The organism is Ruegeria sp. CDSB117, assembly GCF_059611005.1.
On sequence record NZ_JBXWOS010000004.1, the window covers coordinates 1 to 109878 of the forward strand.

Annotated in this window: 117 protein-coding genes (1 of these 117 only partly in view); 66 read left to right on the forward strand and 51 right to left on the reverse strand. The window is 58.4% G+C overall.

All coding sequences use genetic code 11. The features are described 5' to 3' along the window. Nucleotides 1-84: 84 nt before the first annotated feature. The gene (locus tag AC2FJC_RS06300) at nt 85-1194 is read right to left on the reverse strand and encodes a CaiB/BaiF CoA transferase family protein (RefSeq protein ID WP_496738835.1); all 1110 of its coding nucleotides are present in this window, start codon (nt 1192-1194) and stop codon (nt 85-87) included. Between the two features lie 339 nt (nt 1195-1533). On the opposite strand from AC2FJC_RS06300, the gene AC2FJC_RS06305 reads away from it, so the two are divergent. The 6 genes from AC2FJC_RS06305 to uvrC all read left to right on the forward strand — a co-directional run bounded on the left by AC2FJC_RS06305 (nt 1534) and on the right by uvrC (nt 8220). Continuing rightward, nucleotides 1534-2463, forward strand: a complete 930-nt coding sequence (locus AC2FJC_RS06305; RefSeq protein WP_496738836.1) for an ABC transporter ATP-binding protein — start codon at nt 1534-1536, stop codon at nt 2461-2463. Further along, nucleotides 2460-3221: an ABC transporter permease gene (locus AC2FJC_RS06310; RefSeq protein ID WP_496727270.1), complete on the forward strand. Its 762-nt coding sequence runs from the start codon at nt 2460-2462 to the stop codon at nt 3219-3221. Before AC2FJC_RS06305 ends, AC2FJC_RS06310 begins: the two co-directional genes overlap by 4 nt. A gap of 104 nt (nt 3222-3325) precedes the next feature. Continuing rightward, nucleotides 3326-4123, forward strand: coding sequence for a S49 family peptidase (locus tag AC2FJC_RS06315; protein ID WP_496738837.1), 798 nt, complete (start codon nt 3326-3328; stop codon nt 4121-4123). A 168-nt stretch (nt 4124-4291) separates the two neighbouring features. Continuing rightward, entirely contained in the window at nt 4292-5254 is a 963-nt protein-coding gene (locus tag AC2FJC_RS06320; RefSeq protein WP_058273628.1) for a calcium/sodium antiporter, read from the forward strand. Nucleotides 5255-5275: 21 nt separating this feature from the next. Next, nucleotides 5276-6055: an SDR family oxidoreductase gene (locus AC2FJC_RS06325; RefSeq protein WP_496738838.1), complete on the forward strand. Its 780-nt coding sequence runs from the start codon at nt 5276-5278 to the stop codon at nt 6053-6055. A 326-nt stretch (nt 6056-6381) separates the two neighbouring features. Next, nucleotides 6382-8220, forward strand: coding sequence for an excinuclease ABC subunit UvrC (gene uvrC / locus AC2FJC_RS06330; RefSeq protein WP_496738839.1), 1839 nt, complete (start codon nt 6382-6384; stop codon nt 8218-8220). Here the strand turns inward: uvrC and AC2FJC_RS06335 are convergent. Then, complete coding sequence (locus tag AC2FJC_RS06335; protein WP_496738840.1) at nt 8217-9101, reverse strand: DMT family transporter; 885 nt, start codon at nt 9099-9101, stop codon at nt 8217-8219. The two genes, uvrC and AC2FJC_RS06335, sit on opposite strands and share 4 nt — an antisense overlap. Nucleotides 9102-9279: 178 nt before the next feature. Between AC2FJC_RS06335 and pgsA the strand changes: the two genes are divergently transcribed. From pgsA to AC2FJC_RS06350, 3 genes are read left to right on the forward strand one after another with little or no spacing between them, the layout of a single operon-like run. Beyond that, on the forward strand, nt 9280-9948 hold the full coding sequence (gene pgsA, locus AC2FJC_RS06340; RefSeq protein WP_496738841.1) for a CDP-diacylglycerol--glycerol-3-phosphate 3-phosphatidyltransferase: 669 nt from the start codon (nt 9280-9282) through the stop codon (nt 9946-9948). Nucleotides 9949-9951: 3 nt separating this feature from the next. Beyond that, nucleotides 9952-10197, forward strand: coding sequence for a molybdopterin converting factor subunit 1 (gene moaD, locus AC2FJC_RS06345; RefSeq protein ID WP_496738842.1), 246 nt, complete (start codon nt 9952-9954; stop codon nt 10195-10197). Between the two features lie 4 nt (nt 10198-10201). Beyond that, the gene (locus AC2FJC_RS06350) at nt 10202-10645 is read left to right on the forward strand and encodes a molybdenum cofactor biosynthesis protein MoaE (protein ID WP_282121369.1); all 444 of its coding nucleotides are present in this window, start codon (nt 10202-10204) and stop codon (nt 10643-10645) included. A gap of 49 nt (nt 10646-10694) precedes the next feature. Here AC2FJC_RS06350 and AC2FJC_RS06355 read toward each other — a convergent pair whose 3' ends face one another. The 4 genes from AC2FJC_RS06355 to ubiA form a co-directional block, all read right to left on the reverse strand. Continuing rightward, nucleotides 10695-11225, reverse strand: a complete 531-nt coding sequence (locus tag AC2FJC_RS06355; protein ID WP_496727282.1) for a hypothetical protein — start codon at nt 11223-11225, stop codon at nt 10695-10697. A 172-nt stretch (nt 11226-11397) separates the two neighbouring features. After that, on the reverse strand, nt 11398-11718 hold the full coding sequence (locus AC2FJC_RS06360) for a hypothetical protein (protein ID WP_058273621.1): 321 nt from the start codon (nt 11716-11718) through the stop codon (nt 11398-11400). Between the two features lies 1 nt (nt 11719). Next, nucleotides 11720-13654, reverse strand: a complete 1935-nt coding sequence (locus AC2FJC_RS06365; RefSeq protein WP_496738843.1) for an OmpA family protein — start codon at nt 13652-13654, stop codon at nt 11720-11722. 65 nt (nt 13655-13719) lie between these two features. Continuing rightward, on the reverse strand, nt 13720-14682 hold the full coding sequence (gene ubiA / locus AC2FJC_RS06370) for a 4-hydroxybenzoate octaprenyltransferase (protein ID WP_496738844.1): 963 nt from the start codon (nt 14680-14682) through the stop codon (nt 13720-13722). A gap of 12 nt (nt 14683-14694) precedes the next feature. Here ubiA and AC2FJC_RS06375 point away from each other — a divergent pair, with 12 nt between their 5' ends. The 12 genes from AC2FJC_RS06375 to AC2FJC_RS06430 all read left to right on the forward strand — a co-directional run bounded on the left by AC2FJC_RS06375 (nt 14695) and on the right by AC2FJC_RS06430 (nt 27316). Then, nucleotides 14695-15420: a 16S rRNA (uracil(1498)-N(3))-methyltransferase gene (locus AC2FJC_RS06375; protein ID WP_496738845.1), complete on the forward strand. Its 726-nt coding sequence runs from the start codon at nt 14695-14697 to the stop codon at nt 15418-15420. Further along, a complete protein-coding gene (locus AC2FJC_RS06380; RefSeq protein WP_496738846.1) occupies nt 15417-16265 on the forward strand; it encodes a GNAT family N-acetyltransferase in 849 nt (282 codons plus the stop codon). The genes AC2FJC_RS06375 and AC2FJC_RS06380 overlap by 4 nt, the downstream gene beginning before the upstream one ends. After that, a complete protein-coding gene (locus tag AC2FJC_RS06385) occupies nt 16262-16789 on the forward strand; it encodes a hypothetical protein (RefSeq protein WP_058273616.1) in 528 nt (175 codons plus the stop codon). Before AC2FJC_RS06380 ends, AC2FJC_RS06385 begins: the two co-directional genes overlap by 4 nt. A 64-nt stretch (nt 16790-16853) precedes the next feature. After that, on the forward strand, nt 16854-18224 hold the full coding sequence (locus AC2FJC_RS06390; RefSeq protein WP_496738847.1) for a glutamate--cysteine ligase: 1371 nt from the start codon (nt 16854-16856) through the stop codon (nt 18222-18224). Between the two features lie 64 nt (nt 18225-18288). Then, on the forward strand, nt 18289-19410 hold the full coding sequence (locus AC2FJC_RS06395; protein WP_496738848.1) for a Hint domain-containing protein: 1122 nt from the start codon (nt 18289-18291) through the stop codon (nt 19408-19410). A 65-nt stretch (nt 19411-19475) separates the two neighbouring features. Continuing rightward, nucleotides 19476-20549 carry a phenylalanine--tRNA ligase subunit alpha gene (gene pheS, locus AC2FJC_RS06400; RefSeq protein ID WP_480794906.1) on the forward strand — a complete coding sequence of 358 codons (1074 nt, stop codon included), beginning with the start codon at nt 19476-19478 and terminating at the stop codon, nt 20547-20549. Nucleotides 20550-20563: 14 nt separating this feature from the next. Then, nucleotides 20564-21118 (forward strand): hypothetical protein, encoded by a 555-nt coding sequence (locus tag AC2FJC_RS06405; protein WP_496738849.1) that lies wholly within the window; start codon nt 20564-20566, stop codon nt 21116-21118. A gap of 236 nt (nt 21119-21354) precedes the next feature. After that, the gene (locus tag AC2FJC_RS06410; RefSeq protein ID WP_496738850.1) at nt 21355-22149 is read left to right on the forward strand and encodes a CE1 family esterase; all 795 of its coding nucleotides are present in this window, start codon (nt 21355-21357) and stop codon (nt 22147-22149) included. A 65-nt stretch (nt 22150-22214) separates the two neighbouring features. After that, nucleotides 22215-22622, forward strand: coding sequence for a cupin domain-containing protein (locus AC2FJC_RS06415; RefSeq protein WP_496738851.1), 408 nt, complete (start codon nt 22215-22217; stop codon nt 22620-22622). Nucleotides 22623-22710: 88 nt separating this feature from the next. Beyond that, nucleotides 22711-25107 (forward strand): phenylalanine--tRNA ligase subunit beta, encoded by a 2397-nt coding sequence (pheT, locus tag AC2FJC_RS06420; RefSeq protein ID WP_496738852.1) that lies wholly within the window; start codon nt 22711-22713, stop codon nt 25105-25107. A 78-nt stretch (nt 25108-25185) separates the two neighbouring features. Then, on the forward strand, nt 25186-25635 hold the full coding sequence (locus AC2FJC_RS06425) for a YtoQ family protein (protein WP_496738853.1): 450 nt from the start codon (nt 25186-25188) through the stop codon (nt 25633-25635). A gap of 73 nt (nt 25636-25708) precedes the next feature. Further along, nucleotides 25709-27316, forward strand: a complete 1608-nt coding sequence (locus AC2FJC_RS06430; protein ID WP_496738854.1) for a GMC family oxidoreductase — start codon at nt 25709-25711, stop codon at nt 27314-27316. On the opposite strand, the gene AC2FJC_RS06435 is transcribed toward AC2FJC_RS06430, so the two are convergent. Beyond that, on the reverse strand, nt 27297-27995 hold the full coding sequence (locus AC2FJC_RS06435) for a glutathione S-transferase family protein (protein WP_496738855.1): 699 nt from the start codon (nt 27993-27995) through the stop codon (nt 27297-27299). The genes AC2FJC_RS06430 and AC2FJC_RS06435 overlap by 20 nt on opposite strands. 211 nt (nt 27996-28206) lie before the next feature. Here AC2FJC_RS06435 and AC2FJC_RS06440 point away from each other — a divergent pair, with 211 nt between their 5' ends. Next, on the forward strand, nt 28207-29019 hold the full coding sequence (locus AC2FJC_RS06440; protein WP_496739004.1) for a mechanosensitive ion channel family protein: 813 nt from the start codon (nt 28207-28209) through the stop codon (nt 29017-29019). Between the two features lie 195 nt (nt 29020-29214). Here the strand turns inward: AC2FJC_RS06440 and ald are convergent, their stop codons facing one another. Next, nucleotides 29215-30333, reverse strand: coding sequence for an alanine dehydrogenase (gene ald, locus AC2FJC_RS06445; protein WP_496738856.1), 1119 nt, complete (start codon nt 30331-30333; stop codon nt 29215-29217). Nucleotides 30334-30471: 138 nt separating this feature from the next. On the opposite strand from ald, the gene AC2FJC_RS06450 reads away from it, so the two are divergent. After that, complete coding sequence (locus tag AC2FJC_RS06450; RefSeq protein ID WP_058278916.1) at nt 30472-30930, forward strand: Lrp/AsnC family transcriptional regulator; 459 nt, start codon at nt 30472-30474, stop codon at nt 30928-30930. A gap of 3 nt (nt 30931-30933) precedes the next feature. Here AC2FJC_RS06450 and AC2FJC_RS06455 read toward each other — a convergent pair whose 3' ends face one another. Next, a complete protein-coding gene (locus tag AC2FJC_RS06455; RefSeq protein WP_496738857.1) occupies nt 30934-31773 on the reverse strand; it encodes a CPBP family intramembrane glutamic endopeptidase in 840 nt (279 codons plus the stop codon). Nucleotides 31774-32062: 289 nt separating this feature from the next. Here AC2FJC_RS06455 and ppk2 point away from each other — a divergent pair, with 289 nt between their 5' ends. Further along, on the forward strand, nt 32063-32980 hold the full coding sequence (ppk2, locus tag AC2FJC_RS06460) for a polyphosphate kinase 2 (protein ID WP_496734263.1): 918 nt from the start codon (nt 32063-32065) through the stop codon (nt 32978-32980). 60 nt (nt 32981-33040) lie between these two features. On the opposite strand, the gene AC2FJC_RS06465 is transcribed toward ppk2, so the two are convergent. Together AC2FJC_RS06465 and rpsU are read right to left on the reverse strand one after the other, a co-directional pair. Next, complete coding sequence (locus AC2FJC_RS06465; protein ID WP_496738858.1) at nt 33041-34132, reverse strand: CAP domain-containing protein; 1092 nt, start codon at nt 34130-34132, stop codon at nt 33041-33043. Between the two features lie 293 nt (nt 34133-34425). Beyond that, nucleotides 34426-34632, reverse strand: a complete 207-nt coding sequence (gene rpsU, locus AC2FJC_RS06470; RefSeq protein WP_005614280.1) for a 30S ribosomal protein S21 — start codon at nt 34630-34632, stop codon at nt 34426-34428. A gap of 111 nt (nt 34633-34743) precedes the next feature. Between rpsU and AC2FJC_RS06475 the strand changes: the two genes are divergently transcribed. Then, complete coding sequence (locus AC2FJC_RS06475) at nt 34744-35436, forward strand: COQ9 family protein (protein WP_496738859.1); 693 nt, start codon at nt 34744-34746, stop codon at nt 35434-35436. 55 nt (nt 35437-35491) lie between these two features. Continuing rightward, nucleotides 35492-36478, forward strand: a complete 987-nt coding sequence (locus tag AC2FJC_RS06480; protein WP_496738860.1) for an NAD(P)H-quinone oxidoreductase — start codon at nt 35492-35494, stop codon at nt 36476-36478. 35 nt (nt 36479-36513) lie between these two features. Here AC2FJC_RS06480 and AC2FJC_RS06485 read toward each other — a convergent pair whose 3' ends face one another. Beyond that, nucleotides 36514-37371 (reverse strand): DUF2189 domain-containing protein, encoded by an 858-nt coding sequence (locus AC2FJC_RS06485; protein ID WP_496738861.1) that lies wholly within the window; start codon nt 37369-37371, stop codon nt 36514-36516. Nucleotides 37372-37562: 191 nt separating this feature from the next. Here AC2FJC_RS06485 and AC2FJC_RS06490 point away from each other — a divergent pair, with 191 nt between their 5' ends. After that, nucleotides 37563-38546: a quinone oxidoreductase family protein gene (locus AC2FJC_RS06490; protein WP_496738862.1), complete on the forward strand. Its 984-nt coding sequence runs from the start codon at nt 37563-37565 to the stop codon at nt 38544-38546. A gap of 92 nt (nt 38547-38638) precedes the next feature. On the opposite strand, the gene AC2FJC_RS06495 is transcribed toward AC2FJC_RS06490, so the two are convergent. The 6 genes from AC2FJC_RS06495 to AC2FJC_RS06520 all read right to left on the reverse strand — a co-directional run bounded on the left by AC2FJC_RS06495 (nt 38639) and on the right by AC2FJC_RS06520 (nt 43274). Next, the gene (locus AC2FJC_RS06495) at nt 38639-39112 is read right to left on the reverse strand and encodes a YHS domain-containing (seleno)protein (RefSeq protein ID WP_496738863.1); all 474 of its coding nucleotides are present in this window, start codon (nt 39110-39112) and stop codon (nt 38639-38641) included. A gap of 458 nt (nt 39113-39570) precedes the next feature. Then, complete coding sequence (gene plsY / locus AC2FJC_RS06500; protein WP_496738866.1) at nt 39571-40176, reverse strand: glycerol-3-phosphate 1-O-acyltransferase PlsY; 606 nt, start codon at nt 40174-40176, stop codon at nt 39571-39573. Next, complete coding sequence (gene pyrC, locus AC2FJC_RS06505; protein WP_496738867.1) at nt 40176-41456, reverse strand: dihydroorotase; 1281 nt, start codon at nt 41454-41456, stop codon at nt 40176-40178. The genes plsY and pyrC overlap by 1 nt, the downstream gene beginning before the upstream one ends. Continuing rightward, on the reverse strand, nt 41453-41839 hold the full coding sequence (locus AC2FJC_RS06510; protein ID WP_282152523.1) for a hypothetical protein: 387 nt from the start codon (nt 41837-41839) through the stop codon (nt 41453-41455). The genes pyrC and AC2FJC_RS06510 overlap by 4 nt, the downstream gene beginning before the upstream one ends. Continuing rightward, nucleotides 41824-42342, reverse strand: coding sequence for a hypothetical protein (locus AC2FJC_RS06515; protein ID WP_496738868.1), 519 nt, complete (start codon nt 42340-42342; stop codon nt 41824-41826). The genes AC2FJC_RS06510 and AC2FJC_RS06515 overlap by 16 nt, the downstream gene beginning before the upstream one ends. Then, nucleotides 42339-43274 carry an aspartate carbamoyltransferase catalytic subunit gene (locus tag AC2FJC_RS06520; RefSeq protein WP_282120068.1) on the reverse strand — a complete coding sequence of 312 codons (936 nt, stop codon included), beginning with the start codon at nt 43272-43274 and terminating at the stop codon, nt 42339-42341. Before AC2FJC_RS06520 ends, AC2FJC_RS06515 begins: the two co-directional genes overlap by 4 nt. Before the next feature lie 759 nt (nt 43275-44033). Here AC2FJC_RS06520 and AC2FJC_RS06525 point away from each other — a divergent pair. From AC2FJC_RS06525 to AC2FJC_RS06550, 6 genes are all read left to right on the forward strand, one after another. Beyond that, entirely contained in the window at nt 44034-44801 is a 768-nt protein-coding gene (locus AC2FJC_RS06525; protein WP_496739005.1) for a uracil-DNA glycosylase, read from the forward strand. Next, on the forward strand, nt 44798-45397 hold the full coding sequence (locus AC2FJC_RS06530; RefSeq protein WP_496738869.1) for a metallophosphoesterase family protein: 600 nt from the start codon (nt 44798-44800) through the stop codon (nt 45395-45397). The genes AC2FJC_RS06525 and AC2FJC_RS06530 overlap by 4 nt, the downstream gene beginning before the upstream one ends. Next, nucleotides 45394-46014 carry a LysE family translocator gene (locus AC2FJC_RS06535; RefSeq protein WP_496738870.1) on the forward strand — a complete coding sequence of 207 codons (621 nt, stop codon included), beginning with the start codon at nt 45394-45396 and terminating at the stop codon, nt 46012-46014. The genes AC2FJC_RS06530 and AC2FJC_RS06535 overlap by 4 nt, the downstream gene beginning before the upstream one ends. 6 nt (nt 46015-46020) lie before the next feature. Next, nucleotides 46021-46563, forward strand: coding sequence for a molybdenum cofactor biosynthesis protein B (gene moaB, locus AC2FJC_RS06540; RefSeq protein ID WP_496738871.1), 543 nt, complete (start codon nt 46021-46023; stop codon nt 46561-46563). A gap of 106 nt (nt 46564-46669) precedes the next feature. After that, nucleotides 46670-48124, forward strand: a complete 1455-nt coding sequence (locus tag AC2FJC_RS06545; RefSeq protein WP_496738872.1) for an efflux RND transporter periplasmic adaptor subunit — start codon at nt 46670-46672, stop codon at nt 48122-48124. Nucleotides 48125-48129: 5 nt separating this feature from the next. Further along, a complete protein-coding gene (locus AC2FJC_RS06550) occupies nt 48130-51528 on the forward strand; it encodes an efflux RND transporter permease subunit (protein WP_496738873.1) in 3399 nt (1132 codons plus the stop codon). Here AC2FJC_RS06550 and AC2FJC_RS06555 read toward each other — a convergent pair. Then, the gene (locus AC2FJC_RS06555; RefSeq protein WP_496738874.1) at nt 51525-51944 is read right to left on the reverse strand and encodes an NUDIX hydrolase; all 420 of its coding nucleotides are present in this window, start codon (nt 51942-51944) and stop codon (nt 51525-51527) included. The genes AC2FJC_RS06550 and AC2FJC_RS06555 overlap by 4 nt on opposite strands. A gap of 13 nt (nt 51945-51957) precedes the next feature. Next, complete coding sequence (locus tag AC2FJC_RS06560) at nt 51958-52764, reverse strand: protein-disulfide reductase DsbD domain-containing protein (protein WP_496738875.1); 807 nt, start codon at nt 52762-52764, stop codon at nt 51958-51960. 145 nt (nt 52765-52909) lie between these two features. Between AC2FJC_RS06560 and AC2FJC_RS06565 the strand changes: the two genes are divergently transcribed. Next, a complete protein-coding gene (locus AC2FJC_RS06565; protein WP_109312945.1) occupies nt 52910-53464 on the forward strand; it encodes a YqgE/AlgH family protein in 555 nt (184 codons plus the stop codon). Here AC2FJC_RS06565 and AC2FJC_RS06570 read toward each other — a convergent pair whose 3' ends face one another. Then, on the reverse strand, nt 53465-54415 hold the full coding sequence (locus AC2FJC_RS06570; RefSeq protein WP_496738876.1) for an L-threonylcarbamoyladenylate synthase: 951 nt from the start codon (nt 54413-54415) through the stop codon (nt 53465-53467). 137 nt (nt 54416-54552) lie between these two features. Between AC2FJC_RS06570 and AC2FJC_RS06575 the strand changes: the two genes are divergently transcribed. From AC2FJC_RS06575 to AC2FJC_RS06605, 7 genes are all read left to right on the forward strand, one after another. Then, complete coding sequence (locus AC2FJC_RS06575) at nt 54553-56256, forward strand: acyl-CoA dehydrogenase family protein (protein WP_282120078.1); 1704 nt, start codon at nt 54553-54555, stop codon at nt 56254-56256. Next, nucleotides 56256-57302, forward strand: a complete 1047-nt coding sequence (locus AC2FJC_RS06580) for an MBL fold metallo-hydrolase (protein ID WP_282120079.1) — start codon at nt 56256-56258, stop codon at nt 57300-57302. Before AC2FJC_RS06575 ends, AC2FJC_RS06580 begins: the two co-directional genes overlap by 1 nt. 4 nt (nt 57303-57306) lie before the next feature. After that, nucleotides 57307-57759, forward strand: a complete 453-nt coding sequence (locus AC2FJC_RS06585) for a DUF6173 family protein (protein WP_058273581.1) — start codon at nt 57307-57309, stop codon at nt 57757-57759. A 64-nt stretch (nt 57760-57823) separates the two neighbouring features. Beyond that, the gene (locus AC2FJC_RS06590) at nt 57824-59662 is read left to right on the forward strand and encodes a glycerophosphodiester phosphodiesterase (RefSeq protein WP_496738877.1); all 1839 of its coding nucleotides are present in this window, start codon (nt 57824-57826) and stop codon (nt 59660-59662) included. Further along, complete coding sequence (locus tag AC2FJC_RS06595) at nt 59649-60209, forward strand: hypothetical protein (RefSeq protein ID WP_496738878.1); 561 nt, start codon at nt 59649-59651, stop codon at nt 60207-60209. The genes AC2FJC_RS06590 and AC2FJC_RS06595 overlap by 14 nt, the downstream gene beginning before the upstream one ends. Nucleotides 60210-60277: 68 nt before the next feature. Then, nucleotides 60278-60412 (forward strand): aa3-type cytochrome c oxidase subunit IV, encoded by a 135-nt coding sequence (locus AC2FJC_RS06600; RefSeq protein ID WP_058273578.1) that lies wholly within the window; start codon nt 60278-60280, stop codon nt 60410-60412. Between the two features lie 18 nt (nt 60413-60430). After that, the gene (locus tag AC2FJC_RS06605) at nt 60431-61063 is read left to right on the forward strand and encodes a hypothetical protein (protein WP_472722817.1); all 633 of its coding nucleotides are present in this window, start codon (nt 60431-60433) and stop codon (nt 61061-61063) included. Here AC2FJC_RS06605 and AC2FJC_RS06610 read toward each other — a convergent pair. Then, entirely contained in the window at nt 61052-61384 is a 333-nt protein-coding gene (locus AC2FJC_RS06610; RefSeq protein WP_496738879.1) for an AzlD domain-containing protein, read from the reverse strand. The genes AC2FJC_RS06605 and AC2FJC_RS06610 overlap by 12 nt on opposite strands. Continuing rightward, nucleotides 61381-62097 carry an AzlC family ABC transporter permease gene (locus tag AC2FJC_RS06615; protein WP_496738880.1) on the reverse strand — a complete coding sequence of 239 codons (717 nt, stop codon included), beginning with the start codon at nt 62095-62097 and terminating at the stop codon, nt 61381-61383. The genes AC2FJC_RS06610 and AC2FJC_RS06615 overlap by 4 nt, the downstream gene beginning before the upstream one ends. Between AC2FJC_RS06615 and AC2FJC_RS06620 the strand changes: the two genes are divergently transcribed. The 5 genes from AC2FJC_RS06620 (at nt 62096) to AC2FJC_RS06640 (ending at nt 66556) form a co-directional block, all read left to right on the forward strand. Next, nucleotides 62096-63037, forward strand: coding sequence for a formate dehydrogenase accessory sulfurtransferase FdhD (locus AC2FJC_RS06620; RefSeq protein WP_496738881.1), 942 nt, complete (start codon nt 62096-62098; stop codon nt 63035-63037). The two genes, AC2FJC_RS06615 and AC2FJC_RS06620, sit on opposite strands and share 2 nt — an antisense overlap. A gap of 111 nt (nt 63038-63148) precedes the next feature. Beyond that, entirely contained in the window at nt 63149-64102 is a 954-nt protein-coding gene (locus AC2FJC_RS06625) for an AEC family transporter (RefSeq protein ID WP_109312937.1), read from the forward strand. Between the two features lie 59 nt (nt 64103-64161). Next, nucleotides 64162-64806, forward strand: a complete 645-nt coding sequence (gene mobA / locus AC2FJC_RS06630; protein ID WP_496738882.1) for a molybdenum cofactor guanylyltransferase MobA — start codon at nt 64162-64164, stop codon at nt 64804-64806. After that, nucleotides 64803-65294, forward strand: a complete 492-nt coding sequence (mobB, locus tag AC2FJC_RS06635; RefSeq protein ID WP_109312935.1) for a molybdopterin-guanine dinucleotide biosynthesis protein B — start codon at nt 64803-64805, stop codon at nt 65292-65294. The genes mobA and mobB overlap by 4 nt, the downstream gene beginning before the upstream one ends. After that, nucleotides 65291-66556 carry a molybdopterin-binding protein gene (locus tag AC2FJC_RS06640; protein WP_496738883.1) on the forward strand — a complete coding sequence of 422 codons (1266 nt, stop codon included), beginning with the start codon at nt 65291-65293 and terminating at the stop codon, nt 66554-66556. Before mobB ends, AC2FJC_RS06640 begins: the two co-directional genes overlap by 4 nt. Here the strand turns inward: AC2FJC_RS06640 and AC2FJC_RS06645 are convergent, their stop codons facing one another. The 3 genes from AC2FJC_RS06645 to AC2FJC_RS06655 form a co-directional block, all read right to left on the reverse strand. Beyond that, nucleotides 66557-67549: a hypothetical protein gene (locus AC2FJC_RS06645; RefSeq protein WP_282120087.1), complete on the reverse strand. Its 993-nt coding sequence runs from the start codon at nt 67547-67549 to the stop codon at nt 66557-66559. Between the two features lie 14 nt (nt 67550-67563). Further along, nucleotides 67564-68034 (reverse strand): transcription elongation factor GreA, encoded by a 471-nt coding sequence (gene greA / locus AC2FJC_RS06650; protein ID WP_109313008.1) that lies wholly within the window; start codon nt 68032-68034, stop codon nt 67564-67566. A gap of 241 nt (nt 68035-68275) precedes the next feature. Then, nucleotides 68276-68656: a VOC family protein gene (locus AC2FJC_RS06655; RefSeq protein WP_282152501.1), complete on the reverse strand. Its 381-nt coding sequence runs from the start codon at nt 68654-68656 to the stop codon at nt 68276-68278. An 88-nt stretch (nt 68657-68744) separates the two neighbouring features. On the opposite strand from AC2FJC_RS06655, the gene soxR reads away from it, so the two are divergent. The 4 genes from soxR (at nt 68745) to AC2FJC_RS06675 (ending at nt 73610) form a co-directional block, all read left to right on the forward strand. Continuing rightward, nucleotides 68745-69200 carry a redox-sensitive transcriptional activator SoxR gene (soxR, locus tag AC2FJC_RS06660; protein ID WP_496738884.1) on the forward strand — a complete coding sequence of 152 codons (456 nt, stop codon included), beginning with the start codon at nt 68745-68747 and terminating at the stop codon, nt 69198-69200. Between the two features lie 135 nt (nt 69201-69335). After that, nucleotides 69336-70982 (forward strand): electron transfer flavoprotein-ubiquinone oxidoreductase, encoded by a 1647-nt coding sequence (locus tag AC2FJC_RS06665; RefSeq protein ID WP_282152499.1) that lies wholly within the window; start codon nt 69336-69338, stop codon nt 70980-70982. A 104-nt stretch (nt 70983-71086) separates the two neighbouring features. Continuing rightward, entirely contained in the window at nt 71087-72799 is a 1713-nt protein-coding gene (locus AC2FJC_RS06670; protein WP_496738885.1) for a tetratricopeptide repeat protein, read from the forward strand. Next, nucleotides 72789-73610, forward strand: coding sequence for a 4-(cytidine 5'-diphospho)-2-C-methyl-D-erythritol kinase (locus AC2FJC_RS06675; protein ID WP_496738886.1), 822 nt, complete (start codon nt 72789-72791; stop codon nt 73608-73610). The genes AC2FJC_RS06670 and AC2FJC_RS06675 overlap by 11 nt, the downstream gene beginning before the upstream one ends. On the opposite strand, the gene AC2FJC_RS06680 is transcribed toward AC2FJC_RS06675, so the two are convergent. Continuing rightward, entirely contained in the window at nt 73603-74601 is a 999-nt protein-coding gene (locus tag AC2FJC_RS06680) for a polyprenyl synthetase family protein (protein ID WP_496738887.1), read from the reverse strand. The two genes, AC2FJC_RS06675 and AC2FJC_RS06680, sit on opposite strands and share 8 nt — an antisense overlap. Before the next feature lie 56 nt (nt 74602-74657). On the opposite strand from AC2FJC_RS06680, the gene AC2FJC_RS06685 reads away from it, so the two are divergent. From AC2FJC_RS06685 to AC2FJC_RS06695, 3 genes are all read left to right on the forward strand, one after another. After that, nucleotides 74658-74873 (forward strand): putative signal transducing protein, encoded by a 216-nt coding sequence (locus tag AC2FJC_RS06685; RefSeq protein ID WP_037316655.1) that lies wholly within the window; start codon nt 74658-74660, stop codon nt 74871-74873. Further along, nucleotides 74870-75643 (forward strand): tRNA1(Val) (adenine(37)-N6)-methyltransferase, encoded by a 774-nt coding sequence (locus AC2FJC_RS06690; RefSeq protein ID WP_496738888.1) that lies wholly within the window; start codon nt 74870-74872, stop codon nt 75641-75643. The genes AC2FJC_RS06685 and AC2FJC_RS06690 overlap by 4 nt, the downstream gene beginning before the upstream one ends. 121 nt (nt 75644-75764) lie before the next feature. After that, the gene (locus AC2FJC_RS06695; protein ID WP_082649277.1) at nt 75765-75929 is read left to right on the forward strand and encodes a YdcH family protein; all 165 of its coding nucleotides are present in this window, start codon (nt 75765-75767) and stop codon (nt 75927-75929) included. On the opposite strand, the gene yddG is transcribed toward AC2FJC_RS06695, so the two are convergent. The 10 genes from yddG to AC2FJC_RS06745 all read right to left on the reverse strand — a co-directional run bounded on the left by yddG (nt 75926) and on the right by AC2FJC_RS06745 (nt 83925). Continuing rightward, nucleotides 75926-76789, reverse strand: coding sequence for an aromatic amino acid exporter YddG (yddG, locus tag AC2FJC_RS06700; RefSeq protein ID WP_496738889.1), 864 nt, complete (start codon nt 76787-76789; stop codon nt 75926-75928). The genes AC2FJC_RS06695 and yddG overlap by 4 nt on opposite strands. Next, nucleotides 76786-77733 carry a transcriptional regulator GcvA gene (locus AC2FJC_RS06705; protein WP_496738890.1) on the reverse strand — a complete coding sequence of 316 codons (948 nt, stop codon included), beginning with the start codon at nt 77731-77733 and terminating at the stop codon, nt 76786-76788. Before AC2FJC_RS06705 ends, yddG begins: the two co-directional genes overlap by 4 nt. Before the next feature lie 303 nt (nt 77734-78036). After that, a complete protein-coding gene (phbB, locus tag AC2FJC_RS06710; protein WP_496725806.1) occupies nt 78037-78759 on the reverse strand; it encodes an acetoacetyl-CoA reductase in 723 nt (240 codons plus the stop codon). 187 nt (nt 78760-78946) lie between these two features. Beyond that, complete coding sequence (locus tag AC2FJC_RS06715; protein ID WP_496738891.1) at nt 78947-80122, reverse strand: acetyl-CoA C-acetyltransferase; 1176 nt, start codon at nt 80120-80122, stop codon at nt 78947-78949. A 183-nt stretch (nt 80123-80305) separates the two neighbouring features. Further along, nucleotides 80306-81139 carry an EAL domain-containing protein gene (locus AC2FJC_RS06720; RefSeq protein ID WP_496738892.1) on the reverse strand — a complete coding sequence of 278 codons (834 nt, stop codon included), beginning with the start codon at nt 81137-81139 and terminating at the stop codon, nt 80306-80308. A gap of 103 nt (nt 81140-81242) precedes the next feature. Further along, nucleotides 81243-81431: a hypothetical protein gene (locus AC2FJC_RS06725; RefSeq protein WP_496738893.1), complete on the reverse strand. Its 189-nt coding sequence runs from the start codon at nt 81429-81431 to the stop codon at nt 81243-81245. Between the two features lie 90 nt (nt 81432-81521). Beyond that, a complete protein-coding gene (locus AC2FJC_RS06730) occupies nt 81522-82493 on the reverse strand; it encodes a sterol desaturase family protein (protein WP_058278810.1) in 972 nt (323 codons plus the stop codon). Beyond that, nucleotides 82490-82876 (reverse strand): hypothetical protein, encoded by a 387-nt coding sequence (locus AC2FJC_RS06735; protein WP_496738894.1) that lies wholly within the window; start codon nt 82874-82876, stop codon nt 82490-82492. The genes AC2FJC_RS06730 and AC2FJC_RS06735 overlap by 4 nt, the downstream gene beginning before the upstream one ends. Nucleotides 82877-82936: 60 nt before the next feature. Further along, nucleotides 82937-83266, reverse strand: a complete 330-nt coding sequence (locus AC2FJC_RS06740) for a hypothetical protein (protein ID WP_496738895.1) — start codon at nt 83264-83266, stop codon at nt 82937-82939. A gap of 92 nt (nt 83267-83358) precedes the next feature. Beyond that, entirely contained in the window at nt 83359-83925 is a 567-nt protein-coding gene (locus AC2FJC_RS06745; protein WP_496738896.1) for a TlpA disulfide reductase family protein, read from the reverse strand. A 21-nt stretch (nt 83926-83946) separates the two neighbouring features. On the opposite strand from AC2FJC_RS06745, the gene argH reads away from it, so the two are divergent. The 5 genes from argH to AC2FJC_RS06770 all read left to right on the forward strand — a co-directional run bounded on the left by argH (nt 83947) and on the right by AC2FJC_RS06770 (nt 89651). After that, nucleotides 83947-85335, forward strand: coding sequence for an argininosuccinate lyase (argH, locus tag AC2FJC_RS06750; protein WP_496738897.1), 1389 nt, complete (start codon nt 83947-83949; stop codon nt 85333-85335). After that, on the forward strand, nt 85335-85517 hold the full coding sequence (locus AC2FJC_RS06755) for an argininosuccinate lyase (protein ID WP_496738898.1): 183 nt from the start codon (nt 85335-85337) through the stop codon (nt 85515-85517). Before argH ends, AC2FJC_RS06755 begins: the two co-directional genes overlap by 1 nt. Before the next feature lie 82 nt (nt 85518-85599). Next, complete coding sequence (locus tag AC2FJC_RS06760) at nt 85600-85749, forward strand: hypothetical protein (RefSeq protein WP_496722927.1); 150 nt, start codon at nt 85600-85602, stop codon at nt 85747-85749. 53 nt (nt 85750-85802) lie between these two features. Further along, the gene (lysA, locus tag AC2FJC_RS06765; protein WP_496738899.1) at nt 85803-87068 is read left to right on the forward strand and encodes a diaminopimelate decarboxylase; all 1266 of its coding nucleotides are present in this window, start codon (nt 85803-85805) and stop codon (nt 87066-87068) included. 36 nt (nt 87069-87104) lie between these two features. Next, on the forward strand, nt 87105-89651 hold the full coding sequence (locus AC2FJC_RS06770) for a TIGR02302 family protein (RefSeq protein ID WP_496738900.1): 2547 nt from the start codon (nt 87105-87107) through the stop codon (nt 89649-89651). 6 nt (nt 89652-89657) lie between these two features. Here the strand turns inward: AC2FJC_RS06770 and AC2FJC_RS06775 are convergent, their stop codons facing one another. Continuing rightward, nucleotides 89658-90389: a zinc-ribbon domain-containing protein gene (locus AC2FJC_RS06775; protein WP_496738901.1), complete on the reverse strand. Its 732-nt coding sequence runs from the start codon at nt 90387-90389 to the stop codon at nt 89658-89660. A gap of 184 nt (nt 90390-90573) precedes the next feature. Here AC2FJC_RS06775 and AC2FJC_RS06780 point away from each other — a divergent pair, with 184 nt between their 5' ends. The 5 genes from AC2FJC_RS06780 (at nt 90574) to AC2FJC_RS06800 (ending at nt 94604) form a co-directional block, all read left to right on the forward strand. Then, complete coding sequence (locus tag AC2FJC_RS06780; RefSeq protein WP_058273548.1) at nt 90574-91251, forward strand: cell division ATP-binding protein FtsE; 678 nt, start codon at nt 90574-90576, stop codon at nt 91249-91251. Continuing rightward, complete coding sequence (locus AC2FJC_RS06785; RefSeq protein ID WP_282120101.1) at nt 91248-92147, forward strand: cell division protein FtsX; 900 nt, start codon at nt 91248-91250, stop codon at nt 92145-92147. The genes AC2FJC_RS06780 and AC2FJC_RS06785 overlap by 4 nt, the downstream gene beginning before the upstream one ends. Continuing rightward, nucleotides 92147-92887: a lysophospholipid acyltransferase family protein gene (locus AC2FJC_RS06790; RefSeq protein ID WP_496738902.1), complete on the forward strand. Its 741-nt coding sequence runs from the start codon at nt 92147-92149 to the stop codon at nt 92885-92887. The genes AC2FJC_RS06785 and AC2FJC_RS06790 overlap by 1 nt, the downstream gene beginning before the upstream one ends. Next, complete coding sequence (locus AC2FJC_RS06795) at nt 92874-93479, forward strand: pyridoxamine 5'-phosphate oxidase family protein (protein WP_496734332.1); 606 nt, start codon at nt 92874-92876, stop codon at nt 93477-93479. Before AC2FJC_RS06790 ends, AC2FJC_RS06795 begins: the two co-directional genes overlap by 14 nt. An 87-nt stretch (nt 93480-93566) precedes the next feature. Further along, nucleotides 93567-94604, forward strand: coding sequence for a sterol desaturase family protein (locus AC2FJC_RS06800; RefSeq protein ID WP_496738903.1), 1038 nt, complete (start codon nt 93567-93569; stop codon nt 94602-94604). 126 nt (nt 94605-94730) lie between these two features. Here AC2FJC_RS06800 and AC2FJC_RS06805 read toward each other — a convergent pair whose 3' ends face one another. Continuing rightward, complete coding sequence (locus tag AC2FJC_RS06805; protein WP_496738904.1) at nt 94731-95324, reverse strand: NAD(P)H-dependent oxidoreductase; 594 nt, start codon at nt 95322-95324, stop codon at nt 94731-94733. A 102-nt stretch (nt 95325-95426) separates the two neighbouring features. Here AC2FJC_RS06805 and AC2FJC_RS06810 point away from each other — a divergent pair, with 102 nt between their 5' ends. Continuing rightward, nucleotides 95427-96005 (forward strand): TetR/AcrR family transcriptional regulator, encoded by a 579-nt coding sequence (locus tag AC2FJC_RS06810; protein ID WP_496738905.1) that lies wholly within the window; start codon nt 95427-95429, stop codon nt 96003-96005. 19 nt (nt 96006-96024) lie between these two features. Here the strand turns inward: AC2FJC_RS06810 and lpdA are convergent, their stop codons facing one another. The 11 genes from lpdA to mdh all read right to left on the reverse strand — a co-directional run bounded on the left by lpdA (nt 96025) and on the right by mdh (nt 108186). Then, complete coding sequence (gene lpdA / locus AC2FJC_RS06815; RefSeq protein ID WP_282120105.1) at nt 96025-97413, reverse strand: dihydrolipoyl dehydrogenase; 1389 nt, start codon at nt 97411-97413, stop codon at nt 96025-96027. 89 nt (nt 97414-97502) lie between these two features. Then, a complete protein-coding gene (locus AC2FJC_RS06820) occupies nt 97503-97892 on the reverse strand; it encodes an MAPEG family protein (RefSeq protein WP_496738906.1) in 390 nt (129 codons plus the stop codon). 82 nt (nt 97893-97974) lie between these two features. Continuing rightward, on the reverse strand, nt 97975-98244 hold the full coding sequence (locus tag AC2FJC_RS06825; RefSeq protein ID WP_058273540.1) for a hypothetical protein: 270 nt from the start codon (nt 98242-98244) through the stop codon (nt 97975-97977). Between the two features lie 2 nt (nt 98245-98246). Further along, entirely contained in the window at nt 98247-99758 is a 1512-nt protein-coding gene (odhB, locus tag AC2FJC_RS06830; RefSeq protein WP_496738907.1) for a 2-oxoglutarate dehydrogenase complex dihydrolipoyllysine-residue succinyltransferase, read from the reverse strand. A gap of 3 nt (nt 99759-99761) precedes the next feature. Further along, nucleotides 99762-102719, reverse strand: a complete 2958-nt coding sequence (locus AC2FJC_RS06835) for a 2-oxoglutarate dehydrogenase E1 component (protein ID WP_496738908.1) — start codon at nt 102717-102719, stop codon at nt 99762-99764. Beyond that, nucleotides 102716-103258: a DUF805 domain-containing protein gene (locus AC2FJC_RS06840; protein ID WP_496725827.1), complete on the reverse strand. Its 543-nt coding sequence runs from the start codon at nt 103256-103258 to the stop codon at nt 102716-102718. Before AC2FJC_RS06840 ends, AC2FJC_RS06835 begins: the two co-directional genes overlap by 4 nt. 34 nt (nt 103259-103292) lie before the next feature. Continuing rightward, nucleotides 103293-103994 carry a hypothetical protein gene (locus tag AC2FJC_RS06845; protein ID WP_496738909.1) on the reverse strand — a complete coding sequence of 234 codons (702 nt, stop codon included), beginning with the start codon at nt 103992-103994 and terminating at the stop codon, nt 103293-103295. A 3-nt stretch (nt 103995-103997) separates the two neighbouring features. Further along, nucleotides 103998-104879: a succinate--CoA ligase subunit alpha gene (gene sucD / locus AC2FJC_RS06850; RefSeq protein ID WP_496725829.1), complete on the reverse strand. Its 882-nt coding sequence runs from the start codon at nt 104877-104879 to the stop codon at nt 103998-104000. A gap of 77 nt (nt 104880-104956) precedes the next feature. Then, entirely contained in the window at nt 104957-105622 is a 666-nt protein-coding gene (locus AC2FJC_RS06855) for a class I SAM-dependent methyltransferase (protein ID WP_496738910.1), read from the reverse strand. A gap of 45 nt (nt 105623-105667) precedes the next feature. Then, a complete protein-coding gene (gene sucC, locus AC2FJC_RS06860) occupies nt 105668-106861 on the reverse strand; it encodes an ADP-forming succinate--CoA ligase subunit beta (RefSeq protein WP_496738911.1) in 1194 nt (397 codons plus the stop codon). 362 nt (nt 106862-107223) lie between these two features. Continuing rightward, entirely contained in the window at nt 107224-108186 is a 963-nt protein-coding gene (mdh, locus tag AC2FJC_RS06865; RefSeq protein ID WP_058273532.1) for a malate dehydrogenase, read from the reverse strand. 160 nt (nt 108187-108346) lie between these two features. On the opposite strand from mdh, the gene AC2FJC_RS06870 reads away from it, so the two are divergent. After that, nucleotides 108347-109102 (forward strand): sulfite exporter TauE/SafE family protein, encoded by a 756-nt coding sequence (locus AC2FJC_RS06870; RefSeq protein WP_496738912.1) that lies wholly within the window; start codon nt 108347-108349, stop codon nt 109100-109102. Here AC2FJC_RS06870 and AC2FJC_RS06875 read toward each other — a convergent pair whose 3' ends face one another. Further along, the gene (locus AC2FJC_RS06875) at nt 109103-109402 is read right to left on the reverse strand and encodes a hypothetical protein (protein WP_496738913.1); all 300 of its coding nucleotides are present in this window, start codon (nt 109400-109402) and stop codon (nt 109103-109105) included. A gap of 170 nt (nt 109403-109572) precedes the next feature. Here AC2FJC_RS06875 and AC2FJC_RS06880 point away from each other — a divergent pair, with 170 nt between their 5' ends. Next, nucleotides 109573-109878, forward strand: partial view of an HpcH/HpaI aldolase/citrate lyase family protein gene (locus AC2FJC_RS06880; RefSeq protein WP_496738914.1) — the start only. 552 nt of this gene lie beyond the right edge of the window; only the first 306 of its 858 coding nucleotides appear in the window; it begins with the start codon at nt 109573-109575; the stop codon falls past the right edge of the window.

Below are 109878 nucleotides of genomic sequence, written 5' to 3' on the forward strand. Positions count from 1 at the left end.
CCGAAGGTCTTCCTGTCAGCCATCGCACTCGCGGCTACCGTTCTATTCTGGTTGTAAATCAATGAGTCTGGAGCCTAGGATATTTTAGCCAGGTGAAGGGTCGGGAGGCGCGTTGGTGGACAGCTGATCCAGAATGTCCTGCCTGTGTTCGCCTCGGCGGGGGCTGGGTTTGGGCTGCCATGTCTCGGTCGAAAAGCGGGGTGCAGCCGCGGCCTGCAACGCGCCGTCTTGGTTGATCCAGGTTTGGCGCGCGGCGTTCATGGGATGGGCTTGCGCCTCGACCGGGTCGAGTACGGGCGCGACGCAGGCGTCGGATCCCTGGAACATATCGGCCCAGTGGGCGCGGGGTTTGCTGGCAAAAATTTCTGAGAGCCGCTGTGTGAGTTTGGGCCAAAGTGCCGGAACATATTGGTTTGTGAATTCGGGATCGCCTGAGAGCCCCAGTTTTTGCAGGAATTCGGCGTAGAACTTGGGTTCAAGACACTGGACGGTCATGAACCCCCCGTCCAGACACTCGTAGGTGCGGCTCCAATGCGGGCCGTCCAACAGGCTGTGACCCCGCGTCTCAGACAGATTTCCGGATTGACGCATGCTCATCAACAGGTTCATCATATGGGCCGATCCGTCATAGATGGCCGCATCAACCACGGTGCCCTGTCCGGTCCGCTGCGCGTTGAGAAGCCCGGCCAGAATACCAGCAACTAGATACATAGCACCGCCGCCAATATCCCCGACCAGAGTCGCAGGGGTCTGCGGGGGCTGGCCGGCGACCGAGGCGTACCACAAGGCCCCGGACAGAGAGATATAGTTCAGATCGTGCCCGGCAGTTGCGGAGAGCGGGCTGTCCTGACCCCATCCGGTCATGCGACCATAGACCAGTTTGGGGTTGGTTTCCTGAAAAGCGTCGGGGCCAAGCCCCAGCTTTTCCATCACACCTGGGCGAAACCCTTCGATCAGCGCGTCGGCCGAGGCGATCAGGCGTCTTGCGATGTCCAGATCGGCTGTATCCTTCAAATTCAGATCAATCGAGCGTTTGCCGCGATCCAGGACAGATTGCTGGGGTATACCCGGTGCAGCGGGCTGTCCCTTGCGGTGAATCGTGATGACGTCTGCCCCCAGATCGGCCAGTAACATGGCTGCAAAAGGACCTGGCCCCAAACCTTCAACTTCAATGATCCGTATTCCGCTGAGCATGGGCCTTCTCCTTTTGGCGCAAGTTTTCGGGGATGCCCGGGGATTGCAAGACCAGATTCTGCTGGCTGTGATAGGGCGCCTGTATCCGCCGCAGCGTTTGATGTTGGTCGCAATTGAACCGCACGGGGCCCGCAGCCTATCGGCAAGGACAACACTATGCGCGTTTGCCTGATGCGTGTTTGCTAATTGAGCATGTACAAAAGCGGATTACCGAATGGCGGCGGTGCCGCAGACCAGACACAGCCGCGCGCCCACAAAAAAGCGCAGAACAATGTGCGGAATTGACCTGTTCTGTGCCGGGCCGTCGGGGTAGTGTCCCCGCCAGAACAGGGAATGTGCATGACAACTATTCTGTCCATCAGGGATTTGCGTAAGTCCTATGCCGACGGATTCGAGGCGCTCAAAGGGGTGTCCTTGGATATCGAGCAGGGCGAAATTCTGGCGTTGCTGGGCCCGAATGGGGCCGGCAAGACGACCCTAATTTCCACCGTGTGCGGCATTACCACTCCGACTTCTGGCACCGTTACCGTAGGTGGGCATGACATCCAGACCGAATTTCGTGCAGCGCGGCGGATGATCGGGCTGGTGCCGCAGGAAATCGCGCTTGAGCCGTTTGAGAAAGTTTGGAACACGGTTCGGTTCTCGCGGGGCCTGTTCGGATATGGCAGCGACAACGCCCGGATCGAAGAGATCCTGCGCAAGCTGTCTTTGTGGGACAAGCGTAAAAACGCGATCAAGGAACTGTCCGGCGGCATGAAGCGCCGCGTGCTGATTGCCAAGGCCCTGGCACATGAGCCGCGCGTGCTGTTCCTGGATGAGCCGACCGCCGGCGTAGATGTCGAACTGCGCAAGGATATGTGGGAGATCGTGGCCGAGCTGAAAAAGGCCGGGGTAACCATCATCCTGACGACACATTACATCGAAGAGGCCGAAGCCATCGCCGACAGGGTAGGTGTGATCGACGAGGGTGAGCTGCGGCTGGTCCAGGACAAGAACACCCTGATGGCCCAGATGGGCAAGAAACAGATCGAGGTTATGCTGGCCGATCCTATCCAGGCCATTCCCGACAGTCTGGCTGTGCATAACCTGACGTTGAACGGCAATGGCGACGCGCTGGTCTATACCTATGACACCCACGCGGACCGCACTGGGATCACCACTTTGCTGAACGATGTGGCGCAGGCGGGGCTTGTTCTGCGCGACGTGCAGACCCGGCAGTCGAGCCTGGAAGAGATTTTCGTGAACCTGGTATCCGGAGAACCCGCATGAACTGGTCTGCCATCGCAGCAATCTACCGGTTCGAAATGGCCCGGTTCTTCCGCACTTTGGCACAGAGCTTTCTGTCGCCGGTCCTGTCGACCTCATTGTATTTTGTGGTCTTCGGCACTGCGATCGGCAGCCGCATCCAAGAGGTCGAGGGTGTATCTTATGGCGCGTTCATCGTGCCAGGGCTTATCATGTTGTCCGTTGTGATGCTGGCAATCTCGAACGCGTCTTTCGGGATCTACTTCCCGAAATTCCTTGGTACGATATACGAACTGCTGTCGGCGCCAGTGAATTTTATTGAGATCGTAATAGGTTACGTCGGGGCCGCCGCCACCAAGTCGTTGTTTGTCGGGCTGGTAATCCTGGTGACGGCCACATTCTTCGTGGACATACGCATCGAACATCCCTTTGCGATGGCAGCGTTCCTGATCCTGTCCTGCCTCAGTTTTTCGCTGTTGGGCTTTATCGTAGGGATATGGGCCAGCAACTTTGAACAAATATCTTTGGTGCCACAGCTGGTTATCACGCCACTGATCTTTCTGGGCGGAACGTTCTATTCGATCTCGATGCTGCCGCCTGTTTGGCAGACGATCACCCTGTTCAATCCGGTTGTTTACCTGATTTCCGGGTTCCGCTGGTCGTTTTACGGGTTGGCCGATGTCCCGATCGGATTCAGCCTGCTGGCGATTCTGGTCTTCACGGGGACTTGTCTGGCTGTGATCGGCTGGATCTTCAAAACCGGCTGGCGTATTCGCAGCTAGGGCGTTGCATTTTTGCCCGCCATGTGTGTGAATTTGGTTCACGTCACGTCTAAGGCTCGAACGGTCCCTTGTTTAGGGCTCAGCCGCACTCTACATCGGCACCCATGAAGCTCAGCCTGCCATTTGTCAAAAAGCAGCCCCTCGTGGCCGTGGTTCGCCTATCCGGCGCCATCGGAATGGCGGGGCGTGGATCGTTGAACGATACCGCGCTGGCCCCCGTTCTGGAAAAGGCGTTTCGCAAAGGTAAACCTGCGGCCGTGGCGCTTGAGATCAACTCGCCCGGTGGATCGCCGGTGCAAAGCTCTCTGATCGGGTCGCGAATCCGGCGGCTGTCGGAAGAGCTTGAGGTCCCCGTTATTGCCTTCGTCGAAGACGTTGCAGCGTCTGGCGGCTACTGGCTGGCCGCTGCCGCCGACGAAATCTGGGCCGATGACAGCTCGGTCCTGGGGTCGATCGGTGTGATTTCGGCTGGGTTTGGCGCGCATGTCCTTCTGGCGCGGCAAGGCATTGAACGGCGCGTACATACGGCGGGCAAATCAAAATCAATGCTCGACCCTTTTTCGCCGGAGAAAGAAGAAGATGTCGCGCGGCTGCAAGGGTTGCTGGGTGATATCCACGCGAACTTCATTGACCATGTCAAAGCCCGTCGCGGTGACAAGCTGGATCAAAGTGCGGATCTGTTCACGGGCGAGGTCTGGCTTGCCAGACGTGCGCAGGAACTGGGCCTGATTGACGGCGTCGCGCACCTGAGGCCGAAAATGCAGGAGCGGTTCGGCGACAAGGTGAAGTTCCGCCGCTATGGCCTGCGCAAACCGTTCTGGTCGCGGTTCGGGGCTACACTTGCCCAGGACGCCATAACCGGAATTGAGGAGCGAGCGGCTTACGCGCGCTTTGGTTTGTGACGTGATTGTCAAGATTGTCACCCTTTTCCTGATTGCCATGGGTGTCCTGGCTATGTTCGGCAAGCTGCGCTTTCCGGGGCAGAAGAAGTTGCAATCTGCAAGATGCCCGCGCTGTGGACGGTTCAGTATCGGTAAGGGGCCTTGCTCCTGCGAAAAAGGAGGCCGTACATGACGGCATGGCTGTTATCCGGCCTCGGCTTGCTGATCTTGCTTCTCGCAGGTGATGCTCTGGTCCGCGGCGCAGTGAACCTGAGCCTGCGCCTGGGTGTACCGGCCCTGATCGTCAGCCTGACCATTGTGGCCTTTGGCACCTCGGCCCCCGAGCTGTTAATCGCGATCAGTGCGATCAAGGAAAACGCGCCGGGGATTGCGCTGGGTAACGTGGTCGGGTCGAACACGGCAAACATCTTGTTGGTTCTGGGTCTGCCAGCCTTGCTTGCCACGCTGCACACCAGCGAATGCAACACCAGAAGAAACTATGTTTTCATGTTGCTGGCCACGGTGCTGTTCATCGGCCTGGCATTTTGCGGCGTGTTCAACATTGCCAGTGGTGCGATCTTGCTGGCTGCTTTGGGATTGGTCCTGCTTAACGCGTTCCGCGATGCGCGCGCGCATCGCAAAGCCTGCGGTGAAGCCTGCGCGGAAGAGGATGAGCTGGAAGGTCTGGAAGAGGCCGATCCGGACATGCCCTATTGGAAACTATCGATCTATCTGGTCCTGGGCCTGATCGGCCTGCCGATGGGTGCGCATCTATTGGTCGACAACGCCACCATCATTGCCCGCACATACGGCGTCAGCGAAACGATTATCGGACTGACGCTGATCGCAGTTGGGACATCCCTGCCGGAACTGGCAACGACTGTGATGGCGGCCCTACGTAGGCAAGCGGATGTCGCCTTGGGTAACGTGATCGGGTCGAACATGTTCAACCTTTTGGCCATCGTCGGTATCGCCACTTTGTTTGGACGTATCCCGGTGGACCCGGAATTCCTGCGTTTCGATCTGTGGGTCATGCTGGGCGCATCGCTTCTGTTGATCCCGTTCGTGTTCTTGAAACAAGATATCACACGCGGCTGGGGTCTGGTGTTGACGCTGCTGTATGCCGTCTACATCGTCTCGCTGTTGGCGTGACCTGAAGATAGGGGGAAATCCATGGCCCGAGCGTTGGTGACCGGTGCAGGTATTCGTCTTGGTCGGGCAATGGCCCTGTATCTGGCAAACCGGGGATATGACGTCGCCGTGCACTATGCGACGTCTGAACAACCTGCCGCCGAGACCTTAGCCGAGGTGCAGGCGCTTGGGCGCAAGGCGGTCGCCTTGCACGCCGATCTGCTGGATGAGGCGCAGGTCCTGACCTTGCTGCCCCGTGCGGCAGAGGCGTTGGGTGGACCAATCACCTGTCTGGTGAACAACGCATCGATTTTTGAATACGACAGCCTTCAAACCGCCACGCGGCAAAGCTGGGACCGGCATCTCGACAGCAACCTGCGCGCGCCATTCGTTTTGACGCAGGCCATGGCTGCGCAGGGGCTGAAGCCGGGCACGGACGAGGCGGGCGAACCTGTTGCCACCGGCCTGATCGTCAACATGGTCGATATGCGGGTGCGCAAGCTCACGCCAGAGTTCATGACCTATACGATTGCCAAAATGGGTCTGTGGGCCTTGACCCGAACCTCGGCGCAGGCGCTCACGCCAGCGATCCGCGTCAATGCGATCGGGCCAGGACCAACGATGCAGGGCCACCGGCAAAGCGAAGAACACTTTCAGGCGCAGCGTGCAAACACGGTTCTGGAACGCGGGTCGAACCCGTCAGATATCACTGCCGCCTTGGGCTATTTCCTGGATGCGCACGCGGTCACGGGGCAGCTTTTATGCGTCGACGGTGGGCAGCATCTGGGGTGGAAAACGCCGGACGTTCTGGGCCTTGAATAGGTAAAGCTGCTGCAAGTTTTGCACCGCTCTCGGTTCTGTTACCTGCTCGTTACAAAAATGTCTTTTTTTTCATACACTTGTCTTGTGAATGAAAATATTTACAATAAAAACAATAGGTTAAATATTTGCTTATTTTTTGTGCAAATCAAGGATTCCTTAATGAAACAAGGGAAAATCGCCAGGCTCAGAAACTTATCTTCACACTTATCCACAGAAACCGTGGATTTGTTTTCTCTTGATCTGAAGGCCACAAGATTGCAGCCATGGTCAGAGAATCATATCTCAGGCAAATGACGACAGACAGCGACCCGACCCAAGACACTCAAATGACCGGCTATGCGTGCATTCAGCGGTATCTGAAAACGCTGGACAGTTCACCCGGTGTGTATCGCATGTTGGATGCGGACAGCCGGGTGCTGTACGTCGGCAAGGCGCGCAATCTCAAAGCGCGGGTGTCGAACTATGCGCGGCCGGGACATTCGGGGCGGATTGAGCGGATGATCGCGGCGACAGCCTCGATGATGTTCCTGACCACACGGACCGAGACCGAGGCGCTGCTACTTGAGCAGAATCTGATCAAGCAGCTCAAGCCCAAATACAACGTGCTGCTGCGTGACGACAAAAGCTTTCCCAATATTCTGGTCGCCAAGGACCATGCCTTTCCGCAGATCAAAAAGCATCGCGGCGCAAAGAAAGAGAAGGGGACCTATTTTGGCCCGTTCGCCAGCGCGGGTGCGGTGAACCGGACGCTGAACCAGTTGCAAAAAGCGTTTCTGCTGCGCAATTGCTCGGATTCCATGTTTGATGGCCGCACGCGGCCCTGTCTGCTTTATCAGATCAAGCGGTGCTCGGGGCCATGCGTTGGCCTGATCGCGGAAGACGAATACAGCGAAAGCGTCAAAGATGCAGAGCGGTTCCTGTCGGGGCGGTCGACCAAAGTGCAGGAAGAACTGGCTGAACAGATGATGGCCGCGTCCGAGGCAATGGAGTTCGAACGTGCCGCCGGACTGCGTGATCGCATCCGGGCACTGACGCAGGTGCAGACTTCGCAGGGCATCAATCCGCGCGGTGTGGCTGAGGCGGATGTGATTGGCCTTTATATGGACAGCGGGCAGGCTTGTGTTCAGGTGTTCTTTATCCGCGCCAATCAAAACTGGGGAAACAAGGATTTCTATCCTCGTGTCGGTGCGGATGTGTCCGCGGCTGAGGTGATGGAGGCTTTCCTTGGCCAGTTCTACGACAACAAGGAACCGCCGCGGCAACTGATCCTTTCGGATGCCGTCGAAAACGCTGACCTGATGCAAGAAGCACTAAGCGAGAAGGCGGGACGCAAGGTCGAAATTTTGGTGCCTCAACGGGGTGAGAAACAGGAACTGATTGCAGGGGCCTTGCGCAACGCGCGGGAATCTCTGGCCCGGCGGATGTCGGAAAGTGCCACGCAGGCCAAACTGCTGCGTGGCGTGGCCGAGGCGTTTGATCTGGACAACCCGCCGAACCGGATCGAGGTTTACGATAACTCTCATATCCAGGGCACCAATGCCGTCGGTGGGATGATCGTAGCAGGTCCGGACGGGTTCATGAAAAATGCCTATCGAAAGTTCAACATTCGGGGCGACGACCTGACCCCTGGTGACGATTTCGGGATGATGAAAGAGGTTCTGACCCGCCGCTTTACCCGCTTGCAAAAAGAGGATCCGGATCGTGACAAGGGATTGTGGCCCGACCTGTTGCTAATCGACGGCGGCGCGGGGCAGGTGAGTGCTGTGCGCGAGATCATGGTTGAACATGGGGTCGAAGATATCCCTATGGTCGGTGTTGCAAAGGGCGTTGATCGCGATCACGGCAAGGAAGAGTTCCACCGTACCGGCCAGCGCCCCTTTGCCTTAAAACGCAATGACCCAGTGCTGTATTTTATTCAACGTCTGCGGGATGAGGCGCACCGGTTTGCAATCGGCACTCACCGTGCCAAACGGGCCAAAGCGGTCGGCGCGACGCCGTTGGACGAAATCCCTGGAGTTGGTGCCGCGCGTAAGCGTGCATTGCTGGCGCATTTTGGCAGTGCCAAGGCGGTCAGCCGGGCCAATCTGGCGGATTTGAAAGCGGTCGAGGGGATCTCAGCCGGGTTGGCGCAAAAGGTCTACGACTTCTTCCACGACAAAGGCTAGGCCTTGCGTCCGCGCCACAAGATGTACAGGCCCGAGGCCACGATCAGCGAACTGCCGATCCACATCGTCTGGTCGAGATCCTCGCCAAAGAAGACCACACCCAGGGCGACACCAAACAGCAGGCGGGAATAGCGGAAGGGCGTGACAGCGGATACTTCTCCCGTCCGCATGGCTTTCATCAAGGAAGCGTATGCGATTGCGCCAAGGCCTACGGCTCCGGCGATATGCAGGCTTGTGAGCAACGGCACTGGCGCAATCGGGGCCTGTTCCCAAAAGCTGTAGGCAAACCCGGCGACAATCACGCTGACAAAGCCGTAGAACCCTAAAACTTCGGTTCCAAGGCTGGCGGGTGCGACCCGGCTGGCCAGATCGCGACCTGCAAATCCCAACATCCCCAGCACGGCCAGCAGGGACAGGATGGTGAAACTGTCACCAGTTGGTTGGATGATGATCACAACGCCGATCAGGCCAACGAGAATGGCGCTCCAACGCCGCCAACCAACGGTCTCTCCGAATAGAAGCGCGGCACAGGCGACGACCACAAGCGGGGTGGCCTGCAGGATAACGGTTGCAGATGACAAGGGCGTCAGTGTGATAGCCAGGACGTAGAACAGCCGTCCGAGAATTTCGAACACCGCGCGGATTTTCATCGCGGGCGACAGAACATCCGGTTGCAACAGCCGCGTGCCGCGTGCCATCGCGACACAGGCAAAGATGAGCGCGCCACCCAATCCGAACAGGACAAGAATTTGCCAGACGGGCAAGGCAACCGCCGCCGCTTTCAGCAGCGCGTCTTCCAGTGCGAAACATGCCATCGCGCCGATCATCCATGCGCTACCGATCAGGTTGGCGCGCGCGTCGGTCTCAATATTCGGGGTCATCAGTTCGTCTTTGCCATTGGGCTTGGTCGGCTGCACTCTGACGACAATCCGACCCGGGGCCAAGGCCAATAACCGGTGCCGCGCCGGACTGCGGCGCTTTGACCAAGCCTCTGTGATCGGTACAGTTTTTTTCCGCCCCGTCTTTCCTGTCCCCGGCCAGCGATGTAGGGTCTGCTTCATGAAGTGGAACCTGCCGAATATCCTGACCGTCCTGCGCCTGCTGGCCGCGCCCGGTCTGGCCGTAATGTTTTTGTATTTCACCAGACCCTACGCGGATTGGTTTGCGCTGATCCTATTTCTGACGGCAGCCATTACCGACTGGTTTGACGGATATCTGGCGCGCGCGTGGAAACAGGAAACCAAGATCGGGGCCATGTTGGACCCGATTGCGGACAAGGCGATGGTGGTGGTCGCGCTGATGATCCTTGTGGGTTACTCCGCTGAGCACTGGACGCCCTGGCTAGTGCTGCCAGCGACGGTCATCCTGTTCCGCGAGGTGTTTGTCTCGGGCTTGCGGGAATATCTGGGCGATACGGCCGGAACGCTGAAGGTCACAAAGCTGGCGAAATGGAAAACGACCGCGCAGATGGTGGCGATTGCCATTCTGTTTTCGCAGGGGATTTTCGAGCACTATTTTGTGATGGCTACATTCGGCATGGATGCCGCAACGATGGATCAGGTTCTAACGGGTCAATTGGAAGACCTGAATCATATGCGCTGGCACCTTGAGGCGATGTTCTGGTCCGGTCGCATTGGGCTGTGGCTGTTGTGGATCGCGGCAGCGCTGACATTGATCACCGGCTATGACTACCTACGTAAAGCCATGCCCCATCTGAAGGAGAGCTAAGGGATGGACGTGCTGTATTTTGCATGGGTACGCGAACGGATCGGCCTGCCGAAAGAGCGGATCGAAACCGAGGCCGCAACCGTATCCGATCTGGTCGCCGAGCTGAGCGCGCGTGAAGACCGCTATGCTGCCGCATTTGCGGACCTGTCCGCATTGCGCGTGGCACTGGATCAGGAACTGTCCGATTTTGACGCATCGCTTTTGGGCGTGCGCGAAGTGGCTTTTTTCCCGCCGATGACCGGCGGCTGACACCATGCGCATCGCGGTTCAGGAAGAAGAATTTGATCTTGGGGCCGAAGCCAATACCTTCGCCGCCGGAGACGATGCCAACGGCGCCATTGTGACCTTTACCGGCGTGGTGCGCGATCTGGCATCCGGCGATCTGGATGTGATGGAGATCGAGCATTACCCCGGTATGACCGAACGGGCGCTAACCAAAATCGCCGAAGAGGCACAGCAGCGCTGGTCGTTGGGCGATGTGCTGGTGATCCACCGCCACGGGCGCCTTGCCCCGGGGGATCGGATCATGATGGTGGCCACTGCCGCGCGGCACCGCAAGGATGCGTTTGAGGCGGCAGAATACCTGATGGATTACCTGAAATCCCGCGCTCCCTTTTGGAAAAAGGAAATCACCACATCCGGCGCGGAATGGGTCGCAGCCAAGGATGAGGATGAAGATGCGCTGACGCGGTGGTAGGTTCTGTGCCCGGCACCGGATTATCTGGTGCCGGGTCTATCATAGCGAGTTAGGTGCTTTGTTCGGTGTTACACTGCCGTGCCGCTTCGATGGCTTTTTTAGTACCATCCAGACTAACGGTGAATGCGAACTCTTTCTTCGGAAACACGGTCATTTCGTATTTGTTCATGACGTCATCCACAAACTGGGCGTTGTTCGCAAGGATGTATCCGCCTGTATATCCGTCGGCGAGATGCTTAGTCTTCTTGTGCGCCTCAGCTTCGTAGACGTTGCCGTCGAGTGACAGGAAGATCTTTTCCTTCTTACCCTTCAGGCCAATGTCGTTCTTCGTGAACACACCAAGATAGCCCATCTCGTGGTCCTTGGTCAGACCCATCTGAACGACGTTCTGGTTTTCGTCCATACGCTCGATCAGGCAGGACCCGCGGGAGTCATCCACAAAGATGGTCCAGCCGGATTCTTCGCCCCAGTTGGTGAAGGTATCATTCTCTGAAGGTATCACGTCACTTGACGCCCAGACGGCGGCGCCGGTGAAGATGCTTAGAGTTGCAGCAGCAGTTAATGATGATTTGAAATTCATAGTACACTCCAATTTCCTGGATAGTGAACAGTGATGTGCATGTGTAAAAATGCACCAATTCCTAATATTGAATTTGTTGTAAGAATTGAAGGCGATTGCCTCGGATCGGCTGATTTGTGCCGAAGGTGCAGTCGGCCCCAACCGGGGTCAGCTATTAAGCCCGGGGCTGGGATCAATCCGCGTTGTTGATACGCCCGCGTAGTTCTTCGGCCTCTTGCCGCGCCGCGCGCAGGCCGTCCATGGCGGCTGCCAATTCGGCCTCGGTCTGGGTCAGCTGGTTGGTCAGTTCGGCCTCGCGCTGCTGCAGATAGGTGATCGCCTGATCGCGGGTTTCTTCTGCCTCGTGCAGTTCCTGGCTCATGCGGTCCAGATCGGCGACGTCGCTTTGGCGGACGCGCGACAGGCGATGGGCCAGCCAGTTGGCGAACCACCCCATGCAAAAGGCGGCAAACAATATGACGGCGGTCGCGATAATGAATTCGATTCTGTTCAACTTACTGGTCCCCTGCGCCCGAGTCGGTTTCCGCATCCGTTTCTGCGGCTTCGGCCTCTGGCTCTGCGTCTTGTGACGTCTCTGTTTCGTCTTCCATCGCTTCCAACGCGGTTTGAGATTCAGCGGTGGATTCGGGCCGGATCAGGCGGAATTCGATGCGTCTGTTTTCTTCGCGCCCGGTTTCGGTGTCATTGTCGGCGATTGGCTGGGTTTCACCATAGCCCAAGGCAGTAAAGCTGGCTGTGGGCACGCGCCGCGCGCGCAGCTCATTTAAGATGGATTGTGCACGCGACTGGCTGAGCTGCTGGTTCATCTCTTCGCGGCCCTGGCTGTCAGTGTGGCCCTGAATCTCCAACCGGATGGGTCCGCATTCCCGCAGGATGTCGGCGATCTGATTGACCGTATCGCGCGATTCGGCGGCGACCGTGGCAGAACCTGGTTCAAAGGCGATTTTGGAACCCGCCTGAACCTCGGCGATGCGCTCTTCGCAAACATCCGGGTCGGGCAGCTTGTCTGCGGGCTCGGGTGGCTTTTGATAGGTGATCGACAGGCTGAAATCTTGCGCCTCGCCCAGTTTTTCCGACAAAAGCCCCGAAACATATGCCCGGGTTTTGGGATCGTGGCTGATGCCGTTCAGAACCACTTCGTCCGGTGTCACGGTCAGCGCGCCATTGTGCAGTTGCGACAACGCCTCAAGCCCGCTGAGAACGCGAATGGGCCAATCAGCGGGCAGGTCAGGGGCGATGCGGGTGGCCGTATGAACGTGCTCGGAACCAAACGCGGCACGGGCATAGCTGTCGACCATGTCGCGAAGGGTTTCATCCCCCAGCCGGCCGCGCATTTGCACCAGACCTTCGGGGCTGCGTGTCACTGAGAATTCGGGCGGGCCGGATTGGTTTTCCGTTTCGGGTTCTGGCAGAACCGCGTGCAGGGCAAAGACCTCAGGCAGTGCGTTTTCCAGTTCGCCGATCACCTGGTCGAACACCGCGGTACTTGTACCTTCAGCCGCGACCAGAGTGATGTCGGCGTCCGATAAAGTAACCGTACCCTGACCGATGTCTGACAAGGCCCGAATGCTGAGCACAGCGGCATCAGGCCAACGTGGAGACGGTTCGCCCAGACCGATGGTGCAGGAGTACGGGCCATCCAGACCTGCATCCTGGGCGGCCGCGACGATCCGATCCCGCGCCTTTTCATCCTGGGCTGAGCAGGCGTCGAAACGCCCGCCGTTTTCGTCGATCAGATAACGCAAAGTAAAGGGCGTAATGACCGGGCGAGGTGCCGAGATGGACAGGCCAATGCGCAGGCTCGGCGGCGCCGCGCGGGTCAGTTCTTGTTCGAGCCGCTCCTTTTCCTGCTGACTGTCGGCAATTGTGGTCACCTTAACAAGCCCGGGGCTGGCCGAGATTTTAGCCCGAGGCAACCGGGTCAGCGCCTCGACCGCATAAGTAATTGCTTCGTCCCAGCCTTTCGGCTTTGGATAATCGGCGGTTTCCAACAAATCTGAGACCGGCCCGTCATTCAGTCTGCGCAATCTCTCTGTCAGCGCGTTGCGATCTTCGCTGGCCGGGATCAGGCCAATTACCGATATTCCGCTGTCATTGCGCAGAATCTCGGCTGAAAAGCGTGGCGAGGCCAGCTGCGTCGTGGGCGCGACTTCCATTTCGTCAATGACGCGCGAGGTGTCGACCTCGGTCCCTGCCGCTGTCAGAGCGTTGAATCGTGTGGCCTCATCCGAAGCCGTTCCGGTCAGAACGACCCGCAGCCCGTCCGATTGGACCTCGGCCCAGTCGTGACCCTTCAGGTCCAGCGCACGTCGCACGGCGAACTCAGAGGCCTCTTCGACTTTTGTCACGGCAAAACTTGCCGCCAACAGAGACAGCCCTGCGGACACAAGGAAGACAAAGGCAACGACGAAGACATAAGGCAGGCGCATGTGCGAACTATCGACTCCTCGGGTGAGTGTTCGGAACTCTTACAGAGGGCTAGGCCCGGGTGCAATCAGAGCAACAAGGCGACGCAAAGGAAGATCAGCGGAATAAGGCCGGTGTCACGGTTGGCGCGGAACAATTGCAGCAGTTTGGCGTTGTCTTCGATATCAAGTCCCCGCAATTGCCACGCCATGTGCCACCCCATCGCCCAAGGCCCGCCAAGTGCCACCACCAGGGCCATGATTGACGTCTGGGTCGTCGTGGCGTCGATGATTGCCAGTCCCATAAGCGCCACTGTGGCCATCAGGAAATACTTCAACCATCGCGCAGTGTCGGTGCCAAACAGCCGGGCGGTGGACTTGATCCCGACCAGTTCGTCATCTTCGGCGTCCTGATGGGCATAGATCGTATCGTAGAACAGCGTCCATGCGATCCCGGCTAGGTACAGCGTGATTGCGGGTATACCCACGGTTCCCGTGTGGGCAGCCCAGGCCAGCAGGATGCCCCAGTTGAAGGCCAGCCCCAGAAACACCTGTGGCCACCATGTAAATCGCTTGGCAAAGGGGTAGATCGTCACCGGCAACAGCGACAGTACGCCCATCGCAATTGCGGCCTGGTTGAAGGTCAACAGAATCATCAGCGCCAGCAGGCATTGCAGCCCCATCCAGATCACTGCCTGCCGCACGCTGACCTGACCCGATGGAATCGGGCGGGATCGGGTGCGTTCGACCTGACCGTCAAATTCGCGGTCGGTGATGTCGTTCCATGTACAGCCAGCACCGCGCATCAGAAATGCGCCGAACGCGCAGCCGATGGCGATCCACAGATCCTCCCACCGCGGGGTGCCGTCGCTGAGGATGGCCAGTGCCAATCCCCACCAGCAGGGAATCAACAGCAACCACGTGCCGATGGGCCGGTCAGCGCGGCTCAGACGCAGGTAGGGGCGGGTGAAAGCGGGCGCATATGTATCGACCCAGTTGCCGCTGACAGCGTCGGCAACCTGACCGTCTGGTGTTGGGGCATTGCCTTGCATATGTAAGGTCTCATGAGTGCAAAGATCAGACTGTATGTAGAGCACCCTCTGGGTCAGGGGCAATCGGTTCCTTTGACGCGCGAGCAGGCCCATTACCTGTTTGGCGTCATGCGCCTGTCCGTCGGTGGACAGGTCGCGCTGTTCAATGGGCAGGACGGAGAGTGGCTGGCCGAGGTAATAGAGGCAGGCAAGCGGGGCGGCGTCTTGTCCTGCGTTGAGCAATCCAAACCGCTGCAGCTGCCGCCCGATCTATGGTTTCTGTTTGCGCCGATCAAAAAAGCGCGCACTGACTTTATCGTTGAAAAAGCAGCCGAAATGGGCGCGGCGCGGATCATGCCGGTGCAGACGGAATTCACCAACTCGGAACGCATTCGTCAGGACCGCTTGCAGGCGCACGCCGTTGAGGCGACCGAGCAATGCGGTGGAACATTTGTGCCCGAGGTGGCTGATCTGCAGCGATTGGATCGCGTATTGGAAAGCTGGCCCGAAGGGCGGCAACTGATGTTCTGCGATGAGGCCGAGGTAGGCTCGGCCCTGCGGCTGGCGGGCAATGAAACGGACCAACCCTGGGCTATTCTCATCGGCCCCGAAGGTGGCTTTTCCGAGCGTGAACGCGCGCGGCTGGCTGCGCTGCCCTTTTCGCATGTGGTCAGCCTTGGCCCGCGCATCCTGCGCGCGGATACGGCTGCCGTTGCGGCGCTGACCATGTGGCAGCAGGCGCTGGGAGATTGGGCGTGAGCTGGCAAGAAGCGCAAAACGCAGATGTCCCAAAGATCGACAGGTTCCTGTTCGAACATATCCAGACGTCCATGTTCCCTCTGGCGAACCTGCGGGATTTCGGCTTGCGCGGCTCAGACCCGCGCGCCTTGAACTTGTGGACATTGGGTGATGGTCCGAGGGCGATTTTTGGAATCACAAATGAAGGTATGGTCCTGCCGCAATGCCCAGAATGCTCGGACGAAGACCTGAGCCATGCGATTCGCCTGATCCGAGGGCGCAAGTTGTTCGGTCTGGCGGCTGAGGCCACTCAAGCCGGTCGGATCATGCAGCTTGCGGGATGGGAAGACCGGCCTGCAACCCTAAACAGTGACGAGCCGGGATTCTCGCTGGATCTGAATCGACTTGTCATGCCGGACGCCACCGGCGCGAAACTGGTGCCGCTGGATGAACTGCACCGATCCCTAACAGTGGGATGGCGGCAAGACTATCTGATCGAAGCAATGGGCTTTGACCCCGAACGCGCGCAACCTCAGGCACAAAAAGATATCGCTGCCTATATCGAACGCGATTCTCATCGGGCCTTGTTGATGGATAACCAGCCGGTAGGAATGACCGGGTTCAACTCGCGTTTGCCAGAGGTTGTCCAGATTGGGGGCGTGTACACGCCGCCCGATCTTCGGGGGCATGGATACGCGCGACTGGCAGTGGCGCTGCATCTACGCGAGGCGCATAGCAACGGCGCAACCCGCGCTGTTCTGTTTGCCGCTAGCGATGCCGCCGCGCGTGCCTATATAGCAATTGGGTTCCGGCCAGCAGGCCACTATTCCCTGATTCTGTTCAAAAACCCCGAGGACACGGCATGAGTTTCATCCGACCCGAAGCCAAACTGGCCCTGTGGCGCTGGCGCGAAGTGCTGGTGGCAGGGGTCGTCTTGTTGGTCGGCCTCAGCTGGATCGGCGGACCCGGTGGATTGCTGGGTTGGCTGGGCTGGGTTCTGATCGCAGTCTCGGTGGCGCTGGCCGTTATTGGCATTCAACGTGCCCGGTTCCGAACCGGTGCAGGTGGCCCTGGTCTGGTGACCATCGATGAAGGTCAGATCACTTATCTAGGACCGCTGACAGGCGGCATCGTTGCGACACGTGAAATCGAGCGCCTTGCGCTGGACCCGACATCGTCCCCGGCGCATTGGATTTTGGATCAACAGGGGCAGCCGACGCTTCACATTCCTGTGAATGCGGAAGGTGCCGAAGCGCTGTTCGATGTGTTCTCGGCCCTTCCGGGTTTGAAAACTGAACAAATGCTGTCGGAACTGAACGGTGGCGCGACGCATCCTGTGGTTATTTGGGAACGTACGCCTCTGCGCCCGGCCCATTTGAGGCTGCATTGACACTGGCGCGGTTTAAGACCACGACTGACCAAACGACAGACACATCAGGATCGGAGCACGGTTCATGTCCATTCCCCAGTCCGGCGGCGGACCGATCGAACGCCATGAGCAACTGGCCGAATATCTGGAATCGGGCTGCAAGCCCAAACAGGATTGGCGTATCGGAACCGAACATGAGAAGTTCGGTTATTGCAAAGACACGCTGAAACCTCTGCCCTTTGAGGGCGAGCGCTCTATACTTGCAGTGCTGCAGGGGTTGCGCGATCTGCACGGCTGGGCCCCGGTGGAAGAGGCCGGCAAGCTGATCGGGCTGGAAAAGGACGGCGCCAATGTCTCGCTGGAACCCGGTGGGCAGTTGGAATTGTCAGGCGCGCCGCTTGAGACCATTCATGAAACCTGTGACGAGGTGAACGCGCATCTGCGCGATGTGAAGGATATCGCGGACAAGATCGGTGTCGGCTTCATCGGCCTTGGGGCCGCCCCGATCTGGACCCATGAGGAAATGCCGCTGATGCCCAAGGGGCGTTACCGGCTGATGAATGACTACATGGAAAAGGTCGGCACCATGGGCCGGTCGATGATGCGCCGGACGTGTACGGTTCAGGTCAATATCGACTTTGGATCCGAGGCCGACATGGTGCAGAAACTGCGCGTCGCGCTGGCGTTGCAGCCGGTGGCAACCGCACTGTTTGCCAATTCGCCGTTCTTTGAGGGTAAGCCAAACGGCCAGAAGAGCTGGCGCAGCTATATCTGGCGTCATCTGGATGATGCGCGCACCGGTATGCTGCCCTTTGTGTTCGAAGACGGGTTCGGGTTTGAGGCTTGGGTCGAGTACGCCTTGGATGTGCCGATGTATTTCGTCTATCGCGACGGCAAGTATATCGACGCGCTGGGCCAGTCCTTCCGTGACTTTCTGCAAGGCAAACTGCCTGCATTGCCGGGCGAAACGCCAACGTTGTCTGACTGGGCGGATCACCTGACCACAGCATTCCCCGAGGCGCGGATCAAGAAGTTCATGGAGATGCGCGGGGCCGATGGTGGTCCCTGGCGGCGCCTGTGCGCCTTGCCCGCATTCTGGGTCGGTTTGACCTATGATCAAGGCGCGCTGGATGCGGCCTGGGATCTGGTCAAAGGCTGGGATGCCGAGACGCGCGAAGAGCTTCGGGTTGCCGCCGCCCGGGACGGCCTGCAGGCGCAGGTCGGCAACATCAACATGCACGAACTGGCTGGCGAGGTGGTTTCGATCGCCCAAGCCGGCCTGAAATCCCGCGCCTTTCCCGGTGCAGGTGGGTTGGTACCGGATGAGACGCATTTCCTAAATGCGCTCAAGGACAGTATCGAAACTGGCAAGGTTCCGGCGGACGAGTTGCTGGATCACTATAACGGCGACTGGAACGGCGATCTGACCCGGATTTATCCCGATTTCAGCTACTGACCGTCTTTTAGGTCTGTTGCCTTTAGGAGAGTATTTGCCAATTAACGTGATGTGACCTTGCCATGTGGCGGGGTCAATCGACTATGCTTGGCAAGATATCCCCGAGCGTGATGACGTCATGGCCCGTATCAGCGAACTGCATTATTCCAATGCCTACGCCGCCCAAAGCGGTGTGTCCGAATTCCTAGAGGTTGCGCTGAGATCCGATGAGGATCCGGCCAATTTCACTGTGTCCTTCTATCAGGCGAATGGTCAGGTCGGGATCGAGATTCCGCTGACCCACCCGTCGGTTCAGGTTTCAATCGACCCTGACAACAATGAACAGGTCTTCGTAATTTCGGCAGACTTCTTTCCGATCCTGCTGACAGACCCCAATGGCGGGGGTCCGAACAACTATGAAGCCTATGCGCTGACCAATACATCGACGGGCGAGGTCATTGATTTCTACGATATCGGCGGCGGAACCACCAATATCGTAGCGCAAAACGGGTTGGCCGCCGGGGAAACTTCGGAAAATCTGCCGGTTCTTGTTGGGCCGAACCAAACCACGACAACCCTGCAGTTCAATCAGCCCAACCCGGACACACTGGTGCATGCGCCGCTCTCGCCCGGCGATTCAGGCGCACCGTGTTTCGCGGCTGGCACGTTGGTCGACACGCCGGATGGTCCGCGTAGGGTTGAAACTCTGGGGCCGGGTGACTTGGTGCTGACACAGGACGATGGTGCTTGCATCATTCGCTGGGCGGGTGGCCGCACTGTTTCAGGACGGGGTCGATTTGCACCCGTTCGTATCCGTTCCGGCGCGTTGGGGGCGGAAAGGGACATTTACGTCTCGCCGCAACACCGCCTGCTGGTCTCAGGTTGGCAGGCGCAGCTGCTGTTCGGAGAAGATGAGGTTCTTGTCGCGGCCAAATCAATGGTCAATGACACGACCATCACATCTGCGCCTTGCGACCTTGTCCACTATGTTCATCTGTTCTTTGACCGGCATCAACTGGTGTCGACCTCTGGCCTGATTTCGGAAAGCTTCTTTCCCGGGGCGCAGGGCCTGTCGAGCCTTGACCGCGAAGCCGCAGACGAGCTGTTCGCCCTGTTCCCCGAGCTTTTGGATCAGCCACAAACTTATGGCCCGACCGTTCGCCCGGTCCGGTGCGGCCCACAAGTGGCAATGCTGCGGGCGATCTGATCCGCCCCTCTTGCTTTCGCAGACTGCTGTGATAGCAGAGCTTCAACAGCATTCAGGGAACCGTCATGGACGATCTTAAGGCAAAATATCTGGGTCAGATCGCCGATGCAGGCGACGAAAACGCACTCGAAGCGATCCGTGTCGCAGCTGTCGGCAAAAAGGGCGAGGTCGCGCTGAAGATGCGCGAGTTGGGCAAGATGACGCCCGAAGAACGCCAGGTTGCAGGCCCCGCGCTGAATGCCCTGAAGGATGAGATCAACTCGGCCCTGTCCGCCAAGAAAGCCGCTTTGGCCGATGCCGCGCTGGACGAACGTCTGCGCACAGAATGGCTGGACGTCACCCTGCCGACCCGCGCGCGCCGTCAAGGGTCGATCCATCCTGTTAGCCAGGCGACCGAGGAACTGACCGCGATTTTTGCCGAACTGGGCTTTTCGGTGGCCGAAGGGCCGCGGATCGAAGACGACTGGTACAACTTTGACGCCCTGAACATCCCCGGCCACCACCCTGCGCGGGCCGAGATGGACACGTTCTATATGCACCGCGCCGAGGGCGACAATCGCCCACCGCACGTGCTGCGCACCCATACCTCGCCGGTGCAGATCCGCTCGATGGAGAAACAGGGCGCGCCGATCCGCGTGATCTGCCCGGGCGGTGTGTACCGCGCCGACTATGACCAGACCCACACGCCGATGTTCCATCAGGTCGAAGGGCTGGCCATCGACAAGGACATCTCGATGGCGAACCTGAAATGGGTTCTGGAAGAGTTCGTGAAGGCGTTCTTCGAGGTCGACGATGTCGAGTTGCGCTTCCGCGCCTCGCACTTCCCGTTCACTGAACCGTCGGCCGAGGTCGATATCCGCTGTTCCTGGGATAACGGCCAGCTGAAGATCGGCGAGGGCGACGACTGGATGGAGATTCTGGGTTCGGGCATGGTCCACCCCAAGGTAATCGCCGCCGGTGGGATTGATCCGGATGTCTATCAGGGTTTTGCCTTTGGCATCGGCATCGACCGTCTGGCGATGTTGAAATATGGTATTCCGGATTTGCGGGCGTTCTTTGACAGCGACCTGCGCTGGTTGCGGCATTACGGGTTTGCGGCACTGGATATGCCGAACCTGCATGGTGGTTTGTCGCGGTGACGGAAACCTTAAGCATGGCCTCTACCGGTTGGTCATTGTTGGACATAGTGCAAACGACTCTGCCACCCTTTACAGCGCTTTTTGGTGCTATTTGGGTGTTCTTTGTTCAAAGGAAATCCGACCGAGAACAGCACCTAAGGGAAAAAAGGTCCCTCATCTATGCGGATTACCTTTCGGTGTTGATGGATCGCAACGCGGGAATGGCTTCCATTCCCGTTGATAGTTTTTTCGAGTACGTCGAAAAAATAACCAATCTGCATAGCTTGATAGTTTTAACGGCTCCAAAAGACGTAGTTCATGCATCCAAGATTATGTTTGGCGAAGCCTTGGTAAGAGGTATGGAAAAGGCGAATGCGAAAAGGCCTGGCCTGCCTATTGATGCTGAAAAGAGTGTCATGGAAGTTTTTGTTGAAAATAAGAGCGCGGTAGACGAATTTAAGAAGAAAAATCTAGACTATGCAACTGCTTATCAAGAACTAGTTGCCGCAATGCGATGTGATCTAGTGTCTGGTACCCATGTAGACGACCTTGCGGCTGATCAGATTTTTGCAAAGTCGGTTCTCAGTTAGCTTGGAAGCGCGGAACAAAGGCCGATAGGCCGCCGCGCTGTCGCCAGACCGCCCGCACGGGCTGGCGATTTGTCTCCGCAGGCGTTCGGTTTGAGCGATCCACGGACTTGACCAGCATGAATTGCCCACTACAGCCCGAATATCGCCACCCCGCGGTCTGGCGACAGCACGGCTTGTCACAATCTCGCACGGGGTTGTGACGTGACAGCGGGCGCAGGCTCGCTAGGGTTCGGCAGATGATTTACCGACTGCTCTGCCTTCTCCTGTTGACCGCCACCCAAGCCGCTGCTGTGGATAGATGTCACGGCGATACCGCCTGTCAGGTTGGCGACCGCTCGTATCATGTGCTGGAGCCGGACGGGTGGGATGGTGAAACGCCTCTGCCGGTATTGCTGCATTTCCACGGCTGGGCACGGCAGGGAACTGTGGTGGTGAACCATGAACGCATCGCAGGGGCTACGAAGCTGCGCGGCGTGCTGCTAGTGGCACCGAACGGGTTGGGCAAAAGCTGGGATTTCTGGACCTCGGACACCGGCGACGTGCCTTTTGCCGACCGGGTGTTGGAGGACGTCGCCAAACGCTATCCGATTGACCCGGACCGCATCTATGTCTCTGGCTATTCGTTCGGCGGCGCGATGGCGTGGCGCTATGTCTGTCAGTCGGGAAATGACACGGCCGCTTTGCTGGCGGTCGCAGGCTCGATCCGGCAGACCGAGGATTGCCCGCAAGCCCCGGCCGAGGTGCGCCATGTGCACGGGACCAGCGATACCGTAATGGATTTCCCCTTTGGGCCGGGCGGGGATACGACCTATCCGGTAGCACTGTGGCGGCAGAAGTTCGGGTGTGAAACAGCGACGCCGCGCGGGGATTGGAGCGTGGTGCCGATCCTGACGCTCAGCCGGGTGGAATGGACCGATTGTGCGCAGGGGCAGGTCTCGCTGGATACGCATCCCGGCGGGCATTTCATCCCGCATGGCTGGATTGGGCGGCAGTTGGATGAGCTGCTGGGGCGTGAACCGACATACCCCTGATCATTTGACTTGCACAGGTATTTCCAGCTTGGTTGCCCGGAATGATCCGAAAATGGAACTGCCCGATGAAAACCTTGCTGCTATGCGCCCTGATCCTTGCAACCACACCTGTTCTGGCGCGCGATACGTATCCGCCGGTTGAGGTTCTGTTGCAGACCGATAAGTCCGTGATTGGTGAACCGCTGGAATACCCCGAAGGCAAGGCGCAGATAACCATGGCCATCGTGACCATGCAGCCCGGCCAAAAAACCGGCTGGCACCGGCACGAGGCCCCATTGGCGGCTTACATGCTGGAGGGTGAAATCACAGTGGATTACGGGGATGCCGGGACCAAAACCTACAAAACCGGTGATGCGCTGGTCGAGGCGTTCCGTTCACCTCATGCAGGCGTGAATTTAGGCGAAGATATCGCGCGGATTCTGGCTGTGTTTGCCGGTGCAGAGGGCGTTTCCAACACGGTCGCGGAAGAGTAGGCGCCCAAGCCCCCCGCACCCTCTTTCCCCTGTCCGCAATATCCGTTAAACGCGGTCTGACCCTAGATTTACTGGCGGATACCGACCGATGAAATTCACTCTTTCCTGGCTGAAAGACCACCTCGACACCGACGCATCGGTGGATGAGATTGCAGAGATGCTGACCGATCTTGGACTGGAAGTCGAAGCGATCGTGAACCCTGCGGACCGTCTGGCGGGCTTTACGCTGGGCTATGTGAAACACGCGGAAAAGCACCCGGATGCGGATAAGCTGCGCGTGTGCACGGTCGCGACCGATGAGGGCGATCTGCAGATCATCTGCGGCGCGCCGAATGCGCGCGAAGGCATCACTGTCGTTGTCTGTAAACCCGGCATGTATATCCCCGGTCTGGACCTGACCATCAGCGTCGGCAAGATCCGCGGTGTCGAAAGCTTTGGCATGATGGCTTCGGAGCGCGAGCTGGAGCTGTCGGACGAGCATGACGGCATCATCGAACTGCCTTCGGGTGAAGTCGGCGACAAGTTCGTCGACTGGCTGGCTGAAAACGAACCCGCGAAGGTCGATCCGATGATCGAAATCGCGATCACGCCGAACCGCCCTGATGCGCTGGGCGTGGCCGGGATCGCCCGCGATCTGGCTGCGCGCGGTGTTGGCACGCTAAAAGAGCGTGATTATGTGCCGGTGCCGGGTGATTTCGAAAGCCCGATCAAGGTGACGATTGATGAGGACACGCTGGATGGCGCGCCGCATTTCACCGGTCGTCTGATCAAGGGCGTCAAAAACGGCCCCAGCCCGCAATGGTTGCAGGATCAGTTAAAGGCAATTGGTCTGCGTCCGATCTCGGCGTTGGTCGATATCACCAACTACATGACCTTCGACCAGAACCGTCCGCTGCACGTGTTCGACGCCGATAAGGTTCAGGGCAACCTGCGCGTTCACCGTGCCAATGGTGGCGAAAAGCTGGTGGCGTTGGATGAGAAGGAATACACCCTGCAGCCCGGCATGATGGTGATTTCGGACGACAAAGGTCCCGAATCCATCGCTGGTATCATGGGCGGTGAGGAAACCGGCTGTACCGAAGAGACCGTGAACGTCTTCCTCGAAAGCGCGTTCTGGGATCACGTGCAGATCGCGTTGACCGGTCGTGCTCTGAAGATCAACTCGGACGCGCGCTATCGCTTTGAGCGTGGCGTGGATCCTGAGTACACGCTGGAAGGGCTGGAACACGCCACACAGATGATCCTGGATATCTGCGGCGGCGAAGTGTCCAAGGTGGTCGAAGCGGGCAAAGCACCGAACCACGCACGGGCCTACAAGCTGGATGCCGAGCGTGTGCAGTCGCTGGTCGGCATGGACATTCCTGAGGCCGAGCAACGTCAAACCCTGACCCGTCTGGGCTTCCGCCTGGAAGGTGAGATGGCTCACGTTCCCAGTTGGCGTCCCGATGTCATGGGTGAGGCCGATTTGGTGGAAGAGGTCGCTCGGATTGCATCTCTGACGAAACTGCAGGGTAAGCCGCTGCCGCGTATTACGGATGGTATTCCCAAGGCGGTGATGACCCCGTCGCAGCGGCGTCAGTCGATGGCACGTCGCACTTGTGCGGCGCTGGGGTACAACGAATGTGTGAGCTATACCTTCATCGATCAGGCCTCGGCCGCGTTGTTCGGTGGTGGGGATGAGGCGACGCAGCTTGAAAACCCGATCTCGTCCGAGATGAGCCATATGCGCCCCGATTTGCTGCCCGGTCTGTTGCAAGCTGCGGCCCGCAATCAGGCACGTGGGTATGCCGACGTGGCACTGTTCGAGGTTGGCCCGGTGTTTCACGATGGTGAGCCTGGCGATCAGAAAACCCAGATCACTGGCCTTTTGGTTGGACGCAGCGGTCCCAAGGATGTGCACGGTGCTTCGCGCCCTGTCGATGTGTTCGACGCCAAAGCAGATGCCGAGGCCGTGCTGGCCGCAATCGGTGCGCCCGCTAAAGTGCAGGTCCTGCGCGACGGCGATGCCTGGTGGCATCCTGGCCGTCACGGCAAGATCTGTCTTGGCCCGAAAAAGGTGTTGGGCGTCTTTGGTGAGCTGCACCCGCGCGCGTTGCAGGCGATGGATATCAAAGGCCCTGCGATGGCTTTCACCATCTGGCCGGAAGAGGTGCCTCTGCCACGTAAGTCCGGTGCCACCCGAGCGGCGCTGGAATTGCGCGATCTTCAGGCGGTCGAGCGTGACTTTGCCTTTGTCGTCGACGAGGGCGTCGAAGCGCTGACACTGGTGAACGCCGCAGCGGGTGCTGACAAGGTGCTGATCGAGGACGTCCGGGTCTTTGACGAGTTTATCGGCGGTAGTCTGGGTGAGGGTAAGAAATCTCTGGCCATCACTGTTCGCCTCCAGCCGACGGATGCGACGCTAAAGGAAAAAGACATCGAAGCGGTGGCTGAGAAAATCATCGCGAAGGTCACCAAGGCGACTGGCGGCGTTCTGCGCGGGTGATGCCTGGCCGCATCAGGCTGGAGTTTTTTGAAAAGATGAAAGGGCGGTGGCGCCCTTTCTGTTTTTGCGGAGGAGCAAATGATGCTGAACGTTTACCTATCCGGCGAAATCCATACCGATTGGCGGGAACAGATCATCGAAGGCGCTCAGGGTCTGGACATCACGTTCAACAGTCCTGTGACTGATCACGCGGCCAGCGATGACTGCGGTGTGGCCATTCTGGGGGCCGAGCCAAACAAGTATTGGCACGACCACAAAGGCGCAATGGTCAACGCGATCCGCACGCGCAAAGGCATCGCGGATGCCGATGTGGTCGTGGTCCGCTTCGGTGAAAAATACAAACAGTGGAACGCTGCATTTGACGCGGGTTACGCTGCGGCGCTTGGGAAATCACTGATTGTGCTGCACGGCCCTGATCACCAACACGCGTTGAAAGAGGTGGATGCGGCGGCACTGGCCGTGGCCGAGCAACCGGGCCAAGTCGTTGATGTACTGCGCTATGTTCTGACGGGCGCGCTGCCAAAATAACTCACGCGACGTTTTCCTTGCGGGAAATCAGGGTGCTTTCTACCGTCTGTTTGGGCAGTACGGGGAGACATTCATGGAATTCGACTATGTCATCGTGGGCGGTGGGTCCGCCGGATGTGTTATGGCCGCGCGGCTGAGCGAAGATCCAGACACAAGCGTTTGCCTGCTTGAAGCGGGTGGCGCTGGTGAAGATTTGGTGATCCGGGCTCCGGCGCTGGTGGCAGCCATGGTTTCGGGGCGGCCCAAGCTAAACAACTGGGCTTTTCAAACCGTGCCACAGGCCGGGTTAAATGGTCGGAAGGGGTTTCAGCCACGGGGAAAGGCAATGGGCGGATCGTCGGCGATCAATGCGATGCTGTATGTGCGCGGACACCCCACGGACTATGATGAATGGGCGGATCTGGGGTGCGAAGGTTGGGATTGGAAGAATGTCCTGCCTTACTTTCGCAAGGCCGAGGGCAATGTGCGCGGTGCGGATGATTTCCATGGCGGTGACGGCCCCTTGCACGTGTCGGATCAGTCTGAGCCACGGGCAATCTCTCATGCGTTTGTCGAGGCCTGCGGCCAGCAACAAATTCGCGCGACAAACGATTTCAACGGGCCGGAGCAGGAAGGTGCAGGCCTGTATCAGGTCACGCAGTTCCACGACGGGGCGCATAAGGGTGAACGTTGCTCGGCAGCTGCGGCCTATTTGCGGGGCGTCAAATCGCGGCCGAACCTGGCAATCATGACAGGGGCAGAAGCCCAGAAAATCCTGATTGACGAAAAGCGCGCGACCGGGGTGTTGCTGCGTCAGAAAGGTAAGGCCGTCGAGGTTCGCGCCCGCCGGGAAGTCATCCTTTCGGGGGGTGCATTTGGTTCGCCACAATTGCTGATGTTGTCCGGTATCGGGCCCGAGGCCGAGTTGAAACAGCACGGTATTCCTGTTTTGCACGACTTGCCCGGTGTTGGTCAGAACCTGCAGGACCATCTGGACTATGTCCTCAGCTATCATTCGAAACGTAAGGATGTCATCGGGTTGACCCCTGGCGGGGTGTGGAACCTGGCCAAAGCCGGGTTGGACTGGCGCCGTACCGGAGAGGGGCTGTTTGCGACCCCCTTTGCCGAAGGCGGCGCGTTCTTCAAATCCGATCCAACCGTTTCCAAACCGGATCTTCAGCTGCATTTTGTTGTCGGAATTGTTGATGACCACATGCGCAAGATTCACTTGCCGCACGGGTATTCGTGCCATGTCTGTGTGTTGCGCCCGTTCAGCAGGGGCAGCGTTGGGCTAACCTCGGACCGAGCCGGAGAGCCGCCGCGAATTGATCCGGCTTACCTCAGCGATGACCGCGATCTGGATCTGTTGAAGCGCGGGGCACATATCATGGAGTCAATTCTCGAATCCGAACCGCTGGAACCCTGGCGCAAAAAGCGGCTCTATGCCCATGATGGAAGCGATCAGGCACTAGAGGCCGATATCCGCCGCCGTGCCGACACGATTTATCATCCGGTGGGCACCTGCAAGATGGGGGTCGACGATATGGCCGTTGTCGATACCGAAGGCCGGGTTCATGGGGTCGAGGGGCTGCGGGTGGTGGATGCATCGGTTATGCCGACGCTGGTCGGCGGCAATACCAATGCGCCCACTATCATGATTGCCGAAAAGATCGCCGAAGCAATCAGGCCCGAGGCGGCGTAACCAAGCCTTTTTGGACCGCGGGTCGTTCCAGAAACCGGTCGAGATAGGCCACCAGATTGGCGTGGTCTTCCCAGCCGACAAGGTCGTGGGCGTTGTAGAATTCGAGCCCGCGCAACCATGGCGCGATTGCGATATCGGCAATCGAATAGTCTCCGGCAATCCAATCCTGACCTTCAAGCTGTTGGTTCAGGACATTTAGCAGTCGCTTGGCCTCGTTCACGTATCGTTCGCGCGGGCGGGGGTCTTCGATCTCGCTGCCTGCGAATTTGTGGAAATAGCCTAATTGCCCGAACATCGGACCAATGCCACCCATCTGGAACATCACCCATTGGATCACGCGATATTTGTCGGCTTTGGTCTGACCCAGAAACTTGCCGCTTTTCTCGGCGAGATAAATCAGGATCGCTCCGCTTTCGAACAGACCAATGGGTTCTCCGTCCGGACCATTCGGGTCGATGATCGCCGGGATTTTGTTGTTGGGGTTCAATGACAGAAATTCGGGGCTTTTGACATCCGAGTCTGACAAGGTAATCCGATGGGCTTCATAGGGCAGGCCGGTTTCTTCCAGCATGATTGACGCTTTGACGCCGTTCGGCGTGGGGAAAGAATAGAGCTGAATCCTGTCGGGAAACTGCGCAGGCCAGCGGGCCGTGATCGGGTGAGAGGCGGTGTCCAGCATGGGGTGCTCCTGTCATGGGTTGCCTGCAATAGGTAGGTACAACGGCCCGGTCTTGCCAGTATCCGGGCTGTGCATACAAGGTCAGGGACTGTGTACGTGAGAACAACGGGGAAAACCTGCGTATCTCACACCTAGACCGAAGCGCGCTTATGGACCACTATTCCGCCAATCCCGCGCTGAGAGACGCGGGTTTGCCGTGAATCGAAAGGAGATGCGCGTGGATGAGGTCGTAACACAGGTGGGTGCATTCGCCCCGCTGATCATAAGCGCGGTCAAGGCGCTGTTCGTACTGATCTTTGGGTGGATCGTTGCTGGTGCGATTGCCGGCATGGTCCGTCGCCGGATCAATGCGACGCCGCAAATTGATCCGACGCTTGGAAATTTTGTCGCCAGCCTGGTGAAGTGGGTCATACTGGCCATGGTGCTGGTTGCCGTCCTGGGCATCTTTGGCATTCAGGCGACAAGTATCGTCGCCATTCTGGGTGCTGCATCACTGGCCATCGGTCTGGCCCTTCAGGGAACTCTGAGCGATCTTGCTGCCGGTGTCATGCTGGTTGTCTTCCGCCCCTACAAGCTGGGTCAGTATGTGGATATCGGCGGAACCGCGGGGACGGTGAAAGACCTGAACCTGTTCACGACCGAATTGGTGACGCCAGACAACGTCCAGATCATCGTTCCGAACGGCCAGTCCTGGGGATCAATCATCACCAACTACTCGGCCCATGACACGCGCCGCGTCGATCTGGTGTTCGGCATCGACTATGGTGACAGTGCAGATGAGGCAATGAAGATCATTCTGGATGTCGCCAAGGCTGATGAGCGCATCATGGATGACCCGGAACCGTGGGTTCGCGTGACCAATCTGGGCGACAGCTCGGTTGATCTGACAGCGCGCCTGTGGTGCGCGGCAGCGGATTATTGGGATGTGAAGTTCGACCTGACCAAAGCTGTCAAGGAAGCCTTTGACGCCAAAGGTGTTTCGATCCCCTACCCGCATTCGGTGGAAATCCACAAGGAAGGGTAAAGGCTCCTGCCCGTCGCGTGGGCATTGGAAATGCCCTCCTCCGGTTGGGCCCGGCGCCGCGCTTTCAGCGCGGCGTTTCTTTTTTGGAAGCCGGGATCGTGTCCACAGACGAAAAGCGGCGCGCCAAAGGCGCGCCGCCATGCCCAACGCTGTAAAGCAGCCGCTTCAGCGGCTACTTTCAGGGGCGGGAGTGCTTCAGGCGTTGACGATTGCCTCGGGCGAGACAACGTCCAGACCCAGTGCCGTACCAACAGCTTCGTAAGTCAGCTGACCGGCATGGACGTTCAGACCTGCCAGCAAATGCGGGTCGTCCTGACATGCTTTCTTCCAGCCTTTGCTTGCCAGCGACAGCATGAACGGCATTGTCGCGTTGCCCAGTGCGATGGTCGAGGTGCGCGCAACTGCGCCAGGCATGTTGGCCACGCAGTAGTGCATGACACCGTCAACTTCGTAGATCGGGTCCGCATGGGTGGTCGCCTTGGAGGTTTCAAAGCAGCCGCCTTGGTCGATGGCAACGTCAACCAGAACCGCGCCGGGTTTCATGGTGGACAACTGCGCGCGCGAGATCAGCTTGGGCGCCGCAGCGCCCGGGATCAGAACCGCACCGATGACCATGTCGGCATCCTGGATCAGCTCGGCCGTTGCGCCGGCTGTGGAATACTGGCTTTTGAATGTGCCGCCGAAAACGTCGTCGAGGTAACGCAGGCGTGGCAGCGAGCGGTCCAGAACGGTGACATCAGCGCCCATGCCGGCCGCGATCTTGGCTGCGTGCGTGCCAACAACGCCGCCGCCGATCACGATGACTTTGGCTGGGCCCACACCGGGAACGCCACCCATCAGAACACCGCGGCCGCCATTGGCCTTTTGCAGGGTCCACGAACCGACCTGAGGTGCCAGACGACCGGCAACTTCCGACATCGGCGCCAGCAGCGGCAGGCCGCCGTTGCGGTCGGTTACGGTCTCATAGGCAATCGCGGTGCAGCCCGACGCCAGCAGGTCGTGGGTCTGGTCCGGATCAGGTGCCAGGTGCAGGTAGGTGAACAGCAGCTGGCCTTCACGCAGCATCTTGCGCTCGACCGCCTGAGGTTCCTTGACCTTTACGATCATGTCTGCGGTCGCAAACACTTCTTCGGCGGTGTCGACGATGCGCGCACCTGCAGCGACATAAGAGTCGTTGTCAAAGCCGGAACCCATGCCGGCATTGGTTTCAATGATGACCTCGTGGCCGCGCGCAACAGCTTCTTGCGCAGCGTTGGGGGTCATGCCAACACGGAATTCCTGGGGTTTGATTTCTTTGGGGCAACCGATTTTCATTTCTCGCTCCTCCATTCATAAACTGCCCAAATTATGTGCAATTCTGGATGCAATTTCTGTGAAACTCTGCCCGTCATTTGGGTTTTCTTTGCGAGAATCTTCGGTATTATTGCAATTTCTTGCAAAGGACTTGCGCCAATGAGCCTTGATACGACCGATAGAAAGATTCTGGCCGCCCTGCAGAGAAACGGCAGGATGTCGAATGCCGAGCTGTCAGATCAGGTGAATCTGTCGCCGTCGGCGTGTCATCGGCGCGTCCAACGGCTTGAGGCCGAAGGGTACATTCGAAATTACGTGGCGTTGCTGGACGCACGCAAGATGAACGTCCCGACCACAGTGTTTGTCGAGATCACCTTGCAGGGCCAGGCCGAAGAGCTTTTGGATGCGTTTGAAAAAGCGGTGGCGCGTATTCCCGACGTTCTGGAGTGTCATCTTATGGCGGGGACGGCGGACTATATTCTGAAAGTTGTCGCCGAGAACACCGAGGATTTCGCCCGAATTCACCGTCAGTACCTGTCGCGTTTGCCCGGCGTGGCGCAAATGCAAAGCTCATTTGCTTTGCGCACTGTGTTCAAGACGACGGCCTTGCCGGTGTGACCGTCAGGCTGGGGCCGGGTAGGTGAACAGGATCAGATGCATGGCATTGAAGCCGAAATGCATTATGACGGGCACCCACAACTGACCGGTCGCATAAAATCCCAAACCACAGGCCGCGCCAAGAATCGCGGCATAAGCGACTAGGGCCGGACCCCCGGCAAAATGCGCCAAACCAAACAGAAGGCTGGCCAGAGTCACACCAAGTGCTGCACCTAGTTTGGACGCAAAAAGCGACTGCAGATACCCACGGAAAAAGGCCTCTTCCGTCAAGCAGGTCAGAAACAGATTCGAGAGTGCGAACACAATCCACCAAGGCGGCAGGCTGACCTCTGGCCGGATGGCCTGCGCGGCCAGCCCAACGGCGAAGAGGGCGGGTAAGGCCGCAAGGCCCACCAGCAACGGTGTTCTCCGGACAGGTCTCGCTGAATTGGTCAGTCCCGGCCACGCCAACAGAACCGCGAACAGCACCATTGGCTTGTCCAGATTCAGGTACATTGAAAACGCCGAACTGTCCGGCCCGGCATAGACCCGGTCCAGTACCAGCAGGTTTTGAAATCCGGGCACCAGATGCGCGCCCAATCCAAGACACCAGCCAATCAACATGACGTGGCCAACCACCGCACCGGAGCCTGTGAGATGGTTCAGGGCCGCAGCACCCAGAAATCCGGCTGCAACAACTCCAACAGCCAAAGGCGTGACCAGCCCCATGGCGAGGGCGGCAAGACCAAACACCAACAGCAGCGTCAGGCCAAGTTGCCGCCGGCCCGAGGCCGCACTGACCATGCCGGCGATCAGAATGAACCAGGGCCATATCAATGGCAGGAGGGATACAAAATGCGCCACGGCTCTCTCTCGTATTCAGGTGCGTATTGATGCCGTCGGACACCCTCAAATGGCAAGGCCGTGCAAGGGTTAGCCTGTGCCTTACTGCCAGCGTTGCGTCAAATCAGACGCTTGTATCTAGGCACAGGTCGGTTCAATTATAGGAATGACCGAACGTCTGCCTGTTTTACGGCCCCGCACCAACTTGAAATTGAACCGGCGCGGAGCGTTCATCAATTATATCTGATGACATCAGGCGGTCACACTCTCTGGGTATGGTCGGAACCCGTTGACTGATAAGGAGCAGATCTTGGCTTACCAACAAAATGACGCCCCAAAAGACTGGCTGGAAGCCGAGCTCGAAGACACGTTGGACGAAGATTTCGAAATCGAATTCAGTGAGCCGATGCTGTCGATGGAAGTTCGCAAGATCTACAAGGAACAGCATCCCGACATGTTGGACCGCAAGGTCTATTTCCAGAACCTGCTGCGATTGCAGGCCGAACTGATCAGAGTGCAGGATTGGGTTCAACATACCGGCGCCAAAGTGTGCATCCTATTCGAAGGTCGCGACAGTGCCGGTAAAGGGGGGGTAATCAAGCGGATTACCCAGCGCCTGAACCCGCGTGTTGCGCGTGTGGTTGCCTTGCCTGCACCGAGTCGCAGGGAACAAAGCCAGTGGTATTTCCAACGCTACGTGCCGCACCTGCCCGCAGCTGGCGAAATCGTTCTGTTCGACCGGTCCTGGTATAACAGGGCCGGTGTCGAACGGGTCATGGGTTTTGCCAGCGAAGATCAGGTCGAACAGTTCTTTCAGGACGTTCCCGAATTCGAACGGATGCTGGTGCGGTCGGGGATTATTCTGTTGAAATACTGGTTCTCGATCACTGATGAAGAACAGCAGTTGCGATTCCTGATGCGCATTCACGATCCGATGAAACAGTGGAAGCTGTCCCCGATGGATCTGGAGTCGCGTATTCGGTGGGAATCCTACACCAAGGCCAAAGAAGATATGTTGTTCCGCACGAACATTCCCGAAGCGCCCTGGTACATCGTTGAAGGCAACGACAAAAAGCGCGAACGCCTGAATTGTATCGAACACCTGCTGACCAAGATCCCGTATTCGGATGTGCCGCAGGAAAAAGTCGACCTGCCGGATCGAAAGTACAACCCGGAATACGAACGCCGGGTTCTGCCGGACGATCTGTATGTCCCAAAGGTCTATTGAACTATTGAAGTAGAAATTGGTGCGAGGCAGGGTCGCCCCCGCCCCGCACCCTGGGACCCGTTAAGCGGCGTCCATCATGCAGTCGAAATCATAATAGTTGAACACAAAGACATCACCTGAATTGTCTCCGGTCATGTCAGAGCATGTCTCAACATCGTCCGCAGGATCGTCACCGCCGGTCATCACAATATCGAAATCGTCGGTTTCGGGTTCCGCATCGGCATAGTCCGTTTCGTTCCAATCAAACTGGTCGAACTGCGCCTGAATCGATTGGACGAATGCCCGGATCTCGGCCAGGAACTCCTGCACATCGAAACATGCAAATTCTTCAGGTTCTTCCGTTCCGGGCGTTTCTGGCTCCGGTTCCTCGGGCTCAGTGACTTCGGGATCAGGTACTTCGGCCACCGGTTCCTCTGGCTCGGTGACTTCGGGGTCAGGTACCTCGGCCACCGGTTCCTCTGGCTCGGTGACTTCGGGATCAGGTACCTCGGCCACCGGTTCCTCGGGCTCGGTGACTTCGGGGTCAGGTACTTCGGCCACCGGTTCCTCGGGCTCTGTAACTTCGGGGTCAGGTACTTCGGCTACGGGTTCCTCTGGCTCGGTAACCTCGGGATCAGGTACTTCGGCCACGGGCTCTTCGGGCTGCGGGGTTTCTTCAACCGGTGGTGTCGGAGCCGGCGGCGTAGTGGAGCCGCTGTCCAGCATGACCTCACCCTGGGTGGCAGCAAAGTTCTGCGTCACCATCACAGCGTCGAAACCTTGCATGTCGCCGGTTTCAATGCCGATTCCGATATATTTGAAATCCGGGTTCAGAATATTGGCGCGGTGTCCGGGGCTGTTCATCAGGTTCTGATGAAGCTGGGCGACGTCATCGCTGATGCCTGGCGCGCCGCGCTCGGATTGCCAGGCGATGTTTTCACCCGACCGCCAGTTGCCCGAGAAGTCGAATCCGGCCATTTCCATCCGCTGAGTGGCGCTGGAACCACCCGAGCCGGTATGGCTGAACCTGTCAGTTTCCAGCATCCATTCACTGTGATCCTCGGACGAGTCGTTCAGCCGCGTTTCAAGCTGTAGGGGGTCCAGCCCGCGGGATGTGCGCTCTTGGTTAATCAGCGCCAGCATTTCTTGTTCGATACTACTTGCAGTAGACATTTTTGCCTCCGATTGGTTTTTTGTCGTGGTAGACGGCGCCAGTTACAAAGGCTCGATACGGCCTTCATAGGGATGGCGTGTCCAGAGGCGAGTTTTGGCGGGTCAGTGCTACCGTCACGGGATTCGCTGCGCTGCAAAATGCCGGGCAAAATGTTGCTGAGGGGGAAATGGCAGCTTGTCGCGCGTGGGCGGCCCGAGTCGGCGTAAATCATCCGACCCTAGAAACGACAAACCCCCGGGCGATGCCTCGGGGGTCGTCAAATAGTGTCATCCAAAGCTGGACGAGCGAGGTCTTAGAGCAAACCTTCGCGCTGTGCTTTCTTACGTGCCAGTTTACGGGCACGGCGGATCGCTTCAGCTTTCTCGCGCGCTTTTTTCTCGGACGGTTTCTCGAAATGTTGCTTGAGCTTCATTTCGCGGAACACGCCTTCGCGCTGCAGCTTTTTCTTCAGGGCACGAAGCGCCTGATCGACGTTATTGTCGCGAACACTAACCTGCATGTGGTTGTCACCACCTTTCTAGATAGAGTTGCAAGGAAATTGCAGGAATTGGCCGTATAGCAAAGCCGTTCTATCTTGTCTAGTACTGGTCCCCAGAACCGGAGAACCGCCATGACCACCACATATGAAGACACCAAGCAGCAGTTGTTGGACGCGATTTTGATCCATGTGCCGTTTGACGGCTGGTCCGAAGCCAGCTTTCGTGCAGCTATCTTAGATTGCGATATGGATGACACGCTGGCGCGCGCGATTTGCCCCCGTGGCGCGGTTGATCTGGCACTGGCCTTTCACGCGCGCGGCGACGCGGCGATGGAGGATCGGCTGAAGTCCTCGGACCTGAGCGAGTTGAAGTTCCGCGAGCGAATCGCCGCTGCAGTTCGGTTCCGGCTTGAGGCGGTTCCGGACAAAGAGCTTGTTCGCCGGGGTATGACGTTGTTTTCGCTGCCCACCCACGCAGCCGATGGGGCAAAAGCCTTATGGCAGACCTGCGATCTGATCTGGGACACGCTTGGCGATTCCTCGGACGACGTGAACTGGTACACGAAACGAGCGACGTTGTCGGGCGTCTATTCCTCGACTCTGCTGTTCTGGCTGGGCGATGATTCCCCCGATCACCAGAAAACCTGGGAGTTTCTGGATCGGCGGATAGACAACGTCATGCAGTTCGAAAAGATCAAGGCGCAGGTGAATGACAACCCGTTGTTCAAACCGTTTTTGGCGGTGCCGAACTGGTTGGCTGGTCAGGTAAAAGCGCCGACAAAGATACGGGCTGATTTGCCGGGTATGTTGAACCCGCGCAAGTAAGCGTCTGGGCCTTCCAGAAATTGCCTGCTAGGCATTGGGCAAAGGAGATTTGCCCATGACCCAGATGATGCGCGCTGTCGAAATCACCAAACCCGGTGGTCCGGATGTTCTGCAACTGACGGAACGCCCGGTGCCGGAACCACAAGCCGGGCAGGTGATCCTGAAAGTGGCCTATGCGGGTGTGAACCGCCCGGATGCGCTGCAGCGTGCCGGGGCCTATGATCCGCCGCAGGGCGCCAGCGATTTGCCGGGGCTTGAAGCATCGGGTGAGGTTGTTGCCGTTGGTGCCGGGGTCGAGGGTCTGGCCATCGGCGATCAGGTCTGTGCTTTGCTGCCCGGTGGCGGATATGCGGAATATGTGGCCACACCCGCTGCGCATTGTCTGCCAGTTCCTTCGGGAATGGGGATGAAAGAGGCCGCGTGCCTGCCCGAAACCTTCTTTACTGTGTGGTCCAACGTTTTCACGCGCGGCGGTCTGAAGGCAGGTGAGCGTTTTCTGGTGCATGGCGGGTCCAGCGGCATTGGCACAACAGCGATCCAGCTGGCGAACGCGTTTGGTGCGCGGGTGTTTGCAACCGCCGGATCTGCTGAGAAATGCGAGGCCTGTGTGAACCTCGGGGCCGAGAGGGCGATCAATTACCGGGATGAGGACTTCGTGGGCGTCATGCGGGCTGAGGGCGGGGCGAACCTGATCCTCGACATGGTTGGTGGCGACTATATCCCGCGCAACGTCAAAGCTCTGGCCGAGGATGGGCGTCTGGTTCAGATCGCCTTCCTGCAAGGTCCGAAGGTCGAGTTGAACTTTGCAATGATGATGGTCAAACGCCTGACCCTTACTGGCAGCACCCTGCGCCCGCAAAGCGATCTGGCAAAGGCGAAGATTGCGCAGGATTTGCGCGAGGCTGTCTGGCCATTGCTGGAGGCTGGGAAGGTGGCCCCCGTCATAGACAGTCAGTTTGATCTGGCCGAGGCGGCAGCCGCCCATGCGCGGATGGAAAGCTCGGGTCACATCGGCAAGATTGTCCTCAAGGTCGCTGGTTAAAACTCTGGCGCGGGTAAATCCCGCGCTTTTTCCGATCAGACCACTGCGCGGCGGTAAAGATGCCAGGTTGCATGGCCCAGGACTGGCATGACAACGATCAGCCCCAGCAGCATCGGGATGGCTCCGATGATCAACAAGGTCGCTACGATGAACCCCCATGCCAAAATGACACCGGGGTTATGCCGCAACACCCGGACCGACGTCACGACCGCCACTGGCAAGCCGACTGGGCGGTCCAACAGCAGTGGAAAGCTGACGACGCTCATGGCCAATGCGACCAGCGCGAATAGAAACCCGATCGCATTGCCGAAGATGATCATTGACCAGCCTGCGCCTGTGGTGAACACCTGAGTCACGAAAGCCCCGAGTGAGGTGGGCAGATCAGGCCCAAGCGTATGCACATAGATGCTCTGCGCGACCATCAGCCAAATCAGCAGCAGCATGACCAGATAGAATCCCAAGGCCAGAATTGCTCCGAAGGACGGGGACCGAAAGACGCCCAAGGCGTCCAGCCAATGCACCTCGCCGCCTTGCTCGCGTTTACGGCTGATTTCGTAAAGGCCCACGGCTGCGATCGGACCGACTAGTGCGAAACCCATGATCAGCGGTGCCAGAAGGGGAACCATGTTGCGATTAAGGCCGAACCCGAACATCAGCAGACCTGCGATCGGGTAAACCAGTATGATGAAAATCGCATCCGCCCGCGTTTCCAGAAAGTCATTGTACCCGGCTTGCAAACAGGCCTTCAGGTCCTGCATCGTCAGTGTTTGCACCTGCGGCAGATGCCGGGTGTCCGCGCTGCCGATATGGTGCACGCTTTCGGTAATATGATCGCCGGTCGCGCCGATGTTTCGGGCGGCCCAACTGATCGGATTTCCTATTGTTTTGGCCATCTTGATCCCCTCCCTTTGCCAGTGCGCAACGGGTTGAATCCGGCGGTGGTTGCCTTTGGCCGGACCAGCCGGCAACGCTCAGACCCCAGTATAGCACAGTTTTTCGCGCTGTGGTTGCGTGGCGGCAAAAACCTTCCAATTGCCCTGTTTCACAGGCGTGTTAGCTTGGCGTCAGGCAACAGGAGGTCAGCATGCAGCAAACGGCAAGAACCGTCGTCATTCACGAACACGGCGGCCCCGAAGTTCTAAAGATCGAAGACCGGCCCTTGGGCGACCCCGGACCCGGCGAGGTTCGCATCCGCCACCGGGCCTGTGGGCTGAACTTCATTGATGTCTACCAGCGTACCGGGTTGTACCCGATGGATTTACCGCACGCGCTGGGCATGGAAGCGGCAGGTGTGATTGAGGCCGTTGGCGAAGGTGTTACCCATCTGAAACCGGGCCAGCGCGCGGCCTATGCCGCAGCACCCGCCGGGGCCTATTGTGAGGCGCGCGTGATGCCAGCGGCGCAGGTATGTCCGTTGTCCGAAGGGATTTCTTTTGACGCGGCTGCGGCGATGATGCTCAAGGGGATGACGGTCGAGTATCTGTTTCACCGGACAACGCCTTTGAAACGGGGTGACACGGTTTTGTTTCACGCGGCTGCTGGTGGCGTTGGTCTGATTGCCTGCCAATGGGCCAAGTCCGAGGGCATCACCCTGATCGGAACAGCCGGAACAGACGAAAAATGCAGCCTCGCGCAGTTCAACGGGGCTGCGCATTGCATCAACTACCGGACCGAGAACTTTGCCGAGCGTGTGGCCGAAATCACCGGCGGCAAAGGTGTGGATGTGGTCATGGATTCCATCGGCGCGGACACGTTCAATGGCTCGCTGGACTGCCTGAAACCCTTGGGAATGATGATCTCATTCGGCAATGCCTCAGGTCCGGTCCCGTTGATGGACATCGGGATTCTGGGCAAGAAAGGTTCCTTGAAAATCACTCGACCGACCCTGTTTACCCATATCGCCGACCCTTCCGTCTGTCAGGCAATGGCACGGCGGCTGTTCGGCAAGGTCGAAGGCGGTGAGGTCAAAATCCACATCGATCAGTGGTTCCCGTTGGATCAGGTGGCCGAGGCGCATCGGGTTCTTGAAGCGCGTCAAACCACAGGCAGCACGGTTCTTGAACCGTAAGACCGACTGAACCCGGCCCGTTAGTGGTTGATCTTGAATCGAAAAGCGGCGGCAGAATACTCTGCCGCCGCCTTTATTAGGAATGTCAGAAATTATTGCTGCAGTTCCGCCGGTGTTTTGTCTGCGATGGTTTCCCAATTGGCGCTTGCTTGTTCCACAAAGCCTGGGATGTCACCTTCCCAGCGCTGCTGAATGTCTTGCGACAGGTTCAGGTACAGCTTGTTGTCGACGATCTTCCAGTAGGTCGGGTCACCGTCAAACTTGAAGCCCATCGCGGCGCCGAACGCGCAGTAACCGCCGTATGCAGGCAGGTAGGCCTCGGGATTTTCTTCGAACGCGGCTTTGTTTTCTTCATTGGCAAAGCGGTACATCGCGTCGTTGTGCAGTGTGGTGATGCGGTAGTCACCTTTGGTCGGCTCGCCAGCGGTGAAGTAGGCAACGGGATCATAGCCCTGCATGGCCAGACCGGTCGAGCTTGCGTTCAGTTCAACACCAGCGGCCAGAGCCGAGCTTGCAAGGGCAACAGACAGCGCGACGCCGCCGATAAGAGATTTGAACTTGTTCATTGTTTTCACCTTTCGTGAAGGGGCTGCCACGTGACGCAGAAAATTGCGCCCAGACAACCCAAGAGTTTTTTTGTCCGTGAGACCCGCAATTGGTCGTCACAGAACCCAAGTGGGCGGGCGGCCCATCACGTTCAAAGCAATCAATTGTGAATGTGCAGAGGCGAAGAGGCACTGTTCACAAATGCAGGGTGGAGCTCACATATCGGGCCTGAAATCCAAAACGAATTCGGTGACTTTTTCTGCGGGCATCTCGCAGGGGCGAAGAAGAGATCCACGTTTGGTCAAATAAAGGTTCAGGCTGATGTAGTCGCTGCCGTCCAGTGCGCGTGCGACAAGTTTTTGGGACTTGCCGCCAGAAAATTCCGTTCGACTGACGATATACCGCCTGCGGTGGGCATGCCCGGTCGATGACCCCTTGGGGATAGCAAAAAAGGCGGCCAGGAAGGCGTACGAGGCGCTCAAGACTGTCCGATTTTTGGTTCAGTGCCGGATTTGATGCGGGCAATATTCGCGCTGTGGCGCCAATAGACCAACAGGGTCAGGACGCCAGCCAGTAGCAGCGTTTGCGAACCTGTCAGCAGAAGGGCCCAGATAGTGGACGTTGCCGCCGCCGCAAGTGCCGCAAGGGATGAGATGCGCCAGATTGCAGCTGCAACCAGCCAGATCAGGCAACAGGCCACACCGACGCGCCAGTCCAACGCCAGCCAGATACCCAGGAACGTGGCGACCCCTTTGCCGCCCTTAAATCCCAGCCAAACCGGAAAGCAATGGCCCAAAAGTGCGGCCAGCGCCGCAATCTGCGCGGCATCCTCGCCCGCTAGGGCACGCGCCACCAGAACGGCAACCCCGCCTTTTGCGGCGTCGAAAATCAGGGTCAGGGCCGCGGCGGTCTTGTTGCCCGTCCGCAGAACATTGGTTGCGCCGATATTGCCCGAACCGATGTTGCGCAGATTGCCCAAGCCCATCACCTTGGCCAGGACCATGCCAAACGGGATCGACCCCATCAGATACCCAAAGGTTGCCCAGAGGATCAGCTGGGTCGTTGTACTGTCAATGACGGGCATCAGGGTCTCCGGTAAACTTCTTGGCCTGCAACGAAAGTTGCGGTGACCTTACCCTGCATCCGCTGGCCGTCAAACGGTGTGTTCTGCGATTTCGATTTCAGCGAGAACCGGTCCAGCACAAAGGGCACATCCGGGTCAAACAGCACCAGATCCGCAGGCGCGCCTTCGGACAGACGACCACTGTCCAGCCCTAGTCGTTTTGCCGGGTTCAGGGCCATTGCGCGGAACAGTGTCGGCAGGTCCAGCTGCCCGGCATGATACAGACGCAAGGCCGCGGGTAGCAGTGTTTCCAGCGCCACCGCGCCAGAGGCCGCCTCTTCAAACGGCAGGCGTTTGCTTTCCTCATCCTGAGGCGTGTGCATGGAGCTGATCGTATCAATCAGGCCGGTCCGCACCGCTTCGATCACCGCTTGCCGGTCATCCTCGGAGCGCAGCGGCGGTTTGACTTTGAAGAAGGTGCGATAGTCGGCCACGTCCAGCTCATTCAGGGTCAGGTGGTGGATTGACGTACCTGCGGTGATGTCCAGACCGTTGCGTTTTGCGCGCTCAAGCGCGGGCAGGGCGCGGGCAGTGGTGATTTGGTCAGCGTGGTAGGTGGCCCCGGTCATCTCAAGCAAGGCGATGTCGCGATCCAGCCCCATCCGCTCGGCCATTGGCGAAACAGCGGGCAGGCCGCGCAGCACGGCGAACTTACCACTGGTGGCTGCGGCACCATTGCTGAGGATGGATTCTTGCGGGTGAGCAATGACCAGCGCGCCGCAGGCTCGGGCATAGGTCAGGGCGCGGGAAAACACCTTGGTGTTTGCGATCACGTGATCACAATCGGTGAAGGCCACGGCACCCGCATCCTGCAGGAACCCGATCTCAGTCATCTCGCGGCCTTCGCGACTTTTGGTCAACGCGGCCATTGGAAGGACGTTGACCGGTGTGTCGGCCTGAGCCCGGCGTGTGACGAACTCCAGACTTTCCGGCGTGTCGATGGCCGGGCTGGTGTCAGGACGGGTCACGATCGTGGTCACGCCACCGGCGGCGGCGGCCAGACCGGCGGACTTATAGCTTTCCTTGTGCCGCTCACCCGGTTCACAAACCTTGACGCCGATATCGACGATACCAGGGGCAAGGCACTGTCCTTTACAATCAATGACTGCGCCGTCCAGCGTCGGAGCAACCCCTTCGCCGCGCGCAGTAATCCTACCATCGGTTACATGTAGCCAGCCAGGGCTGTCGGTGCCGGTTTCCGGGTCGATCAGGCGGGCGTTGGTGAAAATAGTGTTGTTCATCCCATTGCCCTTTCGATGGCGGCTTTGGTGGCTGCGGGGTCAGCCTGATACTTGATCAGATGCTTGTCGCCACCCTTGGTGACGATCTGGACAAAACTGCCCATGAGGTTGACCGCCTCTATCTGGTTCAGCGCCACATTGCGCGGGCCGGGGCCGGTTAGGGAGGTTTCCGTCATCTGCCATGTGGTGGTCAGTTCTTCTGAGGCCAGGTACCATGCGCGAAAGGCAACCGCGGCAAGACCCGCGGGCGCCCCGGTCCAGACGTAGGGGTTTCCGACCAGCCACAACACGATCATCGCGACAGCCATGGCCCCGGCGGCCAGCCATGTATTCGTGCGGATATAAGCGCCTTTGTCGGGGGTGAAGGTCACAGGATCAGCCACAGGATGCCTCCGATGACCACCAGCGCCACCACTGCCAGCATGGCCGACCCAATACGGCCGGGTTTGTCGTCCCGTGGTGGCGTCTGCGGGGCCGAGAACGGTTTCGCGCTTTCGGTTTTAATTGCTCCACCGGTCCAGCTTGTCGCCTCTTCAGTGTAAAGGCCAATCAGGCGCACTTTGGCGTCCGGTTGCAAAGTGGCGGCACGTCCCTGAAACGCGGCACTGCGCAGGACCATGACCCAGCCTTCAATGCGATCCAGTGCAGCCCGGTCCAGCTGATCTTTAGGGACGCCGCACCCTTCGTTGAGATAGCCATAAAGACCCAGTTCCTCGAGATCTGATACGGGAAAGACGTCGATCTGAACGGGATCCAGACCCTCGACACCCAGAATCTGGTCGGCGGCGCCCGGTTCGCGCAGGAACTTTGCTGCTTCGGGCCGCATGTCCAAGTGAAACAGGCGGAGGACGCCATGTTCGTGGGGGGCGACGTTCAGATCACTCATGCTGCCTCGCGCAGGTTGCGGGCCAACAGTTCCATTGCGGCCATGCGAACGGCGACGCCCATTTCGACCTGTTCCTGAATAACGGACCGGTTGATGTCGTCTGCCAAAGTGCCATCGATCTCGACGCCGCGATTCATCGGGCCAGGATGCATGACGATGGCGTCAGGCTTAGCCTGCGACAGCTTAGCGGCGTCCAGACCATAGCGGTGATAGTATTCCCGTTCCGAGGGGATGAACCCGCCATCCATCCGCTCTTTCTGAAGGCGCAGCATCATCACGACGTCGACGTCCTTCAGGCCCTCGTTCATGTCGTCGTAAATTTCGGCGCCAAACTCGGCAAACTGGCTTGGGAGCAGCGTCGGTGGTCCAATCAGACGAATACGGTTTTCCATTTTTCCCAGCAGGATCAGGTTTGACCGCGCCACGCGGGAATGTGCGACGTCGCCGCAGATCGCGATGTTCAGGCGGTGCAGGCGACCTTTGGCGCGGCGAATGGTCAGCGCGTCCAGCAGAGCCTGCGTCGGGTGTTCATGTTTGCCGTCACCGGCATTTAGCACCGCGCAGTTCACCTTCTGCGCCAGCAGGTCGACCGCGCCGGAATGCGGATGGCGCACCACCAACAAATCGGGGTGCATCGCATTCAGCGTCATCGCTGTGTCGATCAACGTCTCGCCCTTTTTGATCGAGCTGGCCTGCATCGCCATGTTCATCACATCCGCGCCCAGCCGCTTGCCTGCGATTTCGAAACTGGCCTGCGTGCGGGTTGAGTTCTCGAAGAACATGTTGATTTGGGTCAGGCCCGACAGCACGTCGGAATGCTTGGTCGACTGGCGGTTCATGTCGACGTATTTCTCGGCCAGATCGAGAATGGCAGTAATATCGGATTGCGACAGATGCTCGATGCCAAGAAGGTGACGATGGACGAAACGCATTGGCGGGCTCCTGTCTGACAATCGCGCCGCTTATAGGAAGCCGCGCTGCGCAAGGCAACCTAAGGATCAGATCCTTCGGGCAGTTTCTCGCATCCGCCTTCGGGCAGGCACTGTTCGCCGGGCTTGCACCACTTGCCGTATCCGCAATCGATGGCCTTGACGGGAACACATCCTTGGTTTTTTGAACATTTGAATCCTTGACGGCACTGAGATCCGGTTTTTTCGCAAAGATACCAGCCGGGGCGTGTACATCCGCCACCCGGCAGGCAAGACGATCCGGATCCGCAAATGCGACCGTCGTCACACGTTAGAGAAGGCAGTTCCTGAATGTCGGGCGTTATCTTCTCGCATTCCCCGCGCGCGTTGCAGATGCTACCGCCGGGGCAGTCCAGACGCGACCTGCACTTGTTTTGCCCCGCTGGGGCGCACCGGGTGCCGCCCGCCACGCAGCGCTCGAATGGGCCGCAGGTTCTGCCGCCACCGCAATAGGTGCCGCCCAGCGGAATGCAGTTCCCGTCAAAGCTGCATCTTTGGCCGCCCGAACAGCAGGTACTGCCGCATTTGAACTGACCGGAACGGCACTGCCCGTATCGGTCCTGAAACTGCGCAGAGGCCGGGCCACTGAGCATGGTCAGCAGCAAACTGATGAGAAAGAATCGCAAAACACACAACATGAATACGCCAATGGTCGGTGCGACGGACCGACCAATCAAGGCCTATTCGCTTTCCCTCCTTCAAAAGGTGGTTAGATTGAGGGTTATGGAATCGGCTTTGGACTATCATACTGCCCGCGCCCTGTTGGAATGGCAGATCGAACTGGGTGCGACGGATGCGATCGGTGATGCACCGGTGGATCGCTATGCGTTGCCGGATACCGCGCCCAAAGCCAAGAAACCCGCAAAGGCCCAGTCCGCACCAGAAAAACCCAAGCAGCTTGATCCGGTTGCGGTTGCGAAATCTGCGGCACAGGCTGCCGGGTCGCTGGATCAGTTGCAGGCGGCCATGGACGCGTTTGACCATTGTGAGTTGAAGCGCGGTGCGCGGCAGTTGGTCTTTGCAGACGGCACCCCAGGTGCGCGGGTGATGATTATCGGAGAGGCCCCGGGCCGCGATGAGGACCGCGAAGGCAGGCCCTTTGTCGGACGCGCCGGGCAGTTGTTGGATCGGATGTTGGCGGCAATTGATCTAAACCGAACCGAAAACGTCTATATCACCAACGTCCTGCCGTGGCGCCCGCCGCAGAACCGGGATCCCAAGCCCGAAGAGATTGGCATGTTGAAGCCGTTTCTGGAACGGCATGTGGCCTTGGCCAAACCCGAGGTTTTGGTGGTGATGGGCAATATCAGCTGTCAGGCTGTTCTGGGTAAACGGGGGATCACACGGCTTCGCGGTCAGTGGGATCAGGCGATGGACTTGCCGGTTATCCCGATGTTCCATCCTGCATATCTGCTGCGACAGCCACAGATGAAGCGGCAGGCATGGGCCGATTTGCTGGAACTCAAAGCAAGGCTGGAGGGCAAGGTATGAAAATCCTCGCATTCTCGGACCTGCATATGGCGCGAAACCGTGCCGCAGACGTTGTTGCAGCCAGCGATGAGGCCGATCTGGTTATCGGAGCCGGAGATTATTGCAATATGCGGCAAGGGCTGGATGACGCGATGGCGATGCTCTCTGGTATCAATGCGCCACTGGTTCTGGTTCCGGGCAATGCCGAAAGTGCAGGTGAACTGACCGACGCCGCGCCTGAAGGCGTGCATGTTTTGCACGGCACAGGCATGACCGTGGATGGGCTGCGTCTGTTTGGCCTTGGTTACGGCGTGCCGGTGACGCCATTCGGTGAGTGGTCCTGTGATCTGACGGACCCTGAAGCGGCTGAGTTGCTGGATCGTTGCGAAGGGGCTGACATCTTGATTGCCCATTCTCCGCCCAAGGGTCACGGCGATCTTACATCGACGGGTGATGCGGTTGGATCGGTGGCGGTCCGTGACGCAATCGAGCGGTTGCAGCCGCAATTTGCCCTTTGTGGCCATATCCATGACAGCTGGGGCTACCGAGGCGCAATCGGCGTGACGCAGATCGCCAATCTTGGCCCCACAGTAAATTGGTTCGAGGTCACCACGTGATTGAAACAGTTACGCTGCTGGCGTTTATCCCGGCGGCAATTGCCCTGAATCTGACCCCCGGGGCCGACATGATGTTCTGCTTTGGGCAGGGGCTGCGGTCCGGGGCGCGGCCTGCAATCGCCGCCAGCGCAGGTATTTCCGCCGGATCGATGGTTCACGTTCTGGTAGCGGGTCTCGGTCTAGGAGCGGCGGTGGCCACGATGCCCTGGCTGTTCGATGTGATCCGCTGGATGGGTGTTGCTTATCTGCTGTATCTCGCCTGGGGGGCGTTTCGCAATGGGGCGGTCTCTGCGGATGTTCCCTCCGGTCCCACCCAATTGGCATTCCGGGACGGGCTGGTGGTGAACCTGACCAACCCCAAGGTAATTCTGTTCGTACTGGCCTTCATTCCGCAATTCGTAGACCCGGCGGCGGGATCGATCCTGCTGCAGTTCCTGATTTTCGGGTCCATCATTGCGTTGGGCGGATTTGTGGTGAACGGGCTTGCTGGAATATTTGCCGGTGGTGCGGGGCGGGTGCTGATCGCGAACCCGCGCGCCTCACGCATCATGGGTTGGGTGACTGGGGGGATCTTCACAGCCCTCGCCATCCGGCTTGCCATCTTGGAAAGGGCCTGACCGAACATGTCGCGCATTGATGAAACCAAAGATTTCATTCCGGTCCGTATCGCCGTGCTTACCGTTTCGGACACGCGGTCGATGGATGAGGACAAATCCGGCCAGACACTTGTTGATCGCATCGAAGGGGCAGGGCACAGGGTTGCCGATCGCCGCATCATACAGGATGAGCGCACCCAGATCGCCGAACAGTTACGTGTCTGGATCGCGGATCCTGAGATAGACGTGGTGATTTCAACCGGTGGTACGGGCCTGACGGGCCGCGACGTAACGGTCGAAGCGCATCGCGATGTCTATGAGAAGGAAATCGAGGCTTTCGGCACGGTGTTCACAATCGTTTCAATGGAGAAGATTGGTACGTCGGCCGTGCAATCACGTGCGACCGGTGGGGTCGCAGGCGGCACATATCTATTTGCATTGCCCGGCAGCCCGGGCGCTTGCAAGGACGCCTGGGACGGCATTTTGGAAAAACAGTTCGACTACCGCCACCGTCCCTGCAATTTCGTCGAAATAATGCCCAGATTGGACGAACATTTGCGACGGAAGTAGACTGGCCGCACGTTAAACCGTTCATAACCGCTTTGTGGCTTGGCATTTTTTTCTGCCCAGCTACCTTTTGCTAATGGCAGCCTGATGCAACCGGGGTGAATTTTATATGCGATTTCTGAGGCAAAGCCTTGTTGGAGTCTTTTTGACGTCGTTGACAGTGGCCCTGTTGTTTGTGGCGGCGCAGATGATTTCGGGCGCCGTGCAAGACGTTCTGACACGGGAGGAGTCGGCTCCGCAGGCGCGCGAGCGTGTCTTTGCCGTTTCTGTTCGGTCTGCGGAATTGGAGACCGTCACCCCATATCTTGAAGCCTTCGGCGAAGTTCAAAGCCGTCGCAGGTTAGAGTTGCGCGCCGCGCTGGGCGGGCGTGTTGTCGGGCTGGCTGAAGATTTTGAAGATGGCGGTGTGGTAACAACAGGCGAAGTTCTGGTTGAACTTGATCCCGCGGACGCCCAGTCCGCACTGGACCGGGCAAAATCCGATTTGTTGGACGCGCAGTTTGAAGAGCGTGACGCGGAGCGGTCGCTGCTGCTGGCGCAGGACGAGTTGAACTCGGCTGAGGCGCAGGCGGAGCTGCGCGGGCGCGCCTTGCAGCGCCAACAGGATTTACAGACCCGCGGAGTTGGGGCCGCAGCATCTGTGGAAGAAGCCGAGCTGGCCAAGGCTGCCGCGCAGCAGGCGGTGCTGGCGCGGCGGATTGCGCTGGCCCAGGCAGAATCCCGCGTCGATCAGGCGACCACCCTGTTGTCACGAGCCCGCATTGCGCTTGAGGCGGCTGAACGCGATCTGGATGATATGACAATCCGCGCCCGGTTCGGGGGCACATTGACGGATGTAACACTGGTCGAAGGACGGCTTGTGTCCGCGAACGAAAAGTTGGCGGAGCTTGTCGACCCCAATGCGTTGGAGGTGGCATTCCGGGTCTCAACCGCGCAATACGTCCGATTGCTGGATGCAGACGGTGATCTGATCGACGCGCCAGTGACTATCTCGCTTGAGGTCACAGGCACCGACCTGACCGCGCAAGGCCGCATTAGCCGCGACAGCGGATCGGCGGGCGAAGGGCAGACCGGGCGTTTGATCTATGCCCGACTGGATGAGGCGTCGGGGTTCAAGCCAGGCGATTTTGTTACCGTCACAGTGCAGGAACAACCGCTGGACAACGTAGTACTGCTGCCGTCTTCGGTTCTTGATGCTGTTGGCACAGTGTTGGTGCTGGATGAGAATGACAGGCTCGAAGCGCTGCCAGTCCAGCTGATCCGCCGTCAGGGCGACGAGGTCTTGTTGCGCGGCGAAGGTTTGGTTGGGCGTGAGGTCGTGATAGGCCGTACGCCGCTGCTGGGGTCGGGCGTGCGTGTCCGGCCCCTGCGGATAGATGATAGCGCCGGGGCCGCACCGGATATGGTTGAGCTGTCTGTGGAACAGCGCGCTAAGTTGGTCGCTCAGGTTGAGGCCAGCACCCGCATGCCAAAGGACGTCAAAGAACGGGTTCTGGGTCAGTTGAGCGAGGCCAAGGTGCCCGCCTCGCTTGTCCAGCGGCTTGAAAACAGGGCGGGGGGCTAAGCGCCATGATGCGCGAGATCCCCGGCGCGGCAGGCGGCATACTTAGTTACTTCACGCGTCACAAAACAGTGGCAAACCTGCTGCTGCTGGTGATGCTGGTCCTGGGCGCAGCGGCAATCCCGAACATGCGGGCACAGTTCTTTCCGGATGTGATCCTGGAGCGCGTCGACGTGAGTGTGGACTGGGATGGGGCCGGTCCCGAAGATGTGGACAACGGTATCGTTCAGGTGCTTGAGCCCGCCTTGCTGGCGGTCGAGGGTGTCGCCAGCACCGAGTCCACGTCACGCGAGGGGCGCGCCAGCATTCGGCTCGAGTTCGAGCCAAACTGGGACATGTCCCGCGCCGTCGAAGAAGTACGGACCGCCGTCGACAGTGTCACCAGCCTACCCGACGATGCCGAAGAACCAACAATCCGGCGGGGTGCCTGGCGGGACCGGGTTACAGATGTGGTTGTCACCGGGCCTGTCGATCCTGATCAGCTGGCCAAGTTCACGGACGAGTTGATCAACCGTCTTTTCGCAGTCGGGGTTACCCGTACCACGATTCGGGGGCTTGCTGCGCCGCGCATCGTGGTCGAGATACCGACCGCCCAACTGATTGCCAACGACATCACCCTGTCCGAGGTCGCGTCGGCTGTCGCGGCCGAGGTCAATGCAAACCCAGCAGGTGATGTGACTGGCGCGAATGCCCGTATTCGCACGGGTACGGAAAAGCGCACACCCGAAGAAATCGAAGGTATCGCCCTGCGCAATTTTGCGGATGGGTCCAAGTTGCTGGTGGGCGATGTCGCCCAGATCCGGGTCGAAGGGGTCAACCGCAATCGCAGCTACTTTGTGGGCGAAAATCCGGCAATGTCGGTGCGGGTAGATCGCTCAAACCTGGGTGACGCGATCGAAATCCAGCACGCGGTAGAAGACGTTGTGAGGGAAATGCAGGCCAGCGTTCCCGAAGGGGTGACGATCGAGCTGATCAGAACCCGCGCTCAGGCGATCACCGACCGTCTGGATATTCTGGTCGACAACGGCCTTGTTGGCTTGGGCCTGGTGGTCTGTCTGCTGTTTTTGTTCCTGAATGCGCGGATCGCCTTTTGGGTCGCAGCAGGTATTCCGGTTGCCATGTCTGCCGCGATCGCCTTCATGTATATCGGCGGGCTGTCCATCAACATGGTGTCCCTGTTCGGCCTGATCATCACGCTGGGCATTGTTGTGGATGACGCCATCGTCGTGGGCGAGCACGCTGATTTCCGCGCGCGCCGGCTGGGTGAGGCACCGATGGTGGCTGCCGAACGGGCGGCACGGCGTATGGCGATGCCGGTTTTTGCGGCGACCCTGACGACGGTGATTGCCTTTTTTGGTCTGACCCTGGTTGGCGGCCGGTTTGGCGAGTTGATCCGCGACATCCCCTTTACGGTGATCGCGGTGTTGATTGCCTCACTGATCGAATGCTTCCTCATTTTGCCAAACCACATGGCGCATGCCATCGCGCATTCCACCAAAGAACACTGGTATGATCTGCCCAACCGCGTGGTCAATCGTGGGTTCCGCTGGGTGCGGGACCATTTGTTCCGCCCATTGATCGCCTGGGTCGTATGGGCGCGCTATGTGGTGGTCGCATTGATGGTGGTGGTCCTGGCCAGTCAGATTGCCCTCTTCATTCGCGGCGACGTGAACTGGCGGTTCTTTAACGCACCCGAGCGTGGCTCGGTCACGGGCAACTTCATAATGGTCGAAGGCGCCACCCGCGCCGAGACTGTGGCCATGATGCACGAGTTGCAGCGCGCTACCGAAGAGTTGGGCCAAATCTATGAAGACCGCCACGGTCGCAACCCGATCGACTATGTTCTGGCCGAGGTTGGCGGATCCGCAGGTTGGGGGCTGGCTGCTGCCGATGGTAAAGATGCTGATTTGCTGGGTGGTATTTCTATCGAGCTGATTGATGCGGATCTGCGCCCCTATTCCAGCTTTGAGTTTGTGGGTGAGTTGCAGGATTTTGTTCCGCGCCACCCGAAGGTCGAACTGCTCAGCTTCCGGGGCTGGCGCTCTGGGCCCGGTGGCGATGCAATTGACGTTCAGTTCTATGGCGCGGATGTGAATACGCTCAAATCCGCTTCCGAGGATTTGCAGACCGAGTTGTCAAAATACGCCGAGGTTTCGGCGCTGGAAGACAACCTTGCCTATGACAAGGAAGAGTACATTCTGGATCTGACAGCCCAGGGTCAGTCGCTGGGGTTTAGGATCGAAACGCTGGGACGCGTCTTGCGCGACCGGTTAAATGGCATTGAGGCGGCGACCTTCCCGGACGGCCCGCGTAGTGCCGAGATCAGGGTTGAACTGCCCGAAGGAGAGCTGACCGCCGACTTTCTGGAACGCACTCTGATGCGCACGCCGGACGGCGTTTATGTACCGCTGGCCGATATCGTGTCGGTCGAGCGGAAATCCGGCTTCTCGACCGTCCGGCGCGAAAATGGCCTGCGTGTAATCTCGGTAAACGGTGACATATCGGAAGATGACCCGACGCGCGCGGTTGAGATTGCACGTGCCATGGGCGAGGAAATCCTGCCAAAAATTGCCTCGGAACGGCAGGTCGAATGGCGCATGGCCGGTTTGAGCGAACAGGAAGATGAGTTCCTGTCCGAGGCCCGTACTGGTCTGATCCTGTGCCTGACAGGGATCTATCTTGTACTGGCCTGGGTCTTTGCCAGCTGGACGCGGCCACTGGTGGTGATGGCGATTATTCCCTTTGGATTGGTCGGCGCGATATGGGGACACTATCTGTGGGACGTCCCGCTGAGCATGTTCACGGTTGTCGGTTTGCTGGGGATGACGGGGATCATCATCAACGACTCGATTGTTTTGGTGACCACCATCGACGATTACCAGAAAGAGCGCGGGCTTGTGCCTTCGATAGTTGAAGGCACCGCAGACCGGTTGCGGCCTGTGATGCTGACGACGCTGACCACGGTTCTGGGGCTGACCCCGTTACTGTACGAAGGGTCGCAGCAGGCGCAGTTTCTCAAACCCACAGTCATTACTTTGGTCTATGGGCTGGGCTTTGGAATGTTGCTGGTCCTGCTGCTAGTCCCGGCGTTGCTTGCGATTCTGAACGATCTGTCCCGCCCAATGACCGCGATGCGTCGGGCGGCACGTGCCCCGGACCGTGTGGTGCAGTGGACGTTGGCGTGTTCGGGCCTCGCCTTGCTTTCATGGTTTACGGTCACGATGGTGTGGCCCGCAATTTACGGCGCGCCCATCGGGTTCTTGTCCGGGCTTTATGCGGGCGAGGATGGCATGGCTATTCTTCGGATGGGCTTAGGCGCATTCGTGACAGGTGCTGCGCTGATACTGTTCCTCAGCGTGGCAGTCTCTGGCTTGCTTTATACCCGGCTCAAAAGGCCCGCGACCTAAGTCCGGCGCAGGGCGGTTTCCAGCAGATCGACGACGCGGTTGCTCATCTCCAGTTCGCCGCGGCGGATCTGGTCCACCGGGAACCAGCGAGCATCGCGCGCATCGTCACCGGCCACGGGCGTGCCGGATTGATACTGACAAGCCACCCCAACCAGCAGGTAGTGCGTCTGGACGTCGCCGTTTGCGTCCCAGCGCAGCAGATCGAGATTGTCCAGATAGAGCAGTGGTTCTGCGATGATTGAGGTTTCCTCGCGCAGCTCTCTTCGCGCGGCTTGCAGAACGGTCTCGCCCCATTCCACATGGCCACCGGGAAAGCCCCACAAGCCAGCATCGGGTTGCTTGCTGCGCTGCACCAGAAGCACATGGTCCTGATGCAGAACAACCGCCAAGGCGCCGATTTTCGGGGTTTGCGTCATGAAATCACCGGGCTCAGCCTGTGCTGCAGCCCTGAATGTCGACCGCGTGATTTGCACCCAGGACAGTGATACGGATTTCCGATCGGTCCAGCGCAAATGGCCCTCCGGATGCGTTGATTACCTCGGAGGTTGCGACCAGAGTATTGCCCGTCCGCCTTGTCTGCGTCTGAGAGGCCCAGAGAGCAGGATTGCCCGGTTCGATCACCGCAACCTCCCGCCCGCCGGCAGAAGGCATGGTCACCCGTGCCTCGATCTGCATCCCGTCGGCTGTTGGCGACAGGTGACAGCTTGCCTGGGCCACGTTGGCTTCTCGTTCAGAAAAGGGTCTCTGGGCAAGCGCTGCGGCGATGGTCGGGTTGCGCCCGGCTTCTGCGTCCAGAGTATGGTCAAATTCCAGTTGTTCGGGGATACAGACATCCTTGCAGACGCCGAGATCCATTGTTCCTTGCAGCCGTACGGGCCGCGCCGGGTTTTTCGGCGTGATCTCGACCGGCAGAACCAGTTGGTTTTCATAGCCGATCGATTGCAGCCCGTTCTGGTCAAAGACATCCGGTGCGGGCCACGTAATCGACACATCGCCAACATTGTCCGAGCGGTTCCAGTTGAATTCCGGTGGGATTCCAGCATCCCCCGGCGCACGCCAATAGGTTTTCCAACCGTCTTTCAGCGTCACGCGCACGGCGCTTAAATATGTACCCTTCGCTGTACGTCCGCCGTCCAGAATGTCCAACTCAGCAACAGGGCCTTTTACCTGCGCTGTCGCAGGTAAGGCCACGCCGATGGTAAGGGCGATCGCCGGAAATATCTTTTTAACGCTCATGGTTCATAAATGCGCGGTTGCGGAGCAGATTCCAAGTCACGTTCCGGTCACTGGGATGAAATCTGCGGAAATGTGCTCTGATCCCTTGCCATTCCGGGTGACCAAAGGTCATTGTTGAAACAGACCTGCTAAGAGATGTCGGCCCATGGATCTTACCGGAAAACTGTTGATTGCGATGCCCGGCATGGGCGATCCGCGTTTTGACCATTCAGTGGTGTATCTGTGCAGCCATGGTGAAGATGGTGCTATGGGGTTGATTATCAACAAACCTTCGGACTTGCGGCTGAAAACTCTGTTGAGTCAGCTCAACATCCCTTGCCGGATTCCGGTCGTGGGTGAACGTTTGGTCCATTTCGGCGGCCCGGTTGAGATGTCGCGTGGTTTTGTCCTGCATAGCTCGGATTACGAGGCCAACTTGCATTCCATGCACATCACGGATGAGTTCAGCATGACCGCAACGCTGGATATCCTCGAGGATCTTGCCTCGGGGCGCGGGCCTTTGAACTCCACTTTGGTGCTAGGCTATTCAGGCTGGGGGCCCGGTCAGCTTGAGGATGAGATTGCGATGAACGGCTGGCTCACGACCGAGGCGTCGTCCAAGCTGGTCTTCGATGTAGCCGACGATGAAAAATGGGGAGGTGCGCTTGCGACTTTGGGCGTTGACCCCTTGATCCTGTCAGCCGAGTCCGGGCGCGCCTGATCAGCCGTTACGCGGGGCCGCAGCGCGGCGCAGACGGTCGTTAATGGCCGCACCCAAACCATGTATCGGAATGGGCGTCACAGCAATTGGTCTGCCGGTGTCATTCAGGCTGTGCAGCGCGGCGAACAGGTTGGAAGCGGCCTCGGCAAGATCACCTTTCGCTGACAGGTTCAGATCGCAGTCTACCGCGCCAAACCCTAGCAGAACTTCGTCGCCTTGGGCGGTGCCGGCGTTCAGACGAACGGGCGCATCCGGCGCATAATGCGATTGCAACTGACCGGGCGCGTTCAGCGCATCACCCGGTTGGTGGTGGTGCAACTGAGTCTTCAGAACCACCTCGATCTGTTCCAGCGCAACACCGCCGGGGCGCAAAAGGGCAGGCTCGCCCGCTAGACCCACAATGGTGCTTTCCAATCCGACCCCGCATGGTCCGTCATCCAACACCGCGGCGATGCGCCCATTCAACCCGGACAGGACGTGCGCGGCGGTCGTTGGGCTGATTTGTCCGGATGGGTTGGCAGAAGGCGCGGCGACCGGGCCGTCAAACTCGGACAGCAACGCGCGCGCCGTAGGATGGGCTGGAACCCGCACCGCGAGCGTGTCCAGCCCGGCAGTTACCAGCGAGGATATCCCGTGATCCGGCCGCAGCGGCAACACCAATGTCAGCGGCCCGGGCCAGAACGCGGCCGCCAAAGCCTCGGCATTATCGGACCATGTCACGAAACGCCGTGCAGCTTCGGCCGAAGCTACATGCGCAATCAGCGGGTTAAAACTGGGTCGTCCCTTGGCGGCATAGATGCTTGCCACTGCTTCTCCGTTACGGGCATCGCCGCCCAGGCCGTAGACCGTCTCGGTCGGGAAAGCCACCAGAAGACCCTGGCGCAGCAAGTCTGCCGCCTGCGCGATTCCGGCAGGATCGGCGTTTAATGTCAGAGTGCCGTTGGGGATCATTGGTGGTGACGCCGCGTTTTGATTGCGTATAGCATTTAGACCGATACCTAATCGGTGGAACCCAGATGCATAAAGGTGGGCGGTGGAAATTCCAAGCCCGTCAGCGTAAACGCAATCAGACAGCCCAGAGGGAAGACATGCCATATCGCGCCCCAATCTCTGATTATGAATTCTTGTTCCGCCACGCGGTCAATTTTGACAAGATCGCTGCCACCGAGAAGTTCTCGGAAGCCAGCGACGATGTGGTCAGTGCCATTCTGACCGAAGCCGGAAAACTTTGCGAAGAGGTGATGGCCCCTCTGCAACGCCCCGGTGATCTTGAGCCCGCGCGCTTGGAAAACGGCGTGCTGCGTACCTCGACCGGGTATGCTGATGGCTGGAAAGCCATAGCCGAAGGCGGCTGGGTCGGGATGAGCGGTGATCCGGAATATGGCGGCATGGGTCTGCCGATGACGCTGACCACCGCCGTGAACGAGATGATGTCGGCCTCCTGCTTGTCGCTGCAACTTGCGCCGCTGATGACACAGGGCCAGATCGAAGCGCTGGAACATCACGCCAGCGATGAGCTCAAGGCGCTGTATTTGCCTAAGATGATGGCAGGTGAATGGTCTGGTACCATGAACCTGACCGAACCACAGGCCGGGTCGGATGTGGGTGCGTTGACTTCGAAAGCCGAAGCCAATGGGGATGGCACCTTTTCTGTGACAGGGCAGAAAATCTTTATCTCATGGGGTGACAACGATTTTGCTGAGAATGTCTGCCATTTGGTACTGGCGCGCCTGCCAGATGGCGTTCCCGGAACCAAGGGCATTTCGCTGTTCCTGGTGCCCAAGCTGCTGCCGGATGAGAACGGCAATCCCGGTGTGGCCAATGATCTGAAGGTCGTATCGGTCGAGCACAAGATGGGCCTGCACGGCTCACCAACTTGCGTGATGCAGTTTGACGGTGCCAAAGGCTGGCTTGTAGGCAAGGAACATGGCGGCATGGCCGCGATGTTCACCATGATGAACAACGCGCGCCTAGGTGTTGGCGGTCAGGGCGTGGGTGCAGCCGAAGGTGCCTATCAGCACGCGCTGGCCTATGCGTTGGAGCGGAAACAGGGCAAAACCCCCTCGGGCACCATTATCGACCACGCGGATGTGCGTCGGATGTTAATGAGCATGCGTGCTGACACTTTCGCTGCGCGTGCGATTATGCTGGCCAACGCCGCGGCCATCGATATGGCAAATGCAACGGGCGACGCCGATTGGATGTCTCGTGCCGCTCTTTTGACGCCGATTGGCAAGGTTTTTGGCACCGAGACGGGAATGCGCGTATCTGAGACCGGTGTTCAGGTACATGGCGGTATGGGCTTCATCGAGGAATCCGGTGCTGCTCAGTATTATCGCGACGTCCGCGTGACCGCGATCTACGAAGGCACCAACGGTATTCAGGCGATGGATTTGGTGGCGCGCAAGATGATGGATGGCGGCGAAGCAGCCTCGCGCCTACTGGACGAGATCGAAGATCATGCTGAACAGGCGCGGGCGACGATGCCCGAACTGGCTGGCCCGGTTTGGGAAGCGACCGAAAGCTTGCGCGAGACGACCGAGTGGATGGTGGCGCAGTCTGATATGAACAATCGGTTTGCCGGGGCGTTGCCGTATCTGCACGCCTTTGCCCGCGTTTTAGGTGCACATTACCACCTGAAGTCGGCTTTGGCTGAACCGGGTGGTCCGCGCTTCAAACTGGCCCGGTATTACATCAACGCGCTGTTGCCTGAATATGCTGGGCTGCTTGTTCAAGCACAGAACGGGGCAGATGATGTATTCGGGCTCAGCGCCGAGGAGTTTGTATCCTGATGGACGGAGATACCCCTTTGGCAATCAGATATCCCTGGTCAGAGCCTCCGGCCGAGGGCGAGGCGACCGAGATTGCCGAAGGTGTTCTGTGGATGCGTTTGCCGCTGCCCATGGCGCTGGATCACGTTAACGTTTATGCGCTGGACGATGGGGACGGCTGGACCGTGATCGACACAGGAATGTCGTCGAACAAAACACGGCGCATCTGGGAAAAGCTGATGGCAGGCCCGTTGGCGGGCAAGCCGATCACGCGGGTGGTTGTGACCCACCATCACCCGGATCACGTGGGCAATGCGGGTTGGTTTCAATCCGAGCATGGTGTGGAACTGGTGGCGTCGCGCACCGCCTGGCTGTTTTCGCGGATGCTGCAACTGGATGTTCAGGAAAGTTGGCCCCAGGAGACGCTGGACTATTACCGCAGTGCAGGAATGGCACCCAACGTGCTGGCCAAGCGGATGGCCGAGCGCCCCTTCAATTATTGCGACACAGTTTATCCGATGCCGCTGGGTTTCATCCGGATCAAGCAAGGCAGTGTGATCCGCATGGGTGGGCGCGACTGGGATGTTCATATGGGCAATGGCCATGCCCCCGAACACGCGACATTCTGGAGCCGCGACGACAATCTGGTGATCACCGGCGATCAGATCCTCAGTTCGATCAGTCCCAACCTGGGTGTCTATGTCACCGAACCTTTGGCGGATCCGGTTGCTGAATGGCTTGAGGCCTGCGAGCGGCTTCAGGGGCTGGCGCGACCCGATCATCTGGTGCTGGGCGGGCACAAGCTGCCATTCACCGGGCTGCCCATCCGGATGAGGCAACTGATCGACAACCACCACAGTGCATTGGATCGTTTGGAAAAGTATTTGGACCAGCCCAAGACCGCTGCCGACTGTTTCATGCCCTTGTTCAAACGGCAGATCAGCGGTGGCGAGTATGGGCTTGCGCTGGTCGAAGCGGTTGCACATCTGAACCATCTTTACCACATTGGAGCTGTCACCCGGACGCGCCGCGCGGACGGGGCGTGGGAGTTTCAGCGCAAAGGGTAAAGCTATGCAGGATCAGATCGAAACCTCGGCCGAGGCCGCCGAAGCCGCAGCTTTGCCGCGCTGCTACGAAGTGCATTCCGACCCCGAAGCAAAGTCAGGCGCAAAAGACCTGCCCGGTCCGTTGCAAAAACCGGTTGAAACAAAAAGCCCCGCGCAATGGGCGTATGAACGTCTGATCCTCTATATCCAGAATTTCGAGAAGACCCTGACAGGCGACCAAGAGGTTGCGATGGGATTCACCGGCGGCGACGCAGGCGTCATGCGGATCGAGGGGATGGGGTATTTTGATCCCGATATCATCACCTTTTATGGGTCCGATGCGACCGGCGCGCGCACTCAGCTTGTACAACATGTCAGCCAGCTGAACGTGATGCTGCGGGCCCTGCCCAAATCGGTTGAGGATAAACCTGCCAACCGGATCGGGTTCCGTCTGGCGGCGGATCTGGAAGAAAGCTGATCACCTGACTTGCAATTCACGTCTGCGCAGCCTTGAATGAGTCCACCATTAAAGGGGGCCTCACGTGACCACTTTCTCTGCCGTTACAAGTGCCTACAAAGGATCGTGGGCCCGCCGCCGTGTATTTGTGCCTATCTATCTTGTTGTGCGCCTGCTGTTGGTTGCGCTGATTGCGCCCGGCGTGGCGATCACGGTGAATCTTGCCGTATCGCTGTCCAACCAGACGGCGCTGACTGATCAGGCGATCGCTGCATTCATCCTCTCACCTGCCGGGTTTATTGCGGCCGTTGTGGTTCTCAGCCTGTTTCTACTGGCCGAGGTGTTTGTCTTCTCGGTCATGGCCGGGTCGCTGCGGATGGCAGAGCCGGACCCATGGCGCGCCGGCAGTTCTTCGATCAGGCTGATCCTGTCGCGGCTTCCATCCCTGTTTGGATTTGCGGTGCGCTTTGTTGTGCGGGTTTTGCTGTTGGTTCTGCCCTTTGCGATCGTTTCTGCCGTGATCGCGTGGTGGACGCTGACTGAGTATGACATCAACTATTATCTGACCTTCCACCCGCCCTCATTCTGGGTGGCTGTGGTGCTGATCGGGGCGGTTGCGCTGGCTATGGCTTGGGTGTTGATCCGACGCCTGTCAGCCTGGGCTTTGTCGCTGCATTTGGTTTTGTTCGAGGGCGTTCACCCCGGACATGCGTTTGGCATCAGCGCCAGTCGGATGGAAGGTAAGCGCGGACGCCTCAAGATAGAGCTGGCCATCTGGCTGGCTGTGCGCCTTATCATCGCCGCCGTGATCGCCTGGTTGGCCGGGCTTTTGTTCGCGCTGGTGCCGCTGCAAGGCGCAGCCAACCTGAGATTGGCCCTGATTTACAGCCTTGCCGTTGCCGGTATCTGGTCACTGGCCGGACTGGTATTGGCAGCCACGGCTCTGGGCGCACTGGCAGTGCTGCTCGATGGGTTCTTTGATATCCAGACATCAGAACCAACCCCTCCAAAGCCGCGCAACCTGCGCAGAACAATGGTTACGGCTGTTGGGGCCGCCATCGTTGCTGTTCTTGTTGGGATTTGGTTCGGGCAGCACCTTCTGGAAAGGGTGCAGGCACCGGACCGCGCAGAGGTTATCGGTCATCGCGGCGCTGCCGCGCTGAAGCCAGAAAACACGATGGCCTCGGTTCTCAAGGCGATTGAGGACGGGGCCGACTGGGTTGAGATCGACGTACAGGAAACAGCGGATGATGTAGTCATCGTCGCCCATGACAGTGATTTCATGAAACTGGCCGGTGTTAACCTAAAGGTGTGGGATGCCACGATGGAGGATATCGATCAGATCGACATCGGCAGCTGGTTTGGCCCTGAATACGCAGATGAGCGGACGCCGACGTTGCGTGATGTGCTGGAGGCCGCGAAGGGCAAGGCCAAGGTCATTATCGAACTGAAATACTACGGCCACGACGTAGACCTTGAGAATAGGGTTGTCGCCCTCGTCGAAGAGTTGGGCATGCAGGACGACATTGCAACGATGTCGCTAAAATACCCGGCAGTGCAAAAGATGAAGACGATTCGCCCCGACTGGCGCGCTGGTGTTCTGGCCGCGACTGCTGTGGGTGATCTGTCGGGTCTCGAAGGTGATTTTGTTGCGGTGAACGCCGCGATGGCGACGCCGGGCTTGGTCAATTCGGTCCATGCGGCGGGTAAGGACATCTATGTCTGGACAGTGAATGATCCGCTGCAAATGTCGGCGATGGCGTCGATGGGGGTGGATGGGCTGATCACGGACCGACCAGCGATGGCAAATGAAGTTCTGCGTGTGCGCGCCGAATTGGGGCCGGCAGAGCGGTTGTTGTTATGGCTGGCGACGACCTTTGGCATGTCCTTTGATACTGAGGCGATGCGCGATGAAAGCCCTTAATCTGGCGGCAATCCTTTTGGCGAGTGCCGCGCCAGCCTTCGCGCAAGACGTCATGCGCAGCTTTGAGCTACCAGCACATCGCGCCCTGATGGCGGAGCGCAGTAGCGCAGAGTTGACCCCGTTTGAAACGGATGGCTGTTCGGGTGGTCTTTCGGCCAGTTGGCGCTTTGTGGCGGATACGTTCCCCAGCTTTCGGGGGCTGTATGAGGCGCACCCACCGTGGGAATACTGCTGTGTGACCCATGATCGCGCCTATCACCATGCTGGCGGGGCTTTGCGGGCCGAAGACAGCTATGACGCGCGCTTGTCCGCGGACGACACCTTGCGTGCTTGCGTCAAACAGCATGGAACAGACCATGCCGAGGAATATGCCGAGCGCTATGACATGACGGCCGAACAAATCCGTACTGCTCATTCTGTCACGGCCGAGGCGATGTACGCGGCGGTCCGATTTGGCGGCGGCCCCTGTTCGGGCCTGCCCTGGCGTTGGGGTTATGGGTATCCGGGGTGCTCGGTGTTCCCACCTTTGGCCCCTGCGCGCGAATGACGTGGTGACAGGCCCCGGATTTTCCATTATCCAACATTTCAAACACGCGAATTAGGATTCTGAGACTCATGGCTGAACACAAGCACGGCGAAATGGATATCACTGTTCAAACCAAAACCTTTGATGGGTTCGTCAAAGCCACCACATGGTGTGTGGTTGCCATCGCCCTCCTTTGCCTGTTCCTGGCGGTCTTCGCCGCATAATCCAATACGGGGTTGACCTTGATCCGGATTTTGATTGCCTGCCTGCTGGCAGCAACTGTTGCTGGCTGCACGGGATCGCAGCGCCCGCAAGCCGACCGGGCCGAGGTCGTTGCCCGATCCTATCGTGATCCGGGGCCTTCGACCCTGACGCTGTATACGATGATCAGCACGCGCACCGGGTCTGGTGCCCATACTTCGTTGATGATCAGCGGTAGCGAGCGGGTGATCTTTGATCCTGCGGGGTCTTTCCGCGCAGATGTGGTTCCGATCAAGGACGACGTACTGTACGGTATCACCCCGAATGTCGAGCGCGCCTATCGCAGCTCGCACGCGCGCGAGACACATTATGCGCGTATCCAGACGATTCAGGTAAGCCCGCAACAGGCCGAGATTGCCTTGCAGCTGGCCAAACAATCCGGTCCGGTCGCTGGCGCTTATTGTGCGAATTCCACCGCGTCGCTGCTTAAGCAGGTTCCGGGGTTTGAACAGATCGACGTGACCTTTTTTCCGGTCAAGCTGTCGGATCAATTCGGTCAGCTTCCGGGTGTTGTGACAACGGAGTATCGTGAGAACGACGATGCCGACCTGCAAAAAGGTCTGGCCGCCAACAATGCGGCACTGAACCAACTGGAAACGGTCTCAACCCAATAAGTACAGCAACCCGTACAGTGTTGCGGCGCCGCTGAAGATTGCTGCCAGCACATTCTTTGTGATCACTCCAACGCTTAGCGCAACCGCGGCGGCCGCCATCCGTGGAATGTCGGGCTGCCCTTCGGTTGCGGTTGGCCAAACAACCAGCGGTGCAATCAGGGCTGGCAGGATGGCGACAGCGGTGTAGCGCAAGTGGCGCAACAGCCAGGGAGGCATCGGGCGATCCCCGACGAGGCCGATAAAGACAAACCGCAAACTATAACTGCCAATGGCAAGTCCAATGATGATGGACCAGATCGTGACCTGATCAACAGGGGTCATGATGTGGCCTTTCTGCGTTCGGCGAACAATTCGGCCTGAGCGCCGGCCATCATGCCGGCACATCCGGCAATCAGCAGGCCCAGATTGTATGGGATGCCAGCGGTCATTAAAGAAACGACAATGGCGACCAGCGCAGCCACCACATGGGGCAGGGTGCGCATCATTGGCCCGATCATTGCCAGAAATGTAATCGGCAAGGCAAAGTCCAGCGCCCAGCTTTCGGGAATGCGTGTGCCAAGAACCGCGCCCAGGTAGGTCGCAAATATCCATAGCGGCGTGATGGGGGTGACCGAGCCCACGAAATAAGCCATGCGCTGGGGCACCGTCATCCTGGGTTCTTTTTCAAACTGCACAATCGAACAGGCATAAGATTGATCGACGGTCAGGTAGGCTGCACAGGCCCGCTGCCACATCGGCGCAGCCCCCAGATAGGGCGTCAGTGACGCTGAATACATCGCCATCCGCAGGTTCACCGCCAGGGCAGAGACAAGAATAATGGCCGTCGGCGTCTGATCCTGCAGCAATTGCAGCGCGGCAAACTGCGCAGCACCCGCAAAGACAGTGGACGTGAAGGCCATGGTTTGCACGATATTCAACCCGGCCTCGGTCGCGAAGACGCCGAACAGGGTGCCGAACGGGATCGCCACAAAAATGAACGGGGTCCCGTCGCGAAAACCCTTCCAGAAGTATGACTTGGATGTGGTGTCTGCCATGGCTAAATCCTATGGTGATCCCCGCAGCAGTAGCGGTCTTGGGAAAGGGTTGCAATTGGCCACGGAACAGAACCAGTCAGACTACATCATCGCCCCAGATCCCGGTGCGCCCCGCCTGACCCGCGCCGTTGAAGGCGTGGACCAGAATGGTGAGGTCAGCGAGATCTCGGTGATCGAGGAACGCCCGCTGACGATTTTCCTGAATTCGCAAGAGATCGTGACGGCGATGACGATCGGTGACTACCCCGAGTATCTGGCGCTGGGGTTCCTGCGCAATCAGGGGATGCTGCTGGTCGATGACGAGATCACCCGCGTCGATTACGATGAAGATCTGGAAACCGTAGTGGTGCGTACCGCGCGCGAGACCTCGTATGAGGACAAACTGAAGAAAAAGACCCGAACCAGCGGTTGTGCGGTCGGCACTGTGTTCGGTGACATGATGGAAGGATTGGAGAACGTGCGCCTGCCGCAGGTCTCGGTCCGCACCTCGTGGCTGTACGATCTGGCGGCCAAGATCAACCGCACCCCGTCGTTGTATCTTGAGGCTGGGGCGATTCACGGCACTGTGTTGTGCCGCGAAAACCGCCCGCTGGTCTATATGGAAGACGTGGGCCGCCACAACGCTGTCGACAAGATCGCGGGTTGGATGCTGTCAAAAGGTGAGGGGGCTGAAGACAAAATCCTCTACACTACCGGACGCCTTACCTCGGAAATGGTGATCAAGACCGCGATGATGGGCATACCAGTTCTGGCGTCGCGATCGGGCTTCACCGCATGGGGCGTAGAGATCGCTCGCGAAGTCGGACTGACATTGATCGGTCGGATGCGTGGGCAGCGCTTTGTATGTCTTTCAAGTGAGGACCGACTGATGCGTGATGTGGATCCGGCGACTGTGGCGGTCGAAGATAAGAAACACAAAAGGAAAAGTTCCCAGTCCTGAAATCCGTTAGGTAACCAGACGTTCTGACAAAACTCTGCAAGTTCCGGAAGATATACACTAAGGTGGAGCAACTCAGAGTGGAATTTTGGATGGTTGCCACGTAGGGAAGCTATGGAATTAATCAGTTTAATTGCACCGGTCTTCGCGGTGATCTTGACGGGGTACGTGTTTTCTTGGACGAATCTTCTGGGTGAAGACACGTCAGAAGCTCTGGTGCAGTTTGCCGTTTACGTCCTGATCCCCGCCATCATGTTTTACCTGATTGGTCAGGAGGAGTTTGAGAACCTTCTAAACTACGGTTTCTACGTGTCGTATGGCGGTACGATACTGGCTCTTTTTGCCGTCCTGTTCATCGGTTTGAAGGCGCTGACGAGTTTTCAGGTCGGATCAGCAACCGTTTTGGCCTTTGCTGGCGTTGCCTCGAACACAGCGTTGGTTGCGCTGCCCATCCTCCATGCGATTTTTGGATCAAAGGGGGCGCTGCCGGCCGTATTGGCAAATCTGGTGGTCGCCATTCTGCTGTTGATCATGACCACCATTCTAGAGACCTCGGCCGGGCACAAGGCAAGCGCCAAGACACCCATTTACAAGATCCTTCTGAATGTTTTGAAAAACCCGATAATCGCTGCAACGTTGTTGGGCGTTCTTTACTCTTTCACAGGTATTGGGTTTTCTGACGCCGTTTCGGATTATTTAGAGCTTATGAGCCAGGCGCTTGCAGCTGTTGCGCTATTTGCGATCGGGTTTACCACAAGTGTTCGCACGATTGTTCAGACTGGACCGATGATCCTGTTCTTGACGGTAGTAAAACTTCTCGTTGTTCCGGGGGTGGTGCTGCTTGCGGGGCATTTGATCGGGCTGGATCCGCTTTGGATCATTGCGGCGACGGTCTCTGCAGCAGCGCCCACGGCAAAGAGCATCTTTTTGCTGGCCAAACATTATGATCAGGAGCCGCAACTCGCCGCTCACATCGTGTCGGCGACCTCGTTCCTGGCGGTCGGGACTTTGATCCTGTGGCTGTTTGTCCTGCATCATCTGCATCCTACCGCGTTCCAATTGAATTGAGTTCGCTCTACAAAGTTGCGATCTATCGATCACTTGGACGCAAGCAACAAGGTGCAGCAATGAACACCCCTTTGGGCGTAATCCTCGCAGGCGGCCTCGCCACCCGTATGGGCGGCGGTGACAAGGGTCTATTGCAGATCGGGGGCCAAAGCCTGCTGTTTCATGTCATTGACCGGTTTGGCCCGCAGGTCGACGGTCTGGCGCTGAACGCCAATGGCGACCCCGAACGGTTCGCCGATCTGAACCTGCCGGTTCTGCCCGATACCATCGAAGGTTTCGCCGGGCCTCTGGCGGGTGTGCTGGCGGGGCTCGACTGGGCTGCTAAGCAAGGCGCCGATAGCATAGTCACAGCCGCTGCTGATACGCCGTTTTTTCCACGCGATCTTGTGGCGCGGCTGACCGACGCTGCCCAAGGGCAAACACATCCTCTGGTGCTGGCCACCACGCCGCGCACCGGGGATGAAGCGCTAAAGTCCGGCGGCGGCAAGCGGGTCAACAGGCATCCGACATTTGGCCTCTGGCCTGTCGCGCTGCGCGATGATCTGCGGGATGCCTTGAATGACGGGCTGCGCAAGGTTGTGCTGTGGACCGACAAACATGAAGGTCGCGAGGCTTTGTTTCCTGCGGAACCTTTCGATCCCTTCTTCAACGTCAACACGCCCGACGATTTGGCGCGGGCGCAAAAGCTGCTGGAACAGGCATGAGGGTCTTCGGCGTCACCGGCTGGAAAAACGCAGGCAAGACCGGCCTAGTGGAGCGGTTAGTGACCGAGATTACCGGGCGCGGCTTTTCAGTTTCGACGGTCAAACATGCCCATCACGCGGTCGATGTCGACCAGACCGGCACCGACAGCTTCCGCCATCGAGAAGCCGGTGCGTCCGAGGTGCTATTGGCATCCGGCAAGCGTATTGCCGTGATGCAAGAACTGCGCGGGGCACCTGAGCCGCCTTTGGCTGATCTTCTGGCTCGGCTGCTCCCGGTCGATCTCGTACTGATCGAAGGGTTCAAACGAGAAAGCCACCCCAAGGTCGAAGCGTTTCGTGCCGAGGCCGGCAATGCGTTGATGGCCCCGGAAAACAGTACGATCCGCGCTGTCGCCAGCGATACGCCCCTGCAGGTACAGGTTCCGGTGTTTGATCTGGACAACACCGCCGCAGTCGCGGATTTCATCTTGAAAGAGGTCGGATTATGACGCCGCCAAACATCACGCCTCCGCCCCTGCGAAATGATTGTTTTGCCTTACCTGCCGGGGTCAACTGGACACCTGTGGACGACGCGCTGGCCTTGTTACGATCTCGGTTGACGGTGGTGACTTCGGTCGAAACGGCTCTGATCGGGCAGGCTGTGGGGCGGATACTGGCAGAAGACGTTTTTGCGAAACGTTCAAACCCGCCGCAACCGAACACGGCCGTGGATGGTTATGGGTTTTCCGGGGCTGCCCTCGAGGGTCCCCAAGTGATGCCGCTGCAGGATGGGCGCGCTGCGGCTGGTATTCCGTTTGATGGCGCGGTGCCACACGGCAAGGCACTGCGCGTGTTGACCGGCGCAGCGCTGCCTACCGGTGTGGATACGGTCATACTGGAAGAAGACGTGACCGTTCAGGATGGTCACATCGCCTTTCACGGCCCGCTGAAACAGGGCGCCAATACCCGCAAAGCTGGCGAAGACGTGGCCGAGGGCGATTTGGTTCTGCCTACCGGGCGCAGATTGACCCCTGCTGACATGGCCCTTTTGTCGGCCACCGGCATATCCGAGGTCGCGGTACGCAAGACGCTGAGCGTTGCGGTTCTCTCGACCGGGGATGAGCTGGTCGAGCCTGGAAACTCTGCCGGACCCGGCCAAATATTTGACGCCAACCGTCCGATGCTGTTGTCGATGATCGCGCGACTGGGCTATGAGCCGGTGGATATGGGGCGCGTGTCCGACGACCGGGAAGATCTGCGTGACAGGCTGGACAAGGCGTCAGAACAGGCCGACGTCATTCTGACCAGCGGCGGCGCGTCCGCCGGGGATGAAGATCATGTCTCAGCCCTATTGCGAGAGGCCGGTGCGATGCAGGAGTGGCGCATTGCGCTAAAGCCCGGCCGCCCATTGGCGCTGGGTATGTGGAACAAAACGCCCGTATTTGGCCTGCCGGGTAATCCCGTCGCAGCCAAAGTCTGTACATTGATCTTTGCCCGCCCTGCACTGGGTCTGATGGCGGGCGAGGGCTGGTCCGAACCGCAGGCGTTCAATTTGCCTGCTGGTTTCGAAAAACGAAAAAAACCGGGGCGGCGCGAATACTTGCGCGCCCGTGTCCGAGACGGTCAGGTCGAGGTTTTTGCATCGGAAGGATCGGGTCGTATCAGCGGCCTTAGCTGGGCCGAAGGGCTGGTCGAGATTCAGGATGGCGCATGTCACATTAGGCCGGGTGATCTGGTGCGGTTCATTCCTTATGGCAGCTTTGGGTTGTGATCAGTCAAATGTACCCGCGACGCGCCCAAGCAGCATGAAAGCGCGGGCGGTTCGTGTGTCGCCCAATGCAGTCAGGTCCGCGTCGCTGGCAACCGGTTCAAATTCAACGATCATGTGATCAAAACGGCGTAGGAAATGATGCACGGCGTCCCGGAAAATCGGGTCCTGCTTCATCCGCGCTGCCGTCAGTGCCAGCGAAGACCGGTCCCTGATCCCGCCCAACGCGGCAACCGCGCGGCCGCGCGCGCCCTGTGCAAACTGTCGCCAAATTTCGGGGCGGGCCATATCCGGGCGCAGGTCATCCATATAGATGCCTTCCTGGCTCAGCAGTGTAAGCACGTCCTGCGAAGCCTGCACCAGCTGGGCGGTCTTGCGATCCCGTAGCGCCAGCCTAAGGGCGTCGAACCCTTCAGCATCATCCTGCGTTTCCGGGAAATTCAGCGCTCGAATGAAGGTATCGGTCGTCAACGGCGGCGCGATATCTTCGGCCGGGGTGCCCAGTTCCAAAGACGTCTGGTCGCCCGTGGCAGCAGATGCTTCGCCGCGAACCGGCTCGGTCCGTTTCGACGAAAACGTCGCCAGCGCGGTTTCCGCCTTTTTGGCGGTCTCGGCGATTTCGTCCAGCTTTTTGCTGACACCGGGTTCTTGCAAGCTGGCGGCGCGCTGTTGCTGAATCACGTAAGCCTGACGGATCGCATCTATCGCTGTCTGCAGCCGAGCGCTTTCTTCGCGCATGACGCGACTGGCGCGCATCGCCATAGCGGCGACCCAAATCATCGCCACCGGCATGAAAACAGCCAGCAGAGTCACGACGAATCCGCCGCCATCGACCTTGTCGGGAAGCACCAGAAACACAATCGACACGATCAGCCAAACCACGCTAAGCGCGACGGCAACGATCTCGATCTCGGTCACCGAAGGATGCGAAGGCTTATCATATATACCCAAAGGGGTTGGCCTTTCGGGATCTTGTTCGGGATTGGGCTCTGACATGGTCAAGGCTCCGGTCAGGCATACTCGATACTTAGAACTTCATAGGACCGCACACCGCCGGGGGTGCGTACTTCGACACTGTCGCCTTCTTCCTTGCCGATCAATGCCCGCGCGATGGGGGATTTGATATTCAGCAGGCCTTTTTCAATGTTGGCTTCGTATTCGCCAACAATCTGCCAGGTCTTTTCTTCGTCGGTGTCTTCATCCACCAGGGTGACCTTGGCGCCAAATTTGATCGCGCCGTTCAGCTTGGCCGGGTCGATCACATCAGCCAGCGACAGAATGCCTTCCAGCTCTTTGATGCGCCCTTCGATGAAGCCCTGCTTTTCGCGGGCCGAATGATACTCGGCGTTTTCCTTCAGGTCGCCCAGCTCGCGCGCTGTGGCAATAGCTTCGATGATCGCCGGGCGCTCGACGGACTTGAGGTTTTTGAGCTCCGCCCCAAGCGCGGCATTACCCGCAGGCGTCATTGGAATTTTTTCCATGTTCTTGTCGTCCACGCATAAATTGGTTCGCCCCGCCGCATGAGACACGCGTCGGGGCGATTTGATGGGTCGTCAATTAACTGACCCAAATGAGGCGTGAATTGCAAGGGGGCTTGGTCGCACAACGCGCGGATTACGGCCTATGGTGTTCGGGAAAAGTCTGAATCGCCAATACCCTGCCACGCTCGTGGCGCTCGGGGCATTGGCGATGAAGAATCTATCGGGTGTTTCCCAGAACGCCTTAATCGTAGCTAATCACTTCGAATTCGATGTCATTGTCGTCATTGAAATAGAACCGCCGACCCGGTTCATAATCAGCATGGGACTTGGGCGTAAAACCGGCGTCGATCACCTTTTTCTCGATCGCGTCGATGTCTTCGACCAGAACACCCACATGGTTCAGCCCGCCGACGATGTCATAGCTGCTTTCCCCGGACGGTTGTGGATCGCTGGGAGCGTAAAGCGCCAGATAGGTGTGCTTGGAGCCCACGTGAACCGTGTAGCCGCCTGCAATTGCTGGGCCTTCCCAGCGTGTTTTCCAACCGAACACCTTGTGCATCCACGCAGCCGAGGCCTGCGGGTCGCGAACGGTGAAGTTGGTGTGTTCAAGTGTCGCCATCATGGGATCTCCTTCGTGTTTTGAGGCTTGTCCCGACTCACCATAATTCCTAAACCTAACTTTAGATCAAGGGATTTTTCAGGAGGATGTGATGGCGGCTTCGGAAGGGTTGGCAATTGGCGCATTGGCCCGGCGCACAGGCTTGGCCGTTTCGGCGATCCGGTACTATGAGGCGCAAGGTCTGATATCGCCCTGGCGCAATGCGGGCGGGCAGCGGCGGTATCAGCGCGCAGACATCAGACGCCTAAGTTTTGTGATGATTGCACAGCAGTTCGGTTTGACTCTGCCCGAGATCCGCGAAGTCCTGTCTGGCCTGCCCGGAAACCGCACGCCAACACCAAAGGATTGGCAGGACATCAGCAAGGGGCTGAGGGCCCATCTGGACCAGCGAATCGATACCCTGACGCGTTTGCGCGACAATTTGGATGGCTGCATCGGCTGCGGATGTCTCAGCCTGCCGAAATGCGCCCTCTACAACCCGGATGACCGCGCAAAATCCAATGGTAGCGGTCCTAGGTACCTGATGGGGGACTCACCCGAGGCATAACTGCCGCATTGCAGCAAAGTTACGCCGTGTTTTGATTGACCAAGGTGTTTGCGACCATGTAATCAGCCGTGAAACAAAATTGCGCAGAGCATGCAGTGAAAGCGCCAATTCGGAAAGTTAGCTAGGGAGCCCGCGATGGCCGAGATTGAACGCGAAGCGATGGAATACGACGTGGTGATCGTGGGTGCAGGCCCCGCGGGCCTGTCGGCGGCCATCCGTCTGAAACAGCTGGATGCCGACCTGAACGTCGTGGTTCTGGAAAAGGGCTCGGAAGTGGGCGCACATATCCTGTCGGGCGCGGTTCTGGACCCTTGCGGGCTGGACGCACTGATCCCGGACTGGAAAGAAAAAGGCGCGCCGCTGAACGTGCCGGTGCATGAAGATAACTTCTACATGCTGGGCGAGGCGGGCAAGATTCGCATTCCCAACTTCCCAATGCCGCCGCTGATGAACAACCACGGCAACTACATCGTTTCGATGGGTAACGTTTGCCGCTGGATGGCTGAACAGGCGGAAGAGCTGGGCGTGGAAATCTTCCCCGGCATGGCGTGTTCGGAACTGGTTTATGGCGACAATGGCGAAGTCAAAGGCGTCGTCGCCGGTGTCTTCGGCCTAGAGCCTGATGGATCATACGGGCCGCAAACCGAGCCTGGCATGGAACTGCATGGCAAGTACGTCTTCCTGTCGGAAGGTGTGCGCGGTTCGCTGTCCAAGGAAGTGATCGCCAAGTATGACCTCTCTGCTGGCAAAGAGGTGCAGAAATACGGCGTGGGCATGAAAGAGATCTGGGAGATCGACCCGGCCAAGCACAAGGAAGGCTCGGTCACGCATACGATGGGTTGGCCGCTGGGCAGCAACGCGGGCGGCGGGTCGTTCATCTATCATCTTGAAAACAATCAGGTCTACGTCGGTTTCGTGGTTCACCTGAACTACAAGAACCCACACCTGTACCCCTACATGGAATTCCAGCGTTTTAAGCACCACCCGATGGTGGCCGAGCTGCTGAAAGGCGGCAAGCGCGTCGCTTACGGCGCCCGTGCCATCACCGAGGGTGGTTATCAGTCAATGCCCAAGCTGGTTGCGCCGGGCGTGGCTCTGTTGGGTTGTTCCGCAGGCATGGTCAACGTGCCGCGCATTAAGGGCAACCACAACGCGATGTTGTCGGGCAAAGCGGCGGCTGAAGCGGCGTTTGACGCCATCAAGGCCGAACGTTCGGGTGATGAACTGACCGCCTATGAAACCGACGTGCGCGAAGGTGCAATTGGCGCAGATCTGAAGAAGGTGCGCAACGTCAAGCCGCTGTGGTCGAAATACGGCCTGACCGCCAGCCTGATGTTGGGCGGCATGGACATGTGGACCAACACGCTGGGCTTTTCGCTGCTGGGCACGCTGGGTCACGGCAAGAACGATGCTGAATCGACCGAAGAGGCCAGCAAGCACAAGCCCATCGATTATCCAAAGCCCGATGGCAAGCTGTCCTTTGACCGTCTGACCAACGTTTCCTTTGCGATGACCAACCATGAGGAAAGCCAGCCTTGCCACCTGAAGCTGGCCGATCCGGAAATCCCGGTCAAAGTAAACATGCCCAAGTACGATGAACCGGCGCAGCGTTATTGCCCGGCCGGTGTGTACGAGATGGTCGAGGATGAAGATGGCGCACGATTCGTCATCAACTTCCAGAACTGCGTCCACTGCAAAACCTGCGACATCAAGGATCCCAGCCAGAACATCACCTGGACCACGCCGCAGGGCGGGGATGGACCGAACTATCCCAACATGTAAGCGAAAACATGGGCAATGGCGGGGTCGTGAAGGCTCTGCCATTGCCTCTTTCCGGTCAAAGCCCTAGCTTGTTGTCCAGTCAACGATAGCAAGGCAGGATTTTGGTGGCTTCCCTCGTTCGTCGCGCGGCATTTGCCGCGCTGTTAACCTCGGCATTTGCATTCCCGGCGCTGTCGGATTCTGGCTCTGGGTCGTATCTGGCCGGACGTCAGGCGATTTATCAAAGCGACTATATTTCTGCCGAGAAATATTATACGCAGGCCCTGCGCGCCGACCCCGAAAATGGCAAACTTCTGGAAAACGTCGTCGTAGCGCGTCTTGCATTGGGCGAGATTGAGCGCGCGCTGCCGGTTGCGCAGTCAATTGAGGCGCTCGAACTACCAAGCCAGTCGGCAAAGATGGTCATCATGGCCAACCTGATCGACGACGGAAAGCTGGATGAGCTGCTTGCTCGTGATCCTGAAACCCAAGGCGTTGGGCCATTAGTAGATGGCTTGGTTCTGGGTTGGGTCTATGTGGCGCAAGGTGCCATGACCAAAGCGATGGAAAAGTTCGACGAAGTCGGCACCCAGGAGGGGCTTCTGGAATTCGCGCTTTACCACAAGGCGTTGGCGCTGGCGTCGATTGGTGACTTCGAAGGGGCCGAAGAGATTTTTGCGGCAAACAACGGAGCGGTGTCGCGGTTCTCGCGCCGCGCGGCCTTGGCCCGGACCGAAGTTCTGTCGCAGCTGGACCGCAACGAAGACGCCCTGCAATATCTGGAAGACGTTTTTGCGGCGGGTAGCGACCCATCCATCGAAGGTTACGTGGCGCGTTTGAAGGCGGGTGAAACGTTGCCGTTTACGCACATACAGTCGGCGCAGGACGGTATGGCTGAAGTGTTCTTTTCTGTAGGTGCCGCGCTCAGCAGTGAGGCGTCCCAGGACTATGTGCTTCTCTATGCCCGGATTGCCGCGTTCCTGCGCCCGGACCACGTGGACGCAATCCTACTAAGTGCCGAATTGCTGGATGCGCTAGAACAATATGACCTGGCTGTCGAAGCCTATCGCATGGTGCCGTCGACCAGCAGCGATTACCACGCGGCCGAGTTGGGCCGGGCCGAAGTTCTGAGCCGTTCGGGAAAAACGGATGCAGCAGCCGAAGTTCTCCAGAACCTCGCGGCGCAAAGCCCCAGCCTGCCCAGTGTGCATGTGGCCCTGGCTGATCTGCAAAGGCGGCAAGAAAACTATGTTGATGCGGTTGGGACCTATGACACTGCTATCGAACTGACCGAGCAGGGTGTCAGCGGCAACTGGTTTCTATATTACGCCCGCGGTATTTCACATGAGCGTCTCAAGCACTGGGAAGCGGCTGAGGCCGATTTCCGTCGCGCGTTGGAACTGAACCCCGATCAGCCACAGGTTCTCAACTATTTGGGCTACTCGCTGGTCGAACGGCAGGAAAAGCTGGATGAAGCACTGAACATGATCGAACGCGCTGTCGCGGCGCGCCCCGACAGCGGCTATATTGTCGACAGTCTGGGATGGGTCTTGTTCCGATTGGGCCGCTACGACGAAGCTGTCGCTCATATGGAGCGTGCGGTCGAACTGATGCCGGTTGATCCTGTGGTGAATGATCATCTGGGTGATGTCTATTGGGCCGTGGGCCGCGCGCGCGAAGCTGAATTTCAGTGGAAGCGTGCTCTGTCCTTTGTTGATCCCGACGACACGGATGGTGAGGCCGACCCCGAGCGCATTCGTCGCAAGATTGAGGTGGGCTTGGACGCGGTCTTGGCCGAAGAAGGCGCCGACCCCCTGAAAGTCGCCAATGGCAACTAAGGCCTTCGCGCCCGCCAAGATCAACCTGACCCTGCATGTAACTGGCCGCCGTGACGGCGGGTATCACCTGTTGGATTCTCTAGTGGCTTTTGCGAATGTCGGTGACACGCTGGAATTCACGCCGGGGCCAGAGCTGTCGATGTCAGTCGCCGGTGAACACGCCAAGGGCGTCCCGGCGGACGACAGAAATCTGGTCTGGAAAGCTGCCGTCGCCGCTGGATGGACAGGGCATATCAACCTAAACAAAGTGCTGCCCCATGGTGGCGGCATTGGCGGAGGATCGTCCGATGCCGCGGCGACACTGCGCATGATCGCAGATCAGGGTGTGGCTATCCCCAGCGAAACTGCCCTGACCCTTGGTGCGGATGTGCCGGTTTGCATGGTTGCCAGCGCCACCCGGATGCGGGGCATCGGCGAGCGGTTGCAGCCGGTCTCATTGCCGCAATTGCCCGCGCTTTTGGTCAATCCTGGTGTCGAAGTCCCAACTGGCGCCGTATTCTCTGCCTTGCAGAACCGCGACAACCCGCCAATGCCCGATGATATCCCCGTCTTTGAAACGCCCAAGGCATGCGCGGATTGGGTGCAGGAACAACGCAATGACTTGGAGCCACCGACAAAGGGCATCGCACCCGAGGTTGCCCGGGTGCTGGATGATCTGTCGGATACGAAAGATGTTCTGCTGGCTCGGATGTCAGGTTCGGGTTCGACCTGTTTTGCGCTCTACCCGACGATGAAAGCCGCCCATTTCGCAGCCTACGAGATTGGCGCGGCGCACCCCGATTGGTGGTGCCGCGCCACGCAGCTTAATTGAGGCGCGAAACCACGTAGTCGGCCAGATCGCGCAGCAGCGACCGGATCTCGTGATCCGGCAGTGCATCCAGCGCAGATTTGGCTTTGGCGGCCCACCCAAACGCATCCGACCGTGTGGCGTCCAGCGTGCCGTATTTGTTCATCAGGCACAGCGCATGGTCCAGATCGCCGTCTTCCTGACGGCCTCGACCAATTGTACGCTCCCAAAAGGCGTGCTCCTCCGGGGTGGCCTGTGCGATGGCTTTGATGACCGGCAAGGTCAGTTTGCGCTCGCGGAAGTCGTCGCCGACATTCTTGCCGGTTGCCTTGCTGTCACCCTGATAATCCAACAGGTCATCGGCAATTTGGAACGCAATTCCCAGCGCATCGCCGTATTCGTATAGCGCCTTGACCTGATCCTCAGCCGCGCCAGAAATCACGCCGCCTACCTCGGTTGCAGCGGAGAACAGCGCGGCGGTCTTACCGCGCACGACCTGCAAATAGATTGCCTCGGTAGTGCCCAGATCGGTGGCAGCGGTCATCTGCAACACTTCGCCCTCGGCGATGGTGGCAGAGGCATTGGCCAGAATGTCCAGCACCCGCAGCGATCCGGTCTCAACCATCAGCTGGAAACTGCGGGAAAACAGGTAATCGCCGACCAGAACGCTGGATTTGTTGTCCCACAACAGGTTCGCTGTGGGACGGCCACGCCGCTGGGCGCTTTCATCAACGACATCGTCGTGCAACAGAGTCGCGGTGTGGATGAATTCAACCGTCGCGGCCAGTCGCACGTGATGATCACCCGGATAGTCAAACATCCGGGCCGCCGCCAGCGTCAGCATTGGGCGCAGACGCTTGCCGCCTGCTTCAACCAGATGCGCAGTCACTTCCGGGATGCGCGGTGCGTGTTCCGAGGCCATGCGCGTACGGATCAACTGGTTTACGGCGTCCATTTCGCCGTCCAGAATCTCGGCCAGTCGCTCATGCGGTTTCGAGATCGTGTCGATGTTCATCACTCTCCTGATACAAGGCTCGACTTCCGCCTTGCCTTGCCCTTACATCCATCCCCATGAAAGAACTTTTGCGCAGCACCGATCCGACGATTCTGGCCTTTGCTTCCGCCCTTCTTGAGGGCGAGGATATAGACTGCTTTCAGATGGACGTAAATATGAGCATCCTCGAAGGAGGCATAGGAATCTTTCCGCGCCGCCTGATGGTGCGGGCCGATGACCTGACCCGCGCAGAACGGGTAATGCGTGACAACGAAATCCCTCTGGGCAGATGAACCTGTTTTCCGATAGTGAATTGACCCAAAATGATTTTCTGGGCGGGCGTGTGCGTTTGTTGCAGCCGCGCGCAGGATATCGCGCGGGGGTTGACCCGGTTTTGCTGGCAGCGGTCGTCCCGGCGACACGTGGTCACACCGTGTTGGAACTAGGCTGTGGCGCGGGTGCCGCGATCCTGTGCCTGCTGGCCCGCGTGCCGGGTCTGCAGGCCGTTGGGGTCGAGTTACAGGCAAGCTATGCAGAATTGGCACGCCGAAACGCCGCGGAAAATGACGCGCCGCTGGAGGTAGTCGAGGCCGATATCAGTGCATTGCCAGCTACGCTCAAACAGCGGCAATTCGATCATGTACTCGCAAACCCGCCTTATTACCGTGCTGGCGCGCATAGCCCGGCCGATGACACGGGGCGTAGTATTGCATTGGGCGAGCAAACGCCTTTGGAGACATGGATTGACTGCGCGGCCAAGCGCCTCGCGCCCCGCGGGTACTTGCATATGATCCAGAAAGCCAACCGTCTTCCCGACATATTGATGGCATGCGAAGGGCGGTTGGGATCGGTTGAAGTCCTGCCACTGGCCGCCAGAGCCGGTCGCAAGGCAGAATTGGTAATTTTACGAGCCAGAAAGGGCGGCCGCGCCGATTTTCAGCTGCGTGCGCCAGTCGTTTTACACGACGGGGATCGGCACGAACATGATGGGGAAAGCTATACGCCAAAGGTCTCAGACGTGTTGCGCAAAGGGGCCTCGCTGCCGGGGTTTTCTGATCAATAGGCATTAACCAGCCGAATTTGTCGGATTTATTACAGATTCTGTGCGTCTGCGGCGTGACAGGCTGGAAACGATGTGGTCAACTTCTTACGTGAACCTGAGACACCAACGAAGGAGTATCGCCATGAGCGTGAGCGCACATCTGACCGAACTGAAGAAAAAGCACGAAACTCTCGGTCTTGAAGTTGAACAAGCCCAACGCGCGCCAGGTATCGATGATCTCCATATCGCTCAACTCAAAAAACAAAAACTAAGGCTAAAAGAAGAGATCGAACGCCTATCAGCCTAGGTTTTCATACTCGCCCGCGCGGCAATGGCCGCGCCGCCAGTAATCAATAGGGCCGCGATCGCCAGACCCCAGGACGGGGCGGCGATCCCGGCCACAACCAAAGCTAGCGTAGATAACAAGGGTGCCGCGTACGACGCCGTCCCCAAGAGCTGTATGTCGCCTTGCTTGACCCCAATATCCCAGACATAGAACGCCAACCCCACCGGCCCCAGACCCAAGGCGATCACTGACGCCCAGCCAGAGGCGTTGTCAGGCCAGACGGTATCTTCGACAGCTAGGTGCAGCGCGGCGGACGCGATGGCAGTCGCAATGCAGAAAACGGCGACAGAGCTGGTTGGTGTATCGCCCAGCCGACGCGACAGGACCGAGTATCCAGACCACGTCAACGCGCATAACAAGGCCAAGGCGTAGCCGGGCAGGTGGTCGGTCTGAAACCCGGTGCCACCCCCGGCGATGATCACGGCAGCCCCTGCAAACCCCAGACATGCGCCGAACAAATGTCCGATGCGCAGGTGTTCGCCCGGCAAAAGCCCGGAAAACAACACGATGAGCAACGGCCAGAGATATGCGATCAGACCAGCCTCGGCCGCCGGGGCCATGCGAAGGGCCGAGAAATATAGTACGTGATAGCCGAACAACCCGATTGTGCCGAACAGATAGGTGGTCCACGGCACGTCCCGCAATTGCCGCAACCCACTGCTGCGCCAAGTCCAGATCAGGCCAAGTGTTCCACCAATCGAAAAGCAGATTGCATTCAGCAACAGTGGCGGCGTGGGGGATGACCCGACGGTGAACAAGGCCAGCAGCGACCACAGCAAGACGGCGGCAAACCCGATGGCTGTAGCGCGCGACTTGGTCATAGGCATTGAACCTCTTGGACCGGTATGATGTTGAATTCGTCCGAGATATGCGCGGTCTTTTCAATTTCGGCCATGAACCAGTCGCGGAAAGCGGCGATCTGGGGTCTGTCTTCTGCACCTGGCAAGCACAGAAACCGAAACCGGCCTTGTGTTTCGATAGCCGTCTTGAACGGAGCAACAAGACGCCCCTCGGTAAGGTCCTTCAAGATCATAGCCCGGCGACCCAGTACCACGCCCACGCCCGCAACCGCGGCATCAATTGCGTGGTCTGCGTTCGAAAAATGCGCTCCATGTGTTGGGGCATAATCCACTCCGACCGCGCGGAACCAGGTTGGCCAATCGCTGGGCGGTTGCAGGAACGCAATCGAATCGTCGAAGATCAATGGTGCGTACCGCAGGCTGTCGGGGGTGGGGAATTGCTCGGCCAGATCTGGTGTCATTACCGGGGTCAGCCATTCCTTGCGAACTTGTAAGGAATACAGCCCTTCATCGCCACCGTAACCAAACCGAATGGCGACATCCACATCATCACGTTCAAGGTCCATGATCCGCAATGTTGCCGAGAACTTGAGATCAATCTCGGGATGCGCCCTTGCAAATTCATACAGGCGCGGTGCCAGCCACTTGGCTGTCAGCGCCGGGCCTGCTGTCACGGTCAGCGAGGTATCGTTGCCCTGTCGGCGCGCAGCTTGCCATGCCGTCTGCAATGCGGCGAATCCTTCGGCCGCGCCGGGGGCAAGGGCGCGTCCGGCCTCTGTCAGCTCAACCGCGCGGTTCAAGCGGTGAAACAAGGGCCGACCCAGATGTTCCTCCAGTGATTTGATCTGGAAAGACAGGGCTGCCGGGGTCACGCGCAGCTCCTCTGCGGCTTTGGCAAAGGACATGTGGCGTGCTGCGGCGTCGAAGGCACGCAAGGCGGTGATTGGGGGAAGATAGTTGCTCATCAATACACAAGAATATCTTAACTGAAACTCAAAGAAAGCTCGTTTGTCGCCTTTCTTGATAAGGCGCATATTGGGTTCAAGTCAAACACAGCTGAACTGAAAGGAAGACTGTCATGATCGAAATGACGACCAACGCCGCAGCTGCCCGTGCCTTTCAGCGGGCCCATGCTGAACGTGGCAAGATGATCAAACACGCCCTTATGTGGCTATTCGGTTCCCGCTGAGCGCAGCGCGCGCGTTCTTACGGGATAAAAAAGGGCCGGTCCGCAATGGACCGGCCCGTTGTCTTTTCTACGCTTCAGATCAGACGAAGAATTGCGCACCGTTGGCCGAGATGGTCGAGCCATTGATGAACTGAGAATCGTCGGATGCCAGGAACGCCACACAGCGTGCGATTTCTTCGGGCTCACCCAGGCGACCTGCTGGGATCTGGCCGATAATGGATTCGCGGACTTTTTCGGGAACAGCCATCACCATCTCGGTTGCGATATAGCCGGGGCAGATCGCGTTGGCGGTAATGCCTGCACGCGCGCCTTCTTGCGCCAGCGATTTCACGATGCCCAGATCGCCTGCTTTGGTCGCGGCATAGTTCACCTGAGCGAACTGGCCCTTCTGACCATTGATCGAGCTGATGACGATGACACGGCCGAACTTACGCTCGCGCATGCCGTTCCAGACGGGGTGCACGGTGTTGAACACGCCGGTCAGGTTGGTGTCGATGACCTGGTGCCACTGTTCCGGGGTCATCTTGTGGAACGGTGCATCGCGGGTGATGCCCGCGTTGGCCACCACGATGTCGATGGGGCCGACTTCAGATTCGACTTTTTCAATTCCGGCTTTGGATTCGTCGTAATCAGCGACGTTCCACTTGTAGGTGGAGATGCCGGTCTCTTCGGTGAACTTCGCGGCGGCTTCGTCGTTCCCCGCATAGGTGGCTGCAACATTGTACCCTTCGGCCTTGAGCGCCTTGGAAATTGCTGCGCCGATGCCGCGGGAGCCGCCGGTAACGAGTGCTGTACGTGCCATTTAGGAATCCTCCAATTTAAGTCGTCTTGGTAATGCTGTTACTTTGAGAGGTGATCGTGCGCAATATTGTTTCGTCATGAAATTTGATTTTCCGCTTGGCAATATCGTCGCATCTTTGGGTTAAGGGCCCAATGTAACAAAAAAGGGCGCCCAATGGGCGCCCTTTTTTATTTGGTTATCAACGCAATTAGTCGCGCTCCACGCACAGGGCGACGCCCATGCCGCCGCCAATGCAGAGAGTGGCGAGACCTTTCTTCGCGTCGCGGCGTTTCATTTCGAAGAGCAGCGTGTTCAGAACACGGCAGCCCGAAGCGCCGATCGGGTGACCGATGGCAATGGCGCCGCCGTTCACGTTTAAGATCGACGGATCCCAGCCCATGTCCTTGTTCACGGCGCAAGCTTGTGCGGCAAAGGCTTCGTTCGCCTCGACCAGATCCAGATCGTCAACGGACCAGCCCGCTTTTTCCAGTGCTTTGCGCGAGGCGTAGATCGGGCCCACACCCATGATCGACGGGTCCAGACCGGCGGTTGCATAGGATGCGATACGGGCCAGCGGCTCGATTCCACGCTTTTCAGCATTCTCGGCCGACATCAGCAGCGTCGCCGCCGCGCCGTCATTCAGGCCGGATGCGTTTGCGGCCGTGACCGAACCGTCCTTGGTGAAGGCCGGGCGCAGCTTTGCCATCGCTTCCATGGTGGCGCCATGGCGGATGTATTCGTCAGCGTCCATCACGATGTCGCCCTTGCGGGTCTTGATGGTAAAGGGCGTGATTTCGTCGGCGAACTTGCCAGCCTTTTGCGCGGCTTCAGCCTTGTTCTGCGACGCGACGGCGAATTCGTCCTGCATGTCACGGCTGATCTGCCATTTCTCGGCGACGTTTTCAGCGGTCTGGCCCATGTGATAGCCATTGAACGCATCCCACAAACCATCGCGGATCATCGTGTCGATGTATTTCATGTCGCCCATCTTTTGACCGGCACGCAGAGCGGCGGCGTGGGGCGAAAGTGTCATGTTTTCCTGACCACCGGCAGCAACGATATCGGCGTCGCCCAGTTGGATGTGCTGAGCACCCAAAGCAACGGCCCGCAGACCAGAGCCGCAAACTTGGTTGAGGCCCCATGCTGCGCTTTCCTGTGGCAGACCGGCGTTGATATGTGCCTGACGGGCGGGGTTCTGACCCTGAGCTGCCGTCAGCACCTGTCCCAGAATGGTTTCGCTGACTTCGCCCTTTTCCACGCCTGCGCGTTCTACTACGGCCTCCAGTACGGCGGCCCCAAGATCATGCGCTGGTGTGTTTGCAAACGAGCCGCCAAAGCTGCCCACTCCGGTACGCGCGGCGGATGCGATTACTACGTTGGTCATTTAGACAATCCTTTACCGTCAAGGTCCTGCGGGATATTCGACGGCGCGGATCGCACAAAGATAACTCTGTGGCAGTAAGAGCGCCTCATGTTCCCCGCTCCAACTCCACATGGCATAGCGCAACGCTGCAGTTGCAGCAACGGTCAGCTTGCCTCAGGTCGGGCGTGGACCGGATAAATCACTCTAACTGGCTGTATGTTTGCGCTTTTCCGCCTTCCACGGGGCGGAAACGGTAGGGGCGCCAAACAGGAACCCCTGCAGGCAGTCGACGCCGTTGGCGATAAGGAATTCGGCATCCTTCTGTGTTTCGACTGATTCGGCGGTCACCAGAATCTCGAATTCCCGCGCCACGGCGATCAAGGCCCGCACCAGCGCCTGATTGTCCGGATTTTCGCCGATTCCGTGGATGAATTGGCCATCAATCTTGGCGGCATCAAAGAAAAACTCGCGAAAATTTCGAAAGCTGAAATTGCTTGCCCCAAAATCATCAAGCGCAAAGGCGATTCCGCGCGGCTGCAGCCGGTCCATGAAATCGATCACCAGCTCAGGCACCGTCATGGCCGAGCTTTCTGAGATTTCCATGATCAGCCTTTCGCCGATATTGGCATCTTTCTTCAAAAACCGCTCCAGCACACGTGACCATCGCGCGTAACCGATCGAACGGGCTGACATGTTGATGGACAGGCGAATGTCGGGGTTTTTGGTCAGCGTCCGCAATCCCATTTCAAGCGCGACACAGTCCAGCTCGCGCCCGATTGGAGTGTTTTCCAGTTGTGGCATGAACTCGCGCGCGGGGATGACCCGACCGGTTTCGTCCAGCACTCTGATGAAGCCTTCGTAGAAGGCCACGTCATGCGGCCTGTTCGCCTGCATCACCGGTTGAAAGGCCAGTTTGCACTGTTTGTGCTTCACCGCTTCGGTCGCCATTTCAATCGTCGAGGCATCGCGGGATTTGACAGCCGCGTTCAAGGGGCTGTCCCCACCTTCGGGCAAATCTGCCAGTACCTTCTTCCGCATGTACAACCCGTTTCCTTTAGTGCCGCCGGTCTGGTGACGATTTCAGAGGAAAGGTATGAATCTGCGGTTAAGACAAACGCAATTGTTTAAGGTCAGGCTTGGGTTACCGTGTCGTTTCCCAGATGCGTCCCAGCGCTGCAAAGCCACCGACCAGCGCACCCATGAAGCCCAAAAACATCATGCCAAAGCCCAACGCGACGATCCCCGTCGCACCTCCAGCCAACGCCGTCAACATAGCGAGCACCACTCCGGTAAGGCCCATAACGGTGGAAAGGGTTGTCAGTCTGGTCATGTTGCCTCCGGTTACTCGCACTGCACACATCGTTTGGATATGGGACGCGAGGCCCGGATTTCAAGAATCAGGTCGGATAGGTCGGCGGGATCAGGCCTGTTTTGCCTGCGTATTGGGCTGTTTGGTGTCGAATTGTTCGAATCCTGGCGTTCCACGATCTTCCGGGTGGCGGTCCAGATGCTTGGCTTTGATCTGTTCGGAATTGTCCCTGCTGCCATCATGGCTGTAGCCGGGGGGTGCAAAGCAGTAAGCCAGCCGCTGACGCATTGTCAGGCCCGGTTGTGTCGCGTCGCGCCAAATTCCAACCCATTCGTGAAAGGCCACGCGCAGCGGGTTGAAGGTGCCGATGTTATGCACCAGGCCGTAATCGACGCGGTCGTCTTCCTGTTCCGGCACGAAGGTCCCGAACAGCTTGTCCCAGATGATGAAAACGCCGGCATAGTTGCAGTCCAGGTAGCGTGCATTGCGACCATGATGGGCGCGGTGGTGGCTGGGCGTGTTCATCACCGCCTCAAACCAGCGGGGCATCTTGCCGATGGCTTCGGTATGAATCCAGAACTGATAGATCAAGTTCAAACCACCCACGAAAAGCACCATCGCCGGGTGAAACCCTAGCAGTATCAGAGGCGCGCGAACCACCATCATGAAGGTAAACGTATAGGTCCATGTCTGACGCAGGGCGGTGGTAAGGTTGTAGTGCTGCGAGCTGTGGTGGTTCACGTGGCTGGCCCAGACCCAGCGAATGCGGTGACCAAAGCGGTGCACCCAGTAATAGCGGAAATCATCCAGCACAAAGCACAGAAGGATAACGGGGATAGAGGTGCCCAGGTTTAGCGGCGTGATCTGCCACAGCCACATGAAGAATGCATAGGCGATGAACCCCAACAAAAAGCCGGATGCGATGTTGCCAGCCCCCATGATCAGCGATGTGACAGCGTCCCGCGTCTCATAGCGGCCGCCGCGTCCTTTGACGGCGATCCACAGAAACTCGGCCAGAATAGCAGCTATGAAAAAGGGGACGGCCCACTGCACGGCGTCCGGGAAAGTCACGTGGTCGGTCATGCGGGCTCCATCAGGTGCTGCCAGTGGCGGCGTTCGCGTTCGTCAAGGTGGATTATGGCTTTGGGCGTTCCGAAGTCGTGAAATTGAACCTGGAACCCTTGCGGGTGATCCAGCAGATCAAAGTCCAGCAGGTGCCGGGCAACGGTGTCTGCACCAAAAGACCACAGCAGACCATTTCCTGTTTCGGTTCGGATCAGGGCCGCGTGCCCGTCATGTGCAACGGTGACTTCGATGATCGCATCATCCGGCGCATGGCGCAGCCATTCTGACCACGCCAATTCGGGCGATAGCACGCGCAATCGGGATCTACCTGTCAGGTGCAGCAACAGGGTTATCCCGGCGATGCCCCCGACCACCAGAACCAATAGAATTTCAAGCGGCATTCCGTCCTCCTGCGCGGCAGAGTGCAAATCGGCAGGCAGGCTGTCAAAGGTGGCGTCGCGTCAGCTATGTTCCAGACTGTCCAGAACCTCATACTGGACAACTCGCTGGACAAACGGCACCAATCCGTCCGACCCTGAGGCGCGATCCTTGAGGTGGATACAGATATCGGGCCTGCGCGCCGCGATTATTCCCACCATCTCGCCGCGCATCCTGTCATCAAGACCGGCACCCATGATCGCGCAGGCGATGCGCGGCTCTTCGTCCAGCTGCCGTTTGACTTCTTCCTGATCATGCGCGCCAAGCCATTGGATCGGAAGGTGATCCAATTGACGCGCAACATCACCGATCACGTTGGGCAATTTTCCAATCAACAGAACTACCGGTTTCATCGTCGTCTCCCCTTCCTTCAGGTTGCAAACGAAAACCGGCCCATCTGGGCCGGTTTCAGCATAACACAAAACGTTCAGGAAGGCCTGATGCTTCAGCTGTTGCCCTCTACAAGGGTTGAAATGATCGCCTTGGCGCTGTCCGAGTTCCACTCGGCATCTCCGATCAGGCGGGCGATTTCATTGCCGTCGGGGTCCAGAATGACAGTGATTGGCAGGGCGATCACGCCCATTTTGCGTGCAACTGCCGATTGGGGGTCCTGATGACGGGGCAGGTTGTCGATGCCGTTTTCCTCGAAAAACTTCTTGATCCCGGCTGGCGAGTTGCGCCCCGTGGCCAGAGTTACGACCTCGAACTTGTCGCCGCCGAACTCTTCTTGCAGCTCGGCGATCTGGGGCATTTCCTTGCGGCACGGCGCACACCAAGTGGCCCAGAAGTTCAGCAGAACATACTTGCCCTTGTAATCCGCAAGCGTCGCGGTGCCGCCGTCATCCTCAAGCTCAAATTCAACTGCTTCGACTGGCTTTGGCTCTTTGTGCAGGATCAGCCGCTTCAGGGAGTCCTCCCGGAGCGGTGCCAGAGTTTCGGCATCCGTGGCCAAAGCCGCGTTTGCACCCAACGCAAGGGCCATATAAAGGGGGATCAGACGAAATAGGCGCATATCAACTCCGGGTTTTCTTACATGACCGATCAATCTTCGAACCAGATGTGGGGCGGCCGCTTTGCCGCCGGTCCAGACGCGATCATGGAGGCTATCAATGCCTCGATCGGGTTCGATCAGCGGATGGCAGCCCAGGACATTGCAGGCTCGCGTGCCCATGCCGCCATGCTGGCTGCCACAGGTGTTATTACTGATAGTGATGCGCAGGCTATTCGGGAAGGGCTGCTCACCGTTTTGTCAGAAATCCAGAACGGAGAATTTCAGTTCTCGACCGCGCTGGAAGACATCCACATGAATGTCGAGGCGCGCTTGAAAGAAGTGATCGGAGAGCCCGCAGGCCGTTTGCACACAGGCCGGTCGCGCAATGATCAGGTGGCGACCGATTTCAAACTATGGGTCCGCGATCAGTTTGATGCGGCTGAATCCGGCCTGCTGGCCCTGATCCGCGCGCTTTTGGCGCAGGCTGAGGTTGGCGCTGATTGGGTCATGCCCGGCTTCACCCATTTGCAGGTTGCGCAGCCCGTCACATGGGGCCATCACATGATGGCATATGTCGAGATGTTTGGCCGCGATCTGTCCCGCGTCCGCGATGCCCGCGCCCGGATGAACGAATCCCCCTTGGGTGCAGCCGCGCTGGCTGGAACGTCCTTCCCCATCGATCGTCAGATGACGGCTGAGGCGCTGGGCTTTGACCGCCCCGCCGCCAACTCACTGGATGCGGTCAGCGACCGTGATTTCGCGCTCGAATTCCTGTCGACCGCCTCAATCTGCGCTGTGCACTTGTCGCGCTTTGCCGAAGAGTTGGTCATCTGGTCTTCGGCTCAGTTCCGGTTTGTTACGCTTTCTGACCGGTTCTCGACCGGATCGTCGATTATGCCGCAGAAAAAGAACCCTGATGCCGCAGAACTGATCCGTGCCAAAGTGGGTCGGATTTACGGCGCCAATACTGCGCTGATGATGGTTATGAAGGGATTGCCGCTGGCGTATTCCAAGGACATGCAGGAAGACAAGGAACAGGTGTTTGACGCCGCCGACAACTGGATGCTTGCTCTGGCCGCGATGGAAGGCATGGTCAAGGACATGACGGCCAACCGCGAAAGCCTTGCTGCCGCCGCAGGGTCTGGTTTTTCGACTGCGACCGATCTGGCCGATTGGCTGGTCCGTGTGCCGGGCCTGCCGTTCCGCGACGCGCACCACGTTACCGGATCGCTGGTCGCCATGGCGGAAAGCAAGGGTTGTGACCTGCCTGATCTGACGCTGGAAGACATGCAATCGGTCCATGCGGACATCACCGACAATGTCTATTCTGTCCTTACCGTCGAAAATTCGGTAAACTCACGCCAGTCTTATGGCGGCACGGCACCAGATCAGGTGCGTGCCCAGGTCAAGCGGTGGAAGGCGCTGGTGTGATGCGGATACTACGTGTGGTGCTTCTTATTTCGGCCGGGGCTCTTCTGGCCGGCTGCGGAGCGGACGGCGAACCCATCCAACCCACGATGAGCGCAAATATCGGTGTCGGCAGCAGCGGCACCTATGGCGGTGTCGGGGTCGGCCTACGACGCGGCGGGCTCGGCGTTTTCCTGGGGCTGTAATCGTCGATAGCAATCTCGCATAACCATGCATATTTGAACGGCATAGTGGCCGAGCGCCAAATTCAAAAAAGAAGTCAAGACAATGAAAACCATCGGCCTGATCCTCTCGCTAGTCGTACTGGCAGCCTGCGACCCAACATATAAACCCCGCCCTGAGCCCGCAGAGACATCAACCGGGAACGGCATCAAAATCTCGGGCTATGGCCGGGTCGGTGTTTCCACATCGAACTGATCTTGCGCGGAATCCATTGATCCGAGTGGCCATTTTGGTCTAAGCGCGCAGTCATGGATCACTTTCTCTACCGCGACGGCGCGCTTTACGCCGAGGATGTCCCGATTTCCGAAATCGCAGCTGCGGTCGGAACACCATTCTATGTTTACTCCACCGCGACGTTATTGCGGCATTTCCAGCTGTTCGACGATGCGCTGGACGGCATGGATCATCTGGTCTGCTATGCGATGAAGGCGGCCAGCAATCAGGCGATCCTTAAGACGCTGGCACAGGCCGGTGCGGGGATGGACGTGGTATCGGGCGGGGAATACCTGCGTGCCAGGGCGGCGGGCGTGCAGGGCGACAAGATCGTGTTCTCGGGCGTTGGCAAAACCGCCGATGAGATTCGCGCTGCGCTGAGCGGCGGTATCCGCCAGTTCAACGTGGAATCCGAACCTGAGATGGAAGTGATCAACGCCATCGCGTTGGAACTGGGTGTGGTCGCGCCGATCACCGTTCGGGTGAATCCGGACGTAGACGCCAAGACCCATGCCAAGATCGCGACTGGCAAGTCTGAGAACAAGTTTGGGATTCCGATCGCACGCGCATCTGAGGTTTATGCCCACGCAGCCAGCCTTCCGGGGCTGGAGGTGATCGGTATCGACGTCCATATCGGCTCGCAACTGACCGAGTTAGAGCCGTTCGAGATGGCCTACACCAAGGTCGCCGAACTTACCGAAAAGCTGCGGTCCGAGGGGCACAATATCCGCCGCCTTGATCTGGGCGGGGGATTGGGTATTCCATACACCCGCGCCAATGACGCACCACCGTTGCCGTTGGAGTATGGCGCGTTGATCAAGAAAACGCTGGGCCATCTGGGCTGTGAGATCGAGATCGAACCCGGCCGGCTGATTGCCGGAAACGCCGGTCTGATGGTCAGCAAGGTAATTTACGTGAAATCTGGCGAGGGCCGCGATTTTCTGATCCTCGACGGCGCGATGAACGACCTGATCCGCCCGGCGATGTACGAGGCGCATCACGATATTGTGGCCGTGCAGGAACCCGCTCCGGGCGTTGAACAGCAACCCTATGACATTGTCGGCCCGGTTTGCGAAAGCGGAGATACTTTTGCAAAGGAACGCAACATGCCGCCCCTTGCGCCAGGCGATTTGGTCGCGTTCCGTAGTGCCGGGGCCTATGGCGCGGTGATGTCCAGCGAATACAATACCCGCCCCCTGATCCCCGAGGTTCTGGTGCACGGGGATCAATTTGCAGTTATTCGTGAACGGCCAAGCTTTGACGAAATCATAAACCGCGATACCATACCTGAGTGGCTTTGACGCGATAGGCGCGTGGGCCCGATCAGGAGGCCCGCTTTGCGCGCAAAACACAACCTGCCGATCCCAAGACTGTCCCTGTGGCTGACGCACGCAGGGATGCTGGCCGAGCAGTTTTTGCGCGCGTTTTGGCCGTTTTTCTCGGTTTTGATGGCGATTCTGGCGGCTTTGATGCTGGGCTTGCAGGACGAGGTCCGCGTTGAAATTGTCTGGGGCGTGGGCGCGGTAGCACTGCTGGGATTGGCCGCGACGCTGTTTGTTGGCGCAAGGCGATTTCATTTCCCCACACGGGCCGAAGCGCTGATGCGGCTGGATGCGGCACTGCCCGGTCGGCCGATTCAAGCTTTGATAGACGATCAAGCCATCGGCGCGATGGACGCGGATTCCGTTGCACTGTGGCGGGCGCACCAGAATAGGATGGCGCGACGTGTTGCGCAGGCGGAACCTGTCAAACCCGATTTGCGGCTGGCGGATCGCGACCCCTATGCGTTGCGCTATTCGGCGTTGCTGGCGCTGGTGATCGCAGCGATGTTCGGTTCGTTCTGGCGCATCGGCTCGGTGGCCGAAATGGCGCCGGGCGCTGCCGTGGCAGGGCAAGGCCCCAGCTGGGAAGGCTGGGTTGAGCCGCCGCGTTACACCGGGCTACCGACGCTGTATCTGGCTGATCAATCCGATCCAACACTGTCTGTCCCGCAGGGCAGCCGTATCACTCTGCGCTTCTACGGAGAAATCGGCGGGCACAGTTTGACGGAAACCACCACGCCTTTGGGTACTGAGGCGGCCACCGAGCCGGAGCAGGATTTTGTCGTCGAACGCTCGGGCCAGTTCAAAATCGACGGCCCATCGGGCCGCGACTGGGCGCTAAACGTTGTTGCGGATACCCGCCCACAGGTGGCCGTGGCCGGTTCCGCCGAGTCCGAGGCCGGCGGTCAGATGAAACTGCCATTTGCTGCCAGCGATGATTATGGCGTGGTATCCGGCTCAGCTGTGATCGAATTGGATCTGGCCTCAGTCGACCGGCAGTATGGTCTGACGGCTGCGCCTGAGCCGCGCGAGGTCATAACGGTTGAACTACCCATGCCGATCACCGGCGACCGGGCGGATTTCACCGAAGACCTTATCGAGGATTTTTCACAACACCCATGGGCGCATTTGCCTGTGAAAATCACTTTGATGGCCCGAGACGCGGCGGATCAAGAGGGGCAATCCGAGCCTTATGCGACCGCGCTGCCCGCCCGTCGGTTCTTTGACCCGCTGGCCGCTGCCGTGATCGAACAGCGCCGCGATCTGCTGTGGACGCGCGAAAACGCGACCCGGGTTTCGCAGCTGCTGCGGGCGGTATCGCACCTGCCCGAAGAGCTTTTCCGGTCCGACACCGCCTATCTGCGCTTACGCGTGATCCTACGCCGGTTGGAAATGTTCAACGAGTACGGCCTGAAACAGGAACAGCAGGCAGAAATCGCCGAGGCGCTTTGGGAGCTAGGCGTTCTGATCGAAGACGGCACTCTTGCCGACGCGCTGGAGCGTATGCGCCGCGCGCAGGAACGTCTGACTGAAGCGATGAAAAACGGTGCCACTGATGAAGAGATCGCCGAGTTGATGCAAGAACTGCGCGAGGCAACGCAGGACTACATGCGCCAATTGCAGCGTCTGGCGCAGGAAAACGGCGATTTCGACGAGAACCAGCAAGGTCAGGACGGCGAGTCCATGCAAATGACGCAGGACGACCTGCAGCGCATGATGGACCGTATTCAAGAGCTGATGGAACAGGGCCGCATGGCCGAGGCGCAGCAAGCGCTGGAAGAGTTCCAGCAGATGATGGAGAATATGCGCGTTACCCAGGGCCAGGGTCAGGGGCAACAGTCCGAAGGCCAGCAGGCGATGGAAGGATTGGCCGAAACTCTGCGCGAACAGCAGGGTCTGAGCGATCAGGCCTTCCGTGACCTACAGGAACAGTTCAACCCCGGCGCGCAAGCCGGCGAAAGCCAGGGCAACGAAGGCCGCTCGGGTGGGCAGGGCCGGGGTCAGAGCCACGAAGGACAAGGCGGTCAGGGTCAGGGGACTGACGAACAGGGCGGCGGCAGCCAGCAAGGCCAGGGGTCACTTGCGGATCGCCAACAGGCCTTACGCGACGAGCTGAACCGCCAGCAGCAAGGATTGCCCGGAACCGGAACGCCCGAAGGTGACGCCGCGCGCGATGCGCTGGACCGTGCCGGGCGCGCGATGGAGGGTGCCGAGGAAGCCCTGCGCGGCGATGATCTGGCCGAAGCAATCGACCAACAGTCCGAAGCGATGGAGGCCCTGCGCGAGGGCATGCGATCCCTGGGCGAAGCACTGGCTCAAAACCAGCAGAACCAGCCGGGCCAAGGGTCGCAGGAAGGAGATATGCAAGCCGACAACCGTGATCCGCTGGGCCGTAGCCCGGGGGCCAATGGCACAATCTCGACCGATGAAAATCTGCTGCAGGGTGAAGATGTCTATCGCCGCGCTCGCGAATTGCTGGACGAAATCCGTCGCCGGACTGGGGAATCGGATCGCCCCCAGATCGAACTTGAATACCTCAAACGCCTGTTAGAGAGGTTCTGATCTAAGTCAGTTCTGAGAGGTGCCAGACCCGGTCTGTGCCTCAAGCCACAAACGCGCCTGATCCACCAGAGAGACATAGCTGTTGAGAACCGGATCAGCCTGCGGCACCGCTTCGGAAATCTTCTGAGAATTGCTGTAGATCAGCAACAGGATCACGCCGATAATCAGAATCAGCAGGAACCCGCGCCGGAATCCGCCAGACTTGCGCGGTGGGGGCATGTCTTCGTCCAGCTTTGGCAGGGGGTCGTCGCTGCGTAGGCTGGAATTGATTGCCTCGATGTCCGGCAACGCGTCTTTCTGACCGAAATCCTTTGCGGTTTCTGTCGCGATCAGGTCCTTAGCGGCTTTTTCCACTTCGGGCGGCGCGTCGAGTGCCAAATCGGTCTGCGTCTCAAGGCTACCGCCTTCGTGGGCGCGCAGGTCTGCTTCGCGGGCCGCTTCTTCCTTGAGGATGTTGGCAACCGCCGGGTCGACATTGCCGGTCGAGGAAGCTGCGGCAGGTTCGGGCTCTGATTTGGGCTCTTCGACAGGTTTCGCGACAATCTCTGGCGTTTCCGCCTTTGCCGCGGGTTCGTCCGCGGGCGGTTCCGGCCTTACCGGTTCAGATGCAGTTTCGGGGTATTTGGCCTGAAACCAAGTCTTTTCGCAGTTGGAACACTGCACATCGCGGCCTTCCTCGGGAATGACCTCGTCTGGCACTTCGTACTGAGCACCACAATTCGGACAAGTAAGACGCATGCTGCCTCCCGGTCGGGGGCCCGACCTGATAATAGTTTTTTCAGGGATGTTATTCCGTTAAGACCTGACCGCAAAGGGTGTTTTCGGTTTCACACGGCAAGTGTCACCAATTCGACCCGGTGCAGGCATTGAAACCACAACCGCGCTCGGGCAAGAAGGGCGGCAACAATAATTGGGGGCCCTTGTGATCGAGCTGGAAAACGTCAGCTACACCTATGGTGATGGTGAGTTGCTAAGCGACGTGTCGCTTCAGTTGCAGCCGGGGTCGTTCCATTTTCTGACCGGTCCGTCGGGTGCGGGCAAGACGACCTTGCTCAAGCTATGTTATGGCGCGTTGCTGGCCACATCAGGACGGATGACCGCATTTGAGCAGGACATTGCACGCCTGGACCGAGATCAGATGGCGCTGCTGCGTCGCCGGATCGGGGTCGTGCATCAGGATTGCCGATTTCTGGACCATATGACCTTGGCTGAAAACGTCGCTTTACCATTGATGGTGTCCGGCAAAGGCGAGAATGCGCAGAAAGAAGACCTGCTGGAATTGCTGAACTGGGTCGGGCTGGGCACACGGCTCGATGCGCTTCCGCCGGAGCTTTCCGGGGGTGAGCGTCAGCGCGCAGCTTTGGCGCGGGCGGTTATCTTGTCGCCGGACGTTGTGCTGGCCGATGAGCCGACCGGCAATGTGGATTGGGAAATGTCCCAGCGATTGCTGCGCCTGCTGGTCGAGTTGAACAAGATGGGCAAGACCGTGCTGATCGCGACCCATGACCTGAGCCTGATCCGCGCGGCCAAAAGCCAGGTTCAGGCCCGTGTCCTTCGGATATCGCAGCGCCAGATTCAATTGGCGGGGGCGGATCTATGAACAAGGGCACCATCCGCAGCATGCTGGTGCGCGACAAACGCGCAGATCGGGTTGTTCCACCATCCGGCTACACGGCGCAGCTGACACTGTTCGTTTCTGGCGCGATGGCCTTTCTGGCCGTTTTCGCGCTTGCCTTGTCGCTGGCATCAGGCCGGCTGGCCGACCGTTGGGCATCGGAACTAGCAGGGGCTGCCACTTTGCGTATAAACGCGCCCGCCGAACAGCTTTCCGCCCAGACCGAGGCCGCGCTGACCGTGCTGGCCCAAACCCCAGGCGTTGCGTCGGCACGCGCCCTGACCGCAGAGGAACAGGTCGCGCTTTTGTCCCCGTGGTTCGGTCCTGATTTGCCGCTGGATACGCTGCCTATTCCGCAACTGATAGAAATCATCGAGGGCGAACCGGGTCTAGATACCGCTGGTTTGCGCTTGCGACTTGGCGCCGAAGTGCCCGGCGCCGTGCTGGACGACCATTCACGCTGGCGCGAGCCGCTGGTCGAGGCGGCAAACTCGCTGCGGCGATTGGGCTGGGTGTCTATCCTGCTGATTGGCGGCGCAACGGCGGCGATGATCACGCTGGCGGCCAATGCCTCATTGGCGGCCAATGCCCAAATCATCGAAGTCCTGCGCCTTGTCGGTGCCCGTGATCGTTTTATCGCCAGCGCATTTGTACGGCGGTTCACATATCGCGCTTTCTTCGGTGCCCTCGTTGGCGTGCTGTTCGGCATGACCGGTGTTCTGCTGTTGCCCGAAGCCTCAGTTGAAGGCGGGTTTCTGACCGGATTGGGTTTTCAGGGGGTTGGCTGGCTGTTGCCTGCGCTGATACCTCTGCTGGGGGCTGCGGTGGCGTTCTTGGCCACCTGGACAGCGGCCGTGCGCAAATTGAAGGAGCTTTCGTGATGGTTACAGCGATCCAATGGGTGCGCTCTTTGATCTTCATGATCGTGATTTATGCGTGGATGCTGATCCTTGGTATCGTTTTCGCGCCCTACGCGCTGTTTACCAAACGCGGGGCATTGCAAGCCTGTAAAACCTACGCGCGATCGACGATCTGGTTGGCCAGCTGGATGGTTGGCATCCGTTGTGAGGTTCGCGGAAACGTTCCCGTGGACGAGGTCGTGATCGGAGCCAAACACCAGTCCTTTCTCGACATCATCATGATTTTCAGCGCCATTCCGCACGGCAAGTTCATTATGAAAAGGGAACTGCTGTATACCCCGGTTATCGGTCTCTATGCCCGCCGCCTTGGGTGTATACCGGTTGATCGCGGCAGAAAGGGTGCTGCCGTCGCCAAGATGGTCAAAGACGTGGCTAAAGAGTTCTCTGAACCCGGGCAGCTTGTGATTTACCCGCAGGGCACACGCGTCGCACCGGGGGCGAAGAAACCTTACAAAGTTGGGACGGCGGTTCTGTATGAAGGGCTGGGCTTTCCTTGTGTGCCGGTTGCGACGAATGCTGGTGTTTTCTGGCCGCGTACCGGGGTTATGCGCAAACCTGGTCTTGCAATCGTCGACTTTCTTGACCCGATCGAACCGGGTGTGGGGCGGGATCAATTTCTTGGACGTCTGGAAGACGTGATCGAAACACGATCCAATGCATTGATGCGAGAAGTGGGGTTTGAACCGGATGGAGCTCATTAAGAACATCGAAACGCTTGAGGCGCTCTACGGCACACCGGGCGCGCCTTCACTGCGCAAAGTGGCCAGACAGCTCACTCCGCTTTATCGCAAATGGATCATGGCGTCGCGCCTGTGCATCCTCAGCACCGTCGGGCCCGAGGGTGTCGATGGCAGCCCGCGAGGTGACGACGGCCCGGTTGTACTGGAACTTGATCCGCACACACTGGCGATGCCTGACTGGCGCGGAAATAACCGGCTGGACAGTCTGCGCAATATCGTGCGCGACCCGCGAGTGTCGTTGATGTTCATGGTGCCGGGGTCCAACAGTGTCGTGCGATTGAATGGCACGGCGCATGTGACAGCTGATGAAAATTTGCGCGTGCAGTTCGAAAAGCAGGGCAAAAAACCAGCAACAGTAATCGTAATCGAAATCACTGAGATTTACACCCAATGCGCCCGCGCCTTGATGCGGGCCCGTACCTGGGTCAGTGGCGACGAGACTGCGCATGTGCCGACCGTCGGTGAAATCCTCGCCGAGTCGTCGGACGGCGAGGAAGGCGGCACGCAATATGATCAGGAATGGGGCGCGCGCGCCGCGAAGACGATGTGGTGAACTGACCACAAATCGTCACGGAATTGTCACTAGTGTGGACAAATGCTCGGCCAAAATTAAGGATGTAAAAAACGATCCGAGGCCACAATGCAGCAGTTACAATCCCTTCTGAACTCGTTTTTTGAACATGTTCGGAATGTACTTATGTATCCGTTCGATCCCGTTAATCGAATCTACTACGTTTATTTGTGCAGTTCGGTTTTGATCGCGTTCTGGATTTACGTCAGAAATCGAAAAAACACATCTGAGGTTTTGGGCGAAACGAGCTTTGTTGGTTTTCTGTTCCCTAAAAAGGTCTGGAGGCACCCTTCAGCTTGGCTTGATGTCCGATACTTCTTCTTTCATATGTTTATTGGTCACTTCTTGATGATTGGCCTGTCCGCTGCTGCAGCGGCTCTGTCCTACTATTGGGCGAGCGGCGGGTTCAGTATCAATGAAGCTGCTCCGGCACAGTCTTTAGAGGGTTGGACAGGCGCCGGTATCACCCTTGCGTATATGGCTGTACTGTTCCTTGTCGCAGATTTTCTTGGCTTTTTTGCGCACTATCTACAGCATAAAATCCCGCTTTTGTGGCAATTTCACAAAGTCCATCACAGTGCTGAAGTGATGCACCCGATTTCCAACTTCCGCGAGCATCCGATTGATAATTTTTTTTACAATATTTTGATTGGTCTGGGCGGGGGGGCTATCACCGGCTTCACTTTCCGGATCTTGGGGTATCACCCCAACCTTCCTGTTATTTTGGGCGTTCCGGTTTTTATGTTCCTGTTTAACTTCGCGGGCTATAATTTGCGTCATTCCCATATTTGGCTGCGTTGGCCCGGTGTTTGGTCAAAAGTATTTCCGTCACCCGCGCATCATCACGTGCATCACAGCTGTCACCCGGATCACCTGGACAAGAACTTTGCTTTCATGTTCCCATTCTGGGATGTGGTTTTCGGCACTTACGTGATGCCTGAAGACAACAGGGACGTGAAATTTGGTGTAACGGAAAAGGACAACGGCCTGAGGTTGGACTCTTGCCTGAAACTGTACGTGTTGCCGTTCCAGGATGCGTGGCGTCTGTTCCGGCCCAAAAAGCCGTCGGCTCAATCTAACTCTGTCACCAACGAGCCAGCAGAATAATGTTAATCGGTCGACCACCCGGTTGCGCCCGGGTTGTCCCATATTGAATTCACTATTGGATCGACCTGCCGCCATAGGCGAGCGCAACTTTACGAGCGGCCTTGAATAGGTCGGGTAAGCACGGGATCAGGCTGCCGCGGCACCGATCCGGGCTACCTTTGATATCCAACGATCCACGCTGCCGGGTTTGGGATAGCTGGCGCCCGAAAAGTAAGTGAACCGGGTCGGTTTGAAGCCGACAAATCCCAGAATCTGATCGCGGATCTGGCGGATCAGGGCTTGCCTGTAGATCAAACGCATGAACCAGCCCGGCGTATCCGAGGTCAGGATGACCCGCGCTGTGCGCCCTGTCAGCATAGGTGCTGGAAAGCCGATCCTTGTTGTATTTCGCGTGTCGAAGGTGCGTCCGGGGATGAATGCCCGGTCAATCAAACCTTTCAGCTTGGCCGGCAAGCCGCCCCACCACATCGGTGCTGTCAGGACAAGGTGTTCGCTCCATTCAAAATCCTGCAGCACTTGTTCCAATGCGGGTTCCAACGGTTTGAAGTCCTCATAGTTTCCCTGACCGAAGTCATGGTCAAATTGCAGGTCGCTTAGGTGAATCATGCGAACGTCGTGCCCCTGTTGTTTGGCCGCGTCGGCATAGGTTTCTGCAAATGTTCGGGACAGGCTGGTTTCGCCTGGGTGTCCGTCGAGGATCAGGATTTTCTTAGGGTGCATCGCGAATCTCCAAAAATGACCGTGGTCAGTTTATAGAGGTAAAAAGTGACCGTGGTCAATTGCAAAATTTGACCACGGTCAAAAAACATGCGAACAGGGCATATGCAAAAGACAGTTCAAAAGAGAACCCTTAAAACGCGCGCCCGATTAATTGAGGCGGCAGAGGACGTTATCGAAAGAAACGGCTATCAGGCTTTGCGAGTGGAAGACGTGGTTCAGGCAGCCGGGGTCGCAAAGGGAACCTTTTTTGCGCATTTCCGGGATAAAGACGCGCTGATGGAAATGCTGATTGGTGAGAGGCTGGTTGCCTGTTTCGATCAGGTCGAACAGGGCCCCGCCCCACGCACGGCCCCCGAAATCGCCGATGCGCTGCAACCGATCCACGCCTTCATGACGTCCGAGCGCTATGTGTTTGATCTGATCATTCGGTACTCAGGCGCTACGGCAATCACCGAGATCGGGCCTATAGCACGTTGCTTCGAGCGCTATGTCCGACTGGTCGCTGGCTGGTTGGAAACCGCGAAGGTTCGCAAAGACATATCCCCCGATTTGTTGGCTGAGGGGGTTCAGGCCTTTGCTATTCAGTCCATGTCGCTGAAGTTCTGCGCGTTGCATGAGGCAGAGAGCTTTTCAGATAGGTTAGAAACCTATCTGGACGCGTGGTTAACCCCGGCAGCCTGACGGGTGCCGGGGTTGTTTATCAGCTGTGGATTGGTCCGTCGCCACAGGCCAACGCAGCCTCACGCACGGCCTCGGAATAGGTCGGGTGGGCGTGGCAGGTCAGGGCCAGATCCTCGGCCGAGGCACCAAATTCCATCGCCACGCAAACCTCGTGGATCAGATCGCCAGCACCGGGGCCGATGATGTGGCAGCCCAGAATGCGATCAGTTTCCTTGTCGGCCAGAATTTTGACAAACCCATCGGTCATTAAGTTCGCCTTGGCGCGTCCGTTGCCCATGAACATAAACTTGCCGACTTTATAGGCGCGGCCCTGTTCTTTCAGGGTCTCTTCGGTTTCGCCCACATTTGCGACCTCGGGCCATGTGTAGATCACACCCGGGATGACGCCGTAGTTCACGTGCCCATGCTTGCCCGCAACCTGCTCGGCTGCGGCCATACCTTCATCTTCGGCCTTGTGCGCCAGCATGGGGCCTTCTGTTACGTCACCGATGGCGTAAATGCCCGGCACGTTTGTCTGCCAATCGGCCCCCACCTTGATCTGACCACGCGGTGTCATTTCAACACCCAACGCTTCCAGACCCAAACCATCCGAGTACGGTTTGCGCCCGGTGGCGACCAGAACTGTATCAGCTTCGATCACATGTTCGCTGTCATCCTTGCGCAGTTTGTAAGTCACCTTGGCCTTGGTCTTGGTCGCTTCGGTCTTTTGAACCGCCGCACCCATGACAAATTTCAGGCCTTGTTTCTTTAAGATGCGCTGGAAGGTCTTCTGCACCTCAGGGTCCATGCCGGGAGTGATCGCATCTAGGAATTCGACCACAGTCACCTCCGCGCCTAGACGCTGATAGACCGAGCCCAGTTCCAGCCCGATCACGCCCGCGCCGATCACCACCAACTTCTTTGGAACCTTGTTCAGAGACAAAGCGCCGGTCGAAGTCACCACAACCTTTTCGTCAACGTCGACCCCGGGCAGCGAGGACGGTTCGGACCCAGATGCGATAATTATGTTCTTGGCGGTGTGAATCTCATCACCCACTTTGACCTGACCGGCTGCGGGGATCGAGCCCCAGCCTTTCAGCCAGTCGATCTTGTTTTTCTTGAACAGGAACTCGATACCCTTGGTATTGCCGTCGATCGTTTCCTGCTTGTAGCCCTGCATCTGTTTCCAATCGACCGAGGGGCTTTTGCCCTTCAGGCCCATCTTGGCAAAGTTATGCTCGGCCTCATGAAGCTGATGGCTGGCATGCAGCAGCGCCTTGGACGGGATACAGCCGACGTTCAGGCACGTGCCGCCCAGAGTTTCACGCCCTTCGACGCAGGCAGTCTTCAGGCCCAGCTGAGCGCAACGGATGGCGCAAACATAGCCGCCGGGGCCTGATCCGATTACGATAACGTCATAATTTGCCATGTGTCAGGTCCTTATCGATTACGGGGATGGCGGCAATTTTCTGCACGCCGGGGCGTTTCCCCATTACATTATCCATGTCAGCGACTGAATCAAAAGACAGCCGCCAGCAACATTACAGTGTTGGCCGACAGGCCAACGATCCAAAATACGGTTCGCCAAGGTGTCCAGCCCAAAGCGTAGGCCGGGACATAGAGGATGCGAGCGATCAAATAGACCCAGCTACAAGCAGCTGTGAAACCGTTTGCTTCACCAGACACCGTCACAACAAGCGCCGCAATTGCGAACAGAACCAAACCTTCGGTGTGATTGCTCAGCGCGCGGTGCAGCCGTCCCGAAACCCCGGGTTTGTCAAAGGGGACATCCCGGGGGCCTATCGCGTGACCGAAGTCAATCTTACCGTGCCCGGCCGCCAAATATGCCACGAATTGCGCGACCCAAAGCAGTGCGGCGAGGGTCAGGACGGTCAGTTCCGTGGTCATCCAGCGGTTCCCATTGAGCAGTCGAAAGTCATCGCGTTACCCGTTTGTGCCACGCCCCCGGTAGGGGCGCTGCCTTATGCTGTCAGACAGGGTCCAGAACCTTGGTCTGGATATGTGCCACGCCACCACGTTCGTGGTGCATGGCCAGCTCTTCGGATTCGATGAAGCTCTGGGCTCGGTCGAGATCGGTGATCTCGAACAACGCGACCGCGTGGTCCTTGCGATCAGGGTCTTTCCAGATATGGAGGTCGCGGATGCCCGCGGCCTCTCTCATCGGTTTGTCTTCTTCAAACACCTTCAGCCAGACATCAAAGTCGGCCACGTCGGCTTGCCAGAGTACATGTGTCGCCATGATTACAGATCCATCAGCAGGCGGCGCGGGTCTTCCAGCGCCTCTTTCACACGTACAAGGAACGTCACCGCGCCCTTGCCGTCAACAATCCGGTGGTCATAGGACAGTGCCAGATACATCATCGGGCGGATCTTGATCTCACCATTGATGACCATCGGTCGGTCCTGGATCTTGTGCATGCCCAGAATACCCGATTGTGGCGGGTTCAGGATCGGCGAAGACATCAGCGAGCCATAGACACCACCGTTCGAGATGGTGAAGGTGCCGCCCTGCATCTCTGCCATGGACAATTTGCCATCACGGGCGCGCTTGCCCTTTTCGGCGATGGCCTTTTCGATATCGGCAAAGGACATGCTGTCGGCGTCTCGGATGACCGGAACAACCAGACCCTGAGGCGTACCGGCGGCGACGCCCATGTGAACGAAGTTCTTGTAGACGATGTCTGTGCCGTCAATCTCGGCGTTGACTTCGGGAACCTCTTTCAGCGCGTGGCAGCACGCCTTGGTGAAGAAGGACATAAAGCCCAGCTTCACACCGTGTTTCTTCTGGAACAGGTCTTTGTATTCGTTGCGCAGGGCCATCACCTCGGTCATGTCCACCTCATTGAAGGTGGTCAGGATTGCAGCCGTGTTCTGCGCATCCTTCAAACGCTTGGCGATGGTCTGGCGCAGGCGGGTCATCCGCACGCGCTCTTCACGGGCTGCATCCTGCGCAGCAACCGGTGCCCGTGGCGCTTGTGCCGGGGCCGGAGCCGCCGCAGGTGCTGGGGCAGCCGATGTTGCTGCTGCGCGGGCGACATCTTCTTTCATGATCCGGCCATCACGACCGGTGCCGGTGACCTGATCCGCAGACAAGCCGGCCTCTGCCATAGCTTTTTCAGCGGATGGCGCGTTGGCGATGTCCTTGCCGGTGCTTGCTGCTGCAGCCGGGGCTGCCGCCGCAGGAGCCGGAGCAGCAGCAGTTCCAGCCGCTGCGCCCGAAATCACCGCCAGTTTGGCCGAAGCTTCGACTGTCGCGCCTTCGGGGGCGACGATTTCTGCCAGAACGCCTGCAGCCGGCGCAGGAACCTCGACCGAGACCTTGTCTGTTTCCAGCTCGCACAGCATCTCATCCTGCGCGACGCTGTCACCGACCTGCTTGAACCATGTCGAAACAGTCGCTTCAGTCACGGATTCACCCAAGGTTGGCACCATCACGTCGACACTGCCGCCCGACGCCGCCGGAGCTGCCGCCGCAGTCGTGGCCGGAGCTGCTGCCGGGGCAGGGGCTGCGCCTTCGCCTGCGGCAATAGTGGCCAGCAGCGCGTCAACGCCAACGGTTTCACCTTCGGCGGCGACGATTTCGCCCATCACGCCAGCAGCAGGAGAAGGAACTTCGACTGTGACCTTGTCGGTCTCCAACTCGCACAACATTTCATCAACGGCTACGGCGTCGCCGGGTTTTTTGAACCATGTCGCAACCGTGGCTTCGGTCACCGACTCGCCAAGCGTGGGAACTCGAACTTCAATGGACATCGATTATTTTCCTTCAATGCTCAGCGCTTCGTCGACCAGCGCTTCTTGTTGGGCTTTGTGTTGGCTGGCCAGACCCGTCGCGGGAGAAGCCGATGTGGAGCGGCCGACATAACGCGGCCGTGTGTGCTTGGCGCCGATGCGGGTCAGAACCCATTCGATATTCGGTTCGATAAAGGTCCATGCACCCTGGTTCTTGGGTTCTTCCTGACACCAGATCATTTCGGCACCCTTGAAGCGCTCAAGCTCATTAATCAGCGAATGAGCTGGGAAGGGATAGAACTGCTCAATCCGCATCAGATAGACATCATCGATGCCGCGCTCGTCGCGTTCTTCGAGGAGATCGTAGTAGACCTTGCCGGAACACATCACCACGCGTTTGACCTTGTCGTCCTTGACCAATTTGGTTTCCGAGTTTCCGTGCTGTGCATCGTCCCACAACACGCGATGGAAGCTTGAACCGGTGGTGAACTCTTCTGCTGTGCTGACCGCCAGCTTGTGGCGCAGTAACGATTTGGGCGTCACCAGGATCAGCGGCTTGCGGAAGGTCCTGTGCAGCTGACGGCGCAGGATGTGGAAATAGTTCGCAGGGGTTGTGCAGTTGGCCACGATCCAGTTGTCCTGACCACACATCTGCAGGAACCGTTCAAGACGTGCGGACGAGTGTTCCGGTCCTTGCCCTTCAAAGCCATGAGGCAACAGACAAACCAAGCCGGACATCCGCAGCCACTTGCTTTCGCCCGAGCTGATAAACTGGTCGAACATGATTTGCGCGCCGTTGGCAAAATCGCCAAACTGTGCCTCCCACAGGGTCAGTGCATTTGGCTCGGCCAACGAAAACCCGTATTCAAAACCCAGAACCGCATATTCGCTGAGCATCGAGTCGATCACTTCGTATTTCGACTGGCCTTCGCGAATGTTGTTCAGCGGATAGTACCGCTCTTCAGTTTCCTGATGCACAAAACCCGAATGACGCTGGCTGAACGTCCCGCGTGTCGCATCCTGCCCTGACAGGCGGACAGGATAGCCTTCGGTCAGCAGCGAGCCGAAGGCCAGGGCCTCGCCCGTGGCCCAGTCAAATCCTTTGCCGCTTTCGAACATCTGTTTCTTGTGATCCAGAAGACGCGCGACGGTCCGGTGCACTGCGATATCTTCAGGCGCATGGCTCAGCGCGTTGCCAATCTGGGCCAGTGTTTCCGGTTTAATTGCGGTGTCGCCGCGGACATATTCTTCTTTGTTTTTGTCCAGATGCGACCAACGCCCATCCAGCCAGTCGGCCTTGTTGGGTTTATAGTCCTTGCCCGCCTCGAACTCATCATTCAGATGGGCCTGGAAGGCGGCCTTCAAATCCTCGATCTCGCCCTCGGGGATCAGGCCGTCTTTGACCAAACGCTCGGTGTACAGCGACAGCGTGGTCTTATGGGTCTTGATCTTCTTGTACATGATCGGGTTGGTGAACATGGGCTCATCGCCCTCGTTATGCCCGAACCGGCGATAGCAGAAGATATCGATGACAACGTCTTTGTGGAACTTCTGACGGAACTCGGTCGCCACTTTGGCAGCGTGGGTCACAGCCTCGGGGTCGTCACCGTTTACATGGAAGATCGGTGCCTCAACCATAAGAGCAATATCTGTGGGGTAGGGGCTGGAACGGCTGAAATGTGGTGCGGTGGTAAAGCCGATCTGATTGTTCACCACGATATGCATGGTGCCGCCGGTCTTATGACCCTTGAGGCCGGACAGGCCGAACCCTTCGGCCACAACACCCTGACCAGCAAAAGCCGCATCACCGTGCAACAGGATACCCATGACCCTGGTGCGATCTTCATCGCCCAACTGATCCTGCTTGGCGCGGACCTTGCCCAGAACAACCGGGTTCACCGCCTCAAGGTGAGACGGGTTTGCCGTCAGCGACAGGTGGACGCTGTTGCCATCGAACTCACGGTCGCTGGACGCGCCGAGGTGATATTTCACATCGCCGGAACCGTCGACATCTTCGGGTTTGAAGCTGCCGCCCTGAAACTCGTTGAAGATAGCGCGATAGGGTTTGCGCATCACGTTGGCCAGGATGTTCAGACGGCCACGGTGAGGCATGCCGATCACGATATCACTGACACCCAGCGCACCGCCGCGCTTGATGATCTGCTCCATCGCGGGGATCAACGCCTCGCCTCCGTCCAGACCAAACCGCTTGGTGCCCATGTATTTCACGTGCAGGAACTTTTCGAAGCCTTCGGCCTCGACCATTTTGTTCAGGATCGCCTTGCGGCCTTCCTTGGTGAACTGGATTTCCTTGCCATACCCTTCGATCCGCTCTTTCAGCCATGCGGCTTCTTCCGGATTTGAGATATGCATGTACTGTAGCGCGAACGTACCGCAATAGGTCCGTTTCACGATTTCGACAATCTGGCGCATGCTGGCCATCTGCAAACCCAGCACGTTGTCGATAAAGATCGGGCGGTCCATGTCGGCTTCGGTAAAGCCATACGTCTTTGGGTCCAGCTCGGGATGAGTGCTGGCAGCGCGCATGCCTAACGGGTCGAGATCGGCAGCCAGATGGCCCCGGATGCGATAGGCCCGGATCAGCATCAGTGCCCGCAAACTGTCCAGAACCGCGCGTTTGATCTGGTCTTCACTGACCTGAACGCCCTTGGCTTCGGCCTTGTCCTTGATCTTGTCGCCCGCTGCCTTAGCATCGATTTCGGCCCATTCTCCCGTCAATGCACCAGTCAGATCATCCGTCGGCATCGGAGGCCAGTCGGTCCGTGCCCAAGACGGCCCTTCGGCCTCGCGCTGGACGTCCGGTGTGGCGTCGCCCATCTGCCGGAAGAATTCGACCCAGGCAGCATCCACCGCGTTCGGGTCCTTGGTGTACTGGGCATATAGCTGCTCCAGATATTCGGCATTGTGCCCCTGCATAAAGCTTGAGGCATGAAAGGCAGAGTTGGGCGTATGTTCGGTCATTGGGCTACCTCATGTGGGTTGGGACCGTATTGATTGGTGCCTGGCTGGCTGGGGCGGGTCAGCCACCACAGAACCAGGAGGGGCGACACAAACAAAACAAGCAGTGTCGGGATAACGACCAGCAACGTGGCGCGGGTGAACAGGATGTCCAGATTGCCGCCATGCTGGAAACTGGAGGCAAGGCCGATGCCGAAGAACAGAACCGCCCCGGCACCGAGGATCAGCAGGATCGGTAGCAAGGCAAAAAGCCCGCTGCGCCCGGTATCATGCATCCGCCGCCACGCGACGGCCAGATGCGGGAAAAATACGATCAGGCCAACGATGCTTTGTACTGGCGCAGAGGACGTGGCGGTGACGGCTTTAACCTCGTCGGTCTGGCTGACCGAGACTTGCGTGAAGAACTGCCAGTCGATGATCCCGGCGATGATGTTCCAGATCACGATGAACAGGAAAAAGAACCAGTATTCGGGCCGTGAGGCACGCCCCGAGAAGGTGAAAAACTTGGAGAAACAGGTGCGGATGGCGTCAGAGAAGGTCATAGCAGTCCCAATCTGATCTCAAGACCGAGAGACATTATTCATCCCCCTTCTTGTTTTCAGCATGTTGCCAAACCGAGGCTACAACCATGAGTTCTCCGGGAAACTCTCGTTGGAGTGCCACGCTGATGCGCGCAGTGTCCCAAAGGTAAACTTCTACGCTTTGCTCAATACCATTTTTGTAGTTGTCCCAAGCTCCAATCCGAGCCACAAGTGAGTTCCCAAAGCCAGATGACTTAAGATTTCGTTGCACATGTGCGAAGAGACCCGGCGAAGTTTGTTGCGTATAGAAAAAGGTGCAAGATGTTCTTTCAAACTTTCTATGGTTTTCAGTTTGCACACTAACTAAATCTTGCGTGGAACGGTACCTCAAAACAGCGCCACCCGAAAAGTCTGAAGCGGAAGCGTTGCGAGCCATCTGTTGCTCGACGCGCTTAGTCGCAATCTTGGCGGTTTCTTCGAAGGATTGCTGCCTATGGGGGTTATTAGGTCTCTGGGCTTTAAACAGGAAATGCTCGGTCGAAAGCACTTCTTTTTCTTCTGCCGAGAGTTCGACTGGCATTAATCGTTGCCAGCCGAGACTTTGCAATTTGGCGTAAGCCGACTCTTCATCCAATTGCATGCACGCGAATGCGGCACGCTCAATGGCGGTTTGTGCAACTGCTGGACTCGTGAAGTTCACGACAGCACCTATGCAAATGGTCAAACCCCAATGGATGCTGAGCCGGTCGAGGGTCATGCCTTACCCAATCGCTTCCAGCACGGCCTCACCCAGCGTTGCCGGGCTTTCCGCCACAACGATACCGGCTGAGCGCATGGCTTCGATCTTGTCCTCGGCACCGCCTTTGCCACCGGCGACAATCGCGCCCGCGTGGCCCATGCGGCGGCCCGGAGGGGCTGTGCGGCCTGCGATGAAACCGGCGGTCGGCTTCTTTCGGCCCTTCTTGGCCTCATCCGCCAGGAACTGCGCAGCTTCTTCCTCGGCCGAGCCACCGATTTCACCGATCATGATGATCGACTCGGTTTCGTCATCGGCCAGGAACCATTCCAGCACGTCGATATGCTCGGTGCCTTTGATCGGGTCACCGCCGATGCCCACACAGGTGGATTGGCCCAGGCCTACGTCTGTTGTCTGTTTCACGGCTTCATAAGTAAGCGTACCCGAGCGGGAAACGACACCCACGCTCCCGCGTTTGTGAATGTGGCCGGGCATGATGCCGATCTTGCAAGCATCCGGCGTGATGACACCGGGGCAGTTCGGGCCAATCAGGCGTGACTTGCTGCCTTCCAGCGCGCGCTTCACCTTCATCATGTCCAGAACCGGGATACCTTCGGTGATGCAGACGATCACTTCCATCTCGGCATCAATCGCTTCGAGGATCGAGTCAGCCGCGAAGGGCGGCGGTACATAGATCACGCTGGCATTGGCTTCTGTCACGTGCTTGGCTTCGTGGACCGAGTTGAACACGGGCAGGTCAAGATGGGTCATCCCGCCTTTGCCGGGGGTCACGCCGCCGACCATCTTGGTGCCATAGGCGATGGCCTGTTCGCTGTGGAATGTGCCCTGCGAGCCGGTAAAGCCCTGACAGATCACTTTGGTATTTTCGTCGATGAGGACTGCCATTCTAGGCCTCCATTTTGATTTGTGTAAGCGCGCCGACGAGTGAATTCACCGGTGTCGCAATTCGTGTTGTCTTTGTTTCATGAGCCATTCTTCCGCCGGTCCAATGCGTCAATTACCTGATCTCTGGACCAAATCCCCAACGACCGTTGATCTCTGCCTTCGGTCGATTGAAGAAATGCAGGATCGAGGTTGATCTCACCAGTCTCTTCAATCGTTTCGATCGGATCGGAGAAATTGAAAGGCGCGACGCAGGGGTTGAACCTTTTGAACCCAGCGTTGTTCTTCAGCCGTTTGTTGATCGGGACGTAGTGCATGGTGGTCAGCAGGTAGGGTGTCTCGCTTCTGACGAAGTTCTCAAAGAACGCCCACCGCAGCCACCATTTCAAGTGAAACAGGCAATCCCGGCACATCATCAGGTCAACCCGGGGCAACGGGTCGGAAGTTACATCCAAATGGACAAACTCGCGACCCGGCGCTGCGTGTTTTTCCTGAACGGACTGAACCACCTCGAGAGATATATCTCCGCCAATGTAACTCAGACCAGTCAGGTCCATTTCTTGCATCCACGTCCAGTCACCACAGGGCGCGTCAAGAAATGTCTTCACTTTGTACCGCTCAAAGATATCAGGAAGAGCCCGGCGAAGCGGCGCGGTTGCCTCAAGCGTTGAGCCATTGCCCGAGCGGGGGACATTCCGCCCCGCCCAACTCTTGCTCTCGAACGCATTTCTAACACCGCTACGCATCACACACTTTCTTCGGATCCCGAGAAATGAACCGGCTTATCTAACTCAGCCTTTAACCGCCTTCACGATCTTCTCGGCACCGTCTTTCAGGTTGTCCGCTGCGATCACGTCCAGGCCAGAGGTGTTGATGATCTCTTTGCCCTTCTCGACATTGGTGCCTTCCAGACGCACGACCAGCGGAACCTGCAGGCCGACCTCTTTCACTGCGGCGACTACGCCCTCGGCGATGACGTCACAGCGCATGATGCCGCCGAAGATGTTGACCAGGATGCCTTTGACCTGCGGGTCAGAAGTGATGATCTTGAACGCTTCGGTCACTTTCTCTTTGGTGGCACCGCCACCCACGTCGAGGAAGTTGGCCGGTTCAGCACCATAGAGCTTGATGATATCCATCGTCGCCATCGCCAGACCGGCACCGTTCACCATACAGCCGATCTCACCATCCAGCGCGATGTAGTTCAGGTCGTATTTCGAGGCTTCCAATTCCTTGGGGTCTTCCTCGGTCGTGTCGCGCAGCTCGGCAATATCCGGATGGCGGTAAACCGCGTTACCGTCAAAGCCGACCTTGGCGTCCAGCACTTTGAGGTCGCCCTTGTCGGACACGATCAGCGGGTTGATTTCCAGCATCTCCATGTCCTTCTCGACGAAGGCGGCGTATAGCTGGCTCATCAGTTTGACGCACTGTTTGACCTGCGTGCCCTCCAGCCCCAGCGAAAAGGCGATGCGGCGGCCATGATAGGGCTGATAGCCTGTTGCCGGATCGACCGAGAAGGACAGGATTTTCTCGGGCGTTGCCGCGGCAACCTCTTCGATGTCCATGCCACCTTCGGTCGAACACACGAATGAGATGCGGCTGGTCTGGCGATCCACCAGCAGGGCCAGGTACAGTTCACGCTCGATGCCGGAACCGGCTTCGATGTAGATGCGGTTGACTTGCTTGCCGGCGGGGCCGGTTTGATGTGTTACCAGCGTACGGCCCAGCATCTTCTTGGCTTCCTCGGATGCTTCTTCCACCGACTTGGTCAGACGGACACCGCCTTTTTCACCGGCGTCAGCCTCTTTGAAGGAGCCCTTGCCGCGGCCACCCGCGTGGATCTGTGCTTTGACAACCCAGAGCGGGCCATCCAGTTCACCGGCTGCGGTTTTGGCTTCCTCAGCGCGCAGTACCGCGCGACCTTCGGAGACCGGAGCGCCATAGCTGCGAAGAAGCGCTTTGGCCTGATATTCGTGAATGTTCATCGAAACTGTCCTGTCTGACTGCGTTACACCGTTATAGGGGTGTCTAGGGGGCAAGTTTAAAGGGTTTTTTGACAGGGAAGCAGTTTTTCACGAAGATTTTCATTATTTGTGATCACGGTTTTTTTGGGTGTGATCACAAAAGGCAGCAAAGGTCACCCGTTTGATTCGTCGTCGGTGACGGCCTTTAGAATAAAGAGAGAATTCAGCTAGCGCTAAACCTAGCCGTCCGTCGAAATGGCGGATTCAAACGTTTACATGGCAGCTGCGCCGGGGACATGTCGATTCAATGGCGCCGTAATCGTCCAAAGAAAAACCCGGCTCACCAATGGTGAACCGGGTTCTGAATTATCTCTTCAGAGGGATCAGGCCAGCGAGCTGTCGATGCCCTTGCACGCTTCGATCAGGCCTTTGACGGCGTTGACCGAATTGTCGAACCCGGCTTGTTCGTCTTCGTTCAGCTTGATGTCGACGATCCGTTCGACGCCACCGGCACCGATCACGGTAGGTACGCCTACATACAGACCGTCTACGCCCAGCTCGCCGCTGCAGTATGCGGCGCAAGGCAGTACGCGTTTCTGGTCTTTCAGATAGGCTTCGGCCATTTCGATCGCCGAAGTGGCAGGCGCGTAGTAAGCCGAGCCAGTTTTCAGCAGGCCAACGATTTCGGCACCGCCATCACGGGTACGCTGAACGATGGCGTCCAACTTATCCTGCGTGGTCCAGCCCATCTCGACCAGATCGGGCAGGGGGATGCCTGCTACGGTCGAATAACGCACCGACGGCACCATTGTGTCGCCGTGGCCGCCCAGAACAAACGCGGTGACGTCGCGCATCGAGACGTTGAACTCTTCCGACAGGAAGTGCGCGAAACGGGCCGAGTCCAGAACGCCAGCCATGCCGCAGACTTTGTTGTGCGGCAGGCCCGAGAACTCACGCAGCGCCCAGACCATCGCGTCCAGAGGGTTGGTGATGCAGATCACGAACGCGTCGGGTGCGTGGGCTGCGATGCCTTCGCCAACCGACTTCATGACTTTCAGGTTGATGCCCAGCAGGTCATCGCGGCTCATGCCGGGTTTGCGGGCGACGCCAGCGGTGACGATGCAGACGTCTGCGCCTGCGATATCGGCATAATCGCTGGTGCCGGACATGGCTGCGTCGAACCCTTCCGAAGGGCCGGATTCAGCGATGTCGAGCGCTTTGCCCTGCGGCAGCCCGTCTGCGATGTCGAACAGGACAACGTCACCCAGTTCTTTGACAGCTGCGAGGTGCGCAAGCGTGCCGCCGATGTTCCCAGCGCCGATAAGCGCAATCTTGGGTCTGGCCATTTGGAAAATCTCCGGTCGGAATTGAAATCGCGGCTGTGCTAGTCGCTAAATGGCTTTCGCGCAAGTGTTCAGCGGCGCGGCATGCAACCGCATACCGTTTGCACTGCTTGGGCTGATTGCGCTAAACGGCCAAGGATACAGGCCGAAACCGGGGCGCTGCATGTTCGAATTGAACCTGATGTTTTTTGTTGTAGCAGTCCCGGCTGTGATCTTTGCGGGTATTTCGAAGGGTGGCTTTGGCTCAGGCGTGGCCTTTGCGTCTTCATCGATTCTGGCGTTGATCTTGGAACCGGGGCAGGCACTGGCCTTGATGTTGCCGATCCTTATGGTGATCGATGTTGCAACTCTTGGGCCCTATTGGAAACGATGGAGCTGGCCGGATTCGCGTCTGTTGATCCTTGGGGCCGTGCCCGGCGTGGCGTTGGGCGCATGGCTTTATCGCGCCACCGATGATGATCTGCTGCGCCTACTTATCGGGGGGATTTCCATTGGTTTTGTCGTTTGGCACGTCAGTCAATCCAAAGGCTGGGTGCGCGGCTTTACAAACAGACTGCCTGCCCCCGCCGGACTGTTCGCTGGGCTGGTTGCTGGCTTCACCAGCTTTGTCAGCCATGCGGGCGGCCCGCCTGCGGCCGTTTACCTGTTGTCGCAACGCCTGTCGAAGACCGAGTTTCAGGCCAGCACTGTATTGGCCTTCTGGGTCATCAACATCACGAAATTTGTGCCTTACGCCTATCTCGGCCTTTTCACATGGCACACCGCTTGGGCTGATCTGTTGCTGACCCCGTTCGCGATTCTTGGGGCGTGGCTGGGGGTGCGGGCGCATTTCATGCTATCCGAGCGCCTGTTTTTTGGCATTGCTTACGTTCTGCTGACGCTCACGGGTAGTAAGTTGATCTGGGACGCGCTGACCTGATCAGACGTTGGGCGGCAGGGCTTCGGCGATCATTTCATAAGCCTGACCCGAGGCAACAAGGCAGGTCATTCCATCCGGCAGTGTCACAGTGATCGTCCAGCTGCCGCTTTGGTCCGACGCAAAGAGCTCCATCACCGCGCCTTGACGCGCCATGCCGATCCCTTGGCGCGTTTCGCCGTAAGTTTCGGTCAGCCGTTTGATCACCTCGTCACGTGGGGCGCAGTTGCGGGCGTGGGCCTGCTGTGCAGCCAGAACCATGATTCCAAGGCCCATCGTCATCTTCAGCAGTGTCTTGTGCATGTTCGACCCTTTTCGATTTCAGTTGCCGGTCAGGGTGCCGCCGTTGGACCGAAATCCGGTTAAAGGAACGCACGTTGCGTCGCGAATGCTGCGATGCGGCGATTTTGCGCTTGAACTTTCCGGCAAAAAATGCCCCATTCCGCGCAACTTTATTTCTTCGGGAGAAGCCAATGGACCCGCGCCAGCGCCCCTATCGCTCTGTTCTATATATCCCCGGTTCGAAAGACCGGGCGCTGGACAAGGCACGCACTTTGCCTGTGGACGCGATCATTTTTGATCTTGAAGACGCGGTGTCTGCCGATGAGAAGGGCAATGCACGCGAAACGCTTAAGGCGGCTCTGGCCGCGGGCGGCTATGGGGAACGGGTCAAGATCGTGCGCATCAACGGTCTGGATACCGAATGGGGCCGTGCTGACGCCGAGGCCGTGCGCGAGATGGATGCCGATGTGGTCCTGCTGCCCAAGGTGAATTCAGCT

Excerpts from the sequence above, each read along its gene's own strand:
- moaD (WP_496738842.1), top strand. The coding sequence starts at position 9,952 with ATGGACGTGCTGTATTTTGCATGGGTACGCGAACGGATCGGCCTGCCG.
- AC2FJC_RS06475 (WP_496738859.1), top strand. The coding sequence starts at position 34,744 with ATGACCACCACATATGAAGACACCAAGCAGCAGTTGTTGGACGCGATT.
- AC2FJC_RS06580 (WP_282120079.1), top strand. The coding sequence starts at position 56,256 with ATGGACGGAGATACCCCTTTGGCAATCAGATATCCCTGGTCAGAGCCT.
- AC2FJC_RS06520 (WP_282120068.1), bottom strand. The coding sequence starts at position 43,274 with ATGCGTTTCGTCCATCGTCACCTTCTTGGCATCGAGCATCTGTCGCAA.
- AC2FJC_RS06695 (WP_082649277.1), top strand. The coding sequence starts at position 75,765 with ATGAGCGTGAGCGCACATCTGACCGAACTGAAGAAAAAGCACGAAACT.
- AC2FJC_RS06585 (WP_058273581.1), top strand. The coding sequence starts at position 57,307 with ATGCAGGATCAGATCGAAACCTCGGCCGAGGCCGCCGAAGCCGCAGCT.
- AC2FJC_RS06600 (WP_058273578.1), top strand. The coding sequence starts at position 60,278 with ATGGCTGAACACAAGCACGGCGAAATGGATATCACTGTTCAAACCAAA.
- sucD (WP_496725829.1), bottom strand. The coding sequence starts at position 104,879 with ATGGCAGTCCTCATCGACGAAAATACCAAAGTGATCTGTCAGGGCTTT.
- argH (WP_496738897.1), top strand. The coding sequence starts at position 83,947 with ATGACCGATCAATCTTCGAACCAGATGTGGGGCGGCCGCTTTGCCGCC.
- AC2FJC_RS06645 (WP_282120087.1), bottom strand. The coding sequence starts at position 67,549 with ATGTCAGAGCCCAATCCCGAACAAGATCCCGAAAGGCCAACCCCTTTG.
- AC2FJC_RS06740 (WP_496738895.1), bottom strand. The coding sequence starts at position 83,266 with ATGAAACCGGTAGTTCTGTTGATTGGAAAATTGCCCAACGTGATCGGT.
- AC2FJC_RS06325 (WP_496738838.1), top strand. The coding sequence starts at position 5,276 with ATGGCCCGAGCGTTGGTGACCGGTGCAGGTATTCGTCTTGGTCGGGCA.
- AC2FJC_RS06755 (WP_496738898.1), top strand. The coding sequence starts at position 85,335 with ATGCGGATACTACGTGTGGTGCTTCTTATTTCGGCCGGGGCTCTTCTG.
- AC2FJC_RS06450 (WP_058278916.1), top strand. The coding sequence starts at position 30,472 with ATGAGCCTTGATACGACCGATAGAAAGATTCTGGCCGCCCTGCAGAGA.
- odhB (WP_496738907.1), bottom strand. The coding sequence starts at position 99,758 with ATGTCCATTGAAGTTCGAGTTCCCACGCTTGGCGAGTCGGTGACCGAA.
- AC2FJC_RS06640 (WP_496738883.1), top strand. The coding sequence starts at position 65,291 with ATGACGCCGCCAAACATCACGCCTCCGCCCCTGCGAAATGATTGTTTT.
- AC2FJC_RS06575 (WP_282120078.1), top strand. The coding sequence starts at position 54,553 with ATGCCATATCGCGCCCCAATCTCTGATTATGAATTCTTGTTCCGCCAC.
- AC2FJC_RS06355 (WP_496727282.1), bottom strand. The coding sequence starts at position 11,225 with ATGAATTTCAAATCATCATTAACTGCTGCTGCAACTCTAAGCATCTTC.
- AC2FJC_RS06385 (WP_058273616.1), top strand. The coding sequence starts at position 16,262 with ATGAGTTTCATCCGACCCGAAGCCAAACTGGCCCTGTGGCGCTGGCGC.
- greA (WP_109313008.1), bottom strand. The coding sequence starts at position 68,034 with ATGGAAAAAATTCCAATGACGCCTGCGGGTAATGCCGCGCTTGGGGCG.
- AC2FJC_RS06730 (WP_058278810.1), bottom strand. The coding sequence starts at position 82,493 with ATGACCGACCACGTGACTTTCCCGGACGCCGTGCAGTGGGCCGTCCCC.
- AC2FJC_RS06305 (WP_496738836.1), top strand. The coding sequence starts at position 1,534 with ATGACAACTATTCTGTCCATCAGGGATTTGCGTAAGTCCTATGCCGAC.
- AC2FJC_RS06595 (WP_496738878.1), top strand. The coding sequence starts at position 59,649 with ATGAAAGCCCTTAATCTGGCGGCAATCCTTTTGGCGAGTGCCGCGCCA.
- AC2FJC_RS06625 (WP_109312937.1), top strand. The coding sequence starts at position 63,149 with ATGGAATTAATCAGTTTAATTGCACCGGTCTTCGCGGTGATCTTGACG.
- AC2FJC_RS06620 (WP_496738881.1), top strand. The coding sequence starts at position 62,096 with ATGGCTAAATCCTATGGTGATCCCCGCAGCAGTAGCGGTCTTGGGAAA.
- AC2FJC_RS06440 (WP_496739004.1), top strand. The coding sequence starts at position 28,207 with ATGCGCGTGGATGAGGTCGTAACACAGGTGGGTGCATTCGCCCCGCTG.
- AC2FJC_RS06375 (WP_496738845.1), top strand. The coding sequence starts at position 14,695 with ATGAGTGCAAAGATCAGACTGTATGTAGAGCACCCTCTGGGTCAGGGG.
- pyrC (WP_496738867.1), bottom strand. The coding sequence starts at position 41,456 with ATGAACAACACTATTTTCACCAACGCCCGCCTGATCGACCCGGAAACC.
- lpdA (WP_282120105.1), bottom strand. The coding sequence starts at position 97,413 with ATGGCAAATTATGACGTTATCGTAATCGGATCAGGCCCCGGCGGCTAT.
- AC2FJC_RS06490 (WP_496738862.1), top strand. The coding sequence starts at position 37,563 with ATGCAGCAAACGGCAAGAACCGTCGTCATTCACGAACACGGCGGCCCC.
- AC2FJC_RS06320 (WP_058273628.1), top strand. The coding sequence starts at position 4,292 with ATGACGGCATGGCTGTTATCCGGCCTCGGCTTGCTGATCTTGCTTCTC.
- AC2FJC_RS06655 (WP_282152501.1), bottom strand. The coding sequence starts at position 68,656 with ATGATGGCGACACTTGAACACACCAACTTCACCGTTCGCGACCCGCAG.
- mobA (WP_496738882.1), top strand. The coding sequence starts at position 64,162 with ATGAACACCCCTTTGGGCGTAATCCTCGCAGGCGGCCTCGCCACCCGT.
- AC2FJC_RS06495 (WP_496738863.1), bottom strand. The coding sequence starts at position 39,112 with ATGAACAAGTTCAAATCTCTTATCGGCGGCGTCGCGCTGTCTGTTGCC.
- AC2FJC_RS06435 (WP_496738855.1), bottom strand. The coding sequence starts at position 27,995 with ATGCTGGACACCGCCTCTCACCCGATCACGGCCCGCTGGCCTGCGCAG.
- yddG (WP_496738889.1), bottom strand. The coding sequence starts at position 76,789 with ATGACCAAGTCGCGCGCTACAGCCATCGGGTTTGCCGCCGTCTTGCTG.
- AC2FJC_RS06705 (WP_496738890.1), bottom strand. The coding sequence starts at position 77,733 with ATGAGCAACTATCTTCCCCCAATCACCGCCTTGCGTGCCTTCGACGCC.
- AC2FJC_RS06570 (WP_496738876.1), bottom strand. The coding sequence starts at position 54,415 with ATGATCCCCAACGGCACTCTGACATTAAACGCCGATCCTGCCGGAATC.
- AC2FJC_RS06335 (WP_496738840.1), bottom strand. The coding sequence starts at position 9,101 with ATGACCCCGAATATTGAGACCGACGCGCGCGCCAACCTGATCGGTAGC.
- AC2FJC_RS06365 (WP_496738843.1), bottom strand. The coding sequence starts at position 13,654 with ATGCGCCTGCCTTATGTCTTCGTCGTTGCCTTTGTCTTCCTTGTGTCC.
- AC2FJC_RS06610 (WP_496738879.1), bottom strand. The coding sequence starts at position 61,384 with ATGACCCCTGTTGATCAGGTCACGATCTGGTCCATCATCATTGGACTT.
- AC2FJC_RS06465 (WP_496738858.1), bottom strand. The coding sequence starts at position 34,132 with ATGTCTACTGCAAGTAGTATCGAACAAGAAATGCTGGCGCTGATTAAC.
- AC2FJC_RS06555 (WP_496738874.1), bottom strand. The coding sequence starts at position 51,944 with ATGACGCAAACCCCGAAAATCGGCGCCTTGGCGGTTGTTCTGCATCAG.
- lysA (WP_496738899.1), top strand. The coding sequence starts at position 85,803 with ATGGATCACTTTCTCTACCGCGACGGCGCGCTTTACGCCGAGGATGTC.
- AC2FJC_RS06565 (WP_109312945.1), top strand. The coding sequence starts at position 52,910 with ATGGATCTTACCGGAAAACTGTTGATTGCGATGCCCGGCATGGGCGAT.
- AC2FJC_RS06805 (WP_496738904.1), bottom strand. The coding sequence starts at position 95,324 with ATGCACCCTAAGAAAATCCTGATCCTCGACGGACACCCAGGCGAAACC.
- AC2FJC_RS06735 (WP_496738894.1), bottom strand. The coding sequence starts at position 82,876 with ATGCCGCTTGAAATTCTATTGGTTCTGGTGGTCGGGGGCATCGCCGGG.
- AC2FJC_RS06870 (WP_496738912.1), top strand. The coding sequence starts at position 108,347 with ATGTTCGAATTGAACCTGATGTTTTTTGTTGTAGCAGTCCCGGCTGTG.
- AC2FJC_RS06775 (WP_496738901.1), bottom strand. The coding sequence starts at position 90,389 with ATGCGTCTTACTTGTCCGAATTGTGGTGCTCAGTACGAAGTGCCAGAC.
- ubiA (WP_496738844.1), bottom strand. The coding sequence starts at position 14,682 with ATGCAAGGCAATGCCCCAACACCAGACGGTCAGGTTGCCGACGCTGTC.
- AC2FJC_RS06715 (WP_496738891.1), bottom strand. The coding sequence starts at position 80,122 with ATGACCAACGTAGTAATCGCATCCGCCGCGCGTACCGGAGTGGGCAGC.
- AC2FJC_RS06300 (WP_496738835.1), bottom strand. The coding sequence starts at position 1,194 with ATGCTCAGCGGAATACGGATCATTGAAGTTGAAGGTTTGGGGCCAGGT.
- AC2FJC_RS06725 (WP_496738893.1), bottom strand. The coding sequence starts at position 81,431 with ATGACCAGACTGACAACCCTTTCCACCGTTATGGGCCTTACCGGAGTG.
- AC2FJC_RS06390 (WP_496738847.1), top strand. The coding sequence starts at position 16,854 with ATGTCCATTCCCCAGTCCGGCGGCGGACCGATCGAACGCCATGAGCAA.
- AC2FJC_RS06835 (WP_496738908.1), bottom strand. The coding sequence starts at position 102,719 with ATGACCGAACATACGCCCAACTCTGCCTTTCATGCCTCAAGCTTTATG.
- AC2FJC_RS06405 (WP_496738849.1), top strand. The coding sequence starts at position 20,564 with ATGGCCTCTACCGGTTGGTCATTGTTGGACATAGTGCAAACGACTCTG.
- AC2FJC_RS06350 (WP_282121369.1), top strand. The coding sequence starts at position 10,202 with ATGCGCATCGCGGTTCAGGAAGAAGAATTTGATCTTGGGGCCGAAGCC.
- sucC (WP_496738911.1), bottom strand. The coding sequence starts at position 106,861 with ATGAACATTCACGAATATCAGGCCAAAGCGCTTCTTCGCAGCTATGGC.
- AC2FJC_RS06310 (WP_496727270.1), top strand. The coding sequence starts at position 2,460 with ATGAACTGGTCTGCCATCGCAGCAATCTACCGGTTCGAAATGGCCCGG.
- AC2FJC_RS06800 (WP_496738903.1), top strand. The coding sequence starts at position 93,567 with ATGCAGCAGTTACAATCCCTTCTGAACTCGTTTTTTGAACATGTTCGG.
- AC2FJC_RS06785 (WP_282120101.1), top strand. The coding sequence starts at position 91,248 with ATGAACAAGGGCACCATCCGCAGCATGCTGGTGCGCGACAAACGCGCA.
- AC2FJC_RS06430 (WP_496738854.1), top strand. The coding sequence starts at position 25,709 with ATGGAATTCGACTATGTCATCGTGGGCGGTGGGTCCGCCGGATGTGTT.
- uvrC (WP_496738839.1), top strand. The coding sequence starts at position 6,382 with ATGACCGGCTATGCGTGCATTCAGCGGTATCTGAAAACGCTGGACAGT.
- AC2FJC_RS06480 (WP_496738860.1), top strand. The coding sequence starts at position 35,492 with ATGACCCAGATGATGCGCGCTGTCGAAATCACCAAACCCGGTGGTCCG.
- AC2FJC_RS06525 (WP_496739005.1), top strand. The coding sequence starts at position 44,034 with ATGGAATCGGCTTTGGACTATCATACTGCCCGCGCCCTGTTGGAATGG.
- AC2FJC_RS06410 (WP_496738850.1), top strand. The coding sequence starts at position 21,355 with ATGATTTACCGACTGCTCTGCCTTCTCCTGTTGACCGCCACCCAAGCC.
- AC2FJC_RS06515 (WP_496738868.1), bottom strand. The coding sequence starts at position 42,342 with ATGAGTGATCTGAACGTCGCCCCCCACGAACATGGCGTCCTCCGCCTG.
- AC2FJC_RS06665 (WP_282152499.1), top strand. The coding sequence starts at position 69,336 with ATGGCCGAGATTGAACGCGAAGCGATGGAATACGACGTGGTGATCGTG.
- AC2FJC_RS06560 (WP_496738875.1), bottom strand. The coding sequence starts at position 52,764 with ATGAGCGTTAAAAAGATATTTCCGGCGATCGCCCTTACCATCGGCGTG.
- AC2FJC_RS06855 (WP_496738910.1), bottom strand. The coding sequence starts at position 105,622 with ATGCGTAGCGGTGTTAGAAATGCGTTCGAGAGCAAGAGTTGGGCGGGG.
- AC2FJC_RS06675 (WP_496738886.1), top strand. The coding sequence starts at position 72,789 with ATGGCAACTAAGGCCTTCGCGCCCGCCAAGATCAACCTGACCCTGCAT.
- AC2FJC_RS06745 (WP_496738896.1), bottom strand. The coding sequence starts at position 83,925 with ATGCGCCTATTTCGTCTGATCCCCCTTTATATGGCCCTTGCGTTGGGT.
- ald (WP_496738856.1), bottom strand. The coding sequence starts at position 30,333 with ATGAAAATCGGTTGCCCCAAAGAAATCAAACCCCAGGAATTCCGTGTT.
- AC2FJC_RS06485 (WP_496738861.1), bottom strand. The coding sequence starts at position 37,371 with ATGGCCAAAACAATAGGAAATCCGATCAGTTGGGCCGCCCGAAACATC.
- AC2FJC_RS06810 (WP_496738905.1), top strand. The coding sequence starts at position 95,427 with ATGCAAAAGACAGTTCAAAAGAGAACCCTTAAAACGCGCGCCCGATTA.
- plsY (WP_496738866.1), bottom strand. The coding sequence starts at position 40,176 with ATGCCCGTCATTGACAGTACAACGACCCAGCTGATCCTCTGGGCAACC.
- AC2FJC_RS06795 (WP_496734332.1), top strand. The coding sequence starts at position 92,874 with ATGGAGCTCATTAAGAACATCGAAACGCTTGAGGCGCTCTACGGCACA.
- pheS (WP_480794906.1), top strand. The coding sequence starts at position 19,476 with ATGGACGATCTTAAGGCAAAATATCTGGGTCAGATCGCCGATGCAGGC.
- AC2FJC_RS06685 (WP_037316655.1), top strand. The coding sequence starts at position 74,658 with ATGAAAGAACTTTTGCGCAGCACCGATCCGACGATTCTGGCCTTTGCT.
- AC2FJC_RS06875 (WP_496738913.1), bottom strand. The coding sequence starts at position 109,402 with ATGCACAAGACACTGCTGAAGATGACGATGGGCCTTGGAATCATGGTT.
- AC2FJC_RS06760 (WP_496722927.1), top strand. The coding sequence starts at position 85,600 with ATGAAAACCATCGGCCTGATCCTCTCGCTAGTCGTACTGGCAGCCTGC.
- AC2FJC_RS06720 (WP_496738892.1), bottom strand. The coding sequence starts at position 81,139 with ATGCGGAAGAAGGTACTGGCAGATTTGCCCGAAGGTGGGGACAGCCCC.
- AC2FJC_RS06545 (WP_496738872.1), top strand. The coding sequence starts at position 46,670 with ATGCGATTTCTGAGGCAAAGCCTTGTTGGAGTCTTTTTGACGTCGTTG.
- AC2FJC_RS06825 (WP_058273540.1), bottom strand. The coding sequence starts at position 98,244 with ATGGCGACACATGTACTCTGGCAAGCCGACGTGGCCGACTTTGATGTC.
- AC2FJC_RS06680 (WP_496738887.1), bottom strand. The coding sequence starts at position 74,601 with ATGAACATCGACACGATCTCGAAACCGCATGAGCGACTGGCCGAGATT.
- pgsA (WP_496738841.1), top strand. The coding sequence starts at position 9,280 with ATGAAGTGGAACCTGCCGAATATCCTGACCGTCCTGCGCCTGCTGGCC.
- mdh (WP_058273532.1), bottom strand. The coding sequence starts at position 108,186 with ATGGCCAGACCCAAGATTGCGCTTATCGGCGCTGGGAACATCGGCGGC.
- pheT (WP_496738852.1), top strand. The coding sequence starts at position 22,711 with ATGAAATTCACTCTTTCCTGGCTGAAAGACCACCTCGACACCGACGCA.
- AC2FJC_RS06845 (WP_496738909.1), bottom strand. The coding sequence starts at position 103,994 with ATGACCCTCGACCGGCTCAGCATCCATTGGGGTTTGACCATTTGCATA.
- AC2FJC_RS06315 (WP_496738837.1), top strand. The coding sequence starts at position 3,326 with ATGAAGCTCAGCCTGCCATTTGTCAAAAAGCAGCCCCTCGTGGCCGTG.
- AC2FJC_RS06615 (WP_496738880.1), bottom strand. The coding sequence starts at position 62,097 with ATGGCAGACACCACATCCAAGTCATACTTCTGGAAGGGTTTTCGCGAC.
- AC2FJC_RS06820 (WP_496738906.1), bottom strand. The coding sequence starts at position 97,892 with ATGACCACGGAACTGACCGTCCTGACCCTCGCCGCACTGCTTTGGGTC.
- rpsU (WP_005614280.1), bottom strand. The coding sequence starts at position 34,632 with ATGCAGGTTAGTGTTCGCGACAATAACGTCGATCAGGCGCTTCGTGCC.
- soxR (WP_496738884.1), top strand. The coding sequence starts at position 68,745 with ATGGCGGCTTCGGAAGGGTTGGCAATTGGCGCATTGGCCCGGCGCACA.
- AC2FJC_RS06840 (WP_496725827.1), bottom strand. The coding sequence starts at position 103,258 with ATGACCTTCTCTGACGCCATCCGCACCTGTTTCTCCAAGTTTTTCACC.
- AC2FJC_RS06790 (WP_496738902.1), top strand. The coding sequence starts at position 92,147 with ATGGTTACAGCGATCCAATGGGTGCGCTCTTTGATCTTCATGATCGTG.
- AC2FJC_RS06425 (WP_496738853.1), top strand. The coding sequence starts at position 25,186 with ATGATGCTGAACGTTTACCTATCCGGCGAAATCCATACCGATTGGCGG.
- moaB (WP_496738871.1), top strand. The coding sequence starts at position 46,021 with ATGTCGCGCATTGATGAAACCAAAGATTTCATTCCGGTCCGTATCGCC.
- AC2FJC_RS06690 (WP_496738888.1), top strand. The coding sequence starts at position 74,870 with ATGAACCTGTTTTCCGATAGTGAATTGACCCAAAATGATTTTCTGGGC.
- AC2FJC_RS06530 (WP_496738869.1), top strand. The coding sequence starts at position 44,798 with ATGAAAATCCTCGCATTCTCGGACCTGCATATGGCGCGAAACCGTGCC.
- mobB (WP_109312935.1), top strand. The coding sequence starts at position 64,803 with ATGAGGGTCTTCGGCGTCACCGGCTGGAAAAACGCAGGCAAGACCGGC.
- AC2FJC_RS06550 (WP_496738873.1), top strand. The coding sequence starts at position 48,130 with ATGATGCGCGAGATCCCCGGCGCGGCAGGCGGCATACTTAGTTACTTC.
- AC2FJC_RS06415 (WP_496738851.1), top strand. The coding sequence starts at position 22,215 with ATGAAAACCTTGCTGCTATGCGCCCTGATCCTTGCAACCACACCTGTT.
- phbB (WP_496725806.1), bottom strand. The coding sequence starts at position 78,759 with ATGGCACGTACAGCACTCGTTACCGGCGGCTCCCGCGGCATCGGCGCA.